Source organism: Pseudomonas sp. 6D_7.1_Bac1, from assembly GCF_025465945.1.
Lineage (GTDB): Bacteria > Pseudomonadota > Gammaproteobacteria > Pseudomonadales > Pseudomonadaceae > Aquipseudomonas.
On record NZ_JANLNW010000072.1, the window covers coordinates 1 to 115,343 of the forward strand.

Annotated in this window: 105 protein-coding genes (1 of these 105 running past the window's edge); 54 read left to right on the plus strand and 51 right to left on the minus strand. The window is 59.0% G+C overall.

Translation table 11 applies throughout. From position 1 onward, the window contains the following. A partial coding sequence (locus NTD87_RS19615; RefSeq protein WP_262116044.1) for a sulfite reductase flavoprotein subunit alpha occupies positions 1-2,494 on the minus strand: 2,494 nt, incomplete at its 3' end. A gap of 145 nt (positions 2,495-2,639) precedes the next feature. Beyond that, positions 2,640-4,937 carry a TonB-dependent receptor gene (locus tag NTD87_RS19620; protein ID WP_262115854.1) on the minus strand — a complete coding sequence of 766 codons (2,298 nt, stop codon included), beginning with the start codon at positions 4,935-4,937 and terminating at the stop codon, positions 2,640-2,642. A 207-nt stretch (positions 4,938-5,144) separates the two neighbouring features. Between NTD87_RS19620 and NTD87_RS19625 the strand changes: the two genes are divergently transcribed. Next, positions 5,145-5,825, plus strand: coding sequence for a Fe2+-dependent dioxygenase (locus NTD87_RS19625; protein ID WP_262115855.1), 681 nt, complete (start codon positions 5,145-5,147; stop codon positions 5,823-5,825). A gap of 57 nt (positions 5,826-5,882) precedes the next feature. Next, a complete protein-coding gene (locus tag NTD87_RS19630) occupies positions 5,883-6,587 on the plus strand; it encodes a tetratricopeptide repeat protein (protein WP_262116045.1) in 705 nt (234 codons plus the stop codon). A gap of 99 nt (positions 6,588-6,686) precedes the next feature. On the opposite strand, the gene NTD87_RS19635 is transcribed toward NTD87_RS19630, so the two are convergent. The 5 genes from NTD87_RS19635 to NTD87_RS19655 form a co-directional block, all read right to left on the minus strand. Beyond that, complete coding sequence (locus tag NTD87_RS19635; protein WP_262115856.1) at positions 6,687-7,850, minus strand: type III PLP-dependent enzyme; 1,164 nt, start codon at positions 7,848-7,850, stop codon at positions 6,687-6,689. 472 nt (positions 7,851-8,322) lie between these two features. Next, complete coding sequence (locus NTD87_RS19640; protein ID WP_262115857.1) at positions 8,323-9,480, minus strand: betaine/proline/choline family ABC transporter ATP-binding protein; 1,158 nt, start codon at positions 9,478-9,480, stop codon at positions 8,323-8,325. Continuing rightward, on the minus strand, positions 9,477-10,130 hold the full coding sequence (locus NTD87_RS19645; protein WP_262115858.1) for an ABC transporter permease: 654 nt from the start codon (positions 10,128-10,130) through the stop codon (positions 9,477-9,479). The genes NTD87_RS19640 and NTD87_RS19645 overlap by 4 nt, the downstream gene beginning before the upstream one ends. 9 nt (positions 10,131-10,139) lie before the next feature. Continuing rightward, positions 10,140-11,033, minus strand: coding sequence for a glycine betaine ABC transporter substrate-binding protein (locus NTD87_RS19650; RefSeq protein ID WP_262115859.1), 894 nt, complete (start codon positions 11,031-11,033; stop codon positions 10,140-10,142). A 24-nt stretch (positions 11,034-11,057) separates the two neighbouring features. Further along, positions 11,058-11,774, minus strand: coding sequence for an ABC transporter permease (locus NTD87_RS19655; RefSeq protein WP_262115860.1), 717 nt, complete (start codon positions 11,772-11,774; stop codon positions 11,058-11,060). Between the two features lie 484 nt (positions 11,775-12,258). On the opposite strand from NTD87_RS19655, the gene NTD87_RS19660 reads away from it, so the two are divergent. Continuing rightward, positions 12,259-13,842, plus strand: coding sequence for a peptide chain release factor 3 (locus tag NTD87_RS19660; RefSeq protein WP_262115861.1), 1,584 nt, complete (start codon positions 12,259-12,261; stop codon positions 13,840-13,842). Positions 13,843-13,944: 102 nt separating this feature from the next. Here the strand turns inward: NTD87_RS19660 and NTD87_RS19665 are convergent, their stop codons facing one another. Beyond that, positions 13,945-14,310, minus strand: coding sequence for a nuclear transport factor 2 family protein (locus NTD87_RS19665; protein WP_262115862.1), 366 nt, complete (start codon positions 14,308-14,310; stop codon positions 13,945-13,947). A 335-nt stretch (positions 14,311-14,645) separates the two neighbouring features. Here NTD87_RS19665 and NTD87_RS19670 point away from each other — a divergent pair, with 335 nt between their 5' ends. Further along, positions 14,646-14,882 (plus strand): hypothetical protein, encoded by a 237-nt coding sequence (locus NTD87_RS19670; protein ID WP_262115863.1) that lies wholly within the window; start codon positions 14,646-14,648, stop codon positions 14,880-14,882. Positions 14,883-14,992: 110 nt separating this feature from the next. Here the strand turns inward: NTD87_RS19670 and NTD87_RS19675 are convergent, their stop codons facing one another. The 11 genes from NTD87_RS19675 to NTD87_RS19725 all read right to left on the minus strand — a co-directional run bounded on the left by NTD87_RS19675 (position 14,993) and on the right by NTD87_RS19725 (position 29,821). Beyond that, the gene (locus NTD87_RS19675) at positions 14,993-15,964 is read right to left on the minus strand and encodes a peptide ABC transporter ATP-binding protein (protein ID WP_262115864.1); all 972 of its coding nucleotides are present in this window, start codon (positions 15,962-15,964) and stop codon (positions 14,993-14,995) included. After that, complete coding sequence (locus NTD87_RS19680; RefSeq protein WP_071551842.1) at positions 15,964-16,932, minus strand: ABC transporter ATP-binding protein; 969 nt, start codon at positions 16,930-16,932, stop codon at positions 15,964-15,966. Before NTD87_RS19680 ends, NTD87_RS19675 begins: the two co-directional genes overlap by 1 nt. Positions 16,933-16,942: 10 nt before the next feature. Further along, positions 16,943-17,854 (minus strand): ABC transporter permease subunit, encoded by a 912-nt coding sequence (locus NTD87_RS19685; RefSeq protein WP_262115865.1) that lies wholly within the window; start codon positions 17,852-17,854, stop codon positions 16,943-16,945. A 10-nt stretch (positions 17,855-17,864) separates the two neighbouring features. After that, entirely contained in the window at positions 17,865-18,875 is a 1,011-nt protein-coding gene (locus tag NTD87_RS19690; protein ID WP_262115866.1) for an ABC transporter permease subunit, read from the minus strand. Between the two features lie 74 nt (positions 18,876-18,949). Next, entirely contained in the window at positions 18,950-20,545 is a 1,596-nt protein-coding gene (locus NTD87_RS19695) for an ABC transporter substrate-binding protein (RefSeq protein ID WP_262115867.1), read from the minus strand. Between the two features lie 78 nt (positions 20,546-20,623). Next, positions 20,624-22,039: an OprD family porin gene (locus tag NTD87_RS19700; protein ID WP_262115868.1), complete on the minus strand. Its 1,416-nt coding sequence runs from the start codon at positions 22,037-22,039 to the stop codon at positions 20,624-20,626. A gap of 169 nt (positions 22,040-22,208) precedes the next feature. Beyond that, complete coding sequence (locus tag NTD87_RS19705; RefSeq protein WP_262115869.1) at positions 22,209-23,810, minus strand: ABC transporter substrate-binding protein; 1,602 nt, start codon at positions 23,808-23,810, stop codon at positions 22,209-22,211. Between the two features lie 300 nt (positions 23,811-24,110). Continuing rightward, positions 24,111-25,736, minus strand: coding sequence for an ABC transporter substrate-binding protein (locus tag NTD87_RS19710; RefSeq protein WP_262115870.1), 1,626 nt, complete (start codon positions 25,734-25,736; stop codon positions 24,111-24,113). 258 nt (positions 25,737-25,994) lie between these two features. Further along, complete coding sequence (locus NTD87_RS19715) at positions 25,995-27,596, minus strand: ABC transporter substrate-binding protein (protein ID WP_262115871.1); 1,602 nt, start codon at positions 27,594-27,596, stop codon at positions 25,995-25,997. Between the two features lie 495 nt (positions 27,597-28,091). Further along, positions 28,092-28,481: a hypothetical protein gene (locus tag NTD87_RS19720; RefSeq protein ID WP_262115872.1), complete on the minus strand. Its 390-nt coding sequence runs from the start codon at positions 28,479-28,481 to the stop codon at positions 28,092-28,094. Continuing rightward, on the minus strand, positions 28,478-29,821 hold the full coding sequence (locus NTD87_RS19725; protein ID WP_262115873.1) for a hypothetical protein: 1,344 nt from the start codon (positions 29,819-29,821) through the stop codon (positions 28,478-28,480). Before NTD87_RS19725 ends, NTD87_RS19720 begins: the two co-directional genes overlap by 4 nt. A gap of 478 nt (positions 29,822-30,299) precedes the next feature. On the opposite strand from NTD87_RS19725, the gene NTD87_RS19730 reads away from it, so the two are divergent. Next, a complete protein-coding gene (locus NTD87_RS19730; RefSeq protein WP_262115874.1) occupies positions 30,300-30,686 on the plus strand; it encodes a DUF6124 family protein in 387 nt (128 codons plus the stop codon). A 47-nt stretch (positions 30,687-30,733) separates the two neighbouring features. Here the strand turns inward: NTD87_RS19730 and NTD87_RS19735 are convergent, their stop codons facing one another. Continuing rightward, positions 30,734-31,450 carry an SIMPL domain-containing protein gene (locus tag NTD87_RS19735; RefSeq protein ID WP_262115875.1) on the minus strand — a complete coding sequence of 239 codons (717 nt, stop codon included), beginning with the start codon at positions 31,448-31,450 and terminating at the stop codon, positions 30,734-30,736. 377 nt (positions 31,451-31,827) lie between these two features. On the opposite strand from NTD87_RS19735, the gene NTD87_RS19740 reads away from it, so the two are divergent. The 4 genes from NTD87_RS19740 (at position 31,828) to NTD87_RS19755 (ending at position 36,339) form a co-directional block, all read left to right on the plus strand. Beyond that, the gene (locus tag NTD87_RS19740; protein ID WP_262115876.1) at positions 31,828-33,090 is read left to right on the plus strand and encodes an ATP-binding protein; all 1,263 of its coding nucleotides are present in this window, start codon (positions 31,828-31,830) and stop codon (positions 33,088-33,090) included. After that, positions 33,083-33,643 (plus strand): response regulator transcription factor, encoded by a 561-nt coding sequence (locus NTD87_RS19745; RefSeq protein ID WP_262115877.1) that lies wholly within the window; start codon positions 33,083-33,085, stop codon positions 33,641-33,643. The genes NTD87_RS19740 and NTD87_RS19745 overlap by 8 nt, the downstream gene beginning before the upstream one ends. A 96-nt stretch (positions 33,644-33,739) precedes the next feature. After that, complete coding sequence (locus NTD87_RS19750; RefSeq protein ID WP_262115878.1) at positions 33,740-35,467, plus strand: ABC transporter ATP-binding protein/permease; 1,728 nt, start codon at positions 33,740-33,742, stop codon at positions 35,465-35,467. Between the two features lie 122 nt (positions 35,468-35,589). Next, complete coding sequence (locus tag NTD87_RS19755; RefSeq protein WP_262115879.1) at positions 35,590-36,339, plus strand: FadR/GntR family transcriptional regulator; 750 nt, start codon at positions 35,590-35,592, stop codon at positions 36,337-36,339. 166 nt (positions 36,340-36,505) lie between these two features. Here NTD87_RS19755 and NTD87_RS19760 read toward each other — a convergent pair whose 3' ends face one another. Both NTD87_RS19760 and NTD87_RS19765 read right to left on the minus strand, forming a co-directional pair. Beyond that, positions 36,506-36,697 carry a hypothetical protein gene (locus NTD87_RS19760; protein WP_262115880.1) on the minus strand — a complete coding sequence of 64 codons (192 nt, stop codon included), beginning with the start codon at positions 36,695-36,697 and terminating at the stop codon, positions 36,506-36,508. A gap of 14 nt (positions 36,698-36,711) precedes the next feature. Continuing rightward, a complete protein-coding gene (locus NTD87_RS19765; protein ID WP_262115881.1) occupies positions 36,712-38,331 on the minus strand; it encodes a phospholipase in 1,620 nt (539 codons plus the stop codon). Between the two features lie 237 nt (positions 38,332-38,568). Here NTD87_RS19765 and kdgD point away from each other — a divergent pair, with 237 nt between their 5' ends. The 5 genes from kdgD (at position 38,569) to NTD87_RS19790 (ending at position 45,102) form a co-directional block, all read left to right on the plus strand. Continuing rightward, complete coding sequence (gene kdgD, locus NTD87_RS19770; protein ID WP_262115882.1) at positions 38,569-39,480, plus strand: 5-dehydro-4-deoxyglucarate dehydratase; 912 nt, start codon at positions 38,569-38,571, stop codon at positions 39,478-39,480. A gap of 58 nt (positions 39,481-39,538) precedes the next feature. Further along, positions 39,539-40,984 (plus strand): aldehyde dehydrogenase family protein, encoded by a 1,446-nt coding sequence (locus NTD87_RS19775; protein ID WP_262115883.1) that lies wholly within the window; start codon positions 39,539-39,541, stop codon positions 40,982-40,984. A gap of 85 nt (positions 40,985-41,069) precedes the next feature. Beyond that, a complete protein-coding gene (locus NTD87_RS19780) occupies positions 41,070-42,428 on the plus strand; it encodes an MFS transporter (protein WP_262115884.1) in 1,359 nt (452 codons plus the stop codon). 11 nt (positions 42,429-42,439) lie between these two features. Next, a complete protein-coding gene (gene garD, locus NTD87_RS19785) occupies positions 42,440-43,993 on the plus strand; it encodes a galactarate dehydratase (protein ID WP_262115885.1) in 1,554 nt (517 codons plus the stop codon). A 167-nt stretch (positions 43,994-44,160) separates the two neighbouring features. Continuing rightward, entirely contained in the window at positions 44,161-45,102 is a 942-nt protein-coding gene (locus NTD87_RS19790; RefSeq protein WP_262115886.1) for an AEC family transporter, read from the plus strand. Between the two features lie 156 nt (positions 45,103-45,258). On the opposite strand, the gene NTD87_RS19795 is transcribed toward NTD87_RS19790, so the two are convergent. The 6 genes from NTD87_RS19795 to gatC all read right to left on the minus strand — a co-directional run bounded on the left by NTD87_RS19795 (position 45,259) and on the right by gatC (position 50,546). After that, positions 45,259-45,651: a carboxymuconolactone decarboxylase family protein gene (locus tag NTD87_RS19795; protein ID WP_262115887.1), complete on the minus strand. Its 393-nt coding sequence runs from the start codon at positions 45,649-45,651 to the stop codon at positions 45,259-45,261. Next, a complete protein-coding gene (locus tag NTD87_RS19800) occupies positions 45,648-46,718 on the minus strand; it encodes a calcium/sodium antiporter (RefSeq protein WP_262116046.1) in 1,071 nt (356 codons plus the stop codon). The genes NTD87_RS19795 and NTD87_RS19800 overlap by 4 nt, the downstream gene beginning before the upstream one ends. A gap of 50 nt (positions 46,719-46,768) precedes the next feature. Further along, a complete protein-coding gene (locus NTD87_RS19805; RefSeq protein ID WP_262115888.1) occupies positions 46,769-47,143 on the minus strand; it encodes a septal ring lytic transglycosylase RlpA family protein in 375 nt (124 codons plus the stop codon). Positions 47,144-47,334: 191 nt separating this feature from the next. Continuing rightward, the gene (gene gatB, locus NTD87_RS19810) at positions 47,335-48,780 is read right to left on the minus strand and encodes an Asp-tRNA(Asn)/Glu-tRNA(Gln) amidotransferase subunit GatB (RefSeq protein WP_262115889.1); all 1,446 of its coding nucleotides are present in this window, start codon (positions 48,778-48,780) and stop codon (positions 47,335-47,337) included. 10 nt (positions 48,781-48,790) lie between these two features. Further along, on the minus strand, positions 48,791-50,242 hold the full coding sequence (gatA, locus tag NTD87_RS19815; protein ID WP_262115890.1) for an Asp-tRNA(Asn)/Glu-tRNA(Gln) amidotransferase subunit GatA: 1,452 nt from the start codon (positions 50,240-50,242) through the stop codon (positions 48,791-48,793). A gap of 16 nt (positions 50,243-50,258) precedes the next feature. Then, entirely contained in the window at positions 50,259-50,546 is a 288-nt protein-coding gene (gene gatC / locus NTD87_RS19820) for an Asp-tRNA(Asn)/Glu-tRNA(Gln) amidotransferase subunit GatC (protein ID WP_019691880.1), read from the minus strand. A gap of 210 nt (positions 50,547-50,756) precedes the next feature. Between gatC and mreB the strand changes: the two genes are divergently transcribed. The 8 genes from mreB (at position 50,757) to tldD (ending at position 62,424) form a co-directional block, all read left to right on the plus strand. Continuing rightward, positions 50,757-51,794 (plus strand): rod shape-determining protein MreB, encoded by a 1,038-nt coding sequence (gene mreB / locus NTD87_RS19825; RefSeq protein WP_002555108.1) that lies wholly within the window; start codon positions 50,757-50,759, stop codon positions 51,792-51,794. A gap of 142 nt (positions 51,795-51,936) precedes the next feature. Continuing rightward, on the plus strand, positions 51,937-53,064 hold the full coding sequence (gene mreC / locus NTD87_RS19830; RefSeq protein WP_262116047.1) for a rod shape-determining protein MreC: 1,128 nt from the start codon (positions 51,937-51,939) through the stop codon (positions 53,062-53,064). After that, a complete protein-coding gene (gene mreD / locus NTD87_RS19835; protein ID WP_262115891.1) occupies positions 53,064-53,546 on the plus strand; it encodes a rod shape-determining protein MreD in 483 nt (160 codons plus the stop codon). Before mreC ends, mreD begins: the two co-directional genes overlap by 1 nt. A 311-nt stretch (positions 53,547-53,857) precedes the next feature. Further along, entirely contained in the window at positions 53,858-54,475 is a 618-nt protein-coding gene (locus NTD87_RS19840; protein WP_262115892.1) for a Maf family protein, read from the plus strand. A 45-nt stretch (positions 54,476-54,520) separates the two neighbouring features. Beyond that, entirely contained in the window at positions 54,521-55,978 is a 1,458-nt protein-coding gene (gene rng, locus NTD87_RS19845) for a ribonuclease G (protein WP_123424267.1), read from the plus strand. Between the two features lie 69 nt (positions 55,979-56,047). Then, positions 56,048-59,851: a YhdP family protein gene (locus tag NTD87_RS19850; protein WP_262115893.1), complete on the plus strand. Its 3,804-nt coding sequence runs from the start codon at positions 56,048-56,050 to the stop codon at positions 59,849-59,851. 264 nt (positions 59,852-60,115) lie between these two features. Then, positions 60,116-60,976: a carbon-nitrogen hydrolase family protein gene (locus NTD87_RS19855; RefSeq protein ID WP_262115894.1), complete on the plus strand. Its 861-nt coding sequence runs from the start codon at positions 60,116-60,118 to the stop codon at positions 60,974-60,976. Positions 60,977-60,981: 5 nt separating this feature from the next. Then, entirely contained in the window at positions 60,982-62,424 is a 1,443-nt protein-coding gene (gene tldD / locus NTD87_RS19860; RefSeq protein ID WP_216742408.1) for a metalloprotease TldD, read from the plus strand. A gap of 47 nt (positions 62,425-62,471) precedes the next feature. Here the strand turns inward: tldD and yjgA are convergent, their stop codons facing one another. After that, a complete protein-coding gene (gene yjgA, locus NTD87_RS19865; RefSeq protein ID WP_262115895.1) occupies positions 62,472-62,996 on the minus strand; it encodes a ribosome biogenesis factor YjgA in 525 nt (174 codons plus the stop codon). 108 nt (positions 62,997-63,104) lie between these two features. Here yjgA and pmbA point away from each other — a divergent pair, with 108 nt between their 5' ends. Further along, positions 63,105-64,451, plus strand: a complete 1,347-nt coding sequence (gene pmbA / locus NTD87_RS19870) for a metalloprotease PmbA (RefSeq protein WP_262115896.1) — start codon at positions 63,105-63,107, stop codon at positions 64,449-64,451. Between the two features lie 186 nt (positions 64,452-64,637). Here the strand turns inward: pmbA and NTD87_RS19875 are convergent, their stop codons facing one another. The 10 genes from NTD87_RS19875 to NTD87_RS19920 form a co-directional block, all read right to left on the minus strand. After that, positions 64,638-64,916, minus strand: a complete 279-nt coding sequence (locus tag NTD87_RS19875; protein WP_262115897.1) for an HPr family phosphocarrier protein — start codon at positions 64,914-64,916, stop codon at positions 64,638-64,640. Between the two features lie 15 nt (positions 64,917-64,931). After that, positions 64,932-65,789 (minus strand): RNase adapter RapZ, encoded by an 858-nt coding sequence (gene rapZ / locus NTD87_RS19880; RefSeq protein WP_262115898.1) that lies wholly within the window; start codon positions 65,787-65,789, stop codon positions 64,932-64,934. Between the two features lie 2 nt (positions 65,790-65,791). Continuing rightward, entirely contained in the window at positions 65,792-66,256 is a 465-nt protein-coding gene (gene ptsN / locus NTD87_RS19885) for a PTS IIA-like nitrogen regulatory protein PtsN (protein ID WP_262115899.1), read from the minus strand. A 12-nt stretch (positions 66,257-66,268) separates the two neighbouring features. Beyond that, on the minus strand, positions 66,269-66,577 hold the full coding sequence (hpf, locus tag NTD87_RS19890) for a ribosome hibernation-promoting factor, HPF/YfiA family (protein WP_262115900.1): 309 nt from the start codon (positions 66,575-66,577) through the stop codon (positions 66,269-66,271). A 78-nt stretch (positions 66,578-66,655) separates the two neighbouring features. Further along, positions 66,656-68,149, minus strand: coding sequence for an RNA polymerase factor sigma-54 (locus NTD87_RS19895; protein ID WP_262115901.1), 1,494 nt, complete (start codon positions 68,147-68,149; stop codon positions 66,656-66,658). 183 nt (positions 68,150-68,332) lie between these two features. Beyond that, on the minus strand, positions 68,333-69,058 hold the full coding sequence (gene lptB / locus NTD87_RS19900) for an LPS export ABC transporter ATP-binding protein (RefSeq protein WP_262115902.1): 726 nt from the start codon (positions 69,056-69,058) through the stop codon (positions 68,333-68,335). Beyond that, entirely contained in the window at positions 69,058-69,603 is a 546-nt protein-coding gene (gene lptA / locus NTD87_RS19905) for a lipopolysaccharide transport periplasmic protein LptA (protein WP_262115903.1), read from the minus strand. Before lptA ends, lptB begins: the two co-directional genes overlap by 1 nt. Beyond that, complete coding sequence (gene lptC / locus NTD87_RS19910) at positions 69,590-70,162, minus strand: LPS export ABC transporter periplasmic protein LptC (RefSeq protein ID WP_262115904.1); 573 nt, start codon at positions 70,160-70,162, stop codon at positions 69,590-69,592. Before lptC ends, lptA begins: the two co-directional genes overlap by 14 nt. 7 nt (positions 70,163-70,169) lie before the next feature. Next, positions 70,170-70,694 (minus strand): KdsC family phosphatase, encoded by a 525-nt coding sequence (locus tag NTD87_RS19915; RefSeq protein WP_262115905.1) that lies wholly within the window; start codon positions 70,692-70,694, stop codon positions 70,170-70,172. Then, entirely contained in the window at positions 70,694-71,668 is a 975-nt protein-coding gene (locus NTD87_RS19920) for a KpsF/GutQ family sugar-phosphate isomerase (protein WP_123424282.1), read from the minus strand. Before NTD87_RS19920 ends, NTD87_RS19915 begins: the two co-directional genes overlap by 1 nt. Before the next feature lie 277 nt (positions 71,669-71,945). Between NTD87_RS19920 and NTD87_RS19925 the strand changes: the two genes are divergently transcribed. From NTD87_RS19925 to hisC, 10 genes are all read left to right on the plus strand, one after another. Continuing rightward, positions 71,946-72,755, plus strand: coding sequence for an ATP-binding cassette domain-containing protein (locus NTD87_RS19925; RefSeq protein WP_262115906.1), 810 nt, complete (start codon positions 71,946-71,948; stop codon positions 72,753-72,755). After that, entirely contained in the window at positions 72,755-73,552 is a 798-nt protein-coding gene (mlaE, locus tag NTD87_RS19930) for a lipid asymmetry maintenance ABC transporter permease subunit MlaE (RefSeq protein ID WP_262115907.1), read from the plus strand. Before NTD87_RS19925 ends, mlaE begins: the two co-directional genes overlap by 1 nt. Continuing rightward, positions 73,552-74,019, plus strand: a complete 468-nt coding sequence (gene mlaD, locus NTD87_RS19935) for an outer membrane lipid asymmetry maintenance protein MlaD (protein WP_262115908.1) — start codon at positions 73,552-73,554, stop codon at positions 74,017-74,019. The genes mlaE and mlaD overlap by 1 nt, the downstream gene beginning before the upstream one ends. An 11-nt stretch (positions 74,020-74,030) precedes the next feature. Then, a complete protein-coding gene (locus tag NTD87_RS19940) occupies positions 74,031-74,690 on the plus strand; it encodes a phospholipid-binding protein MlaC (RefSeq protein ID WP_262115909.1) in 660 nt (219 codons plus the stop codon). Next, positions 74,687-74,992: a lipid asymmetry maintenance protein MlaB gene (locus tag NTD87_RS19945; RefSeq protein ID WP_262115910.1), complete on the plus strand. Its 306-nt coding sequence runs from the start codon at positions 74,687-74,689 to the stop codon at positions 74,990-74,992. The genes NTD87_RS19940 and NTD87_RS19945 overlap by 4 nt, the downstream gene beginning before the upstream one ends. A 114-nt stretch (positions 74,993-75,106) precedes the next feature. Then, positions 75,107-75,358, plus strand: a complete 252-nt coding sequence (locus NTD87_RS19950) for a BolA family protein (protein WP_019691904.1) — start codon at positions 75,107-75,109, stop codon at positions 75,356-75,358. A 22-nt stretch (positions 75,359-75,380) separates the two neighbouring features. Beyond that, complete coding sequence (gene murA / locus NTD87_RS19955; protein WP_262115911.1) at positions 75,381-76,646, plus strand: UDP-N-acetylglucosamine 1-carboxyvinyltransferase; 1,266 nt, start codon at positions 75,381-75,383, stop codon at positions 76,644-76,646. Positions 76,647-76,779: 133 nt separating this feature from the next. After that, on the plus strand, positions 76,780-77,415 hold the full coding sequence (gene hisG, locus NTD87_RS19960; protein WP_095077852.1) for an ATP phosphoribosyltransferase: 636 nt from the start codon (positions 76,780-76,782) through the stop codon (positions 77,413-77,415). A 126-nt stretch (positions 77,416-77,541) separates the two neighbouring features. Beyond that, a complete protein-coding gene (gene hisD / locus NTD87_RS19965; RefSeq protein ID WP_262115912.1) occupies positions 77,542-78,867 on the plus strand; it encodes a histidinol dehydrogenase in 1,326 nt (441 codons plus the stop codon). 2 nt (positions 78,868-78,869) lie between these two features. Beyond that, positions 78,870-79,922 (plus strand): histidinol-phosphate transaminase, encoded by a 1,053-nt coding sequence (gene hisC, locus NTD87_RS19970; protein WP_262115913.1) that lies wholly within the window; start codon positions 78,870-78,872, stop codon positions 79,920-79,922. A gap of 135 nt (positions 79,923-80,057) precedes the next feature. Here the strand turns inward: hisC and algW are convergent, their stop codons facing one another. After that, a complete protein-coding gene (gene algW / locus NTD87_RS19975; protein WP_262115914.1) occupies positions 80,058-81,212 on the minus strand; it encodes a Do family serine endopeptidase AlgW in 1,155 nt (384 codons plus the stop codon). 102 nt (positions 81,213-81,314) lie between these two features. Here algW and NTD87_RS19980 point away from each other — a divergent pair, with 102 nt between their 5' ends. Then, positions 81,315-82,073: a Nif3-like dinuclear metal center hexameric protein gene (locus NTD87_RS19980; protein WP_262115915.1), complete on the plus strand. Its 759-nt coding sequence runs from the start codon at positions 81,315-81,317 to the stop codon at positions 82,071-82,073. A 198-nt stretch (positions 82,074-82,271) separates the two neighbouring features. Beyond that, entirely contained in the window at positions 82,272-85,010 is a 2,739-nt protein-coding gene (locus NTD87_RS19985) for a LuxR C-terminal-related transcriptional regulator (RefSeq protein ID WP_262115916.1), read from the plus strand. A gap of 15 nt (positions 85,011-85,025) precedes the next feature. Here NTD87_RS19985 and NTD87_RS19990 read toward each other — a convergent pair whose 3' ends face one another. Continuing rightward, the gene (locus NTD87_RS19990; RefSeq protein WP_262115917.1) at positions 85,026-85,580 is read right to left on the minus strand and encodes a flavin reductase family protein; all 555 of its coding nucleotides are present in this window, start codon (positions 85,578-85,580) and stop codon (positions 85,026-85,028) included. A 224-nt stretch (positions 85,581-85,804) separates the two neighbouring features. On the opposite strand from NTD87_RS19990, the gene NTD87_RS19995 reads away from it, so the two are divergent. From NTD87_RS19995 to argE, 4 genes are all read left to right on the plus strand, one after another. Then, the gene (locus tag NTD87_RS19995) at positions 85,805-87,307 is read left to right on the plus strand and encodes a 4-hydroxyphenylacetate 3-hydroxylase family protein (RefSeq protein WP_262115918.1); all 1,503 of its coding nucleotides are present in this window, start codon (positions 85,805-85,807) and stop codon (positions 87,305-87,307) included. Positions 87,308-87,371: 64 nt separating this feature from the next. Next, positions 87,372-87,800 (plus strand): RidA family protein, encoded by a 429-nt coding sequence (locus NTD87_RS20000; protein ID WP_262115919.1) that lies wholly within the window; start codon positions 87,372-87,374, stop codon positions 87,798-87,800. Further along, complete coding sequence (locus tag NTD87_RS20005; RefSeq protein ID WP_262115920.1) at positions 87,800-88,477, plus strand: DUF1028 domain-containing protein; 678 nt, start codon at positions 87,800-87,802, stop codon at positions 88,475-88,477. The genes NTD87_RS20000 and NTD87_RS20005 overlap by 1 nt, the downstream gene beginning before the upstream one ends. Then, positions 88,474-89,637, plus strand: a complete 1,164-nt coding sequence (gene argE, locus NTD87_RS20010; RefSeq protein ID WP_262115921.1) for an acetylornithine deacetylase — start codon at positions 88,474-88,476, stop codon at positions 89,635-89,637. The genes NTD87_RS20005 and argE overlap by 4 nt, the downstream gene beginning before the upstream one ends. 148 nt (positions 89,638-89,785) lie before the next feature. Here the strand turns inward: argE and NTD87_RS20015 are convergent, their stop codons facing one another. Continuing rightward, the gene (locus tag NTD87_RS20015; RefSeq protein WP_262115922.1) at positions 89,786-90,715 is read right to left on the minus strand and encodes a LysR family transcriptional regulator; all 930 of its coding nucleotides are present in this window, start codon (positions 90,713-90,715) and stop codon (positions 89,786-89,788) included. Between the two features lie 243 nt (positions 90,716-90,958). On the opposite strand from NTD87_RS20015, the gene NTD87_RS20020 reads away from it, so the two are divergent. The 5 genes from NTD87_RS20020 to NTD87_RS20040 all read left to right on the plus strand — a co-directional run bounded on the left by NTD87_RS20020 (position 90,959) and on the right by NTD87_RS20040 (position 96,866). Beyond that, positions 90,959-92,449 (plus strand): aldehyde dehydrogenase, encoded by a 1,491-nt coding sequence (locus NTD87_RS20020; RefSeq protein ID WP_262115923.1) that lies wholly within the window; start codon positions 90,959-90,961, stop codon positions 92,447-92,449. 22 nt (positions 92,450-92,471) lie between these two features. After that, positions 92,472-93,842 carry an aspartate aminotransferase family protein gene (locus NTD87_RS20025; RefSeq protein ID WP_262115924.1) on the plus strand — a complete coding sequence of 457 codons (1,371 nt, stop codon included), beginning with the start codon at positions 92,472-92,474 and terminating at the stop codon, positions 93,840-93,842. Between the two features lie 400 nt (positions 93,843-94,242). Then, on the plus strand, positions 94,243-95,229 hold the full coding sequence (locus tag NTD87_RS20030) for an ABC transporter substrate-binding protein (RefSeq protein ID WP_262115925.1): 987 nt from the start codon (positions 94,243-94,245) through the stop codon (positions 95,227-95,229). A gap of 9 nt (positions 95,230-95,238) precedes the next feature. Next, entirely contained in the window at positions 95,239-96,042 is an 804-nt protein-coding gene (locus tag NTD87_RS20035) for an ABC transporter permease (RefSeq protein WP_262115926.1), read from the plus strand. After that, complete coding sequence (locus tag NTD87_RS20040) at positions 96,030-96,866, plus strand: ABC transporter ATP-binding protein (RefSeq protein ID WP_262115927.1); 837 nt, start codon at positions 96,030-96,032, stop codon at positions 96,864-96,866. The genes NTD87_RS20035 and NTD87_RS20040 overlap by 13 nt, the downstream gene beginning before the upstream one ends. A gap of 140 nt (positions 96,867-97,006) precedes the next feature. Here NTD87_RS20040 and NTD87_RS20045 read toward each other — a convergent pair whose 3' ends face one another. Together NTD87_RS20045 and NTD87_RS20050 are read right to left on the minus strand one after the other, a co-directional pair. Further along, positions 97,007-98,326, minus strand: a complete 1,320-nt coding sequence (locus NTD87_RS20045) for a sensor histidine kinase (RefSeq protein ID WP_262115928.1) — start codon at positions 98,324-98,326, stop codon at positions 97,007-97,009. After that, a complete protein-coding gene (locus tag NTD87_RS20050; RefSeq protein ID WP_262115929.1) occupies positions 98,311-98,994 on the minus strand; it encodes a response regulator transcription factor in 684 nt (227 codons plus the stop codon). The genes NTD87_RS20045 and NTD87_RS20050 overlap by 16 nt, the downstream gene beginning before the upstream one ends. Positions 98,995-99,123: 129 nt before the next feature. Here NTD87_RS20050 and NTD87_RS20055 point away from each other — a divergent pair, with 129 nt between their 5' ends. Both NTD87_RS20055 and NTD87_RS20060 read left to right on the plus strand, forming a co-directional pair. Next, complete coding sequence (locus NTD87_RS20055) at positions 99,124-99,384, plus strand: hypothetical protein (RefSeq protein WP_262115930.1); 261 nt, start codon at positions 99,124-99,126, stop codon at positions 99,382-99,384. A 162-nt stretch (positions 99,385-99,546) separates the two neighbouring features. Continuing rightward, positions 99,547-100,047 (plus strand): methylated-DNA--[protein]-cysteine S-methyltransferase, encoded by a 501-nt coding sequence (locus NTD87_RS20060; protein ID WP_262115931.1) that lies wholly within the window; start codon positions 99,547-99,549, stop codon positions 100,045-100,047. 195 nt (positions 100,048-100,242) lie between these two features. On the opposite strand, the gene NTD87_RS20065 is transcribed toward NTD87_RS20060, so the two are convergent. The 4 genes from NTD87_RS20065 to NTD87_RS20080 form a co-directional block, all read right to left on the minus strand. Next, on the minus strand, positions 100,243-100,686 hold the full coding sequence (locus tag NTD87_RS20065) for a hypothetical protein (protein ID WP_262115932.1): 444 nt from the start codon (positions 100,684-100,686) through the stop codon (positions 100,243-100,245). Between the two features lie 302 nt (positions 100,687-100,988). Continuing rightward, positions 100,989-101,366, minus strand: coding sequence for a cytochrome c (locus tag NTD87_RS20070; protein WP_262115933.1), 378 nt, complete (start codon positions 101,364-101,366; stop codon positions 100,989-100,991). Between the two features lie 223 nt (positions 101,367-101,589). Then, positions 101,590-102,603, minus strand: a complete 1,014-nt coding sequence (locus NTD87_RS20075) for an RES family NAD+ phosphorylase (RefSeq protein ID WP_262115934.1) — start codon at positions 102,601-102,603, stop codon at positions 101,590-101,592. 153 nt (positions 102,604-102,756) lie between these two features. Further along, positions 102,757-104,457 carry a trypsin-like peptidase domain-containing protein gene (locus NTD87_RS20080; RefSeq protein WP_262115935.1) on the minus strand — a complete coding sequence of 567 codons (1,701 nt, stop codon included), beginning with the start codon at positions 104,455-104,457 and terminating at the stop codon, positions 102,757-102,759. A gap of 569 nt (positions 104,458-105,026) precedes the next feature. Between NTD87_RS20080 and NTD87_RS20085 the strand changes: the two genes are divergently transcribed. From NTD87_RS20085 to NTD87_RS20095, 3 genes are all read left to right on the plus strand, one after another. After that, the gene (locus tag NTD87_RS20085; RefSeq protein ID WP_262115936.1) at positions 105,027-105,398 is read left to right on the plus strand and encodes a DUF6124 family protein; all 372 of its coding nucleotides are present in this window, start codon (positions 105,027-105,029) and stop codon (positions 105,396-105,398) included. A 337-nt stretch (positions 105,399-105,735) separates the two neighbouring features. Then, on the plus strand, positions 105,736-106,380 hold the full coding sequence (locus tag NTD87_RS20090) for an MBL fold metallo-hydrolase (protein WP_262115937.1): 645 nt from the start codon (positions 105,736-105,738) through the stop codon (positions 106,378-106,380). Positions 106,381-106,496: 116 nt separating this feature from the next. Continuing rightward, the gene (locus NTD87_RS20095) at positions 106,497-107,237 is read left to right on the plus strand and encodes an OmpA family protein (protein WP_262115938.1); all 741 of its coding nucleotides are present in this window, start codon (positions 106,497-106,499) and stop codon (positions 107,235-107,237) included. 268 nt (positions 107,238-107,505) lie between these two features. Here NTD87_RS20095 and NTD87_RS20100 read toward each other — a convergent pair whose 3' ends face one another. Continuing rightward, positions 107,506-107,943, minus strand: coding sequence for a YhcB family protein (locus NTD87_RS20100; protein WP_262115939.1), 438 nt, complete (start codon positions 107,941-107,943; stop codon positions 107,506-107,508). 146 nt (positions 107,944-108,089) lie between these two features. On the opposite strand from NTD87_RS20100, the gene NTD87_RS20105 reads away from it, so the two are divergent. From NTD87_RS20105 to zapE, 3 genes are all read left to right on the plus strand, one after another. After that, the gene (locus NTD87_RS20105; RefSeq protein WP_262115940.1) at positions 108,090-108,719 is read left to right on the plus strand and encodes an alpha/beta hydrolase; all 630 of its coding nucleotides are present in this window, start codon (positions 108,090-108,092) and stop codon (positions 108,717-108,719) included. Positions 108,720-108,743: 24 nt separating this feature from the next. After that, positions 108,744-110,099: a tryptophan--tRNA ligase gene (locus NTD87_RS20110; RefSeq protein WP_262115941.1), complete on the plus strand. Its 1,356-nt coding sequence runs from the start codon at positions 108,744-108,746 to the stop codon at positions 110,097-110,099. A gap of 90 nt (positions 110,100-110,189) precedes the next feature. After that, positions 110,190-111,284, plus strand: a complete 1,095-nt coding sequence (gene zapE / locus NTD87_RS20115) for a cell division protein ZapE (protein WP_262115942.1) — start codon at positions 110,190-110,192, stop codon at positions 111,282-111,284. 211 nt (positions 111,285-111,495) lie between these two features. On the opposite strand, the gene NTD87_RS20120 is transcribed toward zapE, so the two are convergent. Further along, on the minus strand, positions 111,496-112,287 hold the full coding sequence (locus tag NTD87_RS20120) for an MBL fold metallo-hydrolase (protein WP_262115943.1): 792 nt from the start codon (positions 112,285-112,287) through the stop codon (positions 111,496-111,498). An 89-nt stretch (positions 112,288-112,376) separates the two neighbouring features. On the opposite strand from NTD87_RS20120, the gene NTD87_RS20125 reads away from it, so the two are divergent. After that, a complete protein-coding gene (locus NTD87_RS20125) occupies positions 112,377-113,342 on the plus strand; it encodes a GlxA family transcriptional regulator (RefSeq protein WP_262115944.1) in 966 nt (321 codons plus the stop codon). Positions 113,343-113,506: 164 nt separating this feature from the next. On the opposite strand, the gene NTD87_RS20130 is transcribed toward NTD87_RS20125, so the two are convergent. After that, positions 113,507-114,403 carry a GlxA family transcriptional regulator gene (locus NTD87_RS20130; RefSeq protein ID WP_262116048.1) on the minus strand — a complete coding sequence of 299 codons (897 nt, stop codon included), beginning with the start codon at positions 114,401-114,403 and terminating at the stop codon, positions 113,507-113,509. Positions 114,404-114,646: 243 nt separating this feature from the next. Here NTD87_RS20130 and NTD87_RS20135 point away from each other — a divergent pair, with 243 nt between their 5' ends. Next, on the plus strand, positions 114,647-115,343 hold the 5' portion of the coding sequence (locus tag NTD87_RS20135) for an acyl-CoA dehydrogenase family protein (protein WP_410017500.1). Its footprint extends 440 nt past the window's final position; only the first 697 of its 1,137 coding nucleotides appear in the window; the start codon lies at positions 114,647-114,649; the stop codon falls past the right edge of the window.

The window sequence follows — 115,343 nt, forward strand, 5'->3', positions numbered from 1 at the left end:
ACCGCTCGACCTCATCGGCACCGAGCACCTCGTTGAGCACCTGATCCACCCCCGACGCCATCCCTTGCAAGCTGCCGCAGATGTAGATCGATGCACCGTCCGCCAGCCATTTCTTCAGCTCGATGGCTCGTTGGCGCAGGCGATCCTGAACGTAGATCTTCTCGGCCTGATCCCGTGAAAACGCCAGGTCCAGGCGCTCCAGGTCTCCGGCGATCAACCATTCCACCAGTTCATCACCGCAGAGGAAGTCATGCTCGCGATTGCGTTCACCGAACAGTAGCCAGTTGCGTGTCTGGCCATCGGCAATCCGCGCCTTGAGCAAACTGCGCAAGCCTGCCAGCCCGGTGCCGTTGCCCAGCAGAATCATCGGCACAGGCGTGGCCGGCAAATGGAAACCACTGTTGCGCCGTACTCGCAGACTGATAGCTGAACCCAATGGAGCGGACTCGGTCAGCCAGCCGGAGCCGATTCCCAGGCTGCCATCGGCGTGGCATTCCTGGCGCACCAGCAGTTCAAGCATGCCGTCGGCGGCAATCGAGGCGATCGAGTATTCGCGCATGGTCAATGGCACCAGTGCGTCGACCAGGGCCTGGGCCTGCAAGCCGATCAGGTGCACGCGATTCTCCGGCAACTGACGGCTGGCCAAGGCTTGTTCCAGGGTTTCTGACAAGCCATCGCGCTGCACCCGCGTGTTGCCGGCGATGCCCAGCCCTTCAAGGAAATGTGCAATCGCTCCGGGGCTGTTGCGCGGCAGTACTTCCACCAGGTCGCCAGCCAGCCAGCTGCTGGTATCGGGCGCTGTCAGGCCCAACAAGTAGACGCCGGAGCCACTGCTGTCCGGGTTGAGCAGTTCACGTTTGCTCAAGGTCCAGTTGTTGTAGCTCGGGGCTTTCCAGGTGTCGACTGGCGGCTGCCCGGTCAGTTGACCGAGTTGCTGCTGCCAATGGCGCAGGGCGTACGGGTCGCCGCTGTCGACTTCCACCGGGGCGAACAGCGTGGTGCCACCGTGTTTCGAAAGCCAGGTGTGCAAGCGCCGGGCGAAACCGCAAAAGTGCTGATACTGCCGGTCACCGAGACCCAGCACCGCGTAGTTCAGGCTCGAAAGACTCAGCGCCCGGCCCAGCACCTTGCGCTCGAAACCACGAGCGCTGTCCGGTGCTTCGCCGTCGCCAAAGGTGCTGACTACGAATAGCGCGTTGCTCGATTCACGAAGATCCTGCTCGCTGACAGCCGCCAGCGCTTGAACCTTCACCGGCAACCCGGCAGCTTGCAACTGGCTGGCGGTCTGCCAGGCCAACTGTTCGGCAAAGCCGCTCTGGCTGGCAAAACCGATCAGCCATGCCGGGGTATCGCTGGTGGTGTGCACCAGGTCTTTGCGGGCGTTTTTGATCTGGCGCTTCTTGCGTCGACGGTCCAGGTACAGCCACCAACCGGTGATGAAGAACAACGGCATGGTCAACGAGGCCAGCATCAGCACCATCCGCCCGACGATACCGAAATAACTGCCGACATGCAGCGCGTAGAGGCTGGTCAACAGTTGCGCCTTGAAGCTCTTGTCGCTATAGCGATCGTGGCGGCTGATCACACCGGTGACCGGGTCGAGGGTGATCTGGTTCAGCGCCCGTTCGTGGGGCGAGTTTTTCAACAGATAGAACACGGTCGCTGGTTGTCCGGCCACGGGCGGCATGCGCACGTTGTAGGCACTCAGGCCTGGACCGGCGGCGCTGTAGATACTGCTCCAGATCGCGTTGTAATCGGCGGTCGGCGCGGGGCCGGCGGGTGGCGGGGCACCACGCCCCGGTCTGACGCGCTCGTTTTGCGGCGCGTCGGACAGCAGTTTGTTCAGGCCCTTGTTGTACCACTCGTAGGACCAGGACAACCCGGTCAGCGCAGCCAGCAAATACACCAACATGCACCAGGTGCCCGCGACCGAGTGCAAATCCCAGTTGAAGCTGCGACCTTTTTTCGCCCAGTCGAGGGTCAGCCAGACACGCCAGCTCGCCACCTGACGCGGCCAGCGCAGGTAGAGCCCGGACAGGCAGAAGAAAATCAGGATCAGGGTGCAGGCACCGGTGATTTGTCGGCCGGTGTCGCCCATTGCCAGAAAACGGTGCAGTTGCAGCATCAGGCCAAAGAAGTCCTGGCCGACCGCATCGCCCATGTAGTCGCCGGTGTATGGATCGACGTAGCGCATCTGGCCACGGCGCTCGCCCGGCGGCGGGGTGAAGAACACGCGCGCCGCAAAGCCGCTCTCGGTTTCGACCCAGAGCATCGCGACTTTCTTGCCTTCGGTGGCTTCGACCCTGGCCACCAGATCGGCCGGCGGCAGCACACCGGCTACCTGCTTTTCGACCTGCAAGACCTGTGGGTTCAGTGCCCGCAGAATTTCGTCCTGAAACGACACCGCCGCACCGGTCATGCCCATCAAGGCCAGCACCAGGCCCGCGCTGATGCCGAAGAACCAATGCAGCTGGAACAGGGTTTTCTTCAACACGTCGACCGCCTTGTTCGTCTGAAACTGTTTGTTCACTACAAATCTCACGGCGCGCATTATGCCGTGAGTTGTCGAGAAACATTCCTTTTTACACACAAAAGCCCCGCTCATCGGAATGAGCGGGGCTTGGCACTTCACATTTGAATCAGAAGTGGAAGTTGGTGGTGAGAAGGGCTGTACGGCCTGCTGCCTGGTTGGCGAAGTGCGCCGCGTAGGCTTTGTCGTAGTAAGTCACGTCCGTCAGGTTCTGCACGTTCAGCTGCAGATCGACATTCTTGGTCAGCTTGTAACTGGCCATGGCGTCGTAGCGGGTATAGGACGGTACGTACACGGTGTTGGCGGTATCGCCGTAAACCTCGTCGACATAGAAGGCGCCGCCACCGATGGTCAGCTTCGGCATCACTTCATAGGTGGTCCAGAGGCTGAAGCTGTTCTTCGGTGTGTTCGGCATTTCGTTGCCTTTGGCCGACGCCGCGCCGGCCGTGATCGCACCGTTACGTCCGGTCAGACCTGGGTCGACCAACTCGCTTTTCAGGTAGCTGTAACCGGCGAACACTTGCCACTTGTCAGTGATCTTGCCGCTGGCCGACAGCTCAAGGCCGTCAACGCGTGAAGTCCCGGCGTTTTTATAGGTGTTGTTGGACACCAGAACACGGGTGTTTTCTTTTTCGGTGCGGAAGATCGCAGCGGTCAGCGAGACGCGGTTGTGGAAGACATCCCACTTGGTGCCCAACTCGTAGTTCTTGGTGGTTTCCGGTTCCAGGTCGCTTTGGATGATGCTGTTGCCGGCGGTCAGCGGGTTACCGTCGGCGCCTTCATTGAGCATGGCACCTGGCGGTGTTGCGGAGGTGGCATAGGACGCGTAGACACTGCCGTTTTCCAGCGGCTTCCAGACCAGGCCCGCCTGCCAGTTCCAGAACTGGCTGTCGTTTCTGGTTTTGCCGGTGGTGGTGTTTTTGGCCTGGGTATCGAATGTGTCGTAACGTGCGCCGAGGTTCACCAGCCATTGCGGGTCGAGCTCGATGGTGTCGAACACATAGGCCGCGCGGGTGTTGGCGCTGGTGTCGGTGCCGGCGTAGTTGCGCGCAACCGTACCGGTCCAGTTGTCATTCGGGTTCGGATTGCTCAGCGAGGTACAGCTGCCGTTACCCGTACCGATCATGCCCGGTTTGCAGCCGCCCACCGGGTTGCTGTTCGGGGTGACGGTGTAGCCTGTAACCGAGCTTGTTTCACGGGTGATTTCAAGACCGGTGGAGTAGTTGTTCTTGAAACCCAGTGCCTGGAACTCACCGAACAGATCGGTCTGGTTGGTGGTGGTCGAGGTATTGGACACGCGAGTGTTGGCGCGACGCCAGACAGTCCCGAACTGATTGACGTTGTGCTGGCTGTCGTCCGGCTGGGTGAGGACATAATCCTGGCCAGTATTGCCATGACGCAGGGTATTTTTCAGCGTCATGTTGTCGTTGAGGTCGTGTTCGATGGAAAGAGTGCTGATGTCTGCACGGGTCTTGCGGAAGTCCCGGTTCTTGAGACCGTAGAAGTTACTGCTGTCGCCACCATCGTCAGGCTTGTCGTGGACGTGCGGTGTTTTAGCACCGTTGTTGCTGTAACCGTAGGGAATGCCCGAGTCCGGCAGGTCGTTGCTTTCCATGTGGTAGTAGCTGAGGTTGACGCGGGTCGGCGTACCGAGGCCGAAGGTCAGCGACGGCGCCACGCCCCAACGGTCGTAGTTGATCGCGTCACGGCCTGCAACGTTCTGCTCGTGGCTCATCAGGTTCAGACGGAACGCTGCGTTGTCGAGGAACTGACGGTTTACGTCGAGTACATAACGGCGGGTCTGGTCGGAGCCGTAGGTGAAGCCGCCATTGGTGAAGTCTTGCTGCTTCGGTGTCTTGCTCACCAGGTTCAGGCTACCGCCGGCCGAGCCGCGACCACCGAAGGAGGAGTTGGGGCCCTTGCTGACTTCGATCGATTCGATGTCGAAGATCTCGCGGGTCTGGCCGCCAGTATCACGCACGCCATCCAGATAGGTATCGCTCTGGGCATCGAAACCACGAATGAACGGACGGTCGCCTTGAGGGTTGCCACCTTCACCGGCACCAAAGGTGATGCCCGGTACGGTGCGCAGCGCATCTTGCAGCGATGTGGCTGCCGTGTCCTTGAGCACTTGCTGCGGAACCACAGTGACCGAGCGCGGGGTATCGACCAGCGGTGCGGTGTACTTCTGTGAAGAGGCTTTTTCGACCTGATAGGAGGTTGAGTCCTGGGCTTCACCGGTAACGCTGGTGGCATCCAGGGAAATCGCATTGCGCGGCGTTTTTTCGTCGGTCTTTTCGGCTGCGTAAGCCATGTGGGCTGCGGAGCTGGCGGTGATTGCCACGCCAATTGCAGAAGCGAGCAAACGCGGTGAGCTGACCGGTGATTGTTGTGGTTGGCGTGACATTGTGAATTCCCCTCCCCAAGGATTTGAGGCCGCGGAATATAGGGTAAATACGTATTTGTATCAATTGAGATATATTTCTATTTGCGTTGAATTTACATTCTTTACAGTTTTTCGTTACGGTTTTGACTGACTCGATCGTCATGCCGATTTTACATAGCCAATAAGAATCAATACCATTAAGATCCTTTCGCTTTCAGGTATTGCCTCATGCTGCTGCATATTCCCGGCTTGTTCTCCCGTGAAGAGGTACAGCGCATTCGCGAGGCTCTGGCGCAGGCTGACTGGGCGGATGGCAAGATCACCGCCGGCTATCAATCGGCCAAGGCCAAGCACAACCTGCAACTGCCGGAAGGTCACCCGCTGGCTCAGGAAATCGGCGCGGCGATGCTCGAACGGTTGTGGAAACATCCGCGATTCATGTCAGCGGCGTTACCGCACAAAGTCTTCCCGCCACTGCTCAACTGCTACACCACGGGTGGCAGCTTCGACTTTCATATCGACAACGCCGTGCGTCAGCCCAAGGGCAGCATCGAGCGCGTTCGCACCGACCTGTCGTCCACGTTGTTCTTCAGTGACCCGGATGAGTACGACGGCGGTGAGCTGGAAATCCAAGACACCTTCGGTACCCAACGAGTGAAGTTGCCGGCCGGCGACCTGGTGCTCTATCCGGGCACCAGCCTGCACAAGGTCAACGCGGTCACTCGCGGTACACGTTATGCGTCGTTCTTCTGGACCCAAAGCCTGGTCCGCGAAGACAGCCAGCGCGCCTTGCTGTTCGAGATGGACGAAGCGATCCAGCAGTTGACCCAGGACCTGCCCGATCACCCGTCGCTGATCCGTCTCACCGGCACTTATCACAACCTGTTGCGCCGTTGGGTCGAGGTGTAAGTGACGGACTTTCGTTTGCGCCGCGAGGAAATCCTCGACGGTGACCGGCTCAAGGCCATGCTGGAGGAAAGCCCGGCACGGGCAGCCCAGGCGATTCTGATTGCGGCGCGCGAAGGCGTTCTCGATGCGCAGGCGTTGCTCGGGCAGATCCTGCTGGACGGGCAGGGCATCGAGCAGGATCAGCCGCTGGCCTTGCGCTGGTTCGAGATTGCCGCCAACGGCGGGCATCCGATGGCGCGCAACATGCTCGGCCGCTGCCATGAGCACGGTTGGGGTTGCGTCGCCAATGCCAGCGCGGCGGCACGAGATTACCGTCAGGCCGCCGAAGCAGGGCTGGATTGGGGGTTGTACAACTACGCCAATTTGCTCGCCACCGGTCGTGGCGTGGTCGAGGACCAGGCGCAGGCGTTGGCCTGTTATCGTCGCGCCGCTGAATTGGGCCACGCCAAGTCGATGAACCTGCTGGGGCGTTATCTGGAAGAGGGGCGATTCTGTGTGGCGGATCCTCTCGCTGCAATGGACTGGTATCGGCGCTCGGCCCAGGGCGGGGACTTTCGTGGGCAGTTCAGTTATGCGGCAGTGCTGGCCGACCAAGGACAGATCGAGGCTGCGTTGACCTGGCTGCGCGAGGCATTGTCCGGTGGCAATTTGAAGTTCTTGAGAGTGGCAGGCTCGGCGCTGTCAAGTGCGCGCGATCCGCAGATCCAGGCGCTGGCCACGGATTATCAGCTACGGCTGGCCGAGTTAGAGAAAGAGGCATAGATCGTTCCCACGCTCGTGTGGTAACGATCATTCAACAATCAGCGACCCACAAAAAAGCCCATGACAGGTCATGGGCTTTTTGATTTCTACCGGTAGGGCTTACACGTAGAACGACTTCAACGGCGGGAAGCCATTGAACTCAACAGCGCTGTAGCTGGTGGTGTACGCACCGGTCGACAACCAGTACAGGCGGTCACCGATGGCCAGGTTCAGCGGCAAACCGTACTTGTAGTTCTCGTACATGATGTCGGCGCTGTCGCACGTTGGGCCGGCGATCACCACTTCCTCCATCTCGCCTTTCTTCTCGGTCCAGATCGGGAACTTGATGGCTTCGTCCATGGTTTCGATCAGGCCGGAGAACTTGCCCACATCCGTGTACACCCATCGCTCTACCGCGGTACGGGATTTACGCGCGACCAACACCACTTCGCTAACCAGGATGCCGGCGTTGGCGATCAGCGAACGGCCTGGCTCAAGGATGATTTCCGGCAGGTCGTCACCGAAGTCTTCCTTGAGGAAACGGATGATTTCTTCGGCGTAGGTTTCCAGGCTGTTGGTGCGGGTGATGTAGTTGGCCGGGAAGCCGCCGCCCATGTTGATCAGCTTCAGATGGATGCCGTCTTCTTCTTTCAGACGTTCGAAGATCACTTTGACCTTGGCGATTGCCGCGTCCCAGACGCTGATGTCGCGCTGTTGCGAGCCGACGTGGAAGGAGATGCCGTATGGCACCAGTCCCAGGTCGCGAGCGAGGATCAGCAGGTCCATGGCCATGTCGGTCTGGCAGCCGAATTTACGCGACAAAGGCCAGTCGGCGGTGGTCGAGCCTTCGGTCAGGATGCGCACATAGACTTTCGAACCCGGTGCAGCCTTGGCGATGTTGCGCAGGTCGGCTTCGGAGTCGGAGGCATACAGACGCACGCCCTTCTCATAGAAGTAGCGAATGTCCTTGGATTTCTTGATGGTGTTGCCATAGCTGATGCGATCCGGGCTGACGCCGCGGTCCAGCACTTTGTCCAGCTCGTAGATCGAAGCGATGTCGAAGCTCGAGCCCTTCTCTTTGAGCAGGTCGATGATCTCGACGGCCGGGTTGGCCTTGACCGCGTAGTAAACCTTGGCAAATTCGAAACCGGCGCGCAGGTCGTCATAGGCCTGGGCAATCATCGCGGTGTCGATGACCACGAACGGGGTTTCTTGTTTGTCGGCGAAGGCCTTCATTTTCTGAAAGGTTTCGCGCGCGAAATAGTCTTCGACGTTGATCGACATACTTGGGAGCTCCTATTGGCAAACGGGTAAAAACAATGGGTGCAAATGAACGTCCTCCGTATCCCCACTTTGGTTCGCCTACTTCCCAAGGCATGTCGCCGAAAGCAAAAAGGTCAACCTGGCGCTGCGCCGCGGGTGACCTTGCTGTCTCGTCGTCAGTACTTGAGCCGGATGGATCGTTTCCAGCATGGACGTTCGGCGCGAACTTTAGGACCTGAGCGCCTTGAGATCAACAAAAAATGTCGCGTTTTTGCACGCTTCCGTCGTGCGGCCTCGGTCAGATACTGATGTAACCGACCTGCATGACAGTGTGATGTTCCCTTTGAAGGGATTTTTGAGGTGTTTCAGAGGCGATTGGTGTTGTCCCCAATCGCGAGCAGGCTCGCTCCCACAGGTGGTTTGTGTTGATGCACATAATGCATGCACACCACAGATCCAATGTGGGAGCGAGCCTGCTCGCGAAGGCGTCAGATCAAGCCAACGCAGTCTCGGCAGGCGAAACAATGCTGGTCTTGCCACCACGCGAACGTCCGGAGCTCAGGTACTCGGCAATCGACTCCTGGGTCACCTCACCGAGGAACACCCGCTCGGCGTCCATTACCGGCAGCCACGAGCGATTGAACTCGTACATGCGCGACAGCAGGATCCGCAGGTGCTCGTCATAGGCCGCCGTGGCGTTGAACTCGCGCAGGTATTGCACGCAGGTGCCGGTCTGACGGTGCAGGTCGCGGCGGCGTACGTAGCCCAGGGCCTTGTTGTCGGCGCAGGTGACTACCACGTAGCGGCGGTCGAGTTCGTCCATCAATTCCAGCGCTTCGGCCACCGGCGTTTCCGGGCTGACCGACGGCGCGTTGTCCGCCGCGTCTTCGGCCTTGACCAGCAGCAGGCGCTTGAGCGTGCTGTCCTGGCCGACGAAGTTGCTGACAAAATCATCTGCCGGGTGCGCGAGCAGGGTATCCGGGTGGTCGACCTGGATCAGTTTGCCGCCGCGGAAGATCGCGATCTTGTCGCCGAGCTTGATCGCTTCGTCGATGTCATGGCTGACCATGATTACGGTCTTGCCCAATGCACGCTGCATCTCGAAGAACTCGTTCTGGATCATTTCGCGGTTGATCGGGTCCACCGCACCGAACGGTTCGTCCATCAGCAGTAATGGGGCGTCAGCGGCAAGAGCGCGGATTACGCCGATCCGCTGTTGCTGGCCTCCGGACAACTCACGCGGGTAGCGGCTCAGATACTGCTTGGGTTCGAGCTTGATCATGCTCATCAACTCGCGAGCGCGGTCGTGGCATTTCTGTTTGTCCCAGCCGAGCAGGCGCGGAACGATGGTGATGTTTTCTTCGATGGTCATGTTCGGGAACAGGCCGATCTGCTGGATCACATAGCCGATGTTACGGCGCAGCGTCACGGCGTCGAGGTCGGTGGTGTCTTCGCCGTTGATCAGGATTTTGCCCGAGGTCGGTTTGATCAAGCGGTTGATCATTTTCAGCGTGGTGCTTTTGCCGCAGCCCGACGGCCCGAGGAACACGCAAATCTCGCCTTCGTTGACGGTCAGGTTCACCGAGTCCACGGCCTTGATGTCCTTGCCGTTGCTGTGAAAGGTTTTGCTGAGGTTTTGAAGTTCGATCATTTGAGTAACCCTTTTGGAGTCAGCGAACGTTGCAGCCATTGCACAAGCAAGTCGGCGAAGATGGCCAGAAGACTGACCAGCACCGCGCCGACGATCAGCATCGACATGTCGCTGCGGCTGATGGAAGCGAGAATGAGTACACCCAGACCACCGGCGCCGATGGTCGCGGCGATGGTCATCACACCAATGTTCATCACCACGGCGGTGCGTACGCCGGCGAGGATCACCGGCACCGCAATCGGTAACTCGACCATCCGCAGGCGCTGGCCGAAGGTCATGCCAATACCGCGCGCAGCTTCGCGAATACCCGGCTCGACGTCGCTCAGTGCCAGGTAGGTGTTCCGCATGATCGGTAGCAGGGAGTACAGAAACACCGCCGTGATGGCCGGCATCGGCCCCAGGCCCTGACCAAATTTCGAGTAGAACGGCAGCAGCAGGCCGAACAGTGCAATCGACGGGATGGTCAGCAACACCGTGGCGCTGGCTTGCAAGGGACCTGCCAGCGTCGGGAAGCGTGTCATCAGAATGCCCAGCGGCACGCCGACCACAATCGCCAGGGTGACGGCGATGCCGACCAGAGCGACGTGTTGCCAGGTCAGGTGCAGGACGAGCGGCCAGTCCAGGTGGGAAAAGGCGTTGAGAAATTCCATGGCTTTTCCTCAGTTGATGGGGTGTTGGCGCAAGAAATCGGCGGCCACGGCGGAAGGGCTTTCGTGGTCGACGTCGACCCGCGCATTGAGCTGGCGCATGGTTTGGTCGTCGAACAGTTCGGCCAGCGGTTTGAGTTGTTCGGCCAGTTGTGGGTGGGCGTCGAGGTACGCCTGTCGGACCACGGGGGCGGCGGTGTAGTCCGGGAAGTAGTGCTTGTCGTCTTCCAGCAGTTTCAGCTTGAAGGCGTTCAAGCGTCCGTCGGTGGTGTAGACCAGGCCGGCAAACACCTGGCCATTACGCAGTGCGGTATAGACCAGCCCGGCGTCCATCTGGCGGATGTTGTTGCGGGTCAGGTTCATGCCGTAGAGCTTGACCATGCCGGCGAGGCCGTCGGAACGGTTGGCGAACTCGGTGTCCAGCGCCACCAGGTGATGGGTCTTCGGATCGCGCTGCAACACGCTGTTCAAGTCGCTGATGCTGTTGATCTGCGGATACTCATCGGCAACGTTCTTCGGTAGCGCCAAGGCGTAGGTATTGCTGAATTTCGATGGAGTGAGCCAGGCCAGCCCTTTTTTCGCGTCGAGTTGTTTAACCCGGGCGTAGGACTGTTCGCTGTCGAGTTTCTCGGTGACATGGTTGTAGGCCACCAGCGATACGCCGGTGTATTCCCACATCAGGTCCAGTTGGCCGTTTTCATGGGCGCTGCGGGCCAGACTGCTGCCCAGACCGCCAGTTACCTGGACGTCGTAACCCTGGGTCCGCAGGTATTGCGAGGTGATTTCCGCGAGCAGGGTTTGTTCGGTGAACACCCTGGCGCCGATGCGGATCAGTGGTTTGTCGGCGGCGTGGGCAAATCCTGCGCACAGCAGGACGCAGCCTAGTAACAAGCTTGATGTCTTCATGATGATTCCTTCGCTCAGCCGGAGTTAAGACTGGGGTAAACCGCGTTCCAGCCAGAGGCGGCTGGCCAGTGTCACCAGACCGTCGAGCAGCAATGCCAGCAGGGCGGTGCAGGCTGCGCCGAGGATCAATTGCGGCTGATTGTTCAAGGCAATGCCGGGGAAAATCAGGCTGCCCAGGCTGTTGGCGCCGATCAGGAACGCCAGCGGTGCGGTGCCGACGTTGATTGCCAACGCCACCCGCACACCGCCGATGATGATCGGCACCGCGTTCGGCAATTCGACTCGCCAGAGCACCTGACTCGGGGTCATGCCTATGCCGACGGCTGCCTCCTTGAGTGACCCCTGAACGTTTTTCAGTCCTTCGTAGGTGTTGCGCACGATGGGCAACAGGGAGGCGAGGAACAACGCGAAGATGGCGGGGCCGCTGCCGATCCCGAGAAACCCCAGGGCGATGGCCAATACGGCGAGAGGCGGCACGGTGTTGCCGATGTTGAAGAGCTGCATGAAGCGTTCGGCGCGTCCGACCATGGTCGGGCGGCTGAGGAAGATACCGGCGGGGATGCCCACAACGAGGGCGGCCAGCATGGAAGCGAGGACGAGAATCAGATGAGCTTGCAGGTAAAACAACAAATCGTCGCGGTACTGTTCGATCGTGTTGATGCCAATCCAGTGGATCAGCAGGGCCAGAAGGGCGACGACAACCGCTCCTCCTGTCAGCCCTTTGCCATAGCGAATAGCCACAGGCGGACTCCTTTATTTCAGTCGGCGAACACTTTCTCGTGTGGCAACGCCATGCCTGGCTGCCGAAAAAGTGATCGCGAAAAGCAGCTCGCCAATGCCGGAAAAGCGGCATGAGATCGAGCCATAAGCGCAGCCTCGTCAGGCTGACTTGCTGATATTTCAGCCCCTGACGACAAGCCGTAACAGGGGAGTGGACGCCTCCACGGTTTAAAAGGTTCCATAATTAGCAGCATTTAGCCACCCCCGGCCGCCTCACATCCCGTAGCAGCTGTCGAGCCCGCGAGGCTGCGTTCGGCTGCGAAGCAGTCGTAAAACCGTTAAACGCGGTATGCCTGAAAGATCGCATTGTTTGATTTACGGCCGCTGCGCAGCCGAACGCAGCCTCACAGGCTCGGCAGCCGCTACGGGGCGAACGGTGGTCCGTAGCCGTGTGTTTACGCTATACTCGCCGCCCTTTTTTGAATCACCTGCCAGGCGATTTCCCATGACCAAACAGGCCGCCGAAGTCGCGAAACGCCGCACTTTCGCCATTATTTCCCACCCCGATGCGGGTAAAACCACCATCACCGAGAAACTCTTGCTGATGGGCAAGGCCATTGCTATTGCCGGTACGGTGAAATCCCGAAAGTCGGACCGTCATGCCACCTCCGACTGGATGGAAATGGAAAAGCAGCGTGGTATTTCCATTACCACGTCGGTCATGCAGTTCCCGTATCGCGATCACATGATCAACCTGCTCGACACCCCGGGCCACGAAGACTTCTCCGAAGACACCTACCGCACCCTGACGGCGGTCGACTCGGCATTGATGGTCCTCGACGGTGGTAAAGGCGTAGAGCCACGGACCATCGCCCTGATGGACGTTTGCCGTCTGCGTGACACGCCGATCGTCAGCTTCATCAACAAACTCGACCGCGACATTCGCGACCCGATCGAACTGCTCGACGAAATCGAAGCCGTCCTGAAGATCAAGGCCGCGCCGATCACCTGGCCGATCGGTTGCTACCGCGATTTCAAAGGCGTCTATCACCTCGCCGACGACTACATCATCGTCTACACCGCGGGCCACGGCCACGAGCGTACCGAGGTGAAAATCATCGAGAAGCTCGACTCCGATGAAGCCCGCGCTCATTTGGGTGACGAGTACGAGCGCTTCATCGAACAGCTGGAGCTGGTGCAGGGCGCCTGCCACGAATTCAATCAACAGGAATTCCTGGACGGCCAACTGACCCCGGTGTTCTTCGGCACCGCGCTGGGCAACTTCGGTGTCGATCACGTGCTCGACGCCGTGGTCAACTGGGCGCCGAAGCCGCTGGCCCGAGTGGCCAATGAGCGTACTGTCGAGCCGGTTGAAGAGAAGTTTGCGGGCTTCGTGTTCAAGATCCAGGCGAACATGGACCCGAAACACCGCGACCGCATTGCTTTCATGCGTATCTGCTCCGGCAAGTACGAAAAAGGCATGAAAATGCGCCACGTGCGCACCGGCAAGGACGTACGGATCGGCGATGCGCTGACCTTCTTCTCCTCCGAGCGTGAGCAACTGGAAGAAGCCTTTGCCGGCGACATCATCGGTTTGCACAACCACGGCACCATCCAGATCGGCGACACCTTCACCGAAGGCGAAGTCCTGGGCTTCACCGGTATCCCGCACTTCGCCCCGGAACTGTTCCGCCGGGTACGCCTGCGTGATCCGCTCAAGTCCAAGCAACTGCGTCAGGGCTTGCAGCAACTGGCCGAAGAAGGCGCCACCCAAGTGTTCTTCCCCGAGCGCAGCAATGACATCATCCTCGGCGCCGTTGGTGTGCTGCAGTTCGATGTGGTCGCCAGCCGCTTGAAAGAGGAATACAAGGTCGAGTGCTCCTACGAGCCGATTACCGTCTATTCCGCCCGCTGGATCGATTGCAGCGATAAGAAGAAGCTCGAAGAGTTCAGCATCAAGGCCGTGGAAAACCTCGCGATCGACGGCGGTGGTCACCTGACCTACCTGGCCCCGACCCGGGTCAACCTGGCGCTGATGGAAGAGCGCTGGCCGGACGTGAAATTCCGTGCGACGCGTGAGCATCATTAAGCGCTGATCGGTAACACCCAAAACCCCGTTGCGAAAGCTGCGGGGTTTTTTGTGCCTGAAGTAATTAACAGCGCGGGCTTGTTACAGAAAACTGGTTGGCAGTCATCGCTGAGGGAGAGGTGTTCCCTGATGGAAAACCATCTGCCAATGCTCGCCCTGCCTGCGCCAGATCGAACTGCGCAAGCTGTTGGTGGGGCAGTGCTGGCCAATGGAGGTAGTGTGACAGCGATAGGTCACCAATACGGTGTATTCAGATAACTGTTTGGCTGCGAATTCGCTGATGGTGCGCTGGGTGAACGCCTCATTAGGCAACTGCTCGACCACTTCGGCCTTGGTCCAGATGCTACCACTGGCGCCGAACTCGATGAAGTCGTCGGCGAGCAGGCGTGAGATTTCTTCTGCATCGCGTCGGGTTGCCTGCGACTGGAGGCGTTGTTCGAGTTTCAGCAGTGTCTGCGACAGTTCCATGGCAATGGCCTTTGTCTGAGTCGTACGGTCTCACCTTAGCGTAGAACCAAAACTTCTGACACTCCGCGCGGTTGATCTTGGGACTGCTTCGACAGCTATCGAGCCAGAGCGAGCCTTTTCGCCAAAAAACAAGATCAAAAGATCGTAGCCGAAATAGCCTTTTTGCCTAATCATTATTCCAAATCTGTCTTTTGGCAAAAGGCAATTGGCGACCATCGTTAGTGTCCTATCTGGTCAATCCCGTCTATCCAGACTAGATTTCAGACAGCGCTACGGTCGCTGAGAACGCGGTCGGTAGCTATCCGTGATTCACCTACGAAAGGATGGAATCAGCTATGAGCATTTTTCAACGCATGGTTTTACTGATCAAAGTGCTGGTGTTGCTGTCGGTGGGCACTTCGGCAGCGTGGGCGAGCAGCGGTGCGGTGCAGGACCAGGGTTTCTGGGCAGCAAAAAGTGTGCAGGGCAGTGGCTTGATGGTCGCCACGGGTGATCAGAGCCAGGGGCAGGGTGACAGTAAAGGTGATGAGGACCCATCCTCCGACGATAGCGAAGACGATACTCAGGGTTAAGGATTCAGAAAAAAGAAAACCCCTCCTGCCGGACTGATGCGCAGTCGAAGGAGGAGGGGTTTGGTTGACCTGTTGAAAGCGCCCCGAGAGGGCGCTTTCTCATGCCCGGCTTATACGACGAATTGCTCGGCGTAATGGCAGGCCACCTGGCGGGTGTCGAGCAGGCGCAGGGCTGGCTCTTCGGTGCTGCACCGTTCGGTGGCGTACGGGCAGCGCTTGTGGAAAGCGCAGCCGGACGGCGGGTTCAGCGGGTTCGGCAGTTCGCCGACGATCTTGATTTTCGGCTTGGTCGGATCCGGGTGGATCGTCGGTGTGGCCGACAGCAGTGCCTGGGTGTAGGGGTGCAGAGGACGGGTGTAAATGTCTTCTTTCGGGCCCATTTCCACCGGACGGCCGAGGTACATCACCAACACCTGATCGGCGACGTGACGCACCACCGCCAGGTTGTGGGAGATGAATACGTAGGCGGTGTTGAACTCTTGTTGAAGGTCCATGAACAGGTTCAGCACCTGAGCCTGAATCGACACGTCCAGCGCCGAGGTCGGTTCGTCCGCGACCAGCACTTTGGGTTGCAGCATCATGGCGCGTGCCAGGGCGATCCGCTGGCGCTGACCCCCCGAGAACATGTGCGGATAACGCTGATAGTGCTCAGGGCGCAAGCCGACCTGCTTCATCATCGCCTGGACTTTTTCGCGGCGTTCGGCCGCGGAAAGCTTGGTGTTGATCAGCAGAGGCTCGGCCAGTTGGTCACCGATTTTCTGCCGTGGGTTGAGCGAGGCGTAAGGGCTCTGGAACACCATCTGCACGTCTTTGCGCAGTTGTTTGCGTTCGGCCTTGTTAGCGCCGGTCACTTCTTGCCCGGCGATTTTCAACGAGCCCGAAGACGGCTCTTCGATCAGCGTCAGGGCGCGGGCCAGGGTCGACTTGCCGCAGCCGGATTCGCCAACCACGGCGAGGGTCTTGCCGGCTTCGAGTTCGAATGACACGCCGTTGAGCGCGCGTACCAGCGCGGTGCCTTTGAACAGGCCGCGGGAGACTTCGTAGTGACGGGTCAGGTCACGGGCGGTGAGAACGACGGCCATTACGCCACCTCCTGATTCAAAGGATAGAAGCAGCGGGCGAGGCTGTTGCTTTTCGGGTCCAGACCTGGACGTTGTTGACGGCAGCTGTCCTGCACGTACGGGCAGCGCGGCGAGAGCAGGCAACCTTGCGGACGGTCATAACGGCCAGGAACGATGCCTGGCAGGGTGGCCAGGCGCGAGGAACCCAGGCTGTGTTCGGGAATGGCCTTGAGCAGCGCTTCGCTGTACGGGTGTGCCGGGATGTCGAACAACTGCGGCACCTGACCGACTTCTACCGCTTGGCCGGCGTACATCACGCACACGCGCTGAGCGGTTTCGGCGACCACGGCAAGGTCGTGGGTGATCAGCACCAGGCCCATGTTCTGCTCTTTTTGCAGCGCCAGCAGCAGGTCCATGATCTGCGCCTGGATCGTCACGTCCAACGCGGTGGTCGGTTCGTCAGCGATCAGCAGTTTCGGTTCGCCGGCAATCGCCATGGCAATTGCCACACGTTGGCTCATACCGCCGGAGAGTTGGTGCGGGTAGGCATCCATACGGCTTGCGGCGCCCGGGATTTCGACTTTTTCCAGCAGCTCGATGGCGCGCTTGCGGGCGGCCTTGCTGGACATTTTCAGGTGCAGGCGCAGCACTTCTTCGATCTGGAAACCGACGGTATAGCTCGGGTTCAGTGCGGTCATCGGGTCCTGGAAGACCATGGCCAGGTCTTTGCCGACGATTTGCCGACGCTGACGGTTGCTGAGCTTGAGCATGTTCTTGCCGTCGAAATTCAGAGCGTCAGCGGTGACGATGCCTGGATGTTCGATCAGGCCCATCAGCGCCATCATGGTCACGGACTTGCCGGACCCCGACTCGCCAACGATGGCCAGAACTTCGCCTTTGTCCACGGAAATGTCGAGGCCATCGACCACCGGGACGGCGTTCTTGTCGCCGAAGCGAACGTTGAGATTCTTGATTTCTAACAGTGACATTTGAATCTCCTCAGGCGGCGTTCTTGAGTTTCGGGTCCAGCGCATCGCGCAGGCCGTCGCCCATCAAGTTGATTGCCAGCACGCTGAGCAAAATGGTCAAACCAGGCAGGCTGACGACCCACCAGGCGCGTTCGATGTAGTCGCGAGCCGAAGCCAGCATGGTGCCCCACTCCGGGGTTGGCGGTTGTACGCCAAGGCCGAGGAAGCCCAGTGCCGCGGCATCGAGAATCGCCGAGGAGAAACTCAGGGTTGCCTGAACGATCAGCGGCGCCATGCAGTTAGGCAGCACGGTGACGAACATCAGACGTGGCAGACCGGCACCGGCCAGGCGTGCGGCGGTCACGTAGTCGCGGTTCAGTTCGCCCATCACCGCGGCGCGGGTCAGACGAACATAGGACGGCAACGAAACCACGGCGATGGCGATAATGGTGTTGATCAGGCCAGGGCCGAGGATGGCGACGATCGCCACAGCCAGCAGCAGGGATGGCAGGGCCAGCATGATGTCCATCAGACGCATGATGGTCGGGCCAAGCAGGCGCGGGAAGAACCCGGCGAACAGACCCAGCAGGATCCCCGGGATCAGCGACATGACCACCGACGACAAACCGATCAGCAAGGACAGGCGCGAACCGTGGATCAGGCGCGACAGCAGGTCGCGACCCAGTTCATCGGTGCCGAGCAGGTATTGCATCTGCCCACCTGACAGCCAGGCTGGCGGGGTCAGCAGGAAGTCGCGGAACTGCTCGCTCGGGTTATGTGGAGCAACCCACGGGGCGAAAATCGCGCAAAAAATAACCAGCAGCATGAACAACAGGCCGGCGACGGCACCCTTGTTCTTGGAGAAGGCTTGCCAGAACTCTTTGTACGGTGACGGATACAGCAGGCTTTGGTCGACTGCTACGGAGGTCGTTGGAGTACTCATGCGTAGGGTCTCAGCGCTGGTGACGGATGCGTGGGTTTGCGAAGCCATAAAGAATATCCACTACAAAGTTGACCAGAATCACCAGGCAGGCGATTAACAGAATTCCGTTTTGCACCACTGGGTAGTCCCGGGCGCCAATGGCTTCGATCAGCCATTTGCCGATACCGGGCCACGAGAAGATGGTTTCGGTCAGAACCGCACCGGCCAGCAAAGTGCCGACTTGCAGGCCGACCACGGTCAGTACCGGGATCAAGGCGTTGCGCAGGCCGTGAACGAACACCACGCGCGACGGCGACAGGCCCTTGGCCCGGGCGGTGCGAATGTAGTCTTCACGCAGGACTTCGAGCATCGAGGAGCGGGTCATCCGGGCGATCACCGCCAGCGGGATGGTGCCGAGCACGATGGCCGGAAGAATCAGGTGGTGCAGGGCATCGAAGAATGCGCCGGTGTCATGGGCCAGCAGGGTGTCGATGAGCATGAAGCCGGTTCTTGGCTCTATGTCGTAAAGCAGGTCGATCCGCCCGGACACCGGGGTCAGGCCCAGGGATACCGAGAAGAACATGATGAGGATCAGGCCCCACCAGAAGATCGGCATCGAATACCCCGCAAGGGAGATGCCCATTACCCCATGGTCGAAGAGTGATCCTCGCTTCAGCGCCGCGATCACCCCGGCCAATAGCCCGAGAACGCCGGCGAACAGCAGGGCCGCCGAGGACAGTTCCAGGGTCGCCGGGAACAGCGAGGTGAACTCGGTCCATACGCTTTCACGGGTACGCAGGGATTCACCCAGGTCACCGTGGGCCAGTTTGCCGATGTAGTCCAGGTATTGGGCGTACAGCGGCTTGTTCAGACCAAGGCGTTCCATTGCCTGAGCATGCATTTCGGGATCGACCCGACGTTCGCCCATCATGACTTCCACGGGGTCGCCAGGAATCATGCGAATCAACGCGAAAGTCAACAAGGTGATGCCGAAGAACGTGGGGATCAATAATCCCAATCGGCGGGCAATAAAACTAAACATCTTCTGGTGTACCTCATCAGCCGGTTAGGCGTTCCCGGCAGCGTTGGGGTCAACGTTGCCGGGCGTTTTCTTATCTACTTCACTTGGGTGGTAGCGAAGTTGTTAGTGGTCAGGGGGCTAATGTGATAGCCCTCGACGTTCTTGCGCATGGCAGTAAACATTCTGGTGTGCGCCATGCTGATCCATGGCTGGTCCTGGTGGAATATCTCCTGGGCCTGTTCATAGAGCGCCGCACGTTCGACCGGGTCGGTCTTCTCACGGGCCTGGTCGATCAACGCCTGGAACTTTGCGTTGCACCAGCGGGCGTAGTTTTCTCCGTTTTTCGCCGCCTCGCAACTGAGCATAGGCGTCAAAAAGTTATCCGGGTCGCCGTTATCACCCGCCCATCCGGCAGACACCATATCGTGTTCGCCGTTTTTCGCGCGTTTAAGCATTTCGCCCCATTCCATGACGCGAATATCAACCTTGATCCCGACCTTGGCCAGGTCCGATTGCATCATCTGTGCGCCGAGCATCGGGTTCGGGTTGGTCGGGCCGCCACCGTTACGGGTGAACAGGGTGAACACAGTGCCTTCCGGCACGCCGGCTTCCTTGAGCAGGGCGCGAGCCTTGTCCAGGTCGTGAGGCGGGTTCTGCAGTTTATGGTTGAAGCCAAGCAGGGTCTGCGGGTACGGGTTGACCGCCACGCTGGCGTTACCCTTGCCGAACAGTGCGTTGACGTAAGCCTGCTTGTCGAAGGCGATTTCGATCGCCTGGCGTACGCGCACATCGCTCATGTATTTGCGAGAGGTGTTCAGCGCGGTGTACGAGGTGGTCATCGCGTCCATTTCAGCGACATTCAGGTTCGCGTCAGCCTTGATGCTCGGGATGTCATCCGGCTTGGGGTACAGCGCAACCTGACACTCGTTGGCCTTGAGCTTTTGCAGGCGCACGTTGTTGTCGGTGGCGATGGCCAGAATCAGCGCTTCGCTGGGCGGGGTGCCGCGGAAGTACTCGGTGTTGGCCTTGAAGCGCACCTGGGCGTCCTTGGCGTAACGCTGGAAGATGAATGGCCCGGTGCCGATCGGCTTGTTGTTCAGGTCGGCGGTCTTGTTGGCCTTGAGCAACTGGTCGGCGTACTCGGCGGAGTAGATCGAGGAGAAGGCCATGGCCACGTCAGGCAGGAACGGTGCCTCAGGGCGGGTCAGAGTAAACCGGACGGTCTGGTCGTCGACTTTTTCGACGCTTTTGAGCAGTTCCTTGAAGCCCATGCTTTCGAAGTACGGGAAGCCCACGCTGGACTTGTCATGCCACGGGTGTTTCGGGTCCAGCTGACGCTGGAAACTCCAGACCACGTCGTCGGCATTCATGTCGCGGGTCGGCTTGAAATAATCAGTGGTGTGGAACTTCACACCTTTGCGCAGGTGGAAGGTGTACGTCAGGGCGTCAGGGCTGATGTCCCAGCTCTCGGCCAGTGCCGGTTCGATTTCGGTGGTGCCGGGTTTGAAGTCCACCAGGCGGTTGAAAATGGTTTCGGCCACCGCATCGGCTGTGACTGCAGTCGTGTACTGGACCATATCGAAGCCTTCCGGGCTGGCTTCGGTACAGACCACCAAGGGTTTGGCCGAGGCGCCGACAGCGACACTCAGTAGTGCGGCGGCAATCGCCGCTCGTAAAGGAAGCATTTTCATCAATAACCCCTCTGCAATCAGTTGGACCAGAATCGCAGAACGGCCGACTCGTCACTGAGTCAGCCGTTCGACTGGCGTTTAGAGAATCTTGAATGGAATAGTGGTGACCAGACGGAACTCGTTGATGCTGCCGTCAGCCTGGTTTTCGCTCGCACGGTGCGCGGTGTAAGTCGCGCGAAGCGTGGTGGCCTTGAGCGGGCCGCTTTGTACGGCGTACGTAGCACCAATGCCGTATTCGTAGTGGTGTTCGCCGTCCATCTTCAGCACGCTGTTGTAGGCGCCGCCTTGGTAGTGAGTACCGTCGATACCCCAGCCACGAGCCTGGTAGATATTGAACTTCAGGCCTGGCACGCCGTATTCCGCCATGTTCAGACCATAGGCGACCTGGAAGGACTTCTCGTTCGGGCCGTTGAAGTCCGACAGCAGGGAGTTGGCCAGGTAGATGCCGTTGGTTTCGTGCAGGTAGTCGAAGTACTCGTCACCGACAATTTGCTGCCAGGCGAACGTCAGGCTGTGGGCCTGGTGGGTCAGGCCGAACGACAGGGAGTAGGCATCGTTGTCGATCTTGCCGAGTTTGCTTTTGCCCGTGTCCTTGGTTTTGTAGTAGTTCAGGTCACTGGTCAGGCTCAGCACCGAGCTATCGCCCAATACGTGGTTGGCGCCAAAGTAGTACTGGTTCCACATGTCCTCGGCCTGGGTGGCCCACAGGCTGGTTTTCACGCTGCTGAACGGCTGGTAAGTGATACCCGCGGTGTTCACGTGATCGACTTCGATGATGGTGTCGGCGTATTCGGAACGGAATTTACGCTCGCTCTCTTCGGTACGCGGAGAGTTGCGATCGAACGTGGCGAGGTCGAAGGCCAGGTTGTTCAGCTCTTCACTGTGGATCGCCACACCTTCGAAGCTCGAAGGCAGGGCACGGTTACCGATCACATCGACCATCGGGCTGCTGAAATTCTGGCGGCCAGCAGTCAGGGTGGTGTTGGAGACACGGGCCTTGACGTTGGCCAGGCCCAGTTTGCTCCACTGGTCCTGGGCGTCACCGCCTGCTTTGGTCAGCGTACGGTTGTTCCCGGCAGCTGGATGATCGCCCGGTACGTTGCCGAAGCCGGAGGCCAGGTCCTTGCGGTCACGATCCAGAGCAATGGCGTTGTACGCCGCGACTTCAGTGCTGATACCGACAGTGCCTTCGGTGAAGCCGGAGTTGTACTTGAGGATGGTGCCCTGAACCCAGTTGATACGGCGATCGGTCTCAACCAAGGTGCCGTCTTTGTTGTATTTGAACTTACCGCCACGCTGCAGTTGTTCGTTGGCGTACCAGTTACGGGTACTGCCGTCGAGCTTCTGACCTTCGAGAAAGCCGGTGGCTTCGGACTGGGCGCTGGTGGTTTTGACCGTAACCGGGGTGAAATCCTGGCTCTGGGTGTCTGCGTAAGCCGTGGCGGTCACGCTGCTGATGGCCAAGGCCAATAACGCGGTGCTGCTCAGTTTCATGGGTGAAGCTCCTGTCTTTCTTTTATTAATGCCGGTCTTTTTTTGTCATCCGGCTATTTGGTTTAGAACTCATTCACGCATTGCAAACGTTTGCCTATGGCGTGTTCGCCGAATTCAGGCAACACCTTTGCGCGAGGGCAAAATCGCCCTCAGGGTTTTGGCTAATCAGTTATTGGTCGATGCTGACACCCGAGAACACGTTACGGCCGAAGGGGCTGACCTTGAATCCTTCGACTTTGGCGCTCAACGGCTGGTTGACCGTCGAGTGGGCGACAGGGGTGATCGGCACTTGCTGCTTGAGCAATTGCTGAGCCTGTTTGTAGAGCACCGTGCGTTGCTCGCGGTCGGTGACAATCTTGGCTTGCTTGATCAGCTTGTCGTATTGCGGGTCACACCACATGGAGTAGTTGTTGCCGCCAATCGCGTCGCAGCTGTACAGCGTGCCCAGCCAGTTGTCCGGGTCCCCGTTGTCGCCGGTCCAGCCGATCAGGCTGATGTCGTGCTCGCCATTCTTGGTGCGCTTGATGTACTCGCCCCATTCGTAGCTGACGATCTTCACTTTCAGGCCGATTTTCGCCCAGTCCGACTGAAGCATCTCAGCCATCAGCTTGGCGTTCGGGTTGTATGGCCGCTGCACGGGCATCGCCCAGAGAGTGATCTCTGTGCCTTCCTTGACCCCGGCAGCCTTGAGCAACGCTTTGGCTTTTTCCGGGTTGTAGGCGGCGTCTTTGATTGTTTCGTCATAGGACCACTGGGTCGGAGGCATGGCGTTGACCGCCAGTTGTCCCGCGCCCTGGTACACGGCCTTGAGGATCTCTTGCTTGTTCACCGCCATGTCCAGCGCCTGACGCACTTCGAGCTGGTCGAAGGGTTTATGCCGCACGTTGTAGGCGATGTAGCCAAGGTTGAAACCGGGCTTTTCGATGAGTTGCAGCTTGGGGTCGTTTTTCAGCGCTTCGACATCGGCCGGACGTGGGTGCAGGGTGATCTGGCATTCGTTTTTCTTGAGCTTCTGCACGCGCACCGAGGCATCGGTGTTGATGGCGAAAATCAGCTGATCGAGCTTGACCCGGCTCGGGTCCCAGTAGTGTTTGTTGCCGGTGTAACGGATGTTGGAATCTTTCTGATAGCTCTTGAACACGAACGGCCCGGTGCCGATCGGTTTCTGGTTGATCTCGCTCGGCTTGCCGGACGCCAGCAACTGGTCGGCGTATTCGGCGGAAAGAATCGAGGCGAAACTCATGGCGATGTTCTGAATGAACGCGGCGTCTACCGAGTTCAGGGTCATGACCACGGTCAACGGCCCGGTCTTCTCGACCTTGGCGATGTTTTTGTTCAGGCTCATCCCGTTGAAGTACGGAAACTCGGTCGGGTAAGCCTTACGGAATGGGTGCTCGGCATCGAGCATGCGATTGAAGGTGAACAACACGTCGTCGGCGTTGAAGTCGCGGCTCGGCGTGAAGTACTTGGTGGTGTGAAATTTCACCCCTTCGCGCAGGTGGAACGTGTACTTGAGACCATCCTCGGAAATATCCCAACGAGTGGCCAGGCCCGGTACGACACTGGTGGAGCCTTTTTCGAACTCGGCCAGTCGGTTGTACAGCGGTTCGGCGGCGTCGTTGTCAGTCGCAGTGGTGTACTGCGCGGTGTCGAAGCCCGCGGGGCTGCCCTCGGAGCAAAACACCAGGCTGTTATTGGCGGCCTGACTGACAGACGTGGCGGCCAACAGACCGGTGCCCAGCAATGCGGATAAAACCAAGGTATGGCGCATGACGCTCCCTCTCTTTTTAGGTGTAACAGTGAGCCGTCGTCCCGTCCGGGGACGTTCAGGTATCACTGAATCAAAGCCATGGGTCCAGCAGTTGCCAGCCGCAGCGACAGCACGACCGGACCTCGACGGTAGGGGTCGAAGATCAGGCGGTAAAGGCGTAGGGCCTGAAAAACAGGTAGGAAAAGGCGACACGTCCTAAACCCGCTGCAGTAGTCCGCAGTGGTTTGGGAAGTAGGCGAATTCCAGCTGTCTTGGCAGATAGAGCAACGGCGACGTCAAGGACGCCGCCGTTGCAAAACCTTACTTGCTGACGCTGACGCCGTAGAAGGAGTTCAAGCCAAACGGGCTGATCTTGAAGTCCTGCACGGTGTTGCGCATGGGTTGATACACCGTCGAGTGCGCGATAGGTGTCATCGGGACTGCATCTTTGAGGAGGTGTTGCGCCTGCTTGTACAGCTCGGTGCGTTTAGCCTGGTCCGGGGTGGACTTGGCTTGTTTGATCAGGGCGTCGTACGGCTTGTCGCACCATTTCGAGAAGTTGTTGCCGTTCATGGCATCGCAGCCGAACAGGGTGCCAAGCCAGTTGTCCGGGTCACCATTGTCACCGCTCCAGCCGATGATCATCGCCTGGTTCTCGCCGCCTTTGGAACGCTTGATGTACTCGCCCCATTCGTAGCTGACGATGTTGACCTTCAGGCCGATCTTGGCCCAGTCGGACTGCAGCATTTCAGCCATCAGCTTGGCGTTCGGGTTGTACGGACGCTGAACCGGCATGGCCCACAGGGTGATCTCGGTACCCGGCTTGATGCCGGCTTCCTTGAGCAGTTCCTTGGCCTTTTCAGGATCGTACTTGGCATCTTTGATGGTGGTGTCGTAGGACCACTGCGTTGGTGGCATGGCGTTGACCGCCAATTGACCTGCGCCCTGGTAAACCGAATCGATGATCTGCGGCTTGTTCACCGCCATGTCCAGCGCTTCACGGACCTTGAGGTTGGCCAATGGGTTGGCGTCGGTACGGCCTTTGAGCACCGGCATCACGTTGTAGGCGATATAGCCCAGGTTGAAACCGGCCTGGTGCGGCAGCTTCAGGTCTTTGTCTTCACCCAGGGCCTTGAGGTCGGCCGGACGCGGGAAGAGGGTGACCTGGCATTCGTTTTTCTTGAGCTTCTGGATACGCACCGACGGGTCGGTGGTGATGGCGAAGATCAGGTTGTCGATCTTGACGTCGTCCGGCTTCCAGTAGTCCTTGTTACCCGTGTAACGGATGTTGGAGTCTTTCTGGTAGCTCTTGAACACGAACGGGCCAGTGCCGATCGGCTTCTGGTTGATGTCACCCGGTTTGCCTTCCTTGAGCAGCTTGGCGGCGTACTCGGCGGACTGGATGGACGCGAAGCTCATGGCCATGTTCTGGATGAACGCGGCGTCTACGGTGTTCAGGACAAACTTGACGGTATGGTCATCGACCTTCTCGACCTTGGCGATGTTGGTATCCATGCCCATGTCGGTGAAGTACGGGAATTCGGTCGGGTACGCTTTGCGGAACGGGTCATCCTTGTTAATCATGCGATTAAAGGTGAACAGCACGTCGTCGGCGTTGAAATCACGAGTCGGGGTGAAATACGGGGTGGTATGGAACTTCACACCTTCACGCAGGTGGAAGGTGTACTCCTTCACGTCCGGGGAAATATCCCAGCTGGTGGCCAGGCCAGGAATAACGGCGGTGCCGCCGCGCTCGAACTGGGTCAGGCGGTTGAACATGGTTTCAGCAGAGGCGTCGAAGTCGGTTCCGGTGGTGTACTGACCAGGATCAAAACCGGCCGGGCTCCCTTCGGAGCAAAACACCAGGTTAGTCGCAGCGAAGGCGGAAGGAGCGCTAGCTAACAAGCTTGCGCCGACTAAAAACGGAATGACCGCGTGTTTAAGCATGGTGGCCTCATGATTTGTTGTCATTTTTGGAATTAGAGGACGACCTCGTGAGTCGACCTGCGGATACTTATGCAGGGCCCGTACCCAATGCAAGATCCCGAACAGCTACAAACCTTAAACAGTGGAACGAACGTACCTTAATGTCGCATATGTATAAATGTTGACGCATTTGACCGTTTGGCGTCGTTTTTTTCGGTGCAAGCGACGCACCATATAGGTGCGCCATGAGCGCTTGCCGCACCCGGCCAGGGCGTGGTGTTACTTATTTATACCTACACCGTAAAAGGGTGTCAGGCCGAAGGGGCTGATCTTGAAATCCACCACTTCCTTGCGCAGCGGCTGGAACACCGTCGAGTTCGCAATCGGTGTGATAGGCACCTGATCCTTAAGGATTTTCTGCGCTTGCTGGTAGAGCTTGACGCGTTCTACCCGGTCGGTCGAAACCTTGGCCCTTTGCACCAGTTCATCGTAGGCCGGGTTACACCATTTTGCGTAATTGCTGCCCTTGACCGCGGCGCAGCTGTACAGCACTCCTAGCCAGTTATCCGGGTCACCGTTGTCGCCGGTCCAGCCGTAGATCATCGCGTCGTGTTCGCCGCTCTTGGCGCGCTTGATGTACTCGCCCCATTCATAGCTGACGATATTGGCCGTGATCCCGACCTTGGCCCAATCCTGCTGGATCATTTGCGCCGACATCCGTGCATTCGGGTTGGATGCACGCTGCACGGTCATCGCCCATAAATTGATGGTGGTACCAGGTGCAACCCCTGCTTCCTTTAGTAGCGCGCGGGCCTTGGTCGGGTCGTAGGGCGCGTCCTTGATGTTCGGGTCAAAAGACCATTGCGCGGGCGGCAGGGCGTTCTGCGCCAGTTGCCCGGCGCTTTGATAGACGGCCTTGATGATCGCGGGCTTGTCGATCGCCATGTCCAGCGCCTGGCGGACCTTGAGCTGGTCCAGCGGCGGGTGGGTCACGTTGTACGCTAGGAAGCCGAGGTTGAAACCGGCTTGCTTGAGCACCCGCAGGTTCGGGTCTTGCTCCATGACTTCGATGTCGGCCGGTCGCGGGTAACCGCTGACCTGGCACTCGCCGGTCTTGAGTTTTTGCAGGCGTACGGCTGCGTCCGGCGTAATCGAGAAAACCAGGTTGTCGAGTTTCACGTCCTCGGGTTTCCAGTAGGCGCGGTTGGCGCTGTAGCGGATCTGCGAGTCCTTCTGATAACGCTTGAACACAAACGGCCCGGTGCCGACCGGTTTCTGGTTGAGGTCAGAGGCTTTGCCTTCTTTGAGCAATTGCGCGGCGTACTCGGCAGACTGGATCGACGCGAAGCTCATCGCCAGGTTCTGCACAAACGCGGCGTCGATGTTGTTCAGGCTGAAGCGCACGGTGTGCTCGTCGACCTTGTCGACACTTTTGATCGTGGTGTTCAGGTCCATGTCGGTGAAGTACGGCGACTCGGCGGGGTAGGCCTTGCGAAAGGCATTCTCGGGGTCAAGCAAGCGCTGGAAGGTGAACAACACATCGTCTGCGTTGAAGTCGCGGCTCGGCGTGAAGTAGTCGGTGGTGTGGAACTTCACCCCGTCACGCAGGTGGAAAGTGTAGGTCAGGCCGTCCTTGGACACCTCCCAACTCGTCGCCAACCCCGGCTCGACTTCGGTGCCACCGCGCTTGAACTGCGTGAGACGGTTAAACACGGTTTCCGCCGAAGCATCGAAATCCGTGCCGCTGGTGTACTGGCTGGGATCGAATCCGGCGGGGCTGGCTTCAGAGCAGTAGACCAGGGTGGTCGCGGCCTGGGCGAATGGGGCGATGGTGGCGAGGGTGAAGGCAAGCAGAAGCGGTTTGACGGTGATTCTTTCCATGGAGTCCCCGAGGGCTTGGCAGCGGTGTTTTTCGCAGAGTAGCGTTGTTGAGGGGAGGCGAGGAAATAACCGTTTGTCAGGGGGACCCCTCTATCTCGGCATATTCAGGCAGTTTGTGGATTTTGGCGGCCTTATGGCCGACCAGTCTCCCGCGGCTGCATGCCGTTCAACATGTGGGAGCTGGCTTGCCTGCGAAGGCGGGCTCAGAGCTGACCAATCTCTTGCAGATCTACTCCGCCCACAGGGATTGGGGATGTATATGGATTGTGTGTACGACATCGATCAAAGGTGGGAGCGAGCCTGCTCGCGATGGCGGCGGATCAATCAGAATAAAAACTGACTGGCTCACAACCGACAATAAAAAACGGCGATCACTTTGATGATCGCCGTTTTTATGTACGGGTTATCGAATCAAGGCATCAACACTTCAATCGAGCCATCGACGGTCATGCTGACCTGACTGGTGCCGGCTTCGACTTCCGGCTTGTCGGTCGGTCAACGCACAGCTGATTCCATGACGTATCGGACGAACCAGAGTGTTATCCAGCCCGCCATTAGCCAAAGCAGGCTGATATTGGGAATATGAACCCAATTCCTGAGGCTCCTTGGCAGGTCTTTGACGTCATCGAGGGCGGGTGGGTCCTCGCGGTGATAGCGCTTCGGTCGGGTGATCAAACCGTTTATCTGGGACAGCCTGTACAGGCGCCCAATCGGATCGTTGCCTAAACATTGTCGATTAATGCTCACCAATTGTGACCGAGTGAATTTTCGCTCGATTTCTTCGAGTTTGAAAAAGGCGACGTAAAGCAGAATGGTCAGATTGAGCAAAATGAGCATTAGAAAGCCGCCAGATACAAGGTTAAGCACCAGCTCTGGTCTGGTCATTGAGTTGTGAGCTCATAGAGCGTCTCACCGAGTATTTCGGCCTCATGGCCAGCCCCATTGCCTACGATACTTGCGGTGGAACCGGCCACTATGAGTGCGCAGACAACGCCGCCGACGCCAAATGTTTCAACTCCGACTGCTGCACAAAGGCCGTATTTCATTAGTTGTGTCGAGACGATGCCCGCCGCCACACCGCCCCCAACGGTACCCAGCAATTTTCCACCCTCAGTAAACTTCACTTTTCGACACTCCCTCTCTGTGCCTGTACGGCACATCTCGTCGATCCTCATACCTGCTGCCCCGGTTGCCAAACCGATGCCTAGATAACCGCCGGCCTTCATATATTTCGCTGCCCGTGCAACGCCCTCGATATTCGTTGCATAGCCTGGCATTTGTGTTGGCGCTCCCGCCTTGTTCCAATGATGAATCGTTCGGCGAGACGACAACCTCAATGCGCGTTTGAGCTTGGGATGATCCGGTATGCCAGTACCTTTGCGCACCAAAGGCCCAAGACTGGCGTTCAGCTTGGCCATCATGCGTTTGCGTTGGGCAAAGAACTCTGCGGAACGCAAGTGACCATACTGACGGTAGTGCTGTTGATGCAGTTCCTCCAGATTTTTAAGGGTTGTTTTCAGGTTCTCCAGATGCTGGCCAACCATGAACGAGGCCACACCCAGCGACCCAGCCGAGACCTCAAGAAACGGTTCGATCACTTCATGGTGCTCGACCATGAACGCCGCTTCTTCATCGCTCAGATCCTTGAGTGCTTCATTGACCTTTTCAGCCGCGATCATCATTTGGGCCTCTTCGCGGTGGCATAGGTAATGCCGTGAATCGCTGAAGATCACCATTTGCCCGGGCTTTACCATCTGGCCCAAATGCCGGTTGAGCGAGCGAAAGTCTTTTAGTAGCGCTGGCGAGGGTGGATTTTCGTACAGCGAACGCTCCAGAGCTTCACGGCTCATGGGGTGCTGGATGATGTGAAACCCCGATTCGACCGGTTTCGGCAGAGTGAATGCGTGGTCCTCGACTAGATGCTGTGCTGGTGGCGGTTCGGGTTTGAGTTTGAACGCGTTCCATGAGGCGCCGCCGTTGTTGGGGTCAACGCGCGGCGTCACCATCACCCAGTCGCCGCTGCTGACGGCGTCGATGAGTTTCTTCTGATGGGTCGCCTGCATGTAGTTGGAGCGATTGGTACCGACGGCATTCAACAAATCGTCGAAGCCTTGCAGGCTGTCTGGATAGCTCAGCGCCTGCTGCAGGTCGTAGGCCGCCTGGCTGCTGTCGAGCACTTGACCGCGCTGGCCGGCGAGTTGGCTTTTGGGGATGAGTTTGGTCACGCCCGTGTCCCGTTCCGTGGAAACGGGCGACTGTGGCGAGTGGACTCAGGAAACGATGCCGGGCGATTCGGTGAAACGTGTAGGGATGATCCGATTCGTTGGCGTGCCGACATTTACGTTTACAACACCAGCGACTCCTACAAAAAGCGCTGTCAGCCGAGGGCGTGAGGGCGATTGTTCCGACGAGTTGTGGCGGTTGCGCTGGGTTTGGGGCTGCGCCTAACCTTTGGCTGTCGCTGCAAAATCAGCGATCAGGTGTGGAAACCTGGAATCTCAGTAGGCGTATAGCCTCACCACCGCATTCGTTGCCGATGTATTCTCTCGTCGGCAAGAAAAGCGTCATGGCGGCTGTGCGTGGGCAGACTTCGGTCTGACCGGGGTCCTACTGTCCCGTTTTCCACCCCACGTATAGCTGCCACCTATTTGCCGTGTGGAAATGGCAAAGGATGGCTCCCATTTGCGAGTAAGGAGCATCTGCATGGACAAGTTAATTCCCGATCCCCCTGCATCCGACGACGTTTCCCCGTACCAATCCCTCGATTCCAAAAAACTTCACGATGCAGCCCACCGGGCACTGGATCACTACCTGAAACCGACGCTCGCCAAACTGCGCTTCAGCGATTTGCGTTCTGATCGGTTATTCAGCGTCGCCCCTGATGTGGGCACCGAAAGCCTGTTGGCCAACGCCTCGGAAGATCTGGCGTCGGTGAAAGTCATGGCCGCCGACTTGGCGTTCGAGATCGAAGGGTCGCGGCGCAATGTGGCGCTGGCGATTTGTCGACTGGTGGATGGAGTGCAGTTGCTGGTGGACAGGGCGCTGGATGATTTCGATGTGCCGGAGCCAGCGGAGTATCAGGTCAAGTAGGGGGGCGGTGGGTCAGTCAGCGGAAGGGTGGCTGACCCACCTCAACTTTAAGGCATCAACACTTCAATCGAGCCATCGGCCGTCATGCTGACCTTGCTGGTACCGGCTTCGACCTCCGGGGTGACCGGTGCGGCGTCCATGCCCGCCGCTTTCATCATCATCGGCGCACGCAGGTAAGGCTGTGGATAACCGTTGCTGTTGAGGTTCAGGTTGACGATTTTGTAACCCTTGCCGCCCAGTGCGTCGGTGGCCAGTTGGGCGCGGGCCTTGAAGGCGCCGACGGCTTCTTTGAGCAGCGCATCTTCACTGGCCTTGCGGGTCGGGGTGGCGATGGCGAAGTCCATGCCGCCCATTTTCAGGTCGGTCAGCAGTTCACCGGTGAGCTTGGACAGCGCAGCGAAGTTCGAGCTTTCCAGGCGCAGTTCGGCGCGCTCACGCCAGCCGGTGATCTTCTGGCCCTTGGCGTCGTAGATCGGGAAGCTGTTGCGGCTGCCCTGACGCAGGGTGATGTCCTTGACCTGTCTGGCCTGACCCAACGCCTTGTTCATGGTGGTGCTGATGTCGGCAGCGAGTTTGGCCGGGTCGGTGTTTTGTTCCTCGGTGTAGAGGGTCACGATCATCAGGTCGCGGGCCACTTCCTGGCTGACTTCGGCGCGCAGGGAAATCTGGTTGTAGTGAAGCTCGTCCGCGGCCAATGCGGGTAGGCAAGCGAGGGTGCCGGCACTGAGGGCGAGAAGGGCGGCGCTGCGGCGCAATGTGTTCATGAAAGCTCCTTGGGCGGTGCGCAGGGGTAAGGATCCAAGCCTGCGTGAATCCATCAGACTCTAGCTTTTATTGTCGGGTTCACCCGGTTACAACTTCTATACAGATCGAGGGAGCGCCGCTGTACGTAGCAGCTGGCGAAGCCTGCGTTCGGCCGCGAAGCGGTCGTAAAATCAGCCACCGCGTTTTTTCAGGTTGAATGCGTTCACCGGATTGCGACCGCTTCGCGCTCGAACGCAGGCTTCGCCAGCTGCTACAGAGATTGCGGCGCGACCTGCACCGTCGTTGCCGTGTGGCGCTTTGCCGCACTTTTGCCTGTCAGGCCCCCCGCTTGGTTATACTCGGCGCGATCCGCCTGGAGCGCTCATCAGGAGAGCTCATGCTCGCCCCCGTACAACTGCTGTCCGCGACTCGCCAGAACCTGTGGCGACTGACATTTATCCGCACCCTGGTGCTGGCCGCTCAGGCCGGTTCAGTGGGGCTCGCCTACTGGTTCAACTTGCTGCCGCTGCCGTGGGTCGAATTGGCGATGACCCTCGGTTGTTCGATGCTGCTGTGCGTGTTCACCGCCGTTCGCCTGCGCACCTCGTGGCCGGTGACCGAGCTTGAGTACGCCGTGCAACTGGCTTGCGATCTGTTTATCCATAGCGCGCTGCTGTATTTCTCCGGCGGTTCGACCAATCCGTTTGTTTCCTATTACCTGGTGCCGCTGACCATCGCCGCCGTCACGCTGCCGTGGCGCTACTCGGTGGTTCTCTCCGGCATTGCACTGGCGATGTACACCTTGTTGCTGGCGCAGTTCTACCCGCTGGAGACGTTCCCGATGTACCGGGAAAAGATGCAGATCTACGGCATGTGGCTGAGCTTTGCCCTGGCTGCGGCGGTCATCACCTTTTTCGCCGCACGGATGGCCGAAGAACTGCGCCGCCAGGAAGAACTGCGGGCGATTCGCCGTGAAGAAGGCCTGCGCGACCAGCAATTGCTGGCCGTGGCGACCCAGGCTGCCGGTGCCGCCCATGAATTGGGCACGCCGCTGGCGACCATGAGCGTGCTGCTCAAGGAAATGCAGCAAGACCATCACGACCCGCTGCTGCAAGATGACTTGAGGGTGCTGCAGGATCAGGTGAAGCTGTGCAAAGAGACCTTGCAGCAACTGGTTCGCGCCGCTGAAGCCAATCGCCGGCTGGCGGTGGATATGCAGGACGTCAGCGCCTGGCTCAACGAGGCCCTCAACCGCTGGCACCTGATGCGCCCTGAAGCGACGTATCGCTTGCAGCGGCTGGGCCTCGGCGCGGAGCCGCGTCTGGCGCCGCCGCCGGACCTGACCCAGGCCTTGCTGAATTTACTGAACAACGCCGCCGATGCCTGCCCTGAAGGGCTGGAAGTGACGCTGGACTGGGATGCCTTCGAGCTGACCATCAGTATTCGCGACCACGGCGCCGGTGTGCCGCTGGCGATTGCCGAACAGATCGGCAAGCCGTTTTTTACCACCAAGGGCAAAGGTTTCGGCCTGGGCCTGTTTTTGAGCAAGGCCAGCGTGACACGCGCTGGCGGCTCAGTGAAACTCTACAGTCATGAGGAAGGCGGTACGCTCACCGAGCTGCGCCTGCCCCGTGTCGCCCGAGGAGACGAACATGAGTGACGAGATCCAAGTCGAAGGCGAAGACCTGCCGCATTTGTTGCTGGTAGACGACGACGCAACGTTCACCCGCGTGATGGCCCGCGCCATGAGCCGCCGCGGTTTTCGCGTCAGCACCGCAGGTTCTGCCGAGGAAGGCCTGATCATCGCCCAGCAGGACCTGCCGGACTATGCCGCGCTGGACCTGAAAATGGACGGCGACTCGGGGCTGGTGCTGCTGCCAAAACTGCTCGAACTCGACCCGGAAATGCGCGTGCTGATCCTCACCGGTTATTCGAGCATCGCCACCGCCGTCGAGGCAATCAAGCGCGGCGCCTGCAACTACCTGTGCAAACCGGCCGACGCCGATGACGTGCTGGCTGCCTTGCTGTCCGAGCACGCCGACCTCGACACCCTGGTGCCGGAAAACCCGATGTCGGTGGACCGACTGCAATGGGAACACATCCAGCGCGTGCTCACCGAGCACGAAGGCAATATCTCTGCCACTGCCCGCGCCCTGGGCATGCATCGACGCACTCTGCAGCGCAAACTGCAGAAACGTCCCGTTCGCCGCTGAACCGCCGCTGAACGGTTATCGCCAGACCTCGCAGCAACCCGAGCCGATCATCTATGATCGGTTCGTGCCTGTTCTTTTCTTTATCGAGTCTGAACCATGAATCAGAACGCTGAATATTCCGCGGTCAACGACGCTGTACGCGGGCAGTTTTTTCGCCGTGTCTGGCAGATGGTCACGCCCTACTGGCGCAGTGAGGAGAAGGGCAAGGCCTGGACACTGCTGGTCGCGGTCATCGCGCTGTCGCTGATCAGCGTGGGGATCTCGGTGTGGTTCAACACCTGGTACAAGGATTTCTACAACGCCTTGCAACAGAAGGATGAAGCGGCGTTTTGGCGGCTGATCCTGTATTTCTGCGCGATTGCCGCGGTGGCGATTATCGGTGCGGTGTACCGGCTCTACCTGACCCAGATGCTGACCATCCGCTGGCGGGCCTGGCTCACCGAGAAGCACTTTGCCCGCTGGCTTGGCGACAAGAACTACTACCAGCTGGAGCAGGGCGGTTACACCGATAACCCGGACCAGCGGATTTCCGAAGACCTCAACAACTTTACTTCCAACACCCTGGGCCTGGGGCTGGGCCTGATCCGTAATGTTGTCAGCCTGGTGTCGTTCTCGATCATCCTGTGGGGAGTATCGGGCAGCATTGAAGTGCTTGGCTTTACCATTCCCGGCTACATGTTCTGGTGCGTGGTGGTCTATGCAGCGGTCGGTAGCTGGCTGACGCATTTGATCGGTCGCCGCTTGATCGGTCTGAACAACCAGCAACAACGTTTCGAAGCCGACCTGCGTTTTTCCATGGTTCGGGTTCGTGAAAACGCCGAGAGTATCGCCTTGTACAACGGCGAGCCCAACGAACAGCAGCGCTTGAGCACACGGTTCGGCAAGGTCTGGCACAACTTCTGGGACATCATGAAAGTGTCCAAGCGCCTGACCTTCTTCACTTCCGGTTACAGCCAGATCGCGATCATCTTCCCGTTCATGGTTGCCGCACCGCGCTACTTCGCCGGCAAGATCGAACTCGGTGAATTGATGCAGATCAGCTCGGCTTTCGGCAACGTCCAGGAGAGCTTCAGCTGGTTCATCAGCGCGTACTCGGAGCTCGCCTCATGGCGCGCCACTTGCGACCGTTTGCTGAGTTTCCATCAGGCCATGAGCGAAAACGAAGAGCGTCAGCCGGCCATCGATGTGCAGCATCAGGGCGAAGATCTGAAGGTGCAGCATGTGGGGCTCGACCTGGCCGACGGTCGTCATTTGCTGACCAACGCCGACATGACCGTGGAACAAGGCGACCGGTTGATGCTCAGTGGTCGCTCCGGCAGTGGCAAAAGTACCTTGTTGCGGGCGATGGGCGGGCTCTGGCCTGCGGGTCACGGCAATATTCGCCTGCCGGTCGGGCGCTATCTGTTCCTGCCGCAAAAGCCTTATCTGCCGATTGGTACTCTGCGTGAGGCCCTGAGTTATCCACAGCCCGGCGACACCTATTCTCACGAGCGCTACGTGCACGTGCTGGAAACCTGCCGCTTGCCACACCTGGTTGCCCGTCTCGACGAGGCCAATCACTGGCAGCGCATGCTCTCGCCGGGTGAGCAGCAACGTCTGGCGTTTGCCCGCGCATTGCTCTACGCGCCGCAATGGCTGTACATGGACGAGGCAACTTCGGCGATGGACGAAGAAGATGAAGCGTCGCTGTATCAGGCGCTGATCGATCACTTGCCGGGTCTGAGCATTGTCAGCGTCGGCCATCGCAGCAGCCTGAAACGCTTCCATCCACGGCACGTGCGTATCGACAACGGCCATCTGCTGGAGCAGACCGTGACGGCCTAAGCACCCTAAGCCCCTGTGGGAGTGAGCTTGCTCCCACAGGGGTGGTGTTTGCTGACAGTGATCGTACAACCGCGCTGCGCTATGATGCCTGCTCAACTGTTTGCTTGAGATAGACGTTCACCATGGAAAACCCGATCGACGCCCCTCGCTTACCCCGCAAGCGCCGCAGCCTCGCGCAGGAACTGGTGACGGTGCTGTCCGAGCAGATTCGCGACGGCATGCTCAAGCGTGGCGACAAGTTGCCCACCGAGTCGGCGATCATGGAAACCCATGGCGTCAGCCGCACCGTGGTGCGCGAAGCGATCTCGCGTTTGCAGGCGGCAGGGCAGGTGGAAACCCGTCACGGCATCGGCACGTTTGTGCTCGACACGCCGAGCCCGAGCGGCTTTCGCATCGACCCGGCCACCGTGGTGACCCTGCGTGATGTGCTGGCGATTCTGGAACTGCGCATCAGCCTGGAAGTCGAGTCCGCCGGCCTTGCCGCACAACGTCGCAGCCCCGAACAACTGGCGTTGATGCGCGCAGCGCTGGATGCCCTGAACGAAAGCGCGGCCCACGCAGGCGATGCGGTGGCGTCGGACTTCCAGTTCCATTTGCAGATTGCCCTGGCCACCGGCAACCGTTATTTCACCGACATCATGACCCACCTGGGCACCAGCATCATTCCGCGCACCCGGCTCAATTCCGCACGCTTGGCCCATGACGACCAGCAGCACTACATGAGCCGTCTGGCCCGCGAACACGAAGAAATCTATGAGGCGATTGCCCGCCAGGATTCGGACGCAGCCCGTGCAGCCATGCGCCTGCACCTGACCAACAGCCGCGAACGACTGCGCCATGCCCATGAAGAGGCAGAGGCGCAGCGGGGGTAGGTTTTGGAGGTCCAGGCGCAAGGAATTTGTCGCCCGACAGACTGCTATCGCGAGCAAGCTCGCTCCCACATGAGATTTTCTGTGAACACATTATTTGTGAACACAGGAGATCAAATGTGGGAGCGAGCTTGCTCGCGATGGGGTTGGCAACCCGTTCGATATAACTTCAGCCAGTCTTGAGAATCGAACGATCCACCCTCACCGCCAGTGGCCCGGCTCCGGGCTTGGCGTTAAACGCTACAGTCCCCTTGTCGTCCACAGTCGCCCGAGCAACCAGCACGCCGTTGACCAGCAATTCCAGCGGTGCACCGTTAAGGGATTGGCCCGAGGCCAGTTCGAGTTTCAGGTTGATGGTCATCAGTGATTTCCTTATCAGGCGTTGCGGTCAATGAAAGTGGTGGCCTGGGCGTCGATCGAGGCGATCAGCTCCGGCGAGCCGCCACGGAACTGGCGGAAGATGTTCCGGGTGCTCCCATTACCCGGCACATTCAACGTCGGTTGAAAGCGTTCGGTCAGTTCGGTGTAAATCGACCAAGGGCCGATGTACGACTCGTTCAAGCCGTGGGTGTAGCTGAAGGCGTAACGCACGGCATTGCCTGGTAACCAGTTGGGTTCGCTGGGCGTGCGGCTTTGCCAGCCGTCGGTCTGGATCGTCGGTGTGGCGGCGGGGGATTCCAGGTAGCCGGCGGGTTTGTTCGGCGTGTAATCCTTGAGCAGCAGGTAGGTGCTCCAGCCCCACCAATTGTCGATCCGGTTGCTGTCGTTGAGGTTGTTGACGTCGCTGCGACGCAGCACTTTGTTGCCGTCCAGCACAAATAACCCGGAGAAGTTACCCGCCGGTTTTTTCACCGCGTTGAGGTCTGGCAGGTACTTCAGTGCAACGTAGCTGGAAGGCGCGGGCAGTGAACCGTTGAGGAAGGTCTCGAAGACTTCATCGGCCGAGCGCTGCACCGCGAGTTTGACCTGCTTGCGGTTGGCGCTGTCGACCGAGTCGAAATAGCGCTTGTCGCCGTAGGCGTGCCACTGATCCCCGTTGGCGTTGTTCACGTTGAGGCCGTATTTGCTGTCTTCGTCGTGCATGAAACGGGTGATCAGCGAACCGAGGTCGCTCGGCGTCACCACGGCTGCCAGTTGCTTGCGCGGGATCCGCAGATGACCGGCAGAGAACAGGTCGGTCAGGTAGTGATCAGCAAAGGCGTTCATCGCGTAGGCCAGTTCCAGCTGCTTGTCATCGCCACTGTTGCGCGCCAGAACGGCTTGTTGCAGGGCTGCGGTGTGCCCGGCGATGTACGCCAGCAACGCCCATTCGCCGAAGTGATCGGCATTGTTCGCCGCCAGTTTCAGATAGCGCCCCAAGGGAAACAGCGCCGAGACGAAACTGCCGCCGCCAGTGATCTTGTTCCACTCTTCGGACAACGTATCACCTAGGGCGTCATAGGCCTCGTGAGGTTGTTTGCCGTCCTTGATCGCCTGGTTGGCCGCGGCGATTTCCTTCTGCATCACGCCGAGAATCAACCCGGCTTCTGCTCGCGACGCCGGCAATACGGCCATCGAGTTGAACGCAGCCGTAAAACGCTGGATGCGGTCAACCGGGGTTGCACCGTCACAGATCGGTTGGTCGGGAATACCGTAGAAGTCACCGCCCAACGAAACGATTTGGCCGTAGGTCAGCGCCAGGCCATTGGGCAGGTGCAATTGCACTTGCCAGGCGGGGATCGCCGGCGCGTCCTTGACGAAACGCAGCAGGGTGGCGTCGCCGATGGCGGTGTGTTCGCCGCCTTCGAAGCGCAGTGAAGGCTGGGTTTTCAGCGGTTTTCCAGGCATGCAGGGTGTGTGATGTTTGAGGCTGTGATGAGGGTGAGTGATCAGCGTCAAGTGATCGCCGTCACCGGAAAGGGCAATGCCGTGTTCGGTAAAAAGCTCATCCAGATCGGCAATGATCCGGCCGTCTTGTTTGAGGTTTTCCTGCGATTGGGTATGTAGACCTGACATTTCTAGCTCCTTGATATGTCGTAGGTTGCATTTCTAATAACTGTATGTATATACAGTTATTAGCGAGCATAGCTGGAAACTTTCCTACGTCAAGGAAGTGATTTTTCTTATTCGGATTTTCCCTCAGGCGATGAATTGCAGTTGACGGTTGTATTTTAAGTTGTACGATGACTTACAACTTCGGCCGAGGCTGAACGGGTTTTCTCATCACAACGTGCGTCCCAGGGTGTTCGAATAATGAATCCACAAGAACTGAAGTCCATCCTCTCTTCCGGCTTGCTGTCCTTCCCGGTCACCGATTTCAATGCTCAGGGCGACTTCCATCGCGCGGGCTACATCAAGCGTCTCGAATGGCTGGCCCCGTACGGCGCCTCGGCCTTGTTCGCGGCGGGTGGCACCGGTGAGTTCTTCTCCCTGGCGGCCAGCGAATACTCGGAAATCATCAAGACTGCAGTCGATACTTGCGCCAGCAGCGTGCCGATCCTGGCCGGTGTCGGTGGTTCTACCCGCCAGGCTATCGAGTACGCACAGGAAGCCGAGCGCCTGGGCGCCAAGGGCCTGCTGCTGTTGCCGCACTACCTGACCGAAGCCAGCCAGGACGGCGTTGCCGCCCACGTTGAAGCCGTCTGCAAATCGGTGAAGATCGGCGTGGTGGTCTACAACCGCAACGTTTGCCGCCTGACCGCGCCGCTGCTGGAACGTCTGGCCGAGCGCTGCCCGAACCTGATCGGCTACAAGGATGGCCTGGGCGATATCGAGTTGATGGTGTCGATCCGTCGCCGCCTCGGTGATCGCTTCAGCTACCTCGGCGGCCTGCCGACTGCCGAAGTCTACGCCGCTGCGTATAAGGCGTTGGGCGTTCCGGTCTACTCCTCGGCGGTGTTCAACTTCCTGCCGAAAATGGCGATGGATTTCTACCACGCCATCGCTCGTGACGATCACGCTACCGTTGGCAAACTGATCGATGACTTCTTCCTGCCTTACCTGGACATCCGTAATCGCAAGTCGGGTTACGCGGTGAGCATCGTCAAGGCGGGCGCGAAAATCGCCGGCTACGATGCAGGTCCAGTACGGACCCCGCTGACTGACCTCACGCCAGAAGAGTTCGAAATGCTCGCGGCGCTGATGGATAAGCAAGGCGCGCAATAACCCGCTATCAACCAGGGCCGCTGAGCAGTCGGCGGCCTTCTGCGTAAGGAGAGGCTTCGTGGCAGACGTAAAACGATTCGACAACTTCATCGGCGGCCAATGGGTCGCGGGTGCCGAGTACTCGACCAATATCAATCCGTCCGAGTTGTCCGATGTCATTGGCGAATACGCCAAGGCTGACCTGACTCAGGTGAACGCTGCCATCGACGCCGCTCGTGCTGCGTTCCCGGCCTGGTCGACCTCGGGCATTCAGGCGCGAAGCGATGCGCTGGATAAAGTCGGTAGCGAAATCCTCGCCCGTCGCGAAGAACTCGGCACCCTGTTGGCGCGGGAAGAGGGCAAGACCCTGCCCGAAGCCATCGGCGAAGTGTCCCGCGCCGGCAACATCTTCAAGTTCTTCGCCGGTGAATGCCTGCGCCTGTCCGGCGATTACCTGCCGTCGGTGCGTCCGGGCGTCAACGTTGAAGTGACACGCGAAGCCCTTGGTGTGGTGGGGCTGATCACTCCGTGGAACTTCCCGATTGCCATTCCCGCGTGGAAGATTGCTCCGGCGCTGGCCTACGGCAACTGCGTGGTGCTCAAACCGGCGGAACTGGTGCCTGGTTGCGCCTGGGCATTGGCCGAGATTATCTCCCGCGCCGGATTCCCTGCCGGTGTGTTCAACCTGGTGATGGGCAGCGGCCGAGTGATCGGCGACGCCATGGTCAACAGCTCGAAAGTCGACGGCATCAGCTTCACCGGCTCGGTGGGCGTGGGTCGGCAGATCGCGGTCAACTGCGTGTCGCGCCAGGCCAAGGTGCAGTTGGAGATGGGTGGCAAGAACCCGCAGATCATTCTCGACGACGCCGACCTCAAGCAAGCCGTCGAGCTGTCGGTGCAGAGCGCGTTCTACTCCACCGGTCAGCGTTGTACGGCCTCGAGCCGCTTGATCGTCACTGCCGGGATTCATGACAAATTCGTCGAGGCCATGGCTGAGCGGATGAAGTCGATCAAGGTCGGTCATGCCCTGAAAGCCGGCACTGACATTGGCCCGGTGGTCTCGCAAGCGCAACTGGAACAGGACCTGAAGTACATCGACATCGGCCAGTCCGAAGGTGCACGACTGGTCAGCGGTGGTGGTTTGGTGACCTGCGACACTGAAGGCTACTACCTCGCGCCAACGCTGTTTGCCGACAGTGAGGCGGCGATGCGTATCAGCCGCGAAGAGATCTTCGGCCCGGTGGCGAACATTGTCCGGGTGGCCGATTACGACGCGGCGCTGGCCATGGCCAACGACACCGAATTCGGTTTGTCGGCGGGTATCGCCACCACCTCGCTGAAGTACGCCAACCACTTCAAGCGCCACTCCCAGGCCGGGATGGTGATGGTCAATCTGCCGACGGCCGGCGTCGATTACCACGTGCCCTTTGGTGGCCGAAAAGGTTCATCCTATGGATCGCGAGAGCAAGGTCGCTATGCGCAGGAGTTCTACACCGTGGTGAAGACTTCCTATATCGGTTCGTAATACGCAACACCCGTAGGTGCTGGCTTGCCAGCACCTACAAAAATGATCACCCGCGCATAAAAATAATCAGTGGGAGTACATCTACATGCAAGCGACCAAGCCGACCCACGTCCGCTATTTGATCCTGCTCATGCTGTTCCTGGTGACCACGATCAACTACGCCGACCGTGCCACCATCGCCATTGCGGGCTCCAGCCTGCAAAAAGACCTCGGCATCGACGCGGTCACTCTCGGCTACATCTTCTCCGCGTTCGGTTGGGCCTACGTGGCCGGTCAGATCCCCGGCGGTTGGCTGCTCGACCGGTTCGGTTCGAAAAAAGTCTATGCCCTGAGTATCTTCACCTGGTCGCTGTTCACCGTGCTGCAAGGCTATGTCGGTGAGTTCGGCGTCTCCACCGCCATCGTTGCGTTATTCATGCTGCGCTTCCTGGTGGGCCTGGCTGAAGCGCCGTCCTTTCCTGGCAATGCGCGAATCGTCGCGGCCTGGTTTCCGACCGCTGAACGCGGCACCGCTTCAGCGATTTTCAACTCGGCACAGTACTTCGCCACGGTACTGTTTGCACCGCTGATGGGCTGGATCGTCTACACCTTCGGCTGGCAGCACGTGTTTATGGTGATGGGCGGGATCGGCATCGTGTTTTCGCTGATCTGGCTGAAACTTATCCACAGCCCGCGCCAGCACCCGATGATCAACGAGGCCGAGTTCAAGCACATCGCCGACAACGGCGGCCTGGTCGACATGGATCAGGACCAGGGCAAGCGTGTCGACGGTCCGAAGTGGGATTACGTGCGCCAACTGCTGAGCAACCGCATGATGCTCGGCGTGTACCTGGGCCAGTACTGCATCAACGGCATCACCTATTTCTTCCTGACCTGGTTCCCGGTGTACCTGGTGCAGGAGCGTGGCATGACCATTCTCAAGGCCGGTTTCATTGCCTCGCTGCCGGCGATCTGCGGCTTCATCGGCGGCGTCTTGGGCGGGATCATTTCCGATTACCTGCTGCGCAAGGGCCACTCGCTGACGTTTGCCCGCAAGGCGCCGATCATCGGTGGGCTGTTGCTGTCGACCAGCATCGTGGCCTGCAACTACGTGGACATTGAGTGGATAGTCGTGGGCTTCATGGCCCTGGCGTTCTTCGGTAAAGGTGTGGGCGCATTGGGCTGGGCGGTGGTTTCCGACACCTCGCCGAAACAAATCGCCGGCTTGAGTGGCGGGCTGTTCAACATGTTCGGCAACATCGCCTCGATCACCACACCGATCGTGATTGGCTACATCATCAGTTCCACCGGTTCGTTCAAATGGGCGCTGGTGTTTGTCGGCTGCAACGCGCTGGTCGCGGTGTTCAGCTATCTGGTGATCGTCGGGCCGATCAAACGCGTGGTGCTCAAAGAGCCACCGAGCAAACGTCCTGAACTGAACAAAATGTCTCAAGCGCATTCCTGAGGAGCGGTGTCATGCAGTTGATTGAACATTCCGACTCGCCGCGCTACATCCGGCTGCACGAGCGCGACAACGTGGTGATCGTGGTCAATGACCAGGGCGTTCCGGCCGGCACTGAATTCCCGGACGGGCTGGTGACCGTGGAATTCGTGCCGCAGAGCCACAAGGTGACGCTGAAGGATATTCCTGAAGGCGGCCGGGTGATTCGTTACGGCCAGACCATCGGTTACGCCTTGCAGCCAATCCCGCGGGGTAGCTGGGTCAAGGAAGATCAACTGCGCATGCCCACCGCGCCGCCGCTGGACAGCCTGCCGCTGTCCACCGAGGTGCCGGCCGCACAGGCACCGCTGGAAGGTTTCACGTTCGAGGGCTATCGCAACGCCGACGGCACCGTTGGTACGCGCAACATTCTCGGGATCACGACCACGGTGCAATGCGTCACGGGGGTGCTCGACCATGCGGTCAAGCGCATCAAGGACGAGCTGCTGCCCAAGTACCCGCACGTGGATGACGTGATCGCGCTGACCCACAGCTACGGCTGCGGCGTGGCGATTACCGCCACCGACGCCTACATCCCGATCCGCACCGTACGCAACCTGGCACGCAACCCTAATCTGGGCGGCGAAGCGCTGGTGATCAGCCTGGGTTGCGAGAAATTGCAGGCCGGCCAGGTGATGCACGAGAACGACAGCTCGGTGGACCTCAGCGAGCCGTGGTTGTATCGCTTGCAGGATTCCAGTCATGGCTTCAGCGAGATGATCGAGCAGATCATGGCGCTGGCCGAAACCCGCCTGAAGAAACTCGACCAGCGCCGCCGTGAAACCGTGCCGGCGTCCGAGTTGATCCTCGGCATGCAGTGCGGTGGCAGTGATGCGTTTTCCGGGATCACCGCCAACCCGGCGTTGGGCTTTGCCTCGGACTTGCTGCTGCGGGCCGGGGCGACGGTGATGTTTTCCGAAGTCACTGAAGTGCGTGACGCGATCTATCTGCTGACCTCGCGGGCAGAAACCAAGGAAGTCGCCCAGGAGCTGGTGCGCGAGATGGACTGGTACGACCGTTACCTGGCCAAGGGTGAAGCGGATCGCAGTGCCAACACCACGCCGGGTAACAAGAAGGGCGGGTTGTCGAACATTGTCGAGAAGTCCTTGGGTTCAATCGTCAAATCCGGCAACAGCGCGATCAACGGCGTGCTCGGCCCCGGCGAACGGTTCAAGCGCAAAGGGCTGATTTTTTGTGCGACGCCGGCCAGTGACTTTGTCTGCGGCACCTTGCAACTGGCGGCGGGGATGAACCTGCACGTGTTCACCACCGGGCGCGGCACGCCGTATGGGCTGGCGATGGTGCCGGTGGTCAAGGTCTCGACCCGCACCGAACTGGCCCAGCGTTGGCCGGATCTGATCGACATCGATGCCGGGCGGATTGCCACGGGACGTGCGTCCATCCAGGAGTTGGGGTGGGAGTTGTTCCACTTCTATCTGGACGTGGCCAGCGGCAATAAACAGACCTGGGCCGAGCGGCACAAGCTGCACAACGACATTACCTTGTTCAATCCGGCGCCCATCACCTGAGACCGCGTTATCGTTCTTCGCGAGCAGGCTCGCTCCCACATTTGATCTCCGGAGTTGATGAGATCCATGTGGGAGCGAGCCTGCTCGCGATGGCGGCCTACCAGACGCCAGCGTCCTCAGTGGCTTATCATTAGCCCCCTAACGACGCCCCTCAAGGTTCACCCGGCATGCTGGCAATCTTTCTCGAAACGCTGACCATCACCGCGCCAGTCTTTGCCATGCTGTTTATGGGCGTCCTGCTCAAGCGCATCCACTGGATCAACGACGACTTTATCCACACCGCGTCGGCACTGGTGTTCAACGTCACCATGCCGGCGCTGCTGTTTCTCGGGATTTTGCATGCGGATCTGCACGCGGCATTAAAACCGGCGCTACTGATCTACTTTGCAGTAGCGACCCTGGCGTCGTTCGCCATTGCCTGGGGCTGGGCGATCTGGCGTTGTCCGCGAGAGGATCGGGGGATCTACACCCAGGGCGCGTTTCGCGGCAACAACGGGGTGATCGGTCTGGCACTGGCGGCGAGCATGTATGGCGACTACGGGATTTCCCTCGGGGCGATTCTCGCGGCGCTGGTGATCCTGTTCTACAACACGCTGTCGACCATCGTCCTGGCGGTGTACAGCCCGGTGATCAAGTCCGATCCGTGGAGCATCTGCAAAAGCGTGGGCAGCAATCCGTTGATCATCAGCGTGCTCAGCGCTGCCCCCTTCGCTTATTTCAAGATTGGCTTGCCCGGCTGGCTGGAGACGTCCGGCAGCTACCTGGCGCAGATGACCTTGCCGCTGGCGTTGATCTGCATTGGCGGCACGCTGTCACTGGCGGCGTTGCGCAAGAGCGGTGATCTGGCGTTGAGTTCAAGCCTGGTGAAGATGATCGGCTTGCCGATCCTGGCCACGCTCGGTGCCTGGCTCTGGGGTTTTCGCGGGGCGGAGTTGGGGATTCTGTTTCTGTACTTCGGCAGCCCGACCGCCGCCGCCAGTTTTGTCATGGCCCGGGCGGCCAATGGCAATCATGAACTGGCGGCGGCGATCATCGTCATCACCACGTTGATGGCGGCGGTCACCACCAACCTCGGGATCTTTGTGTTGCAGTGGGGCGGGTGGATTTAGCCCCGAGGTTTGCGGTGTTCTTCAGGGCCAATCGCGAGCAGGCTCGCTCCCACAGTTGATCTGCGTCGAACACAATATCTGTGCACGCCGAAAATCCACTGTGGGAGCGAGCCTGAACTCGATAGCAATCTTGCAGGCACCCCAGATGCCGGCGTCTTACTCAGGCTTCTGGTAGCTATCAATCACTTCCTGCGCGGCGCGGAACGCTTCCATCGCCGCTGGCACGCCGGCGTAGACCGCGCAGTGCATCAGCGTTTCGCGGATCTCATCGACCGTGCAGCCATTGTTCAGCGCACCACGCACGTGCCCTTTGAGTTCTTGCGGGCACTTGAGTGAGGTCAGGGCCGCGAGGGTGATCAGGCTGCGGGTTTTCAGTGCAAGGCCTTCACGGTTCCACACCGCCCCCCAGGCGTGTTCGTTGACGAACTCCTGAAACGGCCGGGTCAGCTCGGTGGCATTGCCCATGGAGCGGTCGACGAAGGCGTCGCCCATGACCTGGCGGCGAACTTCAAGGCCACTCGGTTTGCTGGAGTCGGGTGTGTCGGTCATGTCGATTCCCTCTTGTTGTGTTGGCGACGCCAGGCGCGCAGTGACGTGAACAGCAAAAACGCCACCAGCGCCGGCAGGACGAAAAACAGCATCAGGTGTTCAAGCTTGCCGGCCAGCGGCATGCCCGTGGTAAACGACACGACGTGCAGCCCATACGCCAGGTACAAGGCCAGAAACAGCAGGCCTTCGGCGCGGGTAATCCGATAGCCTGAATAGAACATCGGCAAACACAGCACCGAGACAGCCAGCATCACCGGCAAGTCGAAATCCAGCGCGTTGGGCGATACCGACAGTGGCGTCGGCGCGATCAGCGCGGTGATGCCCAGCACACCCAGCAAGTTGAACAGGTTGCTGCCCACCACGTTGCCCACGGCGATGTCGCGCTGGCCACGCAGGGCGGCAATCAGCGAGGTTGCCAGTTCCGGCAGCGAGGTACTGATCGCAATGATGGTCAGGCCGATGATTCGTTCCGACAAGCCCAGGTCAGTCGCCACCTCGACTGCTGCGCTGAGCAGCAGATGCCCGGCAAACACCAGCAAGGCCAGGCCGGCAAGCATCAACAGCAGGCTGCTTGGCCACGGCGCGCGGGATTGGCTGCCGCCCCCGGCCTGAGTGCTGTGCGGGCGCACCGAATGCCGTGACTGGCGCAGCAAAAGCCCGAGGTAAAGTACCAGCGCGGCTAACAGAATCGTGCCGTCGAGCGGTGTCAGTCGTTCATTCCAGGCCAGGGCGAACACCAGCAGGCTGGCGCCGATCATCACCGGGATGTCCAGGCGCACCAGTTGCCGGGAGACCCGCAAGGGGATGATCAGTGCCGAGAGACCGAGGGTGACCAGGATATTGAAGATGCTGCTGCCAATCACGCTGCCGAAGGCGATGTCGGAGTTTTGCATGAGGGTTGCTTGCAGGCTCACCGCCATTTGTGGCGCGCTGCTGCCCAGAGCCACGACGGTCAGGCCGATGATCAGCGGGCGCACGTTCAAATGTGCAGCCAGGCGCACGGCGGCGCGGACCAGCAACTCGGCGCCGGCGATCAGCAGTACCAGGCCACTGAACAGTTGAATCAGACTGAACAGCGGTAAATCGGCAAGTCCGAAAATGATCGGTGCTCCGTCTGTCAGTTATCGAGAGATTGCACGCGAACCCGTGCGGTGCCGCTGCCTAGCATGCCCAACCGCTGGGCCGCTTCGCGAGACAGGTCGATCAGACGCCCACGGGTGTGCGGTCCGCGATCGTTGATACGCACGACACAGGATTTATCGTTATTGAGGTTAGTGACCTTCACCCGTGTACCAAATGGCAACTGGCGATGGGCAGCGGTCAGGGAATTCGGGTTGAAACGCTCACCACTGGCGGTGCGTTTACCTTGGTGTTTGGCGCCGTAATATGAGGCCACGCCGGTCTTGTCGTAGCCGTGTGGATCGATGACATCCGTGCTGGCGCAACCGGCCAGCAGCGAGAGCAGGGCGCACGCGCCAAGTAGACGTTTCATTTGAAAGGCTCCCAAAATAATTGTGGCGAGGGAGCTTGCTCCCGCTCGGCCGCGAAGCGGTCGCAAAACCGGCTGATGTCTTCCTACTGGAAGAATGCGGTTGCCGATTTGGGTCTGCTTCGCAGACCAGCGGGAGCAAGCTCCCTCGCCACGGGGAATGGAGCCAGGCTTTGAAACTGGCTCCATTGCGGTCAGCCTTCGAGCTTGCTTTTCAGCAGTTCGTTGACTTGTTGCGGGTTGGCTTTGCCCTTGGAGGCTTTCATTGCCTGGCCGACGAAGAAGCCGAACATCTTGCCGCGTTTGGCTTCGTCTGCCGCGCGGTACTGTTCAACCTGTTCGGCGTTGGCTGCGAGCATTTCGTCGAGAACGGCCGAGATTGCGCCGCTGTCGGTGACTTGCTTCAAGCCGCGTTTGTCGATGATTTCGTCCGCGCTGCCTTCGCCGCTGGCCATGGCTTCGAACACGGTCTTGGCGATTTTACCGGAGATGGTGTTGTCCTTGATGCGCAGCAGCATGCCGCCCAACTGCTCGGCCGAGACCGGTGCGTCGTCGATTTCCAGGCCTTGCTTGTTCAGCAGGCTGCCCAGTTCGACCATGACCCAGTTGGCCGCCAGTTTGGCATCGCCGGCAATGCTCACGACCTTTTCGAAGTAGTCCGCTTGCTCGCGGCTCGACGCCAAAACGCTGGCATCGTAGACCGACAGGCCGAACTGCTCCTGGAAGCGCTCGCGTTTCTGCGGTGGCAGTTCCGGCAAGGTGGCGCGGACGTCATTGAGGAACGAGTCCTCGATGACCACCGGCAACAGGTCCGGATCAGGGAAGTAACGGTAGTCGTTGGCTTCCTCTTTGCTGCGCATGGCGCGGGTTTCGTCTTTGTTCGGGTCGTACAGGCGCGTCTGCTGGATCACCTTGCCGCCGTCTTCGATCAGTTCGATCTGGCGACGCACTTCGGTATTGATCGCTTTCTCGATGAAACGGAACGAGTTGACGTTCTTGATCTCGCAGCGTGTGCCGTACTCGACCTGGCCTTTGGGGCGCACCGACACGTTGCAGTCGCAACGCAGCGAGCCTTCGGCCATGTTGCCGTCGCAGATGCCCAGGTAACGCACCAGCGCGTGGATCGTCTTGACGTAGGCCACGGCTTCCTTGGCGCTGCGCATGTCCGGCTCGGACACGATCTCCAGCAGCGGCGTGCCGGCGCGGTTCAGGTCGATGCCGGTGGCGCCGTTGAATTCTTCATGCAGGCTCTTGCCGGCATCTTCTTCCAGGTGCGCACGGGTAACGCCGACACGCTTGATCGTGCCGTCTTCCAGGGGGATGTCCAGGTAGCCCTTGCCGACGATCGGCAATTCCATCTGGCTGATCTGGTAGCCCTTGGGCAGGTCCGGGTAGAAGTAGTTCTTGCGGGCGAACACGTTGTGCTGGCCGATCTCGGCGTCAATCGCCAGGCCGAACATCACCGCCATGCGCACCGCTTCCTGGTTCAGCACCGGCAGCACGCCGGGCATGCCCAGGTCGACCAGGCTAGCCTGGGTATTCGGCTCGGAGCCAAACGTGGTGGCGCTACCGGAGAAAATCTTCGATTGGGTGGCGAGCTGGGTATGAATCTCCAGCCCGATCACGACTTCCCATTGCATGTGTTTCTCCTCAGAAGCCTGTCGGGGTGCGGGTGTGCCAGTCGGTGTTCAACTGGTACTGGTGCGCAACGTTGAGCAAGCGGCCTTCCTGGAAATACGGGGCGAGCAATTGCACGCCAACCGGCAGGCCATCGACGAAACCGGCTGGCATCGACAAGCCCGGCAGGCCCGCCAGGTTGGCGGTGATGGTGTAGACGTCTTCCAGGTACGCAGCGACCGGGTCGCTGTTCTTGGCGCCGAGTTTCCAGGCCGGGTTCGGCGTGGTTGGGCCGAGGATGATGTCGACCTCATTAAAGGCAGCCATGAAGTCGTTCTTGATCAGACGACGGATCTTTTGCGCCTTCAGGTAGTAGGCGTCGTAGTAACCGGCCGACAGCGCGTAGGCACCGACCATGATCCGGCGCTGCACTTCCGGGCCGAAACCTTCGCCGCGCGAACGCTTGTACAGGTCGGTCAGGTCTTTCGGGTCTTCGCAGCGATAGCCGAAACGCACGCCGTCGAAACGCGACAGGTTGGAGGAGGCTTCAGCCGGGGCGATCACGTAGTACGCAGGAATCGCGTGCTGCATGTTCGGCAGGCTGATTTCCTTGACCACCGCGCCGAGCTTTTCCAGCTCCTTGACGCTGTTGTGGATCAGTTCGGCGATGCGCGGGTCCAGACCTGCGCTGAAGTATTCCTTCGGCACGCCAATGCGCAGGCCTTGCAGCGAGCCGTTGAGGCTGGCGCTGTAATCCGGCACGGGTTCGTCGATGCTGGTGGAGTCTTGCGGGTCGAAACCAGCCATGCCTTGCAGCAGGATCGCGCAGTCTTCAGCGGTGCGCGCCAACGGGCCACCCTGATCGAGGCTGGAGGCGTAAGCGATCATGCCCCAGCGCGAAACACGACCGTACGTCGGTTTCAGGCCGGTGAGGTTGGTCAGTGCTGCCGGCTGTCGGATCGAGCCACCAGTGTCGGTGCCGGTCGCCGCCGGTAACAGACGAGCGGCAACCGCGGCCGCCGAACCGCCGGACGAACCGCCGGGCACGTGTTCCAGGTTCCACGGGTTTTTCACCGCGCCGTAGTAGCTCGACTCGTTGGCCGACCCCATGGCGAATTCGTCCATGTTGGTCTTGCCCAGGGTCACGGTCCCGGCAGCGGCCAGCTTGGCGACCACAGTGGCGTCATACGGCGCCTTGAAGTTGTCGAGCATCTTGGAGCCGCAGCTGGTGCGAATGCCCAGGGTGCAGAACAGGTCCTTGTGAGCGATCGGTGCACCGAGCAGGGCGCCGCTCTCACCGTTGGCCCGGCGTACGTCCGCGGCTTTCGCCTGCTGGAGCGCCAGGTCCTCGGTGACGCTGATGAAGCTGTTGAGCTGAGGGTCGAGCTGGGCGATACGCGCCAACAGCACTTTGGTCAGCTCTTCGGAGGAAAACTTTTTGTCGGCGAGTCCGCGGGCGATCTCGGCCAGAGTCAATTGATGCATTGCAGGCTCTTTCCCTTTAGTCGATGACTTTCGGAACCAGATACAGGCCGTTTTCGACCGCTGGTGCGATGGACTGATAGGCCTCGCGGTGATTGGACTCGGTCACGACGTCTGCACGCAGGCGCTGACTGGCTTCCAGTGGGTGGGCCAGCGGCTCGATACCGTCGGTATTGACCGCCTGCATTTCGTCGACCAGCCCGAGAATGCTGTTCAGGGCCGAAGTGATGTGTGGAAGATCGGCATCATTGAGGCCAAGGCTGGCCAGATGAGCGATTTTTTCCACGTCGGAGCGTTCAAGCGCCATGGGATTCTCCAGTGGAAAACAGAACGGACGCTGTCCGTGTGTTAGATTGTCGGAACACTACCGCATTTCTACGGTCATAAGGCCGCGATTGTGGGGGTTGGTGCACAGAAAAGCGGCCAATTTAACATATTGGCGCCTTGCCCAAAATCCCTGTCGTTGTTAGAGTTTGCCGCACTTTTTTACCCACGCGTTGCCTAGGGTCCCTTTCCCATGTTCAAGAAACTGCGTGGCATGTTTTCCAGCGATCTTTCCATTGACCTGGGCACTGCCAACACCCTTATTTACGTGCGCGAGCGCGGTATCGTCCTGAATGAACCATCAGTTGTGGCCATTCGGACCCACGGTAATCAGAAAAGTGTCGTTGCTGTCGGCACCGAGGCCAAGCGCATGCTCGGCCGTACACCGGGCAACATTGCTGCCATTCGTCCGATGAAGGACGGCGTCATCGCCGACTTCAGCGTCTGCGAAAAGATGCTGCAGTACTTTATCAACAAGGTTCACGAAAACAGTTTTCTGCAGCCTAGCCCTCGTGTGCTGATCTGCGTTCCATGCAAGTCCACCCAGGTTGAGCGTCGTGCCATCCGTGAATCGGCCCTTGGTGCCGGTGCCCGTGAAGTGTTCCTGATCGAAGAGCCAATGGCTGCTGCGATCGGTGCCGGCCTGCCAGTTGAAGAAGCGCGCGGTTCGATGGTCGTCGATATCGGTGGCGGTACCACTGAAATCGCACTGATCTCCCTCAATGGTGTGGTTTATGCCGAATCCGTACGGGTTGGCGGCGACCGCTTCGACGAAGCGATCATCACTTACGTGCGTCGCAACTACGGCAGCCTGATCGGCGAATCCACCGCCGAGCGTATCAAACAGGAAATCGGTACCGCCTATCCGGGTGGTGAAGTTCGCGAAGTCGACGTTCGCGGCCGTAACCTGGCTGAAGGCGTGCCACGTGCATTCACTCTGAACTCCAATGAAGTGCTGGAAGCTCTGCAAGAGTCCCTGGCAACCATCGTTCAGGCCGTGAAAAGCGCACTGGAGCAATCGCCGCCGGAACTGGCGTCGGATATCGCCGAGCGTGGTCTGGTACTGACCGGTGGTGGCGCCTTGCTGCGTGACCTCGACAAGTTGCTGGCCCAGGAAACCGGTCTGCCGGTGATCGTTGCCGAAGATCCGCTGACCTGCGTTGCTCGCGGCGGTGGTCGTGCATTGGAAATGATGGATAAGCACACCATGGACCTGCTCTCCAGCGAATAATTTCGCCGGATGCTTCTATGCTGTTCGCGCGCAGGCAGCACTTTGCAGTGCTGCCTGTTGGCGTTTATCTTCTGTCAGTCTGCATCCAGGCCGGTTTGATGCCGTATGAATAAAGAGAACATTTGCCTGGGAGGAGCGGCTTATTAAACCGCTTTTCGCCAAAGGTCCCTCAATGGGCGTGCGCTTTCTGGTGCTGGCCGTGCTATCGGTCGCGCTGATGGTGGTCGATGCCCGCTTTGAAGTGCTCAAGCCTGCGCGCAGTCAGATGTCGCTGGTCTTGATGGACGCCTATTGGATCACCGACCTGCCGGAGCGGTTGTGGCAGGGTGTGAGCAGTCAATTTGGCAGCCGTACCGAGCTGGTCGCCGAAAACGAAAAACTCAAGACCGAAAACCTGCTGCTGCAGGGACGCCTGCAAAAGCTTGCGGCCTTGACCGAGCAGAACGTTCGGCTGCGCGAGTTGCTCAACTCGTCCGCACTGGTCAACGAGAAGGTCGAAGTGGCCGAGTTGATCGGCGTCGATCCCAACCCCTTCACCCATCGCATCATCATCAATAAAGGTGAGCGCGACGGCGTGGTGCTGGGCCAACCGGTGCTCGATGCCCGTGGTCTGATGGGGCAGGTGGTCGAGCTGATGCCTTACACCTCGCGGGTATTGTTGCTGACCGACACCACCCACAGTATTCCTGTGCAAGTGAACCGTAACGGCTTGCGGGCGATTGCCAGCGGTACCGGCAACCCGGAACGTCTGGAGCTGCGTCACGTTGCGGACACGGCTGACATTAAAGAAGGCGACCTGCTGGTCAGCTCCGGCCTCGGTCAGCGCTTCCCGGCCGGTTACCCGGTGGCGACCGTCAAGGAAGTGATCCACGACTCTGGCCAGCCGTTCGCCATTGTGCGCGCGGTGCCGACCGCTGCACTCAATCGCAGTCGTTACATGTTGTTAGTGTTCAGTGACGGCCGCACGCCGGAAGAGCGTGCCAACGAAGCGGCTCAGGCCCAGGATGCAGATCAGCATCCTGGCGGCGCGGCATTCGTGCCAGCCACCGTCCCTAAACCTGCCGCCTCCCTTGCACCGGCGCCAGTTGCCGCGACACCTGCACCCGCAACGGCCACTCCGGCCACACCGGCGGCCAAGCCTGCGACCAAAACTTCGGCCCCGGCCAAACATGCTGTGCATCCCGCAGTGGCCAAGCCGCCTGCCGCCTCAGCGGCTGTCGCCAAGCCGGCGGCAACAGTGCCCGCAGCCACCACTCAGGGTAGAGAATAATGGCCAGTAGCCGACCTCGTAATGGCTGGATGATCTGGCTGACGTTCGTCATCGGCTTGTTGCTCAGTATCGTACCGTTCCCGCATGTCGAGATCCTGCGTCCGATGTTCCTCGCGCTACCGTTGGCGTATTGGGCATTGGAAGTGCCGCAGAAAGTCGGGATGCTCACGGCCTGGTGCCTGGGCATGATGCAAGACGTGCTGTTTGGCACCTTGCTGGGGCATAACGCGCTGATTCTGACCCTGATCACCTTTTTGATCATGACGCTGCGACCGCGTTTGCGGATGTTTCCGATGTGGCAGCAAAGCCTGGTGATTCTGGTGATCCTGGGGCTCGCACAACTGCTGCAACTGTGGCTCAGCGCCTTGACCGGTAACCGTCAGACGCTGGCGGTGCTCTTGCCTGCGCTGATCAGCGCCTTGCTCTGGCCCTGGGTCAGCTTCGGATTGCGTGGATTGAGCCGCCGCTACAAAATCAATTAATTAATTCGGTCAGGCTTAGGGTCTGTTGACGCTTGGTGACGACCGCGACGGCGACCCATTTGGCGCAGGGCAAGGCGCGAGGAACGCAGTTTGGTTGTTCCAAATCAGTTCCGAGCAACGCAGCCCTGCGCCAAATGGGTCCCGTCCCTTCGGGTTGCGCGCCAACGTGCGCGAGGCTGCGTTGCGGGATTTGCCAAGGGAACAACCATTAGCGGCATCCCGCGCCTTGCCTCGCACACGTTGGCACAGCAACGCGGTTCGTCACCAAGCGTCAACAGACCCTACCCGCACCTCGACAGGGAGATGTCTTGATGAATCCGCTTTACCTCGCCTCAGGCTCGCCGCGTCGGCGTGAACTGCTCACGCAGATCGGCGTGCCGTTCACCGCCATCAGCGCGGACATTGATGAAACCCCTCTGACTGACGAAACTCCTGCGGCCTATGTCGAGCGTCTGGCGCGCGGCAAGGCCGAGGCCGGTCGTGCATTGCTGGCGCTCAACGAACCGGGTGCACCTATTTGTGTGTTGGGTGCCGATACCGCCGTGGTGCTCGATGGGCAGATTCTGGGCAAACCGCTCGACGAAGCCGAATCTTTGAGCATGTTGATGAGCCTGTCGGGGCGTGAACATGAAGTGCTGACCGCCATCGCCGTGCTGGATGGCCAATATTGCGAATCACGGGTGGTGCGCAGCCTGGTACGTTTTCGCTCAATCAGTCATAAAGAGGCAGCGGCCTACTGGGCCAGCGGCGAGCCACGGGACAAGGCGGGCGGCTACGGAATTCAGGGGCTTGGCGCGGTGTTTGTCGCCGCGCTCAACGGCAGTTATTCCGCCGTGGTCGGTCTGCCGCTGTGCGAAACCTTCGAGCTACTCGGCCATTTCGGCATACCCTGTTGGCAAAACCTTATCGCGCGCCAAGCGCCGTACTGACTTGATGCGGCCATAATCGTGAATATGCCTGAACGAGACCTTGCCATGAGTGAAGAGATTCTGATCAACATCACGCCGATGGAATCGCGCGTGGCGGTGGTCGAAAACGGTGTCCTGCAAGAAGTTCATGTCGAGCGCACCCAGCGTCGTGGGATAGTCGGCAACATCTATAAAGGCAAGGTGGTTCGCGTTCTGCCAGGCATGCAGGCGGCATTCGTCGATATCGGTCTGGACCGGGCAGCCTTTATCCACGCCTCGGAAATCTCCCTGCGTGAAGGCCCTGCGGTGGAAAGCATCAGCGCATTGGTGCATGAGGGGCAGAGTCTGGTGGTGCAGGTCACCAAGGACCCGATCGGTTCCAAAGGTGCGCGGCTGACGACCCAACTGTCGATTCCCTCGCGCTATCTTGTGTACATGCCGCGCACGGCCCACGTTGGTATTTCGCTGAAAATCGAGGACGAGACCGAGCGCGAACGCCTCAAACAAGTGGTCACCGATTGTGTCGCGAAGGAAGGCATCAAGGAGGCGGGCGGTTTTATTCTGCGCACTGCCGCAGAAGGCGCCGGTGCCGATGAGATCCTGATGGACATCCGTTACCTGCGCCGCCTCTGGGATCAGATTGGCGCGCAGATCAAGACCGTCAGCGCACCGAACGTCATCTACGAAGACCTCGGCCTGGCCCTGCGCACCCTGCGCGATCTGGTCAGCCCGAAAATCGAGAAGATCCGCATCGACTCGCGGGAAACCTTCCAGAAAACCACACAGTTCGTTGCCGAGCTGATGCCGGAAATCGCTGACCGCCTGGAGCACTACCCGGGCGAGCGGCCGATTTTCGATCTGTATGGTGTCGAAGACGAAATCCAAAAGGCGCTGGAGCGCAAAGTACCGCTCAAGTCCGGCGGCTATCTGGTGGTCGATCCGGCAGAAGCCATGAGCACCATTGATGTGAACACGGGCGCTTTTGTCGGGCACCGCAATCTTGAAGAGACTATCTTTAAAACCAACCTGGAAGCGGCCACCGCGATTGCCCGGCAGTTGCGCCTGCGCAACCTGGGCGGGATCATCATCATTGACTTCATCGACATGGAAGATGAAGAGCATCAGCGCCAGGTGTTGCGCACGCTGGAGAAACAGCTGGAGCGCGATCACGCCAAAACCAACATCATCGGGATCACCGAGTTGGGCCTGGTGCAGATGACGCGCAAGCGCACGCGCGAAAGTCTCGAGCAGGTGCTCTGCGAGCCGTGCAGCAGTTGTCAGGGGCGTGGCAAGCTCAAGACCCCGGAAACCGTGTGCTACGAAATCTTCCGGGAGATCTTGCGGGAAGCCCGCGCCTATCAGGCTGAAGGCTATCGTGTGCTGGCCAACCAGAAAGTGGTTGACCGGTTGCTCGACGAAGAGTCGGGCAATGTCGCGGAACTTGAAGGTTTTATCGGACGAACCATTCGTTTTCAGGTAGAAACCATGTACTCCCAGGAACAATACGACGTGGTGCTGCTCTGATTCGCTGTGTTTCATTACTAACGGCTGGCCTCAGCTTGCTGCACGATTTCGCCATGGGAGCCAACTGACATGGACCGTCTGATCCGCCTTTTCACCGCATCGATCCGCTGGGGCCTGGGGCTCTGCGCATTGTTGCTGGTGCTGGCTGCGCTGTACGTCAGCCTCGGTCGCGAGTTTATTCCGCTGGTGGCCGAGTATCGCGCGGAGGTCGAAGCCAAGGCCCGCGAAGCCTTGGACATGCCGTTGCAGATCGGTAGCCTGGAAGGACGCTGGGCTGGCATGGCGCCGATATTGCTGGCCCACAACGTCACGGTCGGGGAAGGCGCGAATGCCTTGCACCTGAATCAGGTGCGAGTGGTGCCGGATGTCTGGGCCAGCCTGCTGGCGCGTGCGGTGCGGATCGAGCATCTGGAACTCAATGGCCTGAAGATCAGCCTCAAGGAAAACGCGCAGGGTCAATGGGCGCTTGAAGGTCTGCCGGTGCGGCAGGATCAGCCGCTGAACCCCGAGCAACTGCTCAATCGCATGCAGATGGTGGCGCAGGTGTCGGTGCTCGACAGTCAAATCACCTTGCTGCCGATCGACCACGTGCCGCTACCCCTGACCCACGTCGGCCTGAACCTTAAAACCGCTGTCAACCGCCTGCGCCTCGACGCTCGTCTGACCTTGCCAGACGGCCAGCCACTGGCCATGAGCCTGCTTAGCCGGATTCGTGCCGATCAGTGGCAAGAGGCTGAAGTCGACGGCTACCTCAGCCTGCCACAAAGTGATTGGTCGAAATGGTTGCCTGAGCGCGTGACCCAGCAATGGCATTTTTCCGAGATCAAGGCCGGCGGCGAACTTTGGGTGAACTGGAGCAAGGGGACCCTGCAACGCGCAGAGGTTCGTCTTAACGCGCCGCAAATCAAGGGTGCCTACGCCGAGCGCAAGCCGATCCAGATCAACAATCTGGCGTTCAACGGGTATTTCCAGCGCAGCACCGAAGGTTTCCAGGTGTCCTTCGATTCCCTGGCCATGACTCTGGGGGAAACCCGCTGGGAAACCCATCTGAACGTTCAACAGACCGCGACCACTGAAAAGACCTCGGAACTCTGGCACCTGCAAGCCGACCGCTTTGACCTCACCCCGATTACACCGTTGCTCAATGCCTTGGGGCCGCTGCCCAAAGACTTCGCCACGGTGGTCGAGCGGCTCAAGGTCACCGGTGCTTTGCGCAACGTGCTGATCGACATTCGCCCCGAGGCTACCGATGACAGCAAATTCAGCTTCGCCGCCAATCTTGAGCGTGTCGGGTTTGACGCTTATCACGGTGCTCCGGCGGCGCGTAACGTTTCCGGGAGTATCAGCGGCGACCTCGGCCAGGGCGAACTGCGTATGGACAGCAAGGATTTTTCCTTGCACCTGGACCCGATCTTCGCCAAGCCATGGCAGTACCTTCAGGCCAATGCCCGGCTGACCTGGAAACTCGATCAACAAGGTTTCACCCTGATTGCGCCGTACCTGAAGGTGCTGGGCGAAGAGGGCAAGATTGCCGGCGACTTCCTGATTCGCCTGCATTTCGATCACACCCAGGAAGACTACATGGACCTGCGGGTCGGTCTGCTGGAAGGTGACGGGCGCTACACCGCCAAATACCTGCCGAAGGTCTTGAGTCCGGCGCTCGATGAGTGGCTGCGTACGGCGATTCTCAAAGGCGCGGTGGATGAAGGTTTCTTCCAGTATCAGGGCTCGCTGAACCACGATGCCACCGACGCGGCGCGCAGCATCAGCCTGTTCTTCAAAGTGCATGACGCCGAACTGGCCTTCCAGCCGGGGTGGCCGCATGTCAGCAAGGTCAGCGGTGATGTGTTCATCGAGGACAGTGGTGTGCGCATTCTGGCCAGCAAGGGCCAGTTGCTCGACACCCAGGTTCGCGATATCTACGTCAACATCCCCCATGCGCCCGCCGGGCAGCACAGTCACCTGTTCCTCGACGGTGCTTTCGCCGGTGGTCTGGGTGATGGCCTGAAGATTCTTCAGGACGCGCCGATCGGCACCGGCTCGACCTTCGCCGGTTGGCAGGGCGAAGGTGAATTGCAGGGCAGTCTGAAACTGGATATTCCCTTGGACAAGGGCGAAGATCCGAAGATTGTGGTCGACTTCAAAACTGCCAAGTCGCGTCTGAAGCTGAGCGATCCGGAGCTTGAGCTGACGCAGCTCAAAGGGGATTTCCGCTTTGACAGTGCCAAGGGGGTCAGTGGCCAGAACATTACTGCGCAGGCTTTTGACCGGCCGATCAGCGCACAGATTTATGCCAATGGCAGCCCTGGCAAGCTCAACACCCGGGTCACCGCCAACGGCCAGGTGGCGGTGAAAAAACTCACCGATTGGCTGAAAGTCACTCAGCCGTTACCGGTTTCCGGGACGATCCCTTATCAGTTACAGCTCAACCTCAACGGCGCCGACAGCCAGTTGATGATCAGCTCCAACCTCAAGGGCGTGGCAATCGATTTGCCGGCACCGTTCGGCATGTCCGCCGCGCAAGGTCGCGACACGGTGTTGCGCATGAGCCTGCAAGGGCCTGAGCGGCGTTACTGGCTCACCTATGGCGACCTGGCGGACTTCACCTTTTCGGCGCCTGGTGGCAATTTTGCCGATGGCCGTGGCGAGTTGTTCCTGGGTAGCGGCAGCGCGCAGTTGCCTGGCGATAAAGGTCTACGCATCCGTGGGGTGCTGTCGCAGCTGGATGTCGAGCCATGGAAAGCGCTGATCGATCGTTATGCCGGACAGGACCCGGGCGGCAGCGCCAAGCAATTGCTCAGTGGCGCAGACTTCAAGGTCGACAAGCTCACGGGTTTTGGCACCACGCTGGATCAGGCCCGCCTGCAACTGGATCGCAAGCCGACAGCCTGGGCGTTGCAACTCGATAGCCAGCAGGCCAAAGGCAGTGTCGGGATTCCCGACGCCAAGTCCGCGCCGATTGCGATCAACCTGCAATACGTGCGGTTGCCGGCACCTGATCCGAAGGTGCAGGCCGACGAGAATGCACCGGACCCACTGGCGTCGGTCGACCCAACGAAAATTCCTGCACTGGATATCAATATTGACCAGCTGTATCAGGGCACAGATCTGGTGGGCGCCTGGTCGCTGAAGGTCCGCCCAATCGTCAAGGGCATTGCCTTCAACAGCATGAATCTGGGCCTCAAAGGCATGCAGTTGCAGGGCGCGGGTGGCTGGGAAGGCGTGGCGGGCGCCAGCAGCAGTTGGTACAAGGGACGTATTGAGGGCAAGAACCTCGGCGACGTACTCAAGGGGTGGGGCTTTGCACCGACGGTGACCAGCGAAGAGTTCCATATGGACATCGACGGTCGCTGGCCTGGCTCGCCGGCCTGGGTCGGACCAAAGCGGTACTCCGGCAGCCTGGATGCCACGCTACGCAAAGGGCAATTCGTCGAAGTCGAAGGTGGCGCGCAGGCATTGCGGGTGTTCGGCCTGCTCAACTTCAACTCAATCGGCCGTCGCTTGCGCCTGGACTTCTCCGACCTGTTCGGCAAAGGGTTGAGTTACGACCGGGTCAAGGGATTGCTGGTGTCCAGCAATGGGGTGTACGTCACTCGTGAGCCGATTATCATGACCGGCCCATCGAGCAACCTGGAGCTCAACGGTACGCTGGACCTGGTGGGTGACAGGGTCGATGCGAATCTGTTGGTGACCTTGCCGTTGACCAACAACCTGCCAATTGCCGCACTGATCGTCGGCGCGCCTGCGATAGGCGGCGCACTGTTTCTGATCGACAAACTGATCGGTGATCGGGTGGCGCGCTTTGCCAGCGTCAAATACACCATCAAAGGTCCGTGGAAAGAGCCGAAAATTACCTACGACAAACCTTTTTGACTCTTTTTTTCAGAACGCACTCCCCAAGCCTATGGAGTAGCATGGCTGTAGGCTTTATTTGTGTCGCCGCGTACGTCCCCTGTAGCAGCTGCCGAAGGCTGCGTTCGGCTGCGAAGCGGCCGTAAAATCAAACACCGCGATTTTTCAGGTAAACCGTGCATCCTGATTTACGACTGCTTCGCAGCCGAACGCAGGCTTCGCCAGCTGCTACGGGTATTCGCAAGGCAGACGCAAGGCGTGCAGAACTCAAATAAGGAAAGGACCATGTCTCTTGCGGTGATTCAAATGGTCAGCCAGAGCGACGTGCTGACTAACCTGACCCAGGCTCGGCACCTGCTCGAGCAAGCGGCAGCGGGCGGCGCGCGACTGGCGGTGTTGCCGGAAAACTTCGCGGCCATGGGCCGTCGCGACATCGCTGACATCGGTCGCGCCGAGGCCTTGGGCGAAGGCCCGATCCTGCCCTGGTTGAAACAGGCCGCTCGCGACCTCAAGTTATGGATAGTGGCCGGTACCTTGCCGTTACCGCCGGTGGATCAGCCCCAGGCGAAATCCAATGCCTGTTCGTTGTTGATCGATGAGCACGGCGAGACCGTGGCGCGTTACGACAAACTGCATCTGTTCGATGTCGATGTAGCGGACAATCGCGGGCGCTACCGCGAATCCGATGACTATGCTCATGGAAGTAAGGTGGTGGTGGCCGATACGCCGGTCGGCCGGGTAGGCCTGACGGTTTGCTACGACCTGCGCTTTCCGGAACTGTACAGCGAACTGCGTGCAGCCGGTGCAGAGCTGATTACCGCACCGTCGGCGTTTACCGCGGTGACGGGCGCGGCCCATTGGGAAGTGTTGATCCGCGCCCGGGCCATCGAGACCCAGTGTTACGTGTTGGCCGCCGCCCAGGGTGGAACACATCCGGGACCGCGTGAAACCTTCGGCCATGCGGCGATTATCGACCCGTGGGGCCGCGTGCTGGCGGAGCAGGACCAAGGCGAGGCCGTGCTGCTGGCCGAGCGCGATAGCAGCGAACAGGCGTCCATCCGGGCGCGGATGCCGGTGTCCAGTCACCGGCGCTTTTTCTCGCAGGGCGCGCAGCGACCTGCCTCAGAACGTGGAATTAAGGCGTAAAACCTATGAGCGAGTTGTTGTCCTCAGTCAGTGAACATCTGCTAGCGCCGGGCGGCGTGACCATCGAGAACCTGCAAAGTGTGCTGGGTGATCTGGCTGGCCCGGGCATCGATGCGGCCGACCTGTATTTCCAGGGCCAGATTTCAGAGTCCTGGGCGCTGGAAGACGGCATCGTCAAGGAAGGCAGCTTCAACCTCGATCAGGGTGTTGGCGTGCGTGCGCAATCGGGTGAAAAAACCGGTTTTGCCTACAGCAATGCGATCACTCTTGAGGCGCTTGGCCTGGCGGCCCGTGCCGCCCGTTCGATCTCCCGTGCCGGGCAAAACGGTACGGTGCAGGCATTCAGCACTCAGGACGTTGCCCGCTTGTACGGGCCCGACAACCCACTGGAAGTGATGACGCGCGCCGAGAAAGTCGAGCTGCTCAAGCGTATCGATGTGGCAACTCGCGCACTCGATCCGCGTATCCAGCAAGTCACTGTGAGCATGGCCGGGGTGTGGGAGCGGATTCTGGTGGCCTCCACCGACGGCGGTCTGGCAGCGGATGTGCGACCTTTGGTGCGCTTCAATGTCAGCGTGATCGTCGAGCAGAACGGTCGCCGCGAACGCGGTGGTCATGGCGGTGGCGGGCGTACCGACTACCGTTATTTCCTCGCTGAAGACCGTGCCATGGGCTACGCCCGTGAGGCATTGCGTCAGGCGCTGGTCAACCTGGAAGCCATTCCGGCACCGGCCGGCACCTTGCCGGTGGTTCTGGGTTCTGGTTGGTCTGGCGTGTTGCTGCATGAAGCAGTCGGCCATGGTCTGGAAGGCGACTTCAACCGTAAAGGCAGTTCGGCCTACAGCGGCCGCATGGGTGAAATGGTTGCGTCCAAACTCTGCACCATCGTCGATGACGGCACACTGGCCGGTCGCCGTGGATCGCTGAGTATCGACGACGAAGGCACCCCGACCGAGTGCACCACGCTGATCGAAAACGGCGTGCTCAAGGGCTACATGCAAGACAAGCTCAACGCCCGCCTGATGGGCCTGGCGCGCACCGGCAACGGTCGCCGTGAGTCTTACGCGCACCTGCCGATGCCGCGCATGACCAACACATACATGCTCGGTGGCGAAAGCGATCCGGCAGAAATCATTGCCTCGGTGAAGAAAGGCATCTACTGCGCCAACCTGGGCGGCGGTCAGGTCGACATCACCAGCGGCAAATTCGTGTTCTCCACCAGCGAGGCGTACCTGATCGAGGACGGCAAGATTACCGCGCCGGTCAAAGGGGCAACGTTGATCGGAAACGGTCCGGAAGCCATGAGCCGGGTGTCGATGGTCGGTAACGACCTGGCGCTGGACAGCGGGGTAGGGACGTGCGGCAAGGATGGTCAGTCGGTGCCGGTGGGTGTCGGCCAGCCAACCTTGAAAATCGACGCGATCACCGTGGGTGGCACGGGCGCGTAAGGATGGAGCTTCGGGTGGACTGTGTGACAGCCCACCCGACACGAGGGTTAACGCAGACCGCGTTGAGTCTCGTCCAGCTCACGGATGTACTTGAAGATTTTTCGGCTGGAAGCAGGAGGCTTGCTTTGTGCAAGTTCATGCTGAGCCTGACGGATCATGGAGCGCAGTTGCTGGCGATCCGCGTCCGGGTAGTCGACGACGAACTTTTCCAGTACGGCATCGTCGCCGGCGATCAAGCGATCGCGCCAGCGTTCCAGACCGTGGAAACGTTCGTTGTACTGGCGAGTGGAGGCATCGAGTTGGTCCAGCAGCGACAGAATGGCGCTGGTGTCCTGATCGCGCATCAGCTTGCCGATGAACATGAGGTGCCGTTTACGCGCGATGTTCGCGGTGTGCTTGGGTGCATCGGCCAGAGCCCGGCGCAAAGCGTCGGACAACGGCAGTTTTGCCAGCAAGTCAGGCTTGAGTGTTGTAAGGCGCTCGCCAAGGTCAACCAGAGCATGCAGCTCGCGTTTGACCTGGGTTTTGCTTTTTTCTCCCCCGTCGAGGGAGTCGTCGTAAGAATCAACCATGGTGGCAGTCCGCAAAGAAACGCCGCCATGATAACCAGTCGGGGGCCGCTTGTCCGGCCCGGTCGCTCGATGACCTTAACCGAAAGCAGAATTTGAGTGGAGAACAGCATGAGTGCAGTTGAAAGCGTCGGCCCACAAGCGTTGCCGGCACTGCAAGAGCAAGTCGAGCAGATCATTGCCGAAGCCAGGCGTCAGGGCGCCAGTGCCTGCGAAGTGGCTGTGTCTCTGGAGCAGGGCCTGTCGACCTCGGTGCGTCAGCGGGAAGTCGAAACCGTTGAGTTCAACCGTGATCAGGGTTTTGGCATCACCTTGTATGTTGGCCAGCGCAAAGGTTCGGCCAGCACCTCGGCCAGTGGCCCCGAGGCCATTCGCGAAACCGTTGCCGCCGCGCTGGCCATCGCCAAGCACACCTCCGAAGACGAACACTCGGGCCTGGCCGACGCCGCACTGATGGCCAAGGACTTGCCGGACTTTGACCTGTTCCATGAATGGGACATCACCCCTGAGCAAGCAATCGAGCAGGCGCTGGCCTGTGAAGCGGCGGCGTTTGCTACCGACAGCCGGATCAAGAACGCCGATGGCACCACCTTGAGCACTCACCAGGGCTGCCGCGTGTACGGCAACAGCCATGGTTTTATCGGTGGATACGCGTCGACACGTCACAGCCTGAGCTGCGTGATGATTGCCGAAGCTGACGGCCAGATGCAGCGCGACTATTGGTATGACGTCAATCGCCAGGGCAACTTGCTGGCCGATCCGGCGAGCATCGGCCAACGCGCGGCGCAACGGGCGGCCAGCCGTCTGGGCGCACGCCCGGTGCCGACCTGCGAAGTGCCGGTGCTGTTTTCCGCAGAATTGGCGGGCGGTTTGTTCGGCAGTTTCCTGGGAGCAATTTCCGGCGGCAACCTGTACCGCAAATCCTCGTTCCTGGAAGGCGCGCTGGGTCAAAAGCTGTTCCCTGAATGGCTGACTATCGATGAGCGTCCACACCTGATGCGCGCCATGGGCAGTTCAGCGTTCGATGGCGATGGCCTGGCGACTTATGCCAAGCCGTTTGTCGAGAACGGTGAGTTGGTGTCTTACGTGCTGGGTACTTATTCCGGCCGCAAGCTCGGCATGCCGAGCACCGCCAACGCCGGTGGCGTGCACAACCTGTTTGTCACCCACGGCGATGAAGACCAGGCGGCGCTGCTGCGGCGCATGGGACGCGGCTTGCTGGTGACCGAATTGATGGGCCAGGGCTTGAACATGGTCACCGGCGACTACTCTCGCGGCGCGGCGGGTTTCTGGGTCGAAAACGGTGAAATCCAGTTCGCGGTCCAGGAAGTGACCATCGCCGGCAACATGCGCGACATGTTCAAGCAGATCGTTGCGGTGGGTAATGACCTGGAACTGCGCAGCAACATTCGAACGGGTTCGGTGTTGATCGAGCGTATGACAGTGGCGGGTAGCTAAACCCTTACTGTTAAGCAAAAAAAGCGCGCCCCCCCATGGGGGGCGCGCTTTTTTATTGCCTGACACAAGCCCTGTGGCGAGGGAGTTTGCTCCCGCTGGACTGCGTAGCAGTCCCCTTCTTTTGTGAAGAGAGGGGCCGCTTCGCGACCCAACGGGGGCAAGCCCCCTCGCCAGAAGGTTATGTGTTTACTCGCCTTCGCCGAAATAGTTGTTGATCAGCTCTTTCAACGCATCCAGCGCCTCCTGAGCTTGATCACCTTCTGCGTTAAGGTGGATCGTCGTTCCCTTGCCGGCGGCCAGCATCATCATGGACATGATGCTCTTGCCATCGACCATCTTGTTCACATCGGGGGTGCGGCCCACTCTGATCTCACAGGGAAACTCCGCAGCTTTGCCCACGAATTTGGCGGAAGCGCGGGCATGCAGGCCCAGTTTGTTGATGATTTCAATTTCCAGAGCGGGCATCGCGGTGTGAATCCTTTAGCTAAGGTCGCGGTGGCGAACCTGGACGTTCTTCAGGGATTGTTGCAGGACTTGGCCCAGGCGTTCGGTCAGGTAGACGGAGCGGTGATGCCCGCCGGTGCAGCCAATGGCGATTGTGACGTAAGCGCGGTTGCTGGCGGCAAAGCGCGGCAGCCATTTGAGCAAGTAGGTGGAGATGTCCTGGAACATCTCTTCGACATCAGGTTGAGCGGCCAGGTACTCGGCCACTGGCTGGTCCAGTCCGGACTGTGTGCGTAGCTCCGGTTTCCAGTACGGATTCGGCAAGCAACGTACGTCAAACACCAGGTCGGCATCGACCGGCATCCCCCGTTTGAAGCCGAAGGACTCCACCAGAAACGCAGTGCCCGGCTCTGGCTGGTTCAGGAGGCGCAACTTGATGGTGTCGCGCAGCTGATACAGGTTCAGATTGGTGGTGTTGACCTTGAGGTCGGCCAGATCGGCAATCGGCCCCAGTAGATTGGTCTCGTCATCGATGGCTTCGGCCAGCGAGCGGTTGGCGTTGCTCAGCGGGTGGCGGCGACGGGTTTCCGAGAAGCGCTTGAGCAGGGTTTCTTCGTCGGCGTCCAGATACAGCACATCGCATTGAATGTGCCGACTGCGCACTTCTTCCAGCAGTTCCGGGAAGCGTGACAGGTGGCTGGGCAGGTTACGCGCATCGATGGAAACCGCGACCAGCGGTTGCGCCAGTTCGGTGTGAATCAGTGCACGCTCGGCCAATTCCGGTAACAGGCCGGCCGGGAGGTTGTCGATGCAGTAGTAGCCGCTGTCCTCCAGTACATCGAGGGCAGTGCTTTTACCTGAGCCAGAGCGGCCGCTGACGATGATCAAGCGCATGGTTAGTGACCGTTCTGCTCGTCGAGGACAACCTGATACAAGGCTTCATTGCTTTTTGCGCTGCGCAGGCGATCGCGGACTTCTTTGCGATCCAGCATGCTGGCGATCTGGCGGAGCAGTTCCAGGTGCGCATCGGTAGCGGCTTGCGGGACCAGCAAAACGAACAGCAGGTCGACCGGAGCACCGTCGATGGCGTCGAAATCTATAGGGGCATCCAGGTGCATCAAGGCGCTAATGGGCGACTCGCAACCTTTGAGGCGGCAGTGGGGGATAGCGATGCCGTTGCCAAAACCGGTAGAACCGAGTTTTTCACGGGCAATCAGGCTCTCGAAGACGTCCTGCATGGCCAGGCTCGGCACTTCGCGGGCGATCAGGTTGGCAATTTGTTCGAGGGCTTTCTTTTTACTGCCGCCCGGCACGTTCACCAAAGAACGGCCGGGGGTCAGGATGTTTTCAAGTCGGATCATGGGTTGGGAGTGTTAACGACCGGTTGCGCCCTGGAGGACACTTTGGGTCTTTTCCTTATGCTTTTTGAGTTGGCGATCCAGTTTGTCGGTGAGTGAGTCGATCGCCGCATACATGTCTTCATGTTCGGCGTTGGCGACCACTTCACTACCGGGAATATGCAGGGTGGCTTCGATTTTCTGCTTCAACTTTTCGACGGTCATCGTGACCTGCACGTTGGTGATCTTGTCGAAATGCCGCTCTAATCGTTCGAGTTTTTCCCCGATGTAGGCGCGCAGGGGTTCGGTCACTTCCAGTTGGTGTCCACTGATGTTGACTTGCATACAGCTTCTCCTTCGTTGCCAGTGCATAAGACGGCAGGTTGGCAAACCTGCCGCTGGAACGCTGTAACGTGGTCCTGTCTACATCAACCGCTTCCGCTCGCTGGAGGGCGCAATCCCGAGGGATTCCCGGTATTTGGCGACGGTACGACGGGCCACCTGAATGCCTTGTGCCTCCAGTAAACCAGCGATCTTGCTGTCACTCAACGGCTTTTTCTGATTTTCCGCGGCAACCAGTTTTTTGATGATCGCGCGGATCGCTGTGGACGAGCATTCACCGCCTTCAGAGGTGCTGACGTGGCTGGAGAAAAAGTATTTCAGCTCATAGATACCACGTGGGGTATGCATGAATTTTTGCGTGGTCACCCGTGAAATTGTCGACTCGTGCATGCCGACCGCTTCGGCGATGTCATGCAGGACCAGCGGCTTCATCGCCTCATCGCCGTACTCAAGGAAGCCGCGCTGGTGCTCGACGATCTGGGTCGCGACTTTCATCAGGGTTTCGTTGCGGCTTTGCAGGCTCTTGATGAACCAGCGTGCTTCCTGCAATTGATTGCGCATGAAGGTGTTGTCGGCGCTGGTGTCGGCGCGACGGACGAAACCGGCGTATTGCGGGTTGACGCGCAGACGCGGAACCGACTCCTGGTTCAACTCCACCAGCCAGCGTTCGTTGTCTTTGCGCACGATGACGTCGGGAACCACGTATTCGGCTTCGCTGGACTCGATTTGCGAGCCCGGACGCGGATTGAGGCTCTGTACCAGCTCGATGACCTGGCGCAGTTCATCTTCCTTGAGCTTCATGCGGCGCATCAGCTGGCTGTAGTCGCGGCTGCCCAGCAGGTCGATGTAATCGATGACAAGGCGCTTGGCCTCGGCCAGCCAAGGGGTCTTGGCGGGTAACTGGCGCAGTTGCAGCAACAGGCATTCGCCAAGGTTGCGTGCGCCGATGCCGGCCGGCTCGAATTGCTGGATGCGATGCAGGACGGCTTCGATCTCGTCGAGCTCGATGTCCAGTTCCGGATCGAAGGCTTCGAGGATTTCCTCAAGGGTTTCGTCCAGGTAGCCCTGGTTATTGATGCAGTCGATCAGGGTGACGGCGATCAGCCGGTCGGTGTCGGACATCGGCGCCAGGTTCAGTTGCCAGAGCAGATGGCTCTGCAGGCTTTCGCCGGCGGAGGTACGAGTGGTGAAGTCCCATTCGTCGTCATCGTTGCTTGGCAGGTTGCTGGCGCTGGTCTGGTAAACGTCTTCCCAGGCGGTGTCGACCGGCAGTTCGTTAGGGATGCGCTCGTTCCATTCGCCTTCCTCGAGGTTATCCACCGTGGGGGCGGTTTCCTGGTAGGAGGGCTCCTGGATATCGGTGTTGGGTTTCTGCTCGATGTTGTCCGCCATCGGGTCGGCGTTATCGAAGTCGTCGCCTTCTTCCTGGCGTTCGAGCATTGGATTGGACTCCAATGCCTCCTGGATTTCCTGTTGCAGGTCCAGGGTCGACAATTGGAGCAGGCGGATGGCCTGTTGCAGCTGCGGTGTCATCGTCAGCTGCTGGCCCATTCTCAAGACTAGCGATGGTTTCATGGCAGGGGCTTAACACCTTATTCGCCGGCGCACATGCGCCATCCACTACAGGGCGCCGGAGCGCCAAACATAAGCAAATTATATGCCTGAAACTGAAGTGTTTGCCTAGAGCGCTGTAACAATAAATACGTATAGTTTTTTATTGGGGTAAGCGCTCCGGCGACTGACCAAACGCCTCAGTGCTTACAGGCGGAACTCATGGCCCAGGTACACTTCCTTCACCAGGTCGTTGGCCAAAATGGTTTCGGCGTCGCCTTCGGCGATCAGTTGACCGTCGTTGACGATGTAAGCGGTTTCGCAGATATCAAGGGTTTCGCGGACGTTGTGGTCCGTGATCAGCACGCCGATGCCCTTGGCCTTGAGGTGATGAATGATCTGCTTGATGTCGCCCACCGAAATCGGGTCCACGCCGGCGAAAGGTTCGTCGAGCAGGATGAATTTCGGTGCCGTGGCCAGGGCGCGAGCGATTTCCACGCGGCGACGTTCGCCACCGGAAAGGCTCATGCCGAGGTTTTCGCGGATGTGGTTGATGTGGAATTCCTGCAGCAGGCTTTCCAGCTCCTGGCGACGACCGGCCTTGTCGAGTTCCTTGCGGGTCTCGAGGATGGCCATGATGTTGTCGGCAACCGAGAGTTTGCGGAAGATCGACGCTTCTTGCGGCAGATAGCCGATACCTGCCCGTGCACGACCGTGCATCGGCTGGTGGCTGACGTCCAGGTCGTCGATCAGTACGCGCCCCTGATCGGCCTGGACCAGACCCACGATCATGTAGAAGCAGGTGGTCTTGCCGGCGCCGTTCGGGCCAAGCAGGCCGACGATCTGGCCGCTGTCGATCGACAGGCTGACGTCACGCACGACCTGGCGGCTCTTGTAGCTCTTGGCCAGATGCTGGGCTTTCAGAGTAGCCATTACTGGGCCTTCTGCTGGTCGGTTTTCTGCTTCGGCTGGATGACCATGTCGATGCGTGGGCGCGGTGCGGTGATGGCGCTACCGTTGGCGCGACCGGCCTGGGCGATCTGCTTCACCGTGTCATAGACGATTTTCTCGCCTTCGGTGGTGTTGCCGTCGTTGATGACCTTGGCCTTGTCGATCAAGATGATGCGGTTTTGCGCAGCATGGTACTGGATGGTTACGCCATAGCCTTTGACCGGCTGTGGATCGCCAACTTTCTGCAACTGCTCGAAATACGCCAGGTTGCCCACCGAGGTCACCACGTCGATGGCGCCATCCTTGGTGCGAGTGATCGTCACGGTGTTGCCGGTGATTTTCATCGAACCCTGGGTAATGATCACGTCACCTTTGTAGGTGGCGATGCCTTGTTTGTCATCCAGCTGAGCGTCGTTGGCCTGAATGCGAATAGGTTGCTCGCTATCGTTCGGCAGAGCCCAGGCGCTCACGCTTCCCAGTGCTGCGCCCAGACTGAGCAAAATAGGGAGAGTTTTAACGAGCCTCATACTGTCCTCTTACGTTCGATAGCAGGTGTATCCTGCTGTCTTTCAAATACGCTTTCATTCCGTTACCCGTCGATACACCACCAGCGCCGTCGATTCTAACGGCTTGCTCGGTCTGCGCATATTGCTGCTGCGGGAATACAGTCATACGACTGCTGGTAATAAGCATCGGGCGGTCCTTCTCGTCTGTACGTGCAACACGTACCGAGTCGATCAACTCAACTTCAGTGCCGCCCGAATTGACCTCGCCACGTTCGCTCTGGACGTGCCAGGGGAAAGTGGTGCCCCGATACATATTCAGGTCGGGCTTGGTCAGCAGGGTGATGTCGCTGGCTTTGAGATGCTCGACCTTGTCGGACGTCATGTCGTACTGCAATTTGCCATCGGGCATGTACTGCACGCTGTGGGCGTTGATGGCGTAATAGTCGATCTGGCTCTCGTCGACGTGCACTACCGGCTTGTCGAGGAAGCGTTCCGGGCTGATGTTCCAGTAGCCAACGGCCGCGAACAGTGCGGCTATGACCCCGAAGAACAGTATGTTGCGAATCTTTTTGCTCAACATGAGTGGCTCACAGGTACGCGGCGTTAGCCGCTTCAAGGTTGCCCTGGGCGCGCAGGATCAGCTCGCAGAACTCGCGAGCAGCGCCTTCGCCGCCACGAGCCTGAGTGATGCCGTGAGCATGTTCGCGGACGAAGCTGGCGGCGCTGGCCACGGCCATGCCCAGGCCGACGCGGCGAATCACCGGCAGATCCGGCAGGTCGTCGCCCAGGTAGGCAACCTGCTCATAGCTTAGGCCCAGCTGCGCCAGAAGCTCGTCGAGCACGACCAGTTTGTCTTCGCGGCCCTGATAGAGGTGAGGAATGCCCAGGTTTTTGGCTCGTCGCTCGACCACCGGGGTCTTGCGTCCGCTGATGATGGCAGTCGTCACGCCGGAGGCCATCAGCATCTTGATGCCCTGGCCGTCGAGGGTGTTGAACGTCTTGAATTCGCTGCCGTCCTCGAGGAAGTACAGGCGACCGTCGGTCAGCACGCCATCGACGTCAAAAACCGCCAGTTTGATGTTTTTGCCGCGTTGCAGCAGGTCCGAGCTCATTACATTACTCCCGCACGCAGCAAATCGTGCATGTTCAAGGCGCCCACCGGACGGTCCTCGCTGTCGACCACGACCAGTGCGTTGATTTTGTGGTCTTCCATGATTTTCAGGGCTTCGGCGGCGAGCATCTCGGCGCGCGCTGTCTTGCCATGAGGGGTCATGACGTCGTCGATGGTGGCTTGATGGATGTCGATGGTGCGGTCCAGCGTGCGGCGCAGGTCGCCATCCGTGAAGATGCCGGCGAGTTTGCCGTCAGCTTCCAGTACGACGGTCATGCCCAGGCCCTTGCGGGTCATTTCCATCAGCGCGTCTTTGAGCAGTGTGCCGCGCACGACTTGTGGCAACTCCTGGCCTGCGTGCATGACATTTTCGACTTTCAGCAACAAGCGGCGGCCCAGCGCGCCGCCAGGGTGTGAAAACGCGAAATCTTCGGCGGTAAAGCCGCGGGCTTCCAGCAACGCGACGGCCAATGCATCACCCATCACCAGCGCTGCGGTGGTGGAGGACGTCGGCGCCAGGTTCAGCGGGCAGGCTTCGTGCTCGACATGAACATTGAGGTTCACTTCGGCAGCCTTGGCCAATGGCGAATCAGGATTGCCGGTCAGGCTGATCAGTTTGATGCCCAGGCGTTTGATCAGTGGCAGCAGCGTGACGATTTCGTTGGTGGAGCCGGAGTTCGACAGCGCGAGGATGATGTCGTCGCGGGTGATCATGCCCATATCGCCGTGGCTGGCTTCGGCCGGGTGCACAAAAAAAGCCGTGGTGCCGGTGCTGGCGAGGGTGGCCGCAATCTTGTTGCCGATGTGCCCGGATTTGCCCATGCCGACCACGACCACGCGGCCTTTGCTGGCCAGAATCATCTCGCAAGCGCGTACGAAATCCGCGTCGATATGGGCCAGCAAGCCTTCTACGGCTTCAAGCTCGAGGCGGATGGTGCGTTGTGCTGATTGAATCAGGTCGCTGGATTGGCTCATGTCAGAAATTGTATAGCCCGATGAAAAGGCGGCGATTATAGCGGTAATGATCAAATCCCTCACGTTAGTTCGTCGTGCTTTATTCCGGCGACTCCCCCAAACGCTGAAACTTGCGCCTTTTTGCCTGTCTTGATGCTGAACGCCGCAGGCTTCGGCCTTGGGCGCTTTGTATTAGCAGTGATATAGTTCGTCGCCAGTTCGGCCTGCCCAGGATGTAATGTGCTCTCGGCAGGGAGCACGGCGTCCGAGTGAGAGGCTTGCATCGCAAGGAGTTTAGATGAGTGCCGATAACGCCTACGCGGTCGAGCTGAAGGGAGTGTCCTTCAAGCGCGGCGCGCGCAGCATTTTCAATAATGTCGATATTCGCATTCCGCGCGGTAAGGTCACCGGCATCATGGGACCTTCCGGTTGCGGAAAAACCACACTGCTGCGCCTGATGGGCGCGCAGTTGCGCCCTTCAAGTGGCGAAGTGTGGGTCAACGGGCAGAATTTGCCCGAGCTGTCGCGCAGCGATCTGTTTGATGCGCGCAAACACATGGGCGTACTGTTCCAGAGCGGCGCACTGTTCACGGACCTCGATGTTTTCGAAAACATCGCCTTTCCGCTGCGTGTTCACACCCAGCTTTCGGATGAAATGATCCGTGACATCGTCTTGCTCAAGTTGCAGGCGGTGGGGTTGCGCGGTGCCATCGACCTGATGCCTGATGAGTTGTCTGGCGGCATGAAGCGGCGCGTTGCGCTGGCGCGGGCCATTGCCCTCGATCCGCAGATTCTGATGTACGACGAGCCCTTTGTCGGTCAGGACCCAATCGCCATGGGCGTACTGGTGCGCCTGATCCGTCTGCTCAACGACGCCTTGGGCATCACCAGTATCGTGGTTTCCCATGATTTGGCCGAAACCGCGAGCATTGCCGATTACCTGTATGTCGTAGGGGATGGGCAGGTGTTGGGGCAGGGGACTCCCGATGAGCTGATGGGCTCCGATAATCCGCGGATTCATCAATTCATGAAAGGTGATCCAGACGGGCCGGTACCGTTCCACTTTCCAGCGACGGATTACCGCGCAGATCTTCTGGGGAAGCGCTGATGCGCAAGATTTCACTAATAGAGAGAGTTCGTCGATTCGGCCAGGCCGGCATCGACAGCGTCGCGGTGCTCGGCCGTTCATCGCTGTTCCTGTTTCACGCCCTGCTGGGGCGTGGTGGCGTCAGTGGCGGATTTGGGCTGCTGGTCAAGCAGTTGCACTCGGTCGGCGTGATGTCTCTGGTGATCATCGTGGTCTCCGGGATATTCATCGGGATGGTGCTGGCGCTGCAAGGCTTCAACATTTTGTCCAGTTACGGTTCGGAGCAGGCGGTCGGGCAGATGGTTGCGCTGACGCTGTTGCGTGAGCTGGGGCCGGTGGTGACCGCGTTGCTGTTCGCCGGGCGTGCCGGTTCTGCGTTGACCGCGGAAATCGGCAACATGAAATCCACCGAGCAGTTGTCCAGTCTGGAGATGATTGGCGTCGACCCGCTCAAGTACATCATTGCCCCCCGGCTGTGGGCCGGCTTCATTTCCCTGCCGCTGCTGGCGATGATTTTCAGCGTGGTCGGTATCTGGGGCGGTTCCTGGGTGGCTGTCGACTGGTTGGGTGTGTATGAAGGTTCCTACTGGTCGAACATGCAAAACAGCGTGACGTTCGATGGTGACGTGTTCAATGGCATCATTAAAAGCATCGTCTTTGCCTTTGTCGTGACCTGGATCGCCGTATTCCAAGGCTATGACTGCGAGCCCACTTCAGAAGGGATCAGTCGTGCCACTACCAAGACCGTGGTGTATGCCTCATTGGCCATTCTCGGCCTGGACTTTATTTTGACCGCCTTGATGTTTGGAGATTTCTGATGCAAAACCGCACCCTGGAAATCGGTGTCGGCCTTTTCTTGCTGGCTGGCATCCTGGCTTTAGTGTTGCTTGCGCTGCGGGTCAGTGGGCTGTCCCCTGTTTCGAGCACCGATAGCTATAAACTTTATGCCTATTTCGACAATATCGCCGGTTTGACGGTCAGATCAAAAGTGACCATGGCCGGTGTGACCATCGGCAAGGTCACGGCAATCGATCTGGATCGCGACAGTTTCACTGGTCGGGTGACGCTGCAGCTGGAGAAACGCGTAGATAATCTGCCGACTGACTCCACTGCATCTATCCTCACTGCTGGCCTGTTAGGCGAGAAGTACATCGGCATCAGCGTTGGCGGCGAAGCGACCCTGCTCAAGGATGGCGGGACCATCCATGACACGCAGTCGTCGCTGGTGCTCGAAGACCTGATCGGTAAATTCCTGCTCAATACCGTTAGCAAAGACGCTAAATAAGGAGTTTTTTCATGATCTCTACCTTGCGACGTGGCCTGTTGGTATTACTTGCGGTCCTGCCGTTTATGGCTCACGCCGTGGCTGCTCCGTCCGCACACGACATCGTGCAGGACACCACCAATCGGCTGCTCGCCGACCTGGCGGCCAATAAAGAGAAGTACAAAAAGGATCCGAATGGCTTTTACGATGCCTTGAACACCATCGTTGGGCCCGTGGTGGATGCCGAGGGCATCTCCAAGAGCATCATGACGGTCAAGTACTCGGGCAAAGCCACTCCGGCGCAAATGAAAACCTTTGAAGATAACTTCAAGCGCGGCCTGTTCCAGTTCTATGGCAATGCCTTGCTCGAGTACAACAATCAGGGGATCACCGTCGACCCTGCCAAGAACGAGTCGGGAGACCGTACAAGCGTTGGCATGACGGTCAAAGGCAGCAATGGCGCGATTTACCCGGTGCAGTACACCCTCGAGAAGATCAATGGCGAGTGGAAGCTGCGCAACGTGATCATCAACGGCATCAACATTGGCAAGATATTCCGTGACCAGTTCGCCGACGCGATGCAGCGCAATCGCAATGACCTGGACAAGACCATCAATGGTTGGGCCGGTGAAGTCGCCAAAGCCAAGGAAAAGACTGAGGCGGATACGACTCAGAAGAAGACTGTTCAATGAGTGAGTCGGCCGTCCGCATGGGCGAGGCCGGTGAGCTGATGCTCAGTGGCGTGCTCGATTACCGCACCGGGCCGGATCTGCGCAAGCAGGGCCAGGCGTTGATCAAGTCGAGCAAGGCGCCAGCATTGGTGCTTGATTGCTCGGGTGTGCAAAAGTCCAGCAGTGTCGGCTTGTCGTTGTTGCTATGCTTCATGCGCGATGCAGCGGCGGCTGGCAAGGCTGTGAGCATCCGCGCCCTGCCCGATGACATGCGCGAAATCGCTCAGGTCAGCGAATTGACCGAGCTGTTGGCGCATCCATAACTACCATCTATATAGAAGCCCCCCGTCAGAGTCCTGCTATGCGGGGTTCGCAGGCGCGGGGCTTTTTTGTATGATGTCCGACCCGCGCGCACACGGCGCCGATTGAGGTTGAGCATGCAGGCCAACGAAGTGAAGAGCTTTCTTGAAGGAAAGCTGTCCGAGACTCTTTTATCAGTGCAGGTAGAAGTTGAGGGCGAAGGCTGCAACTTTCAGCTGAACGTGATTAGCGATGAGCTGGCGGCATTGAGCCCGGTCAAGCGTCAGCAGCAGATCTATGCCCATTTGAACCCATGGATCACCGATGGCAGCATCCATGCGGTCACTATGAAATTTTTCAGCAGCGCGGCCTGGGCCGAGCGCACCTGAGCCCAAGGGCGTCGAGATTCTTATGGATAAATTGATTATTACCGGCGGCGTTCGTCTTGATGGCGAAATCCGCATCTCCGGGGCAAAGAACTCTGCCCTGCCGATTCTGGCTGCAACGCTGTTGTGCGATGGCCCAGTGACGGTCGCCAACCTGCCGCACCTGCACGACATCACCACCATGATCGAGCTGTTCGGTCGCATGGGCATTGAGCCGGTGATCGACGAGAAACTCAGCGTCGAAATCGATCCACGCACCATCAAGACCCTGGTCGCGCCGTACGAACTGGTGAAAACCATGCGTGCCTCGATCCTGGTTCTGGGGCCGATGGTTGCGCGTTTTGGTGAAGCCGAAGTTGCACTGCCTGGCGGTTGCGCCATCGGTTCGCGTCCGGTCGACCTGCACATCCGTGGCCTTGAAGCCATGGGCGCGACCATTGACGTGGAAGGTGGTTACATCAAGGCGAAGGCGCCAGAAGGCGGCCTGCGCGGTGCAAACTTCTTCTTCGATACCGTCAGTGTGACCGGTACCGAGAACATCATGATGGCTGCGGCGCTGGCCAACGGCCGCAGCGTTCTGCAAAACGCTGCCCGTGAGCCTGAAGTCGTCGACCTGGCGAACTTCCTCAATGCCATGGGCGCCAACGTCCAGGGCGCCGGCACCGACACCATCACCATTGAAGGTGTGAAGCGTCTGCACACCACGACTTACAAAGTCATGCCGGACCGTATCGAAACCGGTACTTACCTGGTGGCTGCTGCTGTGACTGGCGGCCGCGTGAAGGTCAAGGACACCGATCCGACCATCCTTGAAGCCGTTCTGGAAAAACTCAAGGAAGCGGGCGCCGAAATCACCACCGGTGAAGACTGGATCGAGCTGAACATGCACGGCAAACGGCCAAAAGCCGTTAACGTGCGGACCGCTCCGTACCCGGCGTTCCCGACCGACATGCAAGCGCAGTTCATCTCTCTCAACGCGATTGCCGAAGGCACTGGCGCTGTGATCGAGACGATCTTCGAAAACCGCTTCATGCACGTCTACGAACTGCACCGCATGGGCGCCAAGATCCAGGTCGAAGGCAACACCGCCATCGTGACCGGTACCGAAGTCCTCAAAGGCGCGCCAGTCATGGCCACCGACCTGCGGGCTTCTGCCAGTCTGGTGATTTCGGCACTGATGGCCGAAGGCGATACACTGATCGACCGCATCTACCACATCGACCGTGGGTACGAGTGCATCGAAGAGAAGCTGCAGATGCTCGGCGCGAAGATCCGCCGCGTACCGGGCTAGTACTTGCGTCAAGGGCACAGGGACGTGCCCGACTGTTGAATCGTTCAAGTCGAGCCTGTCGTTTCAGGCTCGACGTTTGTCCGGCGCCGTTTGCGACCGGGCATAAGTATCCTGATAAGGACTTACGTTTCCCATGTTGACCATCGCACTGTCCAAGGGCCGCATCCTCGACGACACCCTGCCGCTTCTGGCTGAAGCGGGCATCGTGCCGACCGAGAATCCGGACAAGAGCCGCAAGTTGATCATCCCCACGACCCAGGCCGATGTGCGCTTGCTGATCGTGCGCGCCACCGATGTGCCGACCTACGTCGAGCACGGTGCCGCTGACCTGGGCGTCGCCGGTAAAGATGTGCTGATGGAATACGGCGGCCAGGGCCTGTACGAGCCACTGGATCTGCAAATCGCCCAATGCAAGCTGATGACCGCTGGTAAAATCGGCGCGATCGAGCCCAAGGGCCGTCTGCGCATTGCCACCAAGTTCGTCAACGTTGCCAAGCGTTACTACGCCGAGCAGGGCCGTCAGGTCGACATCATCAAGCTCTACGGCTCGATGGAACTGGCGCCGCTGATCGGTCTGGCGGACAAGATCATCGACGTGGTCGATACCGGTAACACGCTGCGGGCCAACGGCCTGGAGCCACAGGATTTCATTGCTGCCATCAGCTCCCGGCTGATCGTCAACAAAGCTTCGATGAAAATGCAGCACGCCCGTATCCAGGCGTTGATCGACACCCTGCGCAAGGCAGTGGAGTCTCGACACCGCGGCTGATTCACCTGCGCGACCTTGAGTCGCGCCCGTCTATCCGCCTCATAGCCAGAATTCTCAGGTGCCCAAGCGGAAACGACTGCTAGTTTAGGGCGCCTGAGTTTTTGCCAATCCTATGAGGCTCTCGCTATGACCGCACCGACTGCAATTCGCCGACTCAACGCTGCTGACCCGGATTTCGCGCATCATCTGGATCATCTGCTGAGCTGGGAAAGTGTGTCTGACGATTCGGTCAATCAGCGGGTGCTGGACATCATCAAGGCGGTGCGCGAGCGCGGCGACGCGGCGCTGGTTGAGTTCACCCAGAAGTTCGACGGCCTGCAAGTGGCGTCGATGGCCGACCTGATCCTGCCGCGTGAGCGTCTGGAACTGGCGTTGACCCGGATCACCGTGCCTCAGCGCGAAGCCCTGGAAAAAGCCGCTACACGCGTGCGCAGCTACCACGAAAAACAGAAGCAGGACTCCTGGAGCTACACCGAAGCCGACGGCACGGTCCTGGGCCAGAAGGTCACGCCGCTGGATCGCGCCGGTTTGTACGTACCGGGTGGCAAGGCGTCTTATCCTTCTTCGGTGCTGATGAACGCGATCCCGGCCAAGGTGGCCGGTGTGACCGAAGTGGTCATGGTCGTGCCGACGCCAAGGGGTGAAGTCAACGAGCTTGTGCTGGCTGCAGCGTGCATCGCTGGTGTCGACCGGGTGTTCACCATCGGTGGCGCGCAAGCCGTTGCCGCGCTGGCCTACGGCACCGAAAGCGTACCGAAGGTCGACAAAGTCGTCGGCCCCGGCAACATCTATGTCGCCACCGCCAAGCGTCACGTGTTCGGTCAGGTGGGCATCGACATGATCGCCGGCCCATCGGAAATCCTCGTGGTGTGCGATGGCCAGACCGATCCGGACTGGATCGCCATGGACCTGTTCTCTCAGGCCGAGCACGACGAAGACGCTCAGGCAATTCTGGTCAGCCCCGACGCCGAATTCCTCGACCAGGTGGCAGCGAGCATTGCCAAACTGCTACCCACCATGGAACGCGCCGAAATCATCAAAACCTCGATCAATGGTCGCGGTGCGCTGATCCAGGTTCGCGACATGCAGCAGGCCATCGAAGTGGCCAACCGCATTGCGCCGGAGCACCTGGAATTGTCGGTGGCCGATCCGCAAGCCTGGTTGCCGCAGATTCGCCACGCCGGTGCGATCTTCATGGGCCGTCACACGTCTGAAGCCTTGGGCGACTACTGCGCCGGTCCCAACCACGTGTTGCCGACTTCCGGCACCGCGCGTTTCTCCTCGCCGCTGGGGGTTTATGACTTTCAGAAGCGTTCGTCGATCATCTTCTGCTCCGAGGCTGGCGCTTCGGAGTTGGGCAAGACCGCTTCCGTACTGGCCCGTGGCGAGTCGCTGACCGCTCACGCTCGCAGCGCCGAATACCGCATCGTTGACGACAAGAAGGTGAACTGAATATGAGCAAATTCTGGAGTCCATTCGTCAAGGATCTGGTGCCGTACGTGCCGGGCGAGCAGCCGAAACTGGCGAAGCTGGTCAAGCTCAATACCAATGAAAACCCTTACGGCCCATCGCCCAAAGCACTGGCGGCGATGCAAACCGAACTGAACGACAACCTGCGTCTGTACCCGGACCCCAACAGCGACTTGCTCAAGCAGGCGGTGGCCAAGTATTACGGGGTGCAGGGTAATCAGGTGTTCCTCGGCAACGGTTCCGATGAAGTGCTGGCCCATGTTTTTCATGGCCTGTTCCAGCACGGTCAACCGCTGCTGTTCCCGGACATCAGCTACAGCTTTTATCCGGTGTATTGCGGCTTGTATGGCATTCCATTCGACGCGGTGCCGCTGGACGAGCAGTTCCAGATTCGCGTCTCGGACTATGCCAAGCCAAACGGCGGGATCATTTTCCCCAACCCGAATGCACCGACCGGTTGCCTGTTGGCACTGGACGCTGTGGAACAAATCCTCAAGGCCAGCCCCGACTCGGTGGTGGTGGTCGATGAAGCCTATATCGACTTCGGCGGCGAGACGGCGATCAGCCTGGTCGACCGTTACCCGAACCTGCTGGTGACTCAGACGCTGTCCAAGTCGCGTTCGCTGGCCGGTTTGCGTGTGGGCCTGGCGGTGGGTCATCCGGACCTGATCGAAGCGCTGGAGCGGATCAAGAACAGCTTCAACTCCTATCCACTGGATCGCCTGGCAATCGTCGGTGCGGCGGCAGCGTTTGAGGATCGCGAGTACTTCGACAAGACCTGTCAGTTGGTGATCGACAGTCGTGAGCGTGTGGTCGAGCAATTGCAGGAGAAGGGTTTTGAGGTGTTGCCGTCGGCAGCGAACTTCATCTTCGCTCGTCACCCGCAGCATGATGCGGCAGGTCTGGCGGCGAAATTGCGCGAGCAGGGCGTAATTGTCCGGCACTTCAAGCAGGAACGCATTGCCCAATTCCTGCGCATCACCATCGGTACGCCAGAGCAGAACCAGGCGTTGATCGACGGCCTCGGCGACCTTTAACACAACGCCGAACCTGTGGGAGCGAGCCTGCTCGCGATGGCGGCTTAACAGTCAACGATGATGTTGAATGTTACGGCGTCATCGCGAGCAGACGGAACGCCGCCCGGCTGCTCCCACATTGATTTGTGTTGCTGCTTACTCTGCTTCCTTGACCGGTGCTGGCGGCGGACGCAGGCCGATTTCTGCGGTCATCTTGAGCTCCTTGCCATTGCGCATGACCTGGACGGTGACCTTGTCGGTCGGCTTGATCCGTGCAACCTGATTCATCGAACGGCGGCCATCGCCGGCCGGTTCGCCGTCAATGCTGAGAATCACATCGCCCAATTGCAGGCCGGCTTTTTGCGCCGGACCATCGCGGAAAATCCCCGCCACGACGATACCCGGACGCCCGGAAAGGCCGTACGACTCTGCCAGCTCCTGGCTCAACGGCTGCACTTCAATCCCGAGCCAGCCGCGAATCACCTGACCGTGCTCGATGATCGACTTCATCACTTCCATCGCCAGTTTGATCGGGATCGCGAAGCCAATGCCCTGAGAACCACCGGACTTGGAGAAAATCGCGGTGTTGATCCCGGTGAGGTTGCCGTTGGCATCTACCAGCGCACCGCCGGAGTTGCCTGGGTTGATCGCGGCGTCGGTCTGGATGAAGTCTTCGTAGTTGTTCAGGCCCAGCTGATTACGCCCCGTGGCGCTGATGATGCCCATGGTCACGGTCTGGCCGACGCCAAACGGGTTGCCGATGGCCAGCGCGACATCGCCGACGCGCACGCTTTCGGAACGGCCGACGGTGATTGACGGCAGGTTTTTCAAATCGATTTTCAGCACCGCGAGGTCGGTTTCCGGGTCGCTGCCGATCACGCGTGCGAGGGTTTCACGACCATCCTTGAGTGCAACAACAATCTGGTCGGCGCCTGTGGTCACGTGGTTGTTGGTCAGCAAGTAACCTTCCGGGCTCATGATCACCCCGGAACCGAGGCTCGATTCCATGCGCTTCTGCTTGGGCTCGTTGTCGCCGAAGAACCGCCGGAACTGCGGGTCTTCAAACAGCGGATGGCTGGTTTTGTTGACCACTTTGGTGGTGTAGAGGTTGACCACCGCCGGTGCGGCGATAACCACGGCGTCGGCGTAAGACACTGGCCCCTGTTGGGTCTGAGTGGTTTGTGGGGCTTGCTGCAGGTTCACATCCAGGCTTGGCAGTCCGACCCATTGTGGGTAACGCTGGATAATCAACAACGCGATAAGCACGCCGGCAAGCAGCGGCCAGCCGAAAAAACGCAGACCCTTAAGCATTGAACAAATCCTGGGAGGTTACGGAGAGCCTTCCACGGCCCATAATGTTGCGCATTATACGAGGCCGCGCGCGCCTCTGAACGGGATATTTAGGAGTCTTTTATGGCCGTTGCCCTGAGCACCCTGGTAGAAGAAGCGGACCGTTACCTCGCCAGTTCACGAATTGCCGACTATTGCCCCAACGGCCTGCAAGTCGAAGGTCGGCCGCAGGTCATGCGCATCGTCAGCGGCGTCACGGCCAGCCAGGCATTGCTCGATGCCGCAGTCGAAGCCAAGGCCGATCTGGTGCTGGTGCACCACGGCTACTTCTGGAAAGGCGAGAACCCCTGCATTACCGGTATGAAGCAGCGTAGGCTCAAAACCTTGCTCAAGCACGATATCAGCCTCCTGGCCTATCACTTGCCGCTGGATCTGCATCCGGAAGTGGGCAACAACGTGCAACTGGCTCGTCAACTGGACATCACCGTCGAAGGCCCGCTGGACCCGGAAAACCTCAAAGTGGTCGGCCTGGTCGGCTCCCTCGCCGAACCCATGACCGCGCGCGACTTTGCCCGTCATGTGCAAGAAGCCATGGGCCGTGAGCCGTTGCTGATCGAAGGTAGCGAGATGGTCCGGCGTGTCGGCTGGTGCACGGGCGGTGGTCAGGGCTATATCGATCAGGCGGTGCTGGCCGGTGTCGACTTGTACCTGAGCGGTGAGGCGTCCGAGCAAACCTTCCACAGCGCCCGTGAAAACGACATCAGTTTCATCGCCGCTGGCCATCACGCCACCGAACGCTACGGTGTGCAGGCGCTGGGGGAATATCTGGCGCGACGGTTTGCCCTTGAACACATCTTCATCGACTGCCCAAACCCGATATAAAGCGCATTCTGCAGCTGCCGAAGGTTCGGGCCGCGTTCGGACGATCTTTTGGCTGATGCCGGGGCATTACGCACCCGGAAACTTTTGTTCGTAGTCTTTTTGTAGCCATTTGTAGCAGGAACCTTCAATCCGATCCGCTTTACCGCTAGTCTGCGGACATCTGCAATGCCGACAACAGTACTTCAATAAGAGTTGGCTATGACTGACCTGTTCCGAATCCAGAGGCCTTCCAGCGCGGCGATGCCTGTGCTGGAGGGGCGTTTTTACCGACCACCCTTGCCCGACGGCTATGTGCTGCGGCCTCGCCTGTGCGAGCGGCTGAGTGCAGGGTTGCAGGGGCGATTGCTGCTGGTCAGTGCGCCTGCAGGGTTCGGTAAAAGCTCGTTGGCGGTGGAGTTCTGTCAGAGCCTGCCGGCGCATTGGCACAGTCTCTGGCTGGGGTTGAGTCCGCGCGACAACGATCCCGGGCGCTTCCTCGAACGGCTGCTTGAAGGGTTGCAACACTATTTTCCGACGTTGGGCAGCCAGTCCCTTGGCCTGCTGAAAATGCGCCAACGCCATCAACCGTTCGCCTTCGAAGAATGGCTGGACGGCTTGCTCGACGAACTGGCGACTCGCCTGTCCCCGAGCATGCCGCTGCTGCTGGTCCTGGATGACTACCATCTGGCCCAGGGCCCGGTGCTCGATCGCTGCCTGCAATTTTTCCTCAATCATTTGCCCGATGGCCTGCTGGTGCTGGTGACCAGTCGCCAGCGCCCCGACTGGCACCTGGCGCGTTTGCGCCTGTCGCGACAATTGCTTGAGCTGCACGAACAGGACCTGCGCCTGACCCATGACGAATCCCTGGCCTTGCTGGATCGACACAGCAGTTCATTGCGTGGCGAGGCGCTGGAGAGTCTGATCCAGCGCAGCGAAGGCTGGGTCGCGGGGTTGCGTTTCTGGTTGCTGGCCGCCTCCGAAGCGGGGAATGGCGGCGCGTTGCCGCAGCCGCTGCACGGTGGCGAAGGCTTGATACGCGATTACCTGCTTGAAGAGGTCATCGATTGCCTGCCCGCCGAGGTGCAGTCATTTTTGTACGACACCGCACCGCAAGAGCGCTTTTGCAGCGAACTCTGCGATGCCGTGCGCGAGGCCCATGACAGCGCCGAGATCCTGCGCTTCCTGCTGTCCCATCAGGTGTTCCTGGTGCCGCTCGACGAGCACGGTCACTGGTATCGTTATCACCATCTGTTTTCCGACCTGCTGCGCAGCCGGCCGACCGCCAATGCCATGGTGCCCACCGCGAGCCTGCACTTGCGCGCCTGTCGCTGGTTCAACGCCCAGGGTTTGCTCGATGAGGCGGTAGAGCAGGCGTTGCGCGCCGGGCACCTGGATGTGGCGGCGAACCTGGTGCAGAACCTTTCCGAAGAACAACTGCTGGCCGAACAGAACGTCGGCATGCTGCTGCGCTGGAAAATGGACTTGCCCGACAGCCTGCTGATCAGCACCCCGCGGCTGATCGTGTTGTACAGCTGGGCATTGGGATTGGCCTGTCAGCTGGATGCCGCTGAAGAGTTGGCCAACCACTTGAGCCGCTTTCTGCCGGCGCCTTCGGCTACTGCACAAAAATCCATGTTGGCGCAGTGGCTGGCGCTGAGCGGGATCATCGCCCGCGGTCGCGGCCAGCGTGAACTGACACTGATGTACTGCACCGAAGCGCTGGAGAGCCTGCCGCACAAACGTTACGGCCAGCGCCTGGTATGCCTGTCGACCTTGTCCAATCTGGCGATCGCCGACGCGGATTTGTGGCGCGCCCGGGGGTTGAACCGTGAGTCGCTGGAACTGGCGCAACGGGTCGGCAACCCGCTGTTCGAGGCGCTGGCCCATTACGACCGCGCGCGGGTGCTGCAAGCGCGGGGGGAGATTCTCCGCTCGCTGGACGAAGTGCATCAGGGCCAGCAACGCTTGCAGGGGTTATCGCCGCAGCGGCTATACGCGGTTCGCGCACGGCTGACCTTGTATGAAGGTTTTCTACTGACCTTGCGCCTGCAACCCGAAGCCGGGTTGGCGCGTTTGCGAGCGGGTTTGAACGAAGCGCGGGCCTGTCGCGACATCAGCGTGCTGATCGGTCACTGCGTGATCGCCAAGCTTGAGGGCAGCAACGGCGAGTTCGCCAGGGCCTTTGCCGAACTGGCCGAGGCCGAGCGGCTGATGCACATCTGGGACGTGCCGCCGATTTACTACCTGGCGATGATCACACTGGTCAAATGCGAGCTTTGGCTGGCTCAGGGCCGCACCGATCTGGCCGAAGCCTGGCTGACACGGTTGGGCCAGACCTATAACGGAGAGCAGGCCGCGGCACCACCGGAGTTTCATCCGCAAATGCCACTGCACATCGAATTGCAACAAGCGCTTCTGGAAGCCATTCAAGCGCAGCCGATGCTGGCCGAAGGGCGTCTCAACGCACTGTTGGAACACGGGCAGAAGACCGGACGGCAGATGCTCAGCGTGATGGCGTTGAATCAGAAGGTCGCGCTGCTGCTGAACACTGGCCGCGAACCAGAGGCGCGTCAGGCCTTGGTTCAGGCGTTCGAGGCGGCGGCCGGTGGCGTCCTGCAACCTTTCGAATGGTTGCTGCGCGAACGCCCGGACTGGCTGCGCGAGCAACTGGCGCACTGTCCGCCCGGTGCATTGCGTGAGAGCCTGGTCGAGCGTTTGCCCCAAGTGGCGGCCCGCGAGACTGCAGAACCGCAGCACCCCGGCGAAACCCTCAGCGCCCGTGAACAGGCGGTATTGCAATTGATCGCTCAAGGCTGCTCGAACCAGGAAATCAGCGATCAGTTGTTTATCTCGCTGCACACCGTCAAGACCCACGCCAGCCACATCAACAGCAAACTCGGCGTCGAACGCCGCACCCAGGCAGTGGCCCGGGCCAAGGAGTTGGGGTTGTTGGTGTAGGTCAAATCACCTGAATCAAAACCCTTCCAACGCCTGCAACCCGCAAAACTTGCGCTGCGAATAGGCCAGCGGCGCGCCTTCACGGCTTTTCACCGCGACGACTTTACCGACATACACCGTGTGGGTGCCAAGGTCCATTTGGTGGGCGATCTCGCAGTCGAAACTCGCCAGGGCATTGTCCAGCAGCGGTGCGCCGGTGGTGTGCGGCGTCCAGTCGGCGCAGGTGAAACGGTCGGCGTTTTCCAGTTTGATCTGCCCGGCGAACACCTGCGCCACCGGCCGTTGCTCGGTCTCGATGACGTTCACACAGAAGCAACCGTTCAGGTCGATGGCTTTCGAGGCCAGGTTGCTGCGGTTCACGCAGACCAGCAGCATCGGCGGTTCGGCCGAGACCGAGGTCATGGCGCTGACGGTCACGCCGAAACGGCCGCCGCTGCCATCGGTAGTAATCACCGTCACTCCGGTAGCGCATTGGCCCATGGCCGCAATGAATTGCGCCGGATCGGCCGCAGGGGTTGGCTGGCTCAAGGTGCTGACTTTGTCTTGCTGAAAACGCACGGACCCATTCATCGCACACATCCTCTTCATTTCGGATTTGATGAGTCGATTCTGCGAGGGCGCGGCCAATACCGAAATTAGTTAATTTGTGGCGGCTGAAGCTAAAAAGCCTAAGCCCAGTTTTTAGCTGGGCAACAACCACAAATAACCTCATTTATTTGTGGTTAGCCTCATGAACAGAATGGCCCCAGACACAGCGCCCAGCGCGAACCGTTGGCACATCATGGGGATTCACAATGATCAGAACAGGCGAGCAGTACCGCGATTCCATCCGCGACGGCCGTGAGGTTTACATCAACGGCGAACGCGTGACGGATGTGCCGTCCCACCCGGCGTTCAAGCCGCTGGTGGATGTACGGGCGCGGATCTATGACATGCAGCACGACGCCGCGACCAAAAGCACAATGACTTATCAGGACGAGCGCGGCGAAAGCCACGCCATCGGCCTCAAGTTGCCGCGCACCCAGCAGGACTGGTGGGACAAGCGCAACTCCACCGACGCGGTGCTCAATGACATCGGCGGTGTAGTGACCCGCGTTGGCGATGAAACCGTCGGCGAAATGTGGTCGCTGTTCGACGGCCAGGACGTGCTCAACGAGGTCAACCCGCAGTTTTCGGCGAACATCCGCAACCACATCGACAAAGTGCTCTACAGCGACACCTTCCACGTCTCGGCCAACACCGACCCCAAGGGCGACCGCTCCAAGCGCCCACAGGACCAGGACCCGGACATGCTGTTGCACGTGGTCAAGGAAACCGACGCCGGGATCATCGTCCGCGGCGCCAAATATGAAACCGCCGCCGCCTACTCGAACCAGGCGTTCACCAAACCCACCATCGCCAACTGGGGCAACTCCGAGCTGTCGAATTACGCGGTCGGCTTCATCTGCGACCTGAGTTCGCCAGGCTTGAAGTTCATCTGCCGCAGCGGTTTTGCCGGGCGTGGCAGCAGCGACGACTACCCGTTGGCCAACCGCTTCGATGAAGTCGATGCGCTGGTGATTTTCGACAACGTGCTGATCCCGTGGGAAAACGTGCTGTTCTATCAGCACACCAAAGCCGCGACCTTTATTCGTTCGACCTTGCACCGCTACAGCGCCTTCGCGTTCGTGCAGCGCAACCTGAAAGTGGCAGACATGCTGATCGGCGCGGCGCTGTTCAACGCCCGTCAAACCGGCCTGGAAAACCAGCAGGCGGTACAGGAAAAACTTGCTCAACTGGCCTGCTACCGCGAAGGCATCAACGCGCACCTGACGGCGTCCATCGCACTGGCCGAGAAGAGCCCTGGCGGCTTGCTGATGCCGAACCAGTCGCTGCTCTACACCGGTCGGGTGCTGGCGACTTCGCAATTGCACAACATGACTCACATCGCTCGCGAACTGTGCGGCGGACAGATCTGCGTGACCCCGGACGCGGCGACCTTCAATCACCCGGAAGCCGGCAAGTGGCTGGACAAGTACTACTCGGTCAACGACGACTGGGTCGCCGAAGACCGGCGCAAGCTGCTGGCCTTCGCCCGCGACCTGATGAACTCAGACTACGCCGGGCACCGCCTGACGTTCCAGTTGTTCGCCCAGTCGCCACCCTTCGCCCACTTGGCGGCGGTGTACCGCAACTTCGACTGGGACGGTCCGCTGGACTTCGTGCGCAAGTCCGCCGGTTTGTCCGACCGGGTGATGGGCGCGGCCAAGGCCCCGATTGCCGCCGCACCGGCGCCGAAGATCGCCTTGAAGGCCTGAGTCTTTTGAACGCCTGACCCTGGGCGGTCAGGCATCCCCCCCGTTTCGAACACAGGTTCTCAGCATGAGCACACCGACGCACACCCGCATTCGCATGTTCAACACCAAGGAAACCTACCCGAACCAGACCCTCGACAACGACCTTTGCCAGGCGGTGGTCGCCGGCAATACCGTGTACGTGCGCGGTCAGGTCGGCACCGATTTTACCGGCAAACTGGTGGGCCTCGGCGACCCACGGGCCCAGGCCGAGCAGGCGATGAAAAACCTCAAGCAACTGCTGGAGGAGGCCGGCAGCGACCTCAGCCACATCGTCAAAACCACCACCTACATCACCGACCCGCGCTTTCGTGAACCGGTCTACCGGGAGATCGGCAAGTGGCTCAAGGGCGTGTTTCCGATCTCCACCGGGCTGGTGGTCGCAGGTTTGGGGCAGGCGGAATGGCTGATGGAAATCGACGTGATTGCAGTGATCCCGGATGAGGAGCGGCGCTGATGACTTTTTCCATCGTCGGCCGTTGCGCCGAAACTGGACAACTGGGGATCGCCATCAGTTCGTCGAGCATTGCTGTCGGCGCTCGTTGCCCCTGGCTGCGTGCCGGCACCGGAGCGGTGGCGACCCAGAACATCACGTTGCCGGCCCTGGGCCCGGAAATTCTCGACCTGCTCGGCTCCGGGGAGAACCCTGAAGCCGCGCTCGATAAAGCCCTGACCCGGCATGGCTTCAGCCAATACCGGCAAGTAGCGTTGATCGATCAGCATGGTGCCACGGCGTTTTTCACCGGCAGCCAGGCGTTGGGCGTGAACAACGCGGTGGCCGGTGAGCAATGCGTGGCTGCCGGAAATCTGCTGGCGGACCCACAGGTGATTCAAGCGATGGTCACGGCGTTTGAAGCCGGTGCCGGCGAGTTGCTGGCCGACCGTTTGCTCGCGGCCATGCAGGCTGCCATGACTGCTGGCGGTGAAGCCGGGCCGGTGCATTCGGCGGCGTTGTCGGTGGTCGGCGATCTGCTGTGGCCGGTGGTCGATTTGCGGGTGGACTGGGCCGAGCAGGACCCGATTGGGCAACTGAGTCAGTTGTGGCAGGCCTATCGGCCGCAAATGGATGATTATGTGATCCGCGCGTTGAACCCGACGCTGGCCCCGAGCTACGGCGTGCCCGGTGATGAATGAGCACTTTTAACAGTCGTGCGTTGCTGGAACGGTTGATCGGCTTCAACACCGTCAGCCGCGACTCCAACCTGGCGCTGATCGAATTTATCCGCGACTACCTCGCGGATTTCGGCGTGGCCAGCGAATTGTTCTTCAACGCGCAAAAGACCAAGGCCAACCTCTACGCCAGCATCGGACCCACGCACCTGCGTGGGATTGTGCTGTCCGGGCACACCGACGTGGTGCCGGTGGATGGTCAGGCGTGGACGGTCGAACCATTCGTGTTGAGTGAGCGCGAAGGACGCCTGTACGGACGCGGCACTGCCGACATGAAAGGTTATCTGGCCTGCGTGCTGGCGGCGGTGCCGGCATTGGTCGCGCAGCCGTTGCAGGTGCCGGTGCACCTGGCGTTTTCCTATGATGAAGAAGTCGGCTGCCTCGGCGTGCGCTCGTTGCTCGCCGAACTGCAACAGCGCGAACCCAAACCGCTGGCCTGCATCATCGGCGAGCCCACCGAGTTGCGTCCGGTGCTCGGCCACAAAGGCAAACTGGCGATGCGTTGTTGCGTGCAGGGCGCGGCCTGTCATTCGGCCTATGCGCCGCAAGGGGTCAACGCCATCGAATACGCGGCGTGGCTGATCGGCAAACTCGGACAAATCGGCGAAGGGCTGGCGCAGAACGAAGACCTCGACCTGCGCTTCGACCCGCCGTACTCGACCGTGCAAACCGGGGTCATTCGTGGCGGCACGGCGCTGAACATCGTGCCGGCGCAGTGTGAGTTCGACTTCGAAGTACGGGCCTTGCCGAGTTTCGATCCGCAGCGGGTTGCGGACGAGTTGCAAGCCTTCGCCGAACAGCAACTGCTACCGAAGATGCAGGCTGTGCAACCTGAGACCGCGATTCGATTTCAGCCGTTGAGTGGCTATCCGGGGTTGGCGACCAACCCTGACGGCTTCGCCGCCGAACTCATCGCCCGCTTAAGCGGCTGCAATGAATTTGGCACCGTGGCCTTTGGCACAGAAGGCGGATTGTTCGATCAGGCCGGGATTCCCACCGTGGTCTGCGGGCCTGGAAGCATGGAGCAAGGGCACAAGCCGGATGAGTTTGTCAGCGTCGAACAGATGCTGGGGTGTGAGCGGATGTTGGAGCGGTTGACTCATTGGTTGCGGATGCCGCAGTAATTGCGCGCTACGCAGATCCCCCGTAGCAGCTGGCGTAGCCTGCGTTCGAGCGCGAAGCGGTCGTAAATCCTCCACACGCGGTTTTCAGGTGAAATGGGGGGGCCAAGTTTGCGAGGACTTCGTCCTCGAACGCAGGCTACGCCAGCTGCTACGGGGTTGGGGTTGATCTCTGGGCCTTGGCGGTGAGCTGCTCCCGACAATAATCCGCAAACAACTGCGCCGGTTTGGTCAGTTGCCCGCGTTTGAGCCACGCCGCCACTAACCCGGAACCGGTGACCTCTTCGACAATGTCCACGCACACCACTTTCTGCCCGTCGTAGGTGCACTCCGAGTGTGGCCGGGTCACCAGGATCGAAAAGCCGAATCCCTGGCCGACCATCCCGCGAACCATTTCGATCGACGGCGAGCTGAAGGCAATTCTTGGCGTTAACCCCAACTCTTCAAACAGGCTGACGAAATAGGTCCGGCTCGGCTGCACGTCGAGCAGAATCATGGGCTCCAGGCACAGGTCACGCAGGGACACCTGCGCTTGCTGGGCAAAACGGTGATCGGCCGGCAGCAGCGCGTAAGGCCGTTGCGCCGGCATCAGCGGTTCGGTTTCGATGGTGCCGTCCAGGTCGTGCTCGTACAGGATCGCCAGATCGAAAGCGCCCGACGTCAAACCCTGCACCAGCTCTTGCTGCTCACCATCGCGGATGCGGATTTCCACCCCCGGATACAACGCCGAGAACCCGGCAAGCAATTGCGGCAGGTACAGCGGCGCGACCGTTTCAAAGCAGCCGATATCGATCTGCCCGGACACCACGTCGTTGTCGGCCAGGGCGTTCTGCTCGAACTCCTTGGCCATGCGCAACAGCTCCTGCGCTTTACGATAAAACCGCGCACCGCTGGGGGTGAGGGAAACACCCTGGGCGTGGTGACGGATCAGCAACTGCACACCAAAGCTGTCTTCCAGGCCCTTGATCGCCGTGGAAATCGACGGCTGGGCGATGTACAGCTTGCGCGACGCTTCGGCGACGCTGCCGCATTCGACGGTAGTAATGAAGTACTTCAGTTGACGCAGATTGTAGGCAGCCACAGCAAACCTCGGGGTGGATGGATTCGACGTCAGTCTCGACAGTTGAACCCAAGCAATGTGCGCACCGCCCTTATCCGCTTGGGCGACGGTTTTGTTATGCCTGAACAATAACCACATGGCGCGCACGTGGGGAGCTTGGTTGCCCAGTTTTTTCATCGCCTGCGAACACATATTTACTATTTTTCCCTGGCGCGGGCCTGAGCCACCATCCACTGCACGAGAAAGCCCAAGGAGCATCCGAACGTGTTCGAGCTTGAATATTGGCAAGGCCAGGCCGCCGCAGTGCAGTTTCCCACGCAGGCATTGATCGATGGCAAACAGCGACCGGCGCAGTCCGGGCAGACCTTTGCCGCGATCAACCCGGCCACCGGCACTGTGTTGGCCGAGGTGGCCGCGTGTGGCAGTGAAGACGTCGATGCGGCGGTGATCAGCGCACGGCAGTCGTTTGAGTCGGGCGTGTGGTCGGCGCGCTCGCCCAGCGAGCGCAAACAAGTGCTGCTGCGTTTGGCCGAGCTGATCATGGCCAACCGCGAAGAACTGGCGCTGCTCGACTCGTTGAACATGGGCAAACCGGTGATGGACGCCTATAACATCGACGTGCCGGGCGCCGCCGGGGTGTTTCGCTGGTACGCCGAAAGCCTCGACAAACTCTATGACCAGGTCGCCCCGAGTGCGCAGAACGTGCTGGCGACCATCACCCGCGAAGCCCTTGGCGTGGTGGCCGCGGTGGTGCCGTGGAATTTTCCGTTGGACATGGCCGCGTGGAAACTCGCGCCTGCGTTGGCGGCCGGTAATTCGGTGATCCTCAAACCGGCCGAACAATCACCGTTTTCGGCGTTGCGTCTGGGTGAACTGGCGTTGGAAGCGGGTCTGCCGCAAGGCGTGCTGAACGTGCTGCCGGGCCTCGGTGAACAGGCCGGCAAGGCCTTGGGCTTGCACCCGGATATCGATTGTCTGGTGTTCACTGGTTCGACCGAAGTCGGCAAATATTTCATGCAGTATTCGGCGCAGTCGAACCTCAAACAGGTGTGGCTGGAGTGTGGTGGCAAGAGCGCCAATCTGGTGTTCGCCGATTGTCAGGACCTCGACCTAGCGGCGCAGAAAGCCGCGTTCGGGATCTTCTTCAATCAGGGTGAAGTCTGCTCCGCCAACTCGCGGTTGCTGGTGGAGCGCTCGATTCATGACCCGTTTGTCGAGCGGCTCAAGGCTCAGGTCGAACGCTGGCAGCCGGGTGATCCGCTGGACCCGTCGAGCACCGCCGGGGCGATTGTCGACAGCCGTCAAACAGCGCGGATCATGAAATTCATCCAACAGGCTGAACGCCAGGGTGCGAAGCGCGTGTGCGGCGGTCAGCAGTCGGTCTTCAACGGCTCGGACAACTTCATTCAGCCGACGATTTTCACCGGCGTGACGGTGGACATGCCGCTGTTTCGCGACGAAGTATTCGGCCCGGTATTGGCAGTCACCGCGTTCGATGACGAAGCCTGCGCACTGCAATTGGCCAACGACAGCGTCTACGGTTTAGCGGCGTCACTGTGGACCGACGACCTCAATCGCGCCCACCGCGTGGCGCGGCAATTGCGTGCCGGTACAGTGTCGGTCAACAGCGTCGATGCGCTGGATGTGACGGTGCCTTTTGGCGGTGGCAAGCAATCCGGTTTTGGCCGTGACCTGTCGCTGCACTCGTTCGATAAATACACCCAGTTGAAGACCACCTGGTTTCAACTGCGCTGACAATAAAAACGGAGAACTGGCGATGACCACCCCACGTGAAACCCGCGACTACCAGGCCGCCGATGCTGCGCACCACATCCACGCGTTCGTCGATCAGAAAGCCCTCAACGACGAAGGGCCACGGGTGATGGTCCGTGGCGATCGCCTGCATTTGTGGGACAACGACGGTCGGCGTTATCTGGACGGCATGTCCGGGCTGTGGTGCACCAACCTCGGTTACGGGCGCAAGGATCTGGCCGCCGCCGCGAGCCAGCAATTGGAGCAACTGCCGTACTACAACATGTTTTTCCACACCACCCACCCGCAGGTGATCGAGCTCTCCGAGCTGTTGTTCAGCCTGCTGCCGGGGCATTACAGCCACGCGATCTACACCAACTCCGGCTCCGAGGCCAACGAGGTGTTGATCCGCGCGGTGCGGCGTTACTGGACCATCCTCGGCAAGCCCGAGAAGAAAGTCATGATCGGCCGCTGGAACGGTTACCACGGTTCGACCCTGGCCGCGACGGCGCTGGGTGGGATGAAGTTCATGCACGAGATGGGCGGGATGATTCCGGACATCGCGCACATCGACGAACCGTACTTTTTCGCTCACGAAGGCAACCTCACGCCAGCCGAATTTGGCCTGCGGGCGGCGCGGCAACTGGAAGAGAAGATTCTTGAACTGGGCGCCGACAAGGTCGCCGGATTCATCGCCGAACCGTTCCAGGGCGCAGGCGGGATGATCTTTCCGCCAGAGAGTTACTGGCCGGAAATTCAGCGGATCTGCCGCAAGTACGACGTGCTGCTGTGCGCCGACGAAGTGATCGGCGGCTTCGGTCGCACCGGTGAATGGTTCGCCCATGAGCACTTCGGTTTCGAGCCCGACACCTTGTCCATCGCCAAGGGCCTGACCTCCGGTTACATCCCCATGGGCGGGCTGATTTTGTCGAAAAAAATGGCTCAGGTATTGGTGGAGCAGGGCGGGGTGTTCGCCCACGGCCTGACCTATTCCGGGCACCCGGTGGCGGCGGCGGTGGCCATCGCCAACCTCAAAGCCTTGCGCGACGAAGGCGTGGTCACACGGGTGAAGGACGACATCGGGCCGTACCTGCAGAAGTGCCTGCGCGAGGTGTTCGGCAACCATCCGTTGGTGGGCGATATCCAGGGCGTGGGCATGGTCGCGGCCTTGCAGTTGGCCGAGGACAAAACCAGCCGCAAACGCTTCGCCAACGAGAACGACATCGCCTGGCGCTGCCGCACGATTGGTTTCGAAGAAGGGGTGATCATTCGCTCGACACTGGGCCGGATGATCATGGCCCCGGCGTTGATTGCCACGCGTGAAGAAGTGGATGAACTGATCGCTAAAACCTTGCGTGCGGTGGATCGTACGGCGCAGGAATACGACCGGCTCTAATATCGCTGGAAGGTCCTGCGGACCTTATCGCGAGCAGGCTCGCTCCCACATTGGAACTGTGTCGACTTCGGTAATGGGGTCGATATAGAACCCCTGTGGGAGCGAGCCTGCTCGCGATTGCTTTCGTCCATTCAACCCCTTTTTCCCCTCTTGCACCCACCCCGGGCACCCCCGCCCACGGCGCCCTTTCGCAGTGCGCGCTACCGAGGTTTTTCTTCATTCGCGGCGACATATTTCCTCATTTTCCTGGGGCCGTCCTTGGGCCAACATCAACCTCGCCAGTCAGCCGAACGCTGACCACCCCAAGGTCCAATCAGAGACCGCACGCAACACCTGTTCGAGGCCGCTGGCCGTACTGCCCCGCAAGACAAAACTAAATCAACAGCTGTGGGAGTGCTCCATGATCAAGTCCTTGCTAACCCGTCTTTCTCGTCCACTGGCGATCACCGCCATCGCTGCCGGGGTCGCCACCAGCGCCCAGGCCGGCACCCTGTCCATCGGCCACACCACCTGGGTCGGCTACGGCACCCTCTACCTCGCCCAGGACATGGGCTACTTCAAGGAGAACGGCCTGACCGTCGAACTGCCGGTGGTAGAAGAAGCCTCGATGTACATGGCCGCTCAGGCCTCGGGTCAGTTGTCCGGCTCGGCCTCGACCATCGATGAAGTGCTCAAGTATCGCCCGCAGTTCTGTTTCAAAGCGGTCGCCGCCTTGGATGACAGCCATGGTGGCGACGGTGTGTTGGTGGGCAAGGACGTCAAGAGTCTGCAAGAACTCAAAGGCAAGGCCGTGGCAGTGAACGAAGGCTCGACCTCGCAGTTCTGGCTCTCGTACCTGCTGAAAAAGAACGGCATGAAAATGAGCGACATCACCGTGCAGAACATGACCGCCGACGATGCCGCCACCGCGTTCATCGCCGGTCGTGTACCGGCCGCCGTGACCTGGGAACCCCACCTGTCGATGGTCCGTGACAAGAAGCAAGGCAAAGTGCTGATCGACAGCAGCACCACCCCCGGCGTGATCGTCGACGTGGTGGCGCTCAACTGCAGCGTCATCGAGAAACAACCGGAAGACGTCAAAGCCCTGGTCGCCGGTTTGTACAAAGCGGTGAAGTACACCCAGGACCATCCGGACGAGGCTTACGCAATCATGGCCAAAGGCGTCGGCGGTTACCTCGCCGATCCGAAGGAACTGGCCGCTGCCGCCAAAGGCGTGCGCTTCTACGATCAGGCCATGAGCGAAAAACTCCTCGGCTCGCCGGGCAAGCCGGGTGACAGCGCGGCGCTGATCAAACTGGCCAACGAAACCGCCAGCGAACTGCAAGGCAAACCCTACAACGTCAGCCATGACGAACTGGTCGACAACCGTTTTGTCAGCCCGCTCTAGGAGGTTGCCATGTTCAAGCGAAATTCATGGTTGAGCCGCTGCATCACACCCAAGACCGGCTTGCCGGTCAAGGTGATCTGGAGCGCCAGCGGCCTGGCCTGGGTGCTGCTGGTCGGCCTTTGGGCCGGGCTGTCTTACGGTGGCGTGGTGCCGGGCATGTTCCTGCCGACACCCGGCGCGGTGCTCGATGCCGCGCTGCGCCTGGCGCGCGACGGCACACTCGGGGTCCACGTTTGGGCGAGCCTGGAAGTGGTGATGGTCGGCTTCATCGTCTCGTCGCTGGTGGCGGTGCCGTTGGGGCTGCTGATGGGCAGCTTCCGCATCGTTCAGGCGTTCCTCGAACCGATGGTCAACTTCATCCGCTACCTGCCGGTGACGTCCTTTGTGCCGCTGTTCATCCTGTGGATCGGCATCGGTCTGGAGCAACGGGTGTCGGTGATCATCTTCGGGGTGTTCTTCCAGCAACTGGTGATGATCGCTGATGTCTCCAAAGGCATCTCCAAGGACCTGATCAACGCCTCCTACACCCTCGGCTCGAACCGCCGCGACGCGGTGCTGCACGTGATCGCCCCGGCGTCGTTGCCGGGTGTGCTCGACACCTTGCGCGTCACCATGGGCTGGGCCTGGACGTACCTGGTGGTCGCCGAACTGGTGGCGGCTTCCAGTGGCCTCGGCTACCTGAGCCTCAAAGCCATGCGCGGCTTTCAGGTGGATGTGATCTTTCTGGCGATCGCGATCATCGGCCTGCTGGGCCTGATCACCGATCAACTGTTCCGCTTCCTTCGACTGAGGATCGCCGCATGGGCTCAGTAACCGCTGCCACTCACCGTTTCGACACCCCCAAAGCTGCGCCGGTGCACGCCGCGCCACGGCTGCAAGTGGACAAGGTCAGCCTGCGTTACCAGAAGCCCGACGGCGGGATCTTCACCGCGCTGGAAAAGGTCTCGTTCGAAGTGCCCGACCAGCAGTTCGCCGTGTTGGTCGGGCCGTCGGGTTGCGGCAAATCCAGCCTGCTGTACCTGACGGCGGGCCTGGCCGAACCCACGGAAGGGGAGATCTACGTCGGCGGCCAGCAAGTCCAGGGCCCCGGCGCGGATCGCGGCATGGTCTTCCAGAGCTACACGCTGTTCCCCTGGCTGACCGTGCGGCAAAACGTCGAGTTCGGCCTCAAACGCCGTGGCATGCCCGCCGCTCAGCGCAAGGAAATCGTCGACTACTACGTCAACGAAGTCGGCCTGACCGGCTTCGCCGACAACTACGCCAAGCAACTCTCCGGCGGCATGATGCAGCGCGTGGCCATCGCCCGCGCCCTGGCCAACGACCCGCAAATCCTGCTGATGGACGAACCCTTCGGCGCCCTCGACAGCCAGACCCGCCTGCAAATGCAGCAACTGCTGCTACGGGTCTGGGGCAACAGCAAGAAGACCGTGCTGTTCGTCACCCACGACATCGACGAAGCGATTTTGCTCGGCGACCGGGTCTACGTCATGGGCGCGAGACCCGGGCGGATCAAACAGATTCTCGACGTGCCGATCGAGCGCCCACGGACCCTGGACATGGTCATGGAGCGCTCGTTTATCGAGATGAAGCGCGAGATCTTCGGGTTGCTGCATGACGAGTTGGAGGAGGCGCATTAATCGGCTGCCCGCCGTGGCGAAGGGGGGATTCGGGGCAACACATGCCCCGTAGCAGCTGCCGAGCCCGCGAGGCTGCGTTCGAGGCGGGCCGCGTTCGGACACAGTCCTCGCAAATCCTAAGCACAGAGATTAACGGGGGCTCAGGCGTCCGTTGCCTCCGGCAGTTGCTGCGGTTCCTGAACCGAAAAGTTCAGGGTGACCGTGAAGTGGTTCTTTTCGGGTTCGACCACGATGTGCCAGCCCAGTTTTGCGCAGAGCTGGCGCATCAGTTCGAGCCCGAGGCCGTAGCCGAAATCGGCCGATTCTTCGCTCTGGTTGGTGTCGCGTACGCGATTGACGATGCGCAGTTGCAGCTGTTCAAAGGTGATTTCGACGCTGCCCTCGTCGGCGTATTGCAAGGCATTGCGCAGGAAGTTACCGACGACAATGCGGCACGCGGTCAGGGGCAACCGGCAAGGCTCGTCGATGATGTGCAGGATCAATTCGATGTCGCGTTTGCCGATCAGGTAGCGGTGCTCTTCTATCAGCTCATTGAGCAGCTGGCGCATGTCCAGCGCTTCTTCCGGCAGCGCTTCCGGGCTCTCGCGGCTCATCCATAACAAGGTTTCGGCAATCCGCTGCATGTTCAGCACCGAGCGCTCGATCCGCTGCAAGGGCGGGGGCAGTTCGCCACCGGACTGCACGGCGAGCAGTTCGACATTGGCCTTGAGCACCGCCAGCGGTGTGCGAAGTTCATGGCTGGTGTAGCGCAGCAGACGCTCTTCACGCAGGCTGGCGGCCTTGACCTGTTGCACGCTGTGGGCCAGTGAATCGGCCAGCACGTTGAACTCGCGGAAGATGAAATGCGGCCGGCCATCGGCGGGCGCACTGGCACTTTCGAGGGTGGTCGACCATTGCGTCAGCCGACCCAGCGGCCGCACCACCCACCACACCAGCAGGGCGATGATGATCAGCGCGGGAATGAACACCGCCAGACCGATCAGGCTGACCATCGACAACTCGTGTTCCAGGTAGGCATCGGACAACGGCGTCTCGACCTCGCCGCCTTCTTCATGGTCGTGATTGGTGTCGTACATATACAGCGTTTTACCGTCGTACAACGGGTGGATCAGGATGGCCGTGCCGTCATCATCGTCGTCGGAGTCCATATCGCCGAAGAACTGCACGGCGCCGAACACCATGCTCGGCGTGGTGTCGAGCAGGTCGCGGATTTTTTTTGGCAGCGCCTCTTTGCCGATTGCGCTGTTGACGAAGTAGTTATCGGGCGGCGGTGTCGTCGGGTCCTGCTTGTAGTGTCGGGCAAAGTATTGCGCTTCCTCTTCCATCATCGCGCTGGCGGTAAACAGGAAACCGCGCATGGTGTACACCGGCAGCAGCTGGTTGTAGATGATCAGCACCACAGCAATGACCAACAGCAAGCTGCCGCTGATCACCCACTTCAGGCTCAGTCCTTTGCGCATGACGACCCCAGCTGAACGCCAATGCCCGGCAAGGTGAGGATCAGTGCGGTTTCAAAGTCTTTGTCGACGGCCTTGCGCAGACGGTGCATGTGCACCTTGAGCGTGTTGCTGTCCGGCAATTCGTCGCCCCAGATCGCCGCTTCCAGACGTTCGCGGTTGACCGGCGCGGGGCTGGCGCGCATCAGGCATTCGAGCAACGTCCAGCCGGTCGGTGACAGGTGCAGTTCCTGACCGTTGCGACTGACCTTGCGGGTTGAAAGGTCCATGATCAGGTCTGCGACTTGCAACCGGCTGGCCTGGCCACTGCGGCGCAGGCTCAGGGCGCGAATGCGCGCAACCAGTTCCGGCAGTTCGAAGGGTTTGACCAGATAGTCGTCGGCCCCGACCGAGAAGCTGGCGAGCTTGTCGGCCAAGGCATCCAAGGAAGTGAGCATCAGGATCGGCGTCTGATTGCCGTGCTCGCGCAGCTTTTTGCACACCTGCTGGCCGTCCAGGCGCGGCAGCATGATGTCCAGCAAGATCACGTCATAGTGCTGAGCAAGCGCCAGGTTCAAGCCCATTTGCCCATCACTGGCGTGGTCGCAGACGATCCCGGTAATTTCCAGGTACTCAATGACTGTGTTCGCCAGGTCAATGTTGTCTTCGACCAACAGCAGATGAATATGCACGGACAGACCCACGGTTATTCACTAGTGGGGCAGAGGATAGCGGAGTTGCCTTTCTTCACGACAATGTTCACCTGACGTTAACCCGCTGGTCCTTATCGTGACGGCGTGTTTCAACAACAGGACCTCGACATGCAACCCGCTCGCTCGGAAAAGGAAAGCGACCATTACACCGCACAGTTTGTTCTTTGCTTGCTGCTGGTGCTGTGCATCGCCCTTGGCATGGGCATTTACATCTCCAAACTGAATGCCTGGATCGACAAGAAAAAAGCCTACTCGGCCACCCACTCGTTTGAGTGCGGCGATGGACAGGGCGCGTTCATCATCGACTCGAGCGGCAAGCGCAATAATTGCTATTTTGTTGAAGAGGCTGAGAACGCTGAAGCTAAATAGCGCAAAGCGCCGGTGGCATCAGCGTGCGAAATTCAACCGCAAGAAACGTAGTTCTTGCGTTTGAACACACAATTACTCTGAATACGTCCTCTGACACAGATGAACGATCGCCTTCAACGTCCAACCACGTCTGAAGCCCCCGTCGGATCAAGGAGTCAACCCATGTCGTACGTATTCAAACTGATGAAATCCCCCGTCGGCACCCTCACGCTGGTCGCCAAGGGCAGCAAACTCTGCGCCATCCTCTGGGAAAACGACAAACCCGACCGGGTTCGTCTCGGCCCGTTGCAAGAAGATATCCACAGCCCGGTGTTGCTCGAAGCTGAACGCCAACTCAGCGAGTACTTTACGGGCGAGCGTGATTGCTTTGAGCTGGAACTTGATTTTGCCGGCACTGACTTTCAGCAGAAGGTTTGGCACGCGCTGCTGACTATTCCATTTGGTGAGACGCGGAGTTACAGCCAGATTGCGGTGCAGATTGGTAATCCGAAAGCGGTTCGTGCTGTTGGCGCCGCGAACGGTAAAAATCCGATTTCGATTGTTGCACCTTGCCACCGGGTGATTGGGGCTTCGGGGAGTTTGACCGGGTTTGCGGGTGGGTTGGGGGTGAAGCAGTTTTTGTTGGGGTTGGAGGGGAAGGAGACGTTGCAATTGGGGTTTTGATGGGGAAGACCGGCCGCTTACGACCCAGAGCTGTCCGTGGTGGCTGTCGAAGAGTGCAAACTCTGCGACAGATTTATACGACAGGTGGGAGGCCCTACCAGGCGTATCAAGAGATGTCGCGTAAGTCAGGGTTTATGCGGGGCGATTAAGCTAAAGGGTACGCATCTGCGTGCCCCAGTAAACGACTTTTGAAATTTAAAATTGCAGGCGATATATTGCGTTTCTGGAGCTTTTGCAGCCGCCATTAACATGACCACTGAAATTGTCATTATAAAACTCACACAACATGCTTGTTCCTTTATCGCCAAACAGTGAAGCAGTACCGGGGCTGCCGCCGGGCGTTACATATGAGTTTGAACTTCCGGAAAACGAAGATAAACCCGCCGAGCCATAAACCGAACCGTACACATTGCCAAAGCCGATAGCGCCGCCGCGAACTAAAGAATACTCACCGTTCAATAATTCTCCGTCAGGCATAATAATTTTAATATCGCCGTGGCCTGAGCCATAAGACTTAAAGTCTGCCGTAAGGACACCTGTAGCAGTAGCAATATCATTTGCGGGATACAAGCGAGCACTACGTGTGCAACCGGATAATGCAATGCAGACTAAAGTCACAACAAAAGCAAAGTTTCTCATTGTTATCTCCTTGTAAGTCTACCTATAAACTATAGCTAGGGAACCACTGATTTATTCGGTTTTCGTCCCGGCAACGCTTTGGAAGCCTTTATTAATCAGGGGGCAACAACTGACTTTTTGAATAAATCAGCGTCTCCCTAGGCGCTAGATGGTGTGATAAGTGTTTTATTTGCCTGGTAGATAACATTCCTTATCCTCTTTAAAAGGGGGACGGATTTATTTGTCGTTGACTGGGTCTGTCCTCCTTGGGCTCGCATCTTTGCCAAAAAATAAATCTGTCTCCATTTTTTACAATTTCAAAATCATCGATTTTTTGAAATCACATCACTCATGTATTGATTTAAATCGCGCAGATCTTTAATTCTCCATGAGTACGGCGATAGCTTTACACCATTCTCTCGCAAAGTTTTTGGAATCAAGTCTCCATTTGGACGAAGTATTATCGATGATACAATCACGCCCGGATAATCATTTAATCGTTTTTTGAAAGCGGATGTTGTTAGATCAGGTGTAGGAGGATTGCTTTTATTAGCCAATGGTCCTGTTGCTTTGAGATCTATTCCGTGGCACATGGTGCATCGCTGTAAATAGAGGTTTTTTCCATTAATATTATCCGCGAAGGATAGTGATGTTTGAATTAGCGATAAAATTCCTAGCGAAGCGATGAGTAATATTTTCATTTTTCATGTGGCCTTGTTGTATAAATCAGATCTGAATCGAGGGCAAACCCCGGAGGTGCGACTGCAACACTCAATTCTCTCGATAATATTTAAACCGCGTAAGAAAGGGGGCAGATTTATTTGTTGCTAAGGTGGCCTGGCGAATAAATAAATCTGTCCCCTTTTTTCATTCAGGTTAAGTGGAGAGCTATAGTCCATCTAAAAGTTAGCGAAACGAAAAATTTCAACCATTGGTTACGGCTGTGTTGTCATGCTCGCCATACTTAACTATGTCTATGAGTTTTGAATGTTTGCTTATTGATAAACTGCTATTTATTATAACTATGTTGAAACTATCTTCTCCTCCTCTTGTTGAGGGGTATTTTATTGCATCAAAGCCTGCAGAGTTTGCGCAGTCGCCAACAAATCTAGAGAACACATACTTTGGTCTGTGCCAGCCGGTATTGTCTTGTTTTGCGCTCATAAGCGCGGAGTATACTAACGTGCTCAGGAGGTCACTATAGTCTTGGTGTGAATCATAGGTGTCAGTCAAATCTAGGATTTTAATTTTCTCTAAAAGGTTGAGTTCTGCAATTGTGCAAGGCACTCCTCTCATTTCGTGATAACAGGTCTTCGGGTCGCTGGCTAAATATAGGACGGGCATGCCTGCATGATTGTAACGTCCTTCGGAGACGACCGAGTTTGGCGGAAAATCAAACTCACTTATCTCCTCGCTTTTTAAAGAACTAGATTCTCGCGCTCTAAATAGGCTGGCGCTTAATAATTTCTTCTCTGTTTCTTTGGATATATTAAGGATCGCATCGTAAACTTCCCTTGCAAAATAATTTTCAAGTAAAAGAAATGGCGTCTTCTTGGCGATTTCGGATATCTCATTAATCTTGCTTTCAAAGTTTTCAATGGCGTTGAATGGCAGGGAATAAGGCCAGATGTTGTATTTTAATTCATTTCCGCATCTTGGACATGATATCAGACATATATATTTATCGAATTGCTCTTTTGTATAGTAGGCTCTTAGTCTTGAACCTGAGTAAAAGCATTCTAGATCAATGGAGCTACATTGAAAGGCAGCTTTGTCTGCTGCATACGCGTGTGGCCAACACGCTAGATAATCGTCATAGCATTCATCACAACAAGCTATATCGCTTGAAAACCAGCTTTCGAGATCCCGGTAGAATAGTTCTTCAAACCAATATGGGTCTTCCTTCTGAAGAAGCTCTTTTTCTGCGATACTTAGCATTAGTGTTCTCTGTCCCTAGAAGGGTAACTAAAAATAAACGTCAGTTAGTGAAAAAGTGACGGATTTATTTACCATTAACGGGCCCCCGTCATTAGGCTAGCCCTTGGCCAAAAATAAATCCGTCCCCATTTTTCTCCAAAGAATCTTGAGGGATTAGGTTTCTATAGCTAGGGTTGCCTTGTAATTATTCAGAGTCTGTGTGAGTTCTGAAACACTAATAAAGGTATTATGCCCTTCAGGGTTACTTGCTGCCCCTTTCGCAGCTACCCCTACAATATGTTGGCTGGAGTTTATTACAGGGCCCCCACTATTGCCCGAATACAGAGTCTTATCAACTTCCGAGTGAAGTACTTTTGCTACTCCAAGTGGATATTTGTTTGTTATTTTTACGCTCAAACTACCAACGTCGACAGATCCGCTCTTGTAGTTCGGAAAGCCCAGGACTGCTATTCGCTCACCGATATTAGGTTCTCGTACACGTTCCAAGGAAAAAAACTCAAAACCACGCGCTTCGTGTTCAATTTTGAGAATTGCCAAATCTCTTGCAGAGTCACGATGGACGACTTTTGCCTTGAACTTAACGTCTCTGCTGTCTACACGGAAAACTTCGCAATCGTCAAGGATAGTACCTTCGCTTTCTAGCACGTGCGCGCAAGTAATTAGTAAATCACCCTCGACCATGAACGCGGAGCCTTGAAATATATATAACTCTTCATTAATTGTTGCGTCGGCCTCTACTACCCAGCATTTTTTAATAACGGATTTGTTGATTTTGAAGGCGTGCACATCACCAGCAGAGTCAAGGGGGGGTAAAGGGACTTTATAAGCGGTGGGTAACATGTTGAATCTTAATGCTAGGCGTCGATATACCTTTGATTGCACGCCCACGACTTGATTGATAAATAAAAGCCTGCCTTGAATATGAGCCTCGAAGCTATTAGTAGCATCAGGACGCTTTTGTGCGTTAATGGCTCCAGCTTGTTCTGATCCAAAAAATTCTAAAGAATGTATTAGTGCGCTGGTTTTTCTTATGTATCTTCTGTCCACGTTTGGTTTAGAGTTTACAGTAAGGCCTGTTACTATTTGTCTTTCGTTTACGCCTTGTAGCCGAACTTTCGATTCGTTTATTGTAAATCCATGTCTTGTAATTATTTGAGATAGTATATTGCCCGCCCGGCTCCCGTAGTGGTTCATTCTGTCAGGGGGGCCAGATATGCATACAATACTGTCCGGCAGATAAGTAATGGGACAGCGAAATGAAAAAGTAATGTCGTCGGCATAGCGCGTATACGCAGCACTATGTCTCATGCCAAGAGTGAAGAGTTCTCTATCTAAGCTGGCACAAATCATGTTGGATATTACAGGGGAGCTGGGAGCGCCTTGGGGCAAGAATCCGGATACGGTGACAAGGTGAGCAATAACAGTTGCAGTCTCTGGAGTTAAAGAATAAGGCTTCGCTGCCAATAGCCCACGAACCCTAGCAAAAGTTATCGATGGAAAAAAATCTTGTAAATCTATATTGAAAACAAATTTTTTACGGACGTGAGGTATCGAGTTTTCAACAATTGACCCTCCCTCAACAAAAGCCTTCACCACTTTTTTTGGCTTGTAGAGCATGGATAGTTGCAAAGCGATCCGAGATTGGAGTGTCTTTAGCTGATCCCCAGGCGAGTATATTTCTCGAGTGCCACCACTTTTTTTGGGGATGGTAAATACAGAGTAATGCCGAAGCATTCTTCCGCGGTAGTAGAAGTATTTTAGCTTTTTGTAAGATGTCCCTAGAATGCCGGCCAACTCTTCCGGTGTTGTTGTAGGGTTAAGGATAGTGCCGGAAAGTAAAAAGCCTCCGCTCATATTTCACCTTATTCACTTCGAGTCGCAGCGTAAATTTCGTCCACGCGAGCTGTTGCTTCTAGCATTTTTGAGTGAGGTCGCATTTGAACAACCCAATTTAATACCTGAGCGGAGGCACTCGAAGCGTACATTCGAATGTGGCAGATTGCAATCACCCCCCAGCCGCTATCAACACCCAAATCTTATCTGGGGAAATTTACTTGTTACTGCCTCCCAAAGTACCCGGCTCAGTCCTAGGAGAAGGCTACAAAAATCTCGATTCCGGGAGAATCTTCCGACAGCTTTTCAAGGTTGCCGGGTGGGAAGGTATGTGGATAACCTCCGGGTGTCGCTGCCAATTCAGCGGCCGGGTTTAGCGACCCGAACAGGTATAGGTGCTACAGCACCCCAAAACTTTGTTGCAGGTGTTTTTTTATGCCCGCAATATCGCGTCTTGGCGGCTGTGCGTGGGAGACCTTCGGGTCTGCCGGGCTCCTATACCCCCGGTTCGCTAACCTGCGTACGGTCGCCACCTTTACTTGTTTAGCGACGAGTCGCGGTGGTTCCAACTCAGGTATAGGAGCTTCACCATGCACAAGGTCACTCCAAATCCACCAGAAACCCCAAGCGTTTCACCTTACGCATCCACCGACTCCAAAAAACTCCACGACGCTGCCGAGCGGGCGCTGGATCATTACCTCAAGCCGCCGTTTGTTCAGGCGCCGCTGTCCGATAAGCGTCCCTCCAATATTTTTACGGTGATTCCTGATCTGGATAACGAAACGCTGTTGGCGCATGCCTCGGAAACGCTGGCGTCGTTGAATGTACTGGCCAGTGATTTGGCGTTTGAGCTGGAAGGCACGCGTCGGCATGTGGCGTTGGCGATTCAGCAGATGGTTTCGTTGGGGGAGTTGTTGGTGAATCGGGCGCTGGATAGTTTTGATCAGCCGGAGGCGCCGTAGCACCGCGTTGTGGCGAGGGGGCTTGTCCTGCTGCCAGTTAGTTAAGCCGTTACGCGATTCGTAGCAGCTGGCGAAGCCTGCGTTCGGCCGCGCAGGCTCGGCAGCTGCTACGGGGAGTGTGCCGAGCTTGAAATCCTCTCGTTTGATGTCGGTGCAGCTTCTACGGGTTGCGCGGGGTTATAGGGAGAGGGATTCAGCGGGTGTTTGCGTTAGTAGGCAGGGGCAGATTGACCCTTGATTCAGTTGTAGGGGCGGGTTGTCCGTTTTGTAACAGGACAGCCATCGGCTGGGCGGGTGGGCTGTGCCAGAATACGCCATCCATTTTTCAGGAACGCCCATGGACGCTGCCAAACCCGCTCTGATTCGCGAAACCTTTCCCGTTGGGCCGTTGCAGTGCAACTGCACGATCATCGGTGATCCGATCACCAAGAAGGCTATCGTTGTCGATCCGGGTGGTAATCATGAGTTGATTCTGGCGCGGCTGGAGGCGTTGGGGTTGAAGGTGGTGAGCATCATTCATACCCACGCGCACCTGGATCACTTCCTGGCGTCTGGCCAGTTGAAGGAGAAAACCGGCGCGACGTTGCACCTGCATAAAGAGGATCAGTTCCTTTGGGACAATCTGGAGATGCAGTGCCAGATGTTCGGGGTGCCGTACACGCCGGTGCCGTCGCCGGATCGTTGGTTGGCCGATGATGAGGAGCTGGCCTGCGGCTGTGGCGTGGCGTTGCACACGCCGGGGCATACGCCGGGTTCCATGAGCTTTTGGTTTGCTGAGGCTAAGCTGCTGATTGCCGGTGACACGCTGTTTCGTCGCGGGGTAGGGCGTACGGACTTGTGGGGCGGTGATCAGGCGACCATCGTGCGTTCGATCAAGCAGCGTCTGTACACCCTTGATGAAGAGGCGACGGTAATAACCGGACACGGTTCCGATACCTGTCTGGGCGATGAAATGCGTGAAAATCCTTTTGTTCGAGCCTGATTTTCCGGGCGGTGATACGGCCTGATGGAATTTTTGCCATAGGTCGTGTTCCAACGCCCGCACGGGTTTATTGCCAACGTCCGTTGCACCACAGAATGTAAAAGTAGGAGCTCTCCATGTTCACCTCGAGTCGTTTGATTATTGTCGCTACTGCCGTGGCCATGCTGGCTGGCTGTGCGAACCAGAACCCGTATGACAATCAGGGTCAGGCCGACAGCGGCTCCACGGGTATGAGCAAAACCGCCAAATACGGCGGCCTGGGTGCCTTGGCTGGTGCGGTGGCGGGTGCTGCCATCGACCATAACAACCGTGGCAAGGGCGCGCTGATTGGTGCTGCTATCGGTGGTGCTTCCGCTGCCGGTTACGGTTACTACGCCGACCAGCAGGAAAAGAAACTGCGCGCCAGCATGGCCAATACCGGGGTTGAAGTGCAGCGTCAGGGCGATCAGATCAAGCTGATCATGCCGGGCAACATCACGTTCGGCACCGATTCGGCGAATATCGCCCCAAGCTTCTACCAGCCGCTGAACAACCTGGCCGGTTCGTTTAAAGAGTTCAGCCAGAACCAGATTGAAATCGTCGGCTACACTGACAGCACCGGCAGCCGCCAGCACAACATGGACCTGTCCCAGCGTCGTGCTCAAAGCGTGGCAACCTACCTGACTTCGCAAGGCGTCAGCGGTACCAACCTGTCGGCACGTGGTGCTGGTCCGGATAACCCGATTGCCAGCAACGGTGATGTCAATGGTCGGGCGCAGAACCGTCGTGTAGAGGTCAACCTCAAGGCGATTCCAGGTCAGCAGTATGGCCAGCCTGCCCAGCAGCAAGGTCAGCAACAAGGTCAGCAGTACCAGTAAAAAACCTGACTGAACCCCAGGTGTAAAAAGCCCGCCCGATTCTCAGCAGATCGGGTGGGCTTTTTTTTGTTGCCTGTTAGGGCCTCATCGCGAGCAGGCTCGCTCTCACAGGGGATCTCCATTAGTCGCAGAAGGTGTGGCTACTGAAATTCAAATGTGGGAGCGAGCCTGCTCGCGATGAGGCCCTGACAGGCGATCAAACCCTCAGATACAAAAAAGCCCCCGGACATCACGTGTCCGAGGGCTTTTTATGTCGAGTGAAACCTGATTACTTCTTCAAGCCGTAATGCTCGTCGAGCATGCCAGGGGCGTTTGGCATCTTCGGCGCGTAATCGCGTGGCGGCTCCTGATTGCGTGGCGGCGTCAGGCGTTCCCGTGGGGCTTGCACGGCGACATCAGCGTGCAGGGCGGCCAGCAGGCGTTGGCGAGTCTGCTCGTCCAGGGCCAGGCGGTTGGCACCCTCGGCGAGGTGGTCTTGCACTTCCTGGTAGCTCTGAGTGAGCTTCTTGACCAGCGTTGCGGTGCTGTTGAAGTGAGTAACCACTTCATTCTGATAGCTGTCAAAACGTTCCTGAATGTCATCCAGCTGACGTTGCGTGCTGCTAGGCGCGGCATTCGGCAGAAGGCGGGCAACCAGGAATCCAATCGCGACACCGGCAACCAGGGCAAGAGTCGGCAACAACCAAACTAAGAGCGAGTGTTCCACGAGTCCTTCCTCTATAAACGGCTTTGCTTTACGTTAACGGCTCGGACCTGCGCTGTATACCGCGACGAGATCGCAATCATGCCAGGCACAGACTTTTAGCTAGACGAGTCGACCCTTCGAGAGGTCACGGAGTTCCTTCCTTGCTGATGCGTGAAACCCCTGTAGTGATTGATGGCCCGGTGGGCCAACTGGAAGCCTTGTACCTGGACTCCCCCGAGCCACGTGGCCTGGCGCTGATCTGCCACCCCAACCCGGTGCAAGGCGGCACCATGCTCAATAAAGTCGTTTCGACCTTGCAGCGCACCGCCCGCGACGCTGGGTTGATCACATTACGTTTTAATTACCGTGGCGTCGGCGCCAGCGCTGGCACTCACGACATGGGCACCGGCGAAGTCGACGACGCCCAAGCCGTGGCCGAATGGTTACGCGCCAGGCACCCCGAATTGCCCATGACCCTGTTCGGTTTCTCCTTCGGTGGTTTCGTCGCGGCCAGCCTCGGCGGACGCCTGGAAGCCAAGGGTGAACAGCTCAAGCACTTGTTCATGGTCGCGCCGGCGGTGATGCGTCTGGGCGATCAGGATCAGTTGCCGCAGCACGGCGAACTGACGCTGATTCAGCCAGAAACCGACGAAGTCATCGATCCGCAACTGGTTTACGATTGGTCTGACGCCCTCGATCGCCCCCATGAGCTGCTGAAAGTGGCAGAATGCGGACACTTTTTTCACGGCAAGCTGACCGATCTCAAGGATCTGATCCTGCCGCGCCTTTCGAATTGATTGCAGTCTGATAAGCGATTACCCATGACTACTCGTACGCGCATCCTCACCGGCATCACCACCACCGGCACCCCGCACCTGGGCAACTACGCCGGCGCGATCCGTCCGGCGATCCTCGCCAGCCGCGACAGCAATGCCGATTCGTTCTACTTCCTGGCCGACTACCACGCCTTGATCAAGTGCGATGACCCGCTGCGCATCCAGCGCTCGCGTCTGGAAATCGCCGCGACCTGGCTGGCCGGTGGTCTGGATGTGGATCGGGTAACGTTTTATCGCCAATCCGACATCCCGGAAATCCCTGAGCTGACCTGGCTGCTGACCTGCGTCGCCGCCAAGGGCCTGTTGAACCGTGCGCACGCCTACAAGGCGTCGGTGGACAAGAATGTTGAAACCGGTGAAGACCCGGACGCCGGCATCACCATGGGCTTGTACAGCTACCCGGTGCTGATGGCGGCGGACATTCTGATGTTCAATGCGCACAAGGTTCCGGTCGGTCGCGATCAGATCCAGCATGTGGAAATGGCCCGCGACATCGGTCAGCGTTTCAACCACCTGTTTGGCCAGGGCAAAGAATTCTTCACCATGCCGGAGGCGCTGATCGAAGAAAGCGTCGCCACGCTGCCGGGCCTCGATGGCCGGAAGATGTCGAAAAGCTACGACAACACCATTCCGTTGTTCTCCAGCGCCAAGGAAATGAAGGACGCGATTTCGCGGATCGTCACCGACTCCCGTGCGCCGGGCGAAGCCAAGGATCCGGACAACTCGCACCTGTTCACGCTGTTCCAGGCTTTCGCCACCCCGGCGCAGTCCGATGAGTTCCGCAGCGAACTGTTGCAGGGCCTGGGTTGGGGCGAGGCGAAGAATCGTCTGTTCCAACTGCTCGACAGTGAGTTGGGCGAGTCCCGCGAGCGTTACTACCAACTGATCGAGCGCCCGGCAGACCTCGAAGACATGCTGCAGCACGGTGCCAAGAAGGCCCGCGCCGTGGCCACGCCGTTCCTCAACGAGCTGCGTGAGGCGGTCGGCCTGCGCTCGTTCGTCAATCAGACGCAAGTGGCTGCGACCACCAAGAAGAAGGCTGCGAAAGCCGCGCGTTTCGTCAGTTTCCGTGAAGACGACGGCAGCTTCCGCTTCCGTCTGCTGGCGGCCGATGGCGAGCAACTGCTGCTGTCGCGCAACTTTGCTGACGGCAAAACCGCCGGCCAGGTGACCAAGCAACTGCAATCCGGCCAGGCGCTGGACGTTCGCAGTGAGGACCTGAGCTTCAGCGTGTGGCTCGAAGGCGAATGCGTCGGCGACAGCCCGGCCTTCGCTGACAGCGCGGCGCGGGATGTTGCCATAGACGCCCTGCGGGTTGCGCTGACGCCTGTTCAGGAATAATCCACGGCTCGGCCCGACCAAGGGCTGATTGCCATTCTCAAGGGCCGTCGCTACAGTGTCGGCCCGTTTTTGTTGCCTTGCTAACGAATTATGACGCCCCTAGAACGATACCAAGCTGATCTCAAACGCCCGGAGTTCTTCCATGACGCCGCGCAGGAAACCGCCGTGCGTCATTTGCAGCGCCTGTACGACGATCTGGTCGCGGCCTCGCAAAATAAACCGGGCCTGCTCGGCAAGCTGTTTGGCAAGAAAGACCAGGCGCCGGTCAAGGGCCTGTACTTCTGGGGCGGCGTAGGTCGCGGCAAGACTTACCTGGTCGACACCTTCTTTGAAGCGCTGCCGTTCAAGGAAAAGGTCCGCACTCACTTCCACCGCTTCATGAAGCGTGTGCACGAAGAGATGAAGACCCTCGGCGGCGAGAAAAACCCGCTGACCATCATCGCCAGGCGTTTTTCCGACGAAGCGCGGGTGATCTGTTTCGATGAGTTCTTCGTGTCCGACATCACTGACGCGATGATCCTCGGCACCTTGATGGAAGAGCTGTTCAAGAACGGCGTGACCCTGGTCGCGACCTCGAACATCGTGCCGGACGGTCTGTACAAGGACGGTCTGCAACGTGCGCGGTTCCTGCCAGCCATCGCGCTGATCAAGCAGAACACCGACATCGTCAACGTCGACAGCGGCGTCGATTACCGTCTGCGTCACCTTGAGCAAGCGGAGCTGTTCCACTTCCCGCTCGACGAAGCGTCCCACGAGAGCCTGCGCAAAAGCTTCCGCGCACTCACGCCGGAATGCACGCAAGCGCTGGAAAACGATGTGCTGATCATCGAGAACCGTGAGATCCGTGCCGTGCGTACGTGCGACGACGTGGCTTGGTTCGACTTCCGCGAACTGTGCGACGGCCCGCGTAGCCAGAACGACTACATCGAACTCGGCAAGATCTTCCACGCTGTGTTGCTCAGCGGTGTGGAGCAGATGAGCGTCACCACCGACGACATTGCCCGACGGTTTATCAACATGGTCGACGAGTTCTACGACCGTAACGTCAAGCTGATCATTTCCGCCGAAGTCGAGTTGAAAGACCTCTACACCGGTGGTCGCCTGAACTTCGAGTTCCAGCGCACCCTCAGCCGTCTGCTGGAAATGCAGTCCCACGAGTTCCTGTCGCGGGCGCACAAGCCTTAACGAGCTACATGAGGTGATCTGCCCCTGCAGCTGCCGAGCCTGCGAGACTGCGTTCGGCCGCGTAGCGGTCGTTGAATCAGGCAGCGCGTTCTTCCAGGCAAATCGCGTACACAGGATTTGCGAGGACTTCGTCCTCGAACGCAGCCTCGCAGGCTCGGCAGCTGCTACGGAAGCAGTCCTGCATTTTGCTGTCCATGGGGCAGCCGCGGTCTCATTGAATATCCGGGATCTGGAATTCCAGCAGGTCTCCGTCGTTCGGTATCTGCAGGCGCGACTCGACGCCTGCCTGTCGGGCGGCACTGGCCAGTGACTGGCGTGTCACCGGGCAATGGCTGAGCGCTTCAAGGTGATTGGCGACCACCGTGCCGGATGACTGCCGAGTGAATGCAAGCACCTCATCAATCCCCATGATGATGTCCCCACCCAAATCGAAGCGTGCGCCACCCGCCGGCACGACCGAAACGTCAGGGCGGTGCAGGGCAACGAACGCCTGCACGGCCGGTGTGAGTATCGTATCGCCACTCAGGTAGAGGCTGGGTTCACCGGGCATTTCAATCAAATAGCCCACACCATGTTCCATCATCTTGCCTACCAGACCCCGACCATGGGTGCAGCGAGTCGTGCGGATCTGACCGCCGAGGAAGGCGCTCGGTTGCTCGTGATCGGCCGGTAAAGGCTGAACGTTCAAGTCATGCTCGGCCAAGTGAGCGGCGTCGTGTGGTGTGCAGATGACGGGAATCCGCGTGTCGCGCAGCCACTTCTTTGCTGCACGATCCAGGTGGTCGAAGTGTCCTTTCTGGCAATGGGTGATCAGGCAATGGGTCACGGAATCCAGTGCGGTCGCTGCCGAGTCGGGTAACTCGACCAGAGGGTTGCGGTCTCGTGCGCTGAATATCCGCAAGGGTGGAAGTGCGTGTTTTCGCGCCAGCATCGGGTCGATCAAAATTCGATGGGGGCCGAGTTCCACAATAATCGTCGCGTTACGGAGCTGATGGATCTTCATGGCGATACCTCTGGGAAGAGGCGCCATTGTCTCCAGCCGGGTTACGCCACAGAATGGCAGGCTCAGACATAATTAATTCGATTTCAGCCATGCCCCCACGCCTTCGAATCGGTTTACTTCTTTTCCCTCGCTGCATGCCGGCGGGGTTGTTCGCTTTTGCCGATTTGTTGCACGCGGCCAATCGTCGAGCCTCGAGTACGCTCTTTGAAACGCGCTTCGTTGCAGTGCAGGCCGGTACGGTTGAATGTGCTCGAGGCTTGTCGTTACAGGTGGACAGCACACTGGCGGAGGCTGATTTTGACGCGCTGTTGATTCCCGGTTTCTGGGCCGAGTCAGCCCGGCAGGTCGAGGATACGCTGGCCGCCAATGCCTCCTTGGTAGCGGCTTTGTCGGCGCGTTCGAAAAAACAGCAGATGTGGAGTTATTGCAGTGGGGTTTGTCTGTTGGCCGCGAGCGGGAAGCTGGATGGCCAGCCGGCGACGGTGACATGGTGGTTGGCAGAGGTAATGGCGCAGCGCCATAAGGCCGTGAAGTGGCAAAGCGAGCGTCACTGCATCATTAACCCGCTGACGGCGACCGCGTCCGGCGTAAACGGTTACTTGCCCATCGCGCAGGCCTTGATTGAGCGGTATGTCAGTCCGGAGGTGTTTCGCGACCTTACCCGGTTGATGGTGCTTGCGCGTCCGGCCCAGGCGCATAGCGCTTTTCAGGCCATGAGTCTGATCGAGCAGTCCAGCACGCTGCTGCGCCAGTTGCATGCGCTGGTTGAGCAATTGCCCGCTGAGCAGCTAACCGTGCAGCGACTGGCCGAGCAGCTCGGCATGTCCGAGCGCACCCTGTCGCGCAAAGTGAGCAGTGAAACCGGTATTGCCGTTGCAACCTATGCGCGCTGTATCAAATTGAATCAGGTCAGCGAGCGCCTGATCCTCACGTCCACAGCGGTCAATGCGATCAGCGCTGAGCTGGGCTTCAGCAGCGACTCTAACCTGCGTCGCATGTTCAAGGAGCTGACAGCGTTGACGCCGTTGGAGTACAGGCAGCAATTTGGGCGGTAATGAGGAATAGGGCCTGCATGCAGACCCTATTCTGTGCGCCGAAGAACCAATGTGGGAGCGAGCCTGCTCGCGATAGCGGTCTGTCAGTCAACGGCAATGTTGAATGTCAGGTCGCCATCGCGAGCAGGCTCGCTCCCACAGTTGATTTGTGTTTAATCGTCAGATTAAGCGGCTTGCTGAAACTGCTGCCGATACTGGTTCGGTGACAATTCCGTGTGCTGGCGGAACAGCCGGGCGAAGAAGCTCGCGTCGTCGTAGCCGACTTCGTAGCTGATAGTCTTGATGCTTTTGCGGCTGCCGGACAGCAGGCCCTTGGCGGTTTCGATACGCAGGCGTTGCAGGTAGTGCAGCGGCTTGTCGCCGGTAGCGGTCTGGAAGCGGCGCATGAAGTTGCGAATGCTCATGCCGTGCTCGCGGGCGACGTCTTCGAAGCGGAACTTGTCGGCAAAGTGTTCTTCGAGCCAATGCTGGATCTGCAGGATGATTACGTCCTGGTGCAGCTTCTGCCCGCCGAAACCAATGCGGCCGGGCGAATAGCTGCGCTGCACTTCATACAGAATGTCGCGGGCCACGGCCTGAGACACGTTGGCCCCGCAGAAGCGTTCGATCAAATAGATGTAGAGGTCGCAGGCCGATGTAGTGCCGCCGGCGCAGTACAGGTTGTCGGCGTCGGTCAGGTGCTTGTCCTGATTGAGCTGGACGTTGGGGTAGCGTTCTTCGAAAGCGTTGAAGAAGCGCCAGTAGGTGGTCGCTTCCTTGCCATCGAGCAGCCCGGCTTCAGCGAGCCAGAACACCCCGGTGGCTTCGCCACAGAGCACCGCGCCGCGCGCGTGTTGCTCGCGCAGCCACGGCAACACCTGTGGATAACGTTTGCAGAGGGTGTCGAAATCGTCCCAGAACGCCGGAAGGATGATGATGTCGGCGTTTTCCAGGCCGCCGTCCACCGGCATGAGCACGTTACTGAAGCTGTTGACCGGTTTGCCGTCGGGGCTGACCAGGCGGGTTTCGAATGCCGGGGTCAGGCCATGGCCCAGTTGTTTGCCGTAACGCAGACTGGCCAGATGGAAGAAATCCTTGGCTTGCATGAGGGTGGAAGCAAAAACCTGGTCGATCGCCAGGATGCTGACGCGCCGCAAGGGCGTGGAGAGTTGGATAGACATATTCAATTTATTCTTATAGGGGAAAGTGGTCACCAAGCGGCTGGATCGTCTTATTTTTTGGCGGATGTGTCCAGTGTCCTGTATCGGAGCGGGGGCTTAGGCTCTGGGATTCATTTTCGGTCAACAATAACCACAGGTGTCCCGATGATCCCCAGAACCTTGTTCAGTTCCGAGCACGAACTCTTTCGCGACAGCGTACGAACCTTCCTCGAAAGAGAGGCCGTGCCGTTCCATGGGCAATGGGAAAAACAGGGCTACATCGACCGCAAACTGTGGAGCAAGGCAGGGGAGGCGGGGATGCTCTGCTCCCATCTGCCGGAAGAGTACGGCGGGTTCGATGCGGATTTTCTCTATAGCGCGGTGGTGATCGAAGAGGTCGGTCGGCTAGGGTTGACCGGTATCGGCTTTTCTCTGCATTCGGACATTGTGGCGCCGTACATCCTGCATTACGGCAGCGAAGCGCTGAAGCACAAGTACCTGCCGAAACTGGTCTCGGGCGAAATGGTCACCGCGATTGCCATGACCGAGCCGGGCGCCGGCTCCGACCTGCAAGGGGTAAAAACCACTGCGGTGCTGGATGGCGATGAATACGTGATCAACGGCTCGAAAACCTTTATCACCAACGGCTTTCTCGCGGACCTGGTGATCGTCGTGGCCAAGACCGATCCCAAGGCCGGGGCCAAGGGCACCAGTCTGTTTCTGGTGGAGGCGAACACCCCGGGCTTCGAAAAGGGCAAGCGCCTGGAGAAGGTCGGGATGAAAGCGCAGGACACCTCGGAGCTGTTCTTCCAGGACGTCCGTGTGCCCAAGGAAAACCTTTTGGGTCAGGCCGGGATGGGGT

Coding starts and splice junctions, on each gene's coding strand:
- NTD87_RS19620 (WP_262115854.1), bottom strand. CDS start 4,937: ATGTCACGCCAACCACAACAATCACCGGTCAGCTCACCGCGTTTGCTC.
- NTD87_RS19625 (WP_262115855.1), top strand. CDS start 5,145: ATGCTGCTGCATATTCCCGGCTTGTTCTCCCGTGAAGAGGTACAGCGC.
- NTD87_RS19630 (WP_262116045.1), top strand. CDS start 5,883: ATGCTGGAGGAAAGCCCGGCACGGGCAGCCCAGGCGATTCTGATTGCG.
- NTD87_RS19635 (WP_262115856.1), bottom strand. CDS start 7,850: ATGTCGATCAACGTCGAAGACTATTTCGCGCGCGAAACCTTTCAGAAA.
- NTD87_RS19640 (WP_262115857.1), bottom strand. CDS start 9,480: ATGATCGAACTTCAAAACCTCAGCAAAACCTTTCACAGCAACGGCAAG.
- NTD87_RS19645 (WP_262115858.1), bottom strand. CDS start 10,130: ATGGAATTTCTCAACGCCTTTTCCCACCTGGACTGGCCGCTCGTCCTG.
- NTD87_RS19650 (WP_262115859.1), bottom strand. CDS start 11,033: ATGAAGACATCAAGCTTGTTACTAGGCTGCGTCCTGCTGTGCGCAGGA.
- NTD87_RS19660 (WP_262115861.1), top strand. CDS start 12,259: ATGACCAAACAGGCCGCCGAAGTCGCGAAACGCCGCACTTTCGCCATT.
- NTD87_RS19665 (WP_262115862.1), bottom strand. CDS start 14,310: ATGGAACTGTCGCAGACACTGCTGAAACTCGAACAACGCCTCCAGTCG.
- NTD87_RS19670 (WP_262115863.1), top strand. CDS start 14,646: ATGAGCATTTTTCAACGCATGGTTTTACTGATCAAAGTGCTGGTGTTG.
- NTD87_RS19675 (WP_262115864.1), bottom strand. CDS start 15,964: ATGGCCGTCGTTCTCACCGCCCGTGACCTGACCCGTCACTACGAAGTC.
- NTD87_RS19680 (WP_071551842.1), bottom strand. CDS start 16,932: ATGTCACTGTTAGAAATCAAGAATCTCAACGTTCGCTTCGGCGACAAG.
- NTD87_RS19685 (WP_262115865.1), bottom strand. CDS start 17,854: ATGAGTACTCCAACGACCTCCGTAGCAGTCGACCAAAGCCTGCTGTAT.
- NTD87_RS19690 (WP_262115866.1), bottom strand. CDS start 18,875: ATGTTTAGTTTTATTGCCCGCCGATTGGGATTATTGATCCCCACGTTC.
- NTD87_RS19695 (WP_262115867.1), bottom strand. CDS start 20,545: ATGAAAATGCTTCCTTTACGAGCGGCGATTGCCGCCGCACTACTGAGT.
- NTD87_RS19700 (WP_262115868.1), bottom strand. CDS start 22,039: ATGAAACTGAGCAGCACCGCGTTATTGGCCTTGGCCATCAGCAGCGTG.
- NTD87_RS19705 (WP_262115869.1), bottom strand. CDS start 23,810: ATGCGCCATACCTTGGTTTTATCCGCATTGCTGGGCACCGGTCTGTTG.
- NTD87_RS19710 (WP_262115870.1), bottom strand. CDS start 25,736: ATGCTTAAACACGCGGTCATTCCGTTTTTAGTCGGCGCAAGCTTGTTA.
- NTD87_RS19715 (WP_262115871.1), bottom strand. CDS start 27,596: ATGGAAAGAATCACCGTCAAACCGCTTCTGCTTGCCTTCACCCTCGCC.
- NTD87_RS19720 (WP_262115872.1), bottom strand. CDS start 28,481: ATGACCAGACCAGAGCTGGTGCTTAACCTTGTATCTGGCGGCTTTCTA.
- NTD87_RS19730 (WP_262115874.1), top strand. CDS start 30,300: ATGGACAAGTTAATTCCCGATCCCCCTGCATCCGACGACGTTTCCCCG.
- NTD87_RS19735 (WP_262115875.1), bottom strand. CDS start 31,450: ATGAACACATTGCGCCGCAGCGCCGCCCTTCTCGCCCTCAGTGCCGGC.
- NTD87_RS19740 (WP_262115876.1), top strand. CDS start 31,828: ATGCTCGCCCCCGTACAACTGCTGTCCGCGACTCGCCAGAACCTGTGG.
- NTD87_RS19745 (WP_262115877.1), top strand. CDS start 33,083: ATGAGTGACGAGATCCAAGTCGAAGGCGAAGACCTGCCGCATTTGTTG.
- NTD87_RS19750 (WP_262115878.1), top strand. CDS start 33,740: ATGAATCAGAACGCTGAATATTCCGCGGTCAACGACGCTGTACGCGGG.
- NTD87_RS19755 (WP_262115879.1), top strand. CDS start 35,590: ATGGAAAACCCGATCGACGCCCCTCGCTTACCCCGCAAGCGCCGCAGC.
- NTD87_RS19760 (WP_262115880.1), bottom strand. CDS start 36,697: ATGACCATCAACCTGAAACTCGAACTGGCCTCGGGCCAATCCCTTAAC.
- NTD87_RS19765 (WP_262115881.1), bottom strand. CDS start 38,331: ATGTCAGGTCTACATACCCAATCGCAGGAAAACCTCAAACAAGACGGC.
- kdgD (WP_262115882.1), top strand. CDS start 38,569: ATGAATCCACAAGAACTGAAGTCCATCCTCTCTTCCGGCTTGCTGTCC.
- NTD87_RS19780 (WP_262115884.1), top strand. CDS start 41,070: ATGCAAGCGACCAAGCCGACCCACGTCCGCTATTTGATCCTGCTCATG.
- garD (WP_262115885.1), top strand. CDS start 42,440: ATGCAGTTGATTGAACATTCCGACTCGCCGCGCTACATCCGGCTGCAC.
- NTD87_RS19790 (WP_262115886.1), top strand. CDS start 44,161: ATGCTGGCAATCTTTCTCGAAACGCTGACCATCACCGCGCCAGTCTTT.
- NTD87_RS19795 (WP_262115887.1), bottom strand. CDS start 45,651: ATGACCGACACACCCGACTCCAGCAAACCGAGTGGCCTTGAAGTTCGC.
- NTD87_RS19805 (WP_262115888.1), bottom strand. CDS start 47,143: ATGAAACGTCTACTTGGCGCGTGCGCCCTGCTCTCGCTGCTGGCCGGT.
- gatB (WP_262115889.1), bottom strand. CDS start 48,780: ATGCAATGGGAAGTCGTGATCGGGCTGGAGATTCATACCCAGCTCGCC.
- gatA (WP_262115890.1), bottom strand. CDS start 50,242: ATGCATCAATTGACTCTGGCCGAGATCGCCCGCGGACTCGCCGACAAA.
- gatC (WP_019691880.1), bottom strand. CDS start 50,546: ATGGCGCTTGAACGCTCCGACGTGGAAAAAATCGCTCATCTGGCCAGC.
- mreB (WP_002555108.1), top strand. CDS start 50,757: ATGTTCAAGAAACTGCGTGGCATGTTTTCCAGCGATCTTTCCATTGAC.
- mreD (WP_262115891.1), top strand. CDS start 53,064: ATGGCCAGTAGCCGACCTCGTAATGGCTGGATGATCTGGCTGACGTTC.
- NTD87_RS19840 (WP_262115892.1), top strand. CDS start 53,858: ATGAATCCGCTTTACCTCGCCTCAGGCTCGCCGCGTCGGCGTGAACTG.
- rng (WP_123424267.1), top strand. CDS start 54,521: ATGAGTGAAGAGATTCTGATCAACATCACGCCGATGGAATCGCGCGTG.
- NTD87_RS19850 (WP_262115893.1), top strand. CDS start 56,048: ATGGACCGTCTGATCCGCCTTTTCACCGCATCGATCCGCTGGGGCCTG.
- NTD87_RS19855 (WP_262115894.1), top strand. CDS start 60,116: ATGTCTCTTGCGGTGATTCAAATGGTCAGCCAGAGCGACGTGCTGACT.
- tldD (WP_216742408.1), top strand. CDS start 60,982: ATGAGCGAGTTGTTGTCCTCAGTCAGTGAACATCTGCTAGCGCCGGGC.
- yjgA (WP_262115895.1), bottom strand. CDS start 62,996: ATGGTTGATTCTTACGACGACTCCCTCGACGGGGGAGAAAAAAGCAAA.
- pmbA (WP_262115896.1), top strand. CDS start 63,105: ATGAGTGCAGTTGAAAGCGTCGGCCCACAAGCGTTGCCGGCACTGCAA.
- NTD87_RS19875 (WP_262115897.1), bottom strand. CDS start 64,916: ATGCCCGCTCTGGAAATTGAAATCATCAACAAACTGGGCCTGCATGCC.
- rapZ (WP_262115898.1), bottom strand. CDS start 65,789: ATGCGCTTGATCATCGTCAGCGGCCGCTCTGGCTCAGGTAAAAGCACT.
- ptsN (WP_262115899.1), bottom strand. CDS start 66,256: ATGATCCGACTTGAAAACATCCTGACCCCCGGCCGTTCTTTGGTGAAC.
- hpf (WP_262115900.1), bottom strand. CDS start 66,577: ATGCAAGTCAACATCAGTGGACACCAACTGGAAGTGACCGAACCCCTG.
- NTD87_RS19895 (WP_262115901.1), bottom strand. CDS start 68,149: ATGAAACCATCGCTAGTCTTGAGAATGGGCCAGCAGCTGACGATGACA.
- lptB (WP_262115902.1), bottom strand. CDS start 69,058: ATGGCTACTCTGAAAGCCCAGCATCTGGCCAAGAGCTACAAGAGCCGC.
- lptA (WP_262115903.1), bottom strand. CDS start 69,603: ATGAGGCTCGTTAAAACTCTCCCTATTTTGCTCAGTCTGGGCGCAGCA.
- lptC (WP_262115904.1), bottom strand. CDS start 70,162: ATGTTGAGCAAAAAGATTCGCAACATACTGTTCTTCGGGGTCATAGCC.
- NTD87_RS19915 (WP_262115905.1), bottom strand. CDS start 70,694: ATGAGCTCGGACCTGCTGCAACGCGGCAAAAACATCAAACTGGCGGTT.
- NTD87_RS19920 (WP_123424282.1), bottom strand. CDS start 71,668: ATGAGCCAATCCAGCGACCTGATTCAATCAGCACAACGCACCATCCGC.
- NTD87_RS19925 (WP_262115906.1), top strand. CDS start 71,946: ATGAGTGCCGATAACGCCTACGCGGTCGAGCTGAAGGGAGTGTCCTTC.
- mlaE (WP_262115907.1), top strand. CDS start 72,755: ATGCGCAAGATTTCACTAATAGAGAGAGTTCGTCGATTCGGCCAGGCC.
- mlaD (WP_262115908.1), top strand. CDS start 73,552: ATGCAAAACCGCACCCTGGAAATCGGTGTCGGCCTTTTCTTGCTGGCT.
- NTD87_RS19940 (WP_262115909.1), top strand. CDS start 74,031: ATGATCTCTACCTTGCGACGTGGCCTGTTGGTATTACTTGCGGTCCTG.
- NTD87_RS19945 (WP_262115910.1), top strand. CDS start 74,687: ATGAGTGAGTCGGCCGTCCGCATGGGCGAGGCCGGTGAGCTGATGCTC.
- NTD87_RS19950 (WP_019691904.1), top strand. CDS start 75,107: ATGCAGGCCAACGAAGTGAAGAGCTTTCTTGAAGGAAAGCTGTCCGAG.
- murA (WP_262115911.1), top strand. CDS start 75,381: ATGGATAAATTGATTATTACCGGCGGCGTTCGTCTTGATGGCGAAATC.
- hisG (WP_095077852.1), top strand. CDS start 76,780: ATGTTGACCATCGCACTGTCCAAGGGCCGCATCCTCGACGACACCCTG.
- hisD (WP_262115912.1), top strand. CDS start 77,542: ATGACCGCACCGACTGCAATTCGCCGACTCAACGCTGCTGACCCGGAT.
- hisC (WP_262115913.1), top strand. CDS start 78,870: ATGAGCAAATTCTGGAGTCCATTCGTCAAGGATCTGGTGCCGTACGTG.
- algW (WP_262115914.1), bottom strand. CDS start 81,212: ATGCTTAAGGGTCTGCGTTTTTTCGGCTGGCCGCTGCTTGCCGGCGTG.
- NTD87_RS19980 (WP_262115915.1), top strand. CDS start 81,315: ATGGCCGTTGCCCTGAGCACCCTGGTAGAAGAAGCGGACCGTTACCTC.
- NTD87_RS19985 (WP_262115916.1), top strand. CDS start 82,272: ATGACTGACCTGTTCCGAATCCAGAGGCCTTCCAGCGCGGCGATGCCT.
- NTD87_RS19990 (WP_262115917.1), bottom strand. CDS start 85,580: ATGAATGGGTCCGTGCGTTTTCAGCAAGACAAAGTCAGCACCTTGAGC.
- NTD87_RS19995 (WP_262115918.1), top strand. CDS start 85,805: ATGATCAGAACAGGCGAGCAGTACCGCGATTCCATCCGCGACGGCCGT.
- NTD87_RS20000 (WP_262115919.1), top strand. CDS start 87,372: ATGAGCACACCGACGCACACCCGCATTCGCATGTTCAACACCAAGGAA.
- NTD87_RS20005 (WP_262115920.1), top strand. CDS start 87,800: ATGACTTTTTCCATCGTCGGCCGTTGCGCCGAAACTGGACAACTGGGG.
- argE (WP_262115921.1), top strand. CDS start 88,474: ATGAGCACTTTTAACAGTCGTGCGTTGCTGGAACGGTTGATCGGCTTC.
- NTD87_RS20025 (WP_262115924.1), top strand. CDS start 92,472: ATGACCACCCCACGTGAAACCCGCGACTACCAGGCCGCCGATGCTGCG.
- NTD87_RS20030 (WP_262115925.1), top strand. CDS start 94,243: ATGATCAAGTCCTTGCTAACCCGTCTTTCTCGTCCACTGGCGATCACC.
- NTD87_RS20035 (WP_262115926.1), top strand. CDS start 95,239: ATGTTCAAGCGAAATTCATGGTTGAGCCGCTGCATCACACCCAAGACC.
- NTD87_RS20040 (WP_262115927.1), top strand. CDS start 96,030: ATGGGCTCAGTAACCGCTGCCACTCACCGTTTCGACACCCCCAAAGCT.
- NTD87_RS20045 (WP_262115928.1), bottom strand. CDS start 98,326: ATGCGCAAAGGACTGAGCCTGAAGTGGGTGATCAGCGGCAGCTTGCTG.
- NTD87_RS20055 (WP_262115930.1), top strand. CDS start 99,124: ATGCAACCCGCTCGCTCGGAAAAGGAAAGCGACCATTACACCGCACAG.
- NTD87_RS20060 (WP_262115931.1), top strand. CDS start 99,547: ATGTCGTACGTATTCAAACTGATGAAATCCCCCGTCGGCACCCTCACG.
- NTD87_RS20065 (WP_262115932.1), bottom strand. CDS start 100,686: ATGAGAAACTTTGCTTTTGTTGTGACTTTAGTCTGCATTGCATTATCC.
- NTD87_RS20070 (WP_262115933.1), bottom strand. CDS start 101,366: ATGAAAATATTACTCATCGCTTCGCTAGGAATTTTATCGCTAATTCAA.
- NTD87_RS20075 (WP_262115934.1), bottom strand. CDS start 102,603: ATGCTAAGTATCGCAGAAAAAGAGCTTCTTCAGAAGGAAGACCCATAT.
- NTD87_RS20080 (WP_262115935.1), bottom strand. CDS start 104,457: ATGAGCGGAGGCTTTTTACTTTCCGGCACTATCCTTAACCCTACAACA.
- NTD87_RS20085 (WP_262115936.1), top strand. CDS start 105,027: ATGCACAAGGTCACTCCAAATCCACCAGAAACCCCAAGCGTTTCACCT.
- NTD87_RS20090 (WP_262115937.1), top strand. CDS start 105,736: ATGGACGCTGCCAAACCCGCTCTGATTCGCGAAACCTTTCCCGTTGGG.
- NTD87_RS20095 (WP_262115938.1), top strand. CDS start 106,497: ATGTTCACCTCGAGTCGTTTGATTATTGTCGCTACTGCCGTGGCCATG.
- NTD87_RS20105 (WP_262115940.1), top strand. CDS start 108,090: ATGCGTGAAACCCCTGTAGTGATTGATGGCCCGGTGGGCCAACTGGAA.
- NTD87_RS20110 (WP_262115941.1), top strand. CDS start 108,744: ATGACTACTCGTACGCGCATCCTCACCGGCATCACCACCACCGGCACC.
- zapE (WP_262115942.1), top strand. CDS start 110,190: ATGACGCCCCTAGAACGATACCAAGCTGATCTCAAACGCCCGGAGTTC.
- NTD87_RS20120 (WP_262115943.1), bottom strand. CDS start 112,287: ATGAAGATCCATCAGCTCCGTAACGCGACGATTATTGTGGAACTCGGC.
- NTD87_RS20125 (WP_262115944.1), top strand. CDS start 112,377: ATGCCCCCACGCCTTCGAATCGGTTTACTTCTTTTCCCTCGCTGCATG.